The sequence below is a fragment of the Rhodococcus ruber NBRC 15591 genome (genome assembly GCF_001894945.1).
Classification (GTDB): domain Bacteria; phylum Actinomycetota; class Actinomycetes; order Mycobacteriales; family Mycobacteriaceae; genus Rhodococcus; species Rhodococcus ruber.
In genome coordinates this window covers 1-115,343 of the sequence record NZ_BCXE01000023.1, presented here as the reverse complement: position 1 = coordinate 115,343, position 115,343 = coordinate 1, and the positions used below count along the sequence as shown (strand labels likewise).

Below are 115,343 nucleotides of genomic sequence, written 5' to 3'. Positions count from 1 at the left end.
GACGATCACCGGCCGCACACACACGGAGAGGGAGCACGTTGAACGATCTCCTCCGGCAGGTCGCCGAACTGCGCACGGATCTGCGGGCCCTGGACCGGCGGGTGCGCTCCCTCGCCGATGCGTTCGACATGGTGGAGCCGGCGGCGGACGACGACACCGGCGAGGCCAACCTGCGGGAGGTCATCGACAGCCTCAGCGACGCCCATCTGGATCTGAGCACAGCGGACAAGCATCTCGAAGCTGTCGCGTCCCACGCGGCACGCCTGCGCGGCTGAGCTCGTCGGCCGTCGCGGCGGACATCACCGCGGTAGGCTCGGGCTCGCCACTGTTCGACCACGACGGCCGGTCCCACCGGCGCCGCAGGAGGCAGTTACATGAACGGTGCCGTCGGCAGCGACCCGCGGATCGCCCACCACCCCGCCTCCAGGGGTGCGCCCGACACCGGGCATCTGCCGCAGCGGCCCCGCGTGGTGGTCGTCGGCGCCGGCATCGCAGGACTGACCGCCGCCACCGCGCTCGCCGAGCGCGGCGTGGAAGTCGAGGTGCTCGAACGCGAGGCGTACCTGGGCGGGCGGGTCGGCGGCTGGCGTGAACGTCTCGACGACGGCACCGGGCTCGCCATGAACCGCGGGTTCCACGCCTTCTTCCGGCAGTACTACAACCTGCGCCGGTTGTTGCGACGGACCGACCCCGATCTGCAGCGGCTGACGGCGGTCGACGACTATCCGCTCGTCGACGGCGCGGGCCGGCGCGACACCTTTCGCGGAATTCCCAACACCCCACCGTGGAACGCACTGGTGTTCGCGCTGCGCAGTCCCACGTTCCGGCTGCAGGATCTGGTGCGCATCGACGTGCGGGCCGCGGCCCCGCTCGCGACCGTGTCCGTGCCGGAGATCTACGACCGGCTCGACGACGTCGACGCCCAGACCTTCCTGCAGCGCATCCGTTTTCCGGAGGCGGCCAATCACCTCGCGTTCGAGGTGTTCTCGCGCAGCTTCTTCGCGCCCCCGGCCGGGATGTCGGCCGCCGAGCTGGCCACGATGTTCCACATCTACTTCCTCGGCTCCGCGGAGGGCCTGCTGTTCGACGTCGCCACCGGCAACTTCGACACCGCCCTGTGGGGACCGCTCGGCCGGTATCTCGAGGGCCACGGCGCGCGCATCCGGACCGCCACCGCGGTGACCGGCATCGAACCCGGCGGCACCCGGACCTTCCGCATCCACGACGACACCGGCGGCAGCACCGACGCCGACGGCCTCGTCCTCGCGCTCGACGTGGCCGGATTGCGCGCCCTCGTCGACGCCTCGCCCGATCTCGGTGATTCCGGGTGGCGCTCGCGGGTGCAGCACCTGCGGTCCGCTCCCCCGTTCCTGGTGCAGCGGCTCTGGCTGGATAGCCCAGTCGCCACGGACCGCCCGGCATTCCTCGGCACCGGCGGCCTGCGCCCGCTCGACAACATCAGCGTGCTCGACCGCTACGAGGAGGAGGCCCGCGGCTGGGCCGCTCGCACGGGCGGTTCGGTCGTGGAACTGCACGCGTACGCCGCCACCGGCGACGGAGTCGGCGAATCGCGTTCGCCCGAGGATGTGCAGGCGCAGGTGCTCGCGCGCCTGCACGCGATCTACCCCGAGACCGCCGCCGCCCGCGTCGTCGAGGAACGCACGCTGTGGCGCCAGGACTGCCCCCTGTTCGGGGTGGGCGATTTCGCGCACCGGCCCACCGTCCGCACCCCGCACGAGCGGCTGATGCTCGCCGGCGACGGCATCCGCATCGACCTGCCGGTGGCCCTCATGGAACGCGCGGCCACCACGGGGTGGGAGGCCGCCAATGCCCTTCTCGCCCAATGGGGCATTGCCGGCCACGACCTGTACACGGTTCCCACCCGGGGCCGCTCGACGGTCCTGCGCCGGCTCGCCGCCCTGGAAAGGCGCCCCGCATGAGCGTGCTCGATCTGCTGTACCGTCGCTGGCCCGCCACCTGGCCCGTCCAGCCCATGGATCCGGACCACTGGGCCGCACAGGCGCCCACCTACCGGGGTGCCCGCCCCGAGCTGATCAACGCCGTCCTCGACCGCTCGCAGCGCCGCCCCTCCGGCAACTGGTACGTCGTGGCCGCCAGCCGGGACATCGGTGCGGAGCGTCCCTTCGGCGTCACCGTCGCCGATGTCGAACTCGTCGCCTGGCGCGACGGCGAGCAGGTGATCGTCGGCCCCGGCGCGTGCCCCCACCTCGGCGCGCCGATGTCGCTGGCAGCGGTGGACTGCGGTGCGCTGGTCTGCCGTTGGCACGGTCTACGCATCGACGCCGCAGGCGCGTACGGCTGGAAACCCTTCCCGAGTCACGACGACGGGGTGCTCGTATGGGTCCGGCTCGACCACGTCGGCGGGGAGACACCGACGGAACTGCCCGTCGTCCCCGAGCGTCCGACCGCCGACTCCCGCATCGCAGCCGTCGCCACCCTCGTCGGGGTGTGCGAACCCACCGACATCGTCGCCAACCGCCTCGACCCGTGGCACGGCGCCTGGTTCCATCCGTACTCGTTCGCCCGCCTCGAGGTGGTCGAGGCACCCTCCACCCACGGCAGCCCGGGCGACGAGGACCGGTTCGTCGTCGACGTCACCTTCCGGGTCGCCGGCCGGATCGGGGTTCCGGTCCGCGCGGAATTCACCAGCCCCGAACCGCGCACCGTCGTCATGCGCATCGTCTCGGGCGAAGGCGTCGGGAGCGTGGTCGAGACCCACGCGACCCCGCGTGGCACCGGCCCGGACGGCCGTCCCCGGACGGCGATCGTCGAGGCCGTCGTCGTCGACTCCCCCCGCCCGGGGTTCGGCATGGCCACCCGGCGCGCGGCCGCCGCCCTCCGCCCCCTCATGCAGCGCACGGCCACCCGGCTGTGGCGCGACGACCTGGACTACGCCGAGCGTCGCTATCAGCTCCGTGCCGCGACCTCACCGGGCCCCGTGCCCGGACGCTGACTGCGCCGCATCCCCGTCCCGCCGCCGCACCGTAGGTCGCCTCGGATTCGGGTCCGAGGACCCTGGTCCGCGCCGCGGCCCGCGCGCACAGTCGAGACATGCTCGACACCGTCCTCGACATCTTCCGGGTGCGCCAGTACTTCGACGTTCTCGCCCGCGGGCGGGACGTGGTCGACGGCGTGCGCACCGACACCGGATTCCTCGTCGACGTCGCGCGGGCGGCCCTGCAGCGGCCGTCGGGCACGCGGGACCGGGAACTGCATCCGTTTCCCGCGTTCGAGCCCTTCCGGGTCCGTGTCCGGGAGGGCGATCGGATCGCGCTGGCCGCGACCGGGGGCAGCGGAGCGCTCGCATCGCTGGTCGGGGTGGCCCGCGCACTGGAGGAGGGCGGGATCCGGCCGTCGGTCGTCTCGCTGTGCTCCGGTTCCGCGCTGTTCGGCTTCCCGATCGCAGCGGGCGTCCCCGCCGACGAGGTCGCAGCATTCACCCTCGCACTCGACCCCGCGGACTACATCGACGTCGACTGGCGACGCCTGCTCACCGTCGCACCGACCGTGGGCCGCGGCTTCGCCGGCATCCTGCGTGGCGACGCGCTCGAGGCCACGTACCGGCGCCTGCTCGGCGACATGACGCTCGCCGCGCTGCCCGTACCCGCCTACGCGCCGATCTGGAACATCGAGCAGAACCGCCTCGAGTACCTCGGGCCGCGAACGTATCCCGACCTGTCGGTGGCCCGGGCCGTGCACATGGCGGTCGCGCTGCCGCTGTTCGTCGCCCCCGTCGCACTCGGTGGGTTCCACTGGTGCGACGGCGGGATCGTCGACATCTTCCCCGTCCACCCGCTGCTCGACCTCGAGCAGCCGTGCGAGGTCACCCTCGCCGTGAACGGCTTCTACCCGCCCGGCTTCGAAGGCGAGGACGCCACCGGCTGGGCTGAACGCCGCGCGAGCATCCTCTACATCGCCGCTCAGGTCCGCACGTCCCAGCAGGTCGAGCTGGCACGGGAGAACCTGGCGCGGCTGCGCGCGGCCTCGCGCGTCTCGATGATCGAGCCGGTGCCGTACGCGAAGGTGCGGGGCGTCGGTTTCTACCGGCAGTTCCTCGGCACCCGGGACTGGCCGGAGTTCATGCGCGCCGGACGCGCCGCCGCCCGCCGTGTCCTGACGGCATGACTCGTCGGCAGCCGAAGTTGTCGGACCCCTGCGGCACTGTGTACAGCGTGCCCGTACGGGTACCACTCGACCGAACGGCTCGGGAGATTCCACGGGAGGTTCGACATGGTGAACGTAACGATGTTCCGTCGGGTGATCGCGCCGACCGCGGTGGCGTTCCCCTCCTCCGCGCTCGCGGACGCCCTGGTCGCTGCGGCGGCCGACGTGCCGCTGCACGGATCGGTGGCCCGCACGGTGGCGAGCAGCGTGGACGACGCGGCGCGGGCGCTGACCGCCGACGAGGGCGGGTTGTTCCCGTCGCAGGCGGCCGCCCTCGTCTACGAGTGCTTCGTCGGGGCGATACACGGGCTCGACACGATCGACACCGCGGTGGCACTCGGCGCCGTCTTCACCGCCTACCTGGACCGGCTCACCGCCGCCGGTCCCGTTCCGACGGACGTCGCGGCAGCCTGACCGGCCGGCGGACCGGCCCGCGACGTGCAGGTCCGCGTTCCCGGGCCCCGCCGTGACCGCCGGTCACCGGTAGACTGAAGGTCGACCCTGCCGTGCACGGCAACCTGGTATGACGAGAAGCAGGCTCGGTAGATCGTGAGTGAAGGACGGAGTGGGCACGCGGTTTCGCCCGGCCGGGCCGAGGCCCGGACCCCGGTATCCCCGTTGCGCCGGCTGAAGCAGCGATGGCTCCGCTGGCGGCGGCGCATCGAGCGGCGTCCCTCCCTGAACCTGACGTACCGCATCACCGTCGGGACCTTCGGAACACTGGTGTTCCTGGCCGGCATCGTGGCCATCCCCTATCCCGGCCCGGGCTGGCTCATCGTCTTCGCCGGCCTGGGGATCCTGGCCTCGGAGTTCGCTTGGGCGCACCGTCTGCTGCACTTCGCGCGGGGCCGCTACGACCGCTTCATGCACTGGTTCGGACAACAGTCGCTGGTGGTACGGGGTGCGGGAGCGCTCACGACCGGCGCGATCGTGGTCATGACCCTGTGGCTGCTCGGCACCCTCAGTCTGGCCGGCGGCTGGGTCGGGGTCGACTACTCGTGGCTCGAAAGCCCGCTCTGAGCTTCTCCCGGATCGTCACAGCATCCGCACCGTGTCGCCCGGATGCAGGCGTTCGACCCGGCCCCGGCACTCGATCTCGATCGGCCGCTGGATGCCCGCGCCCGCACTGACCTCGACCTGACGGCCGGAGATCCGCACCTGCAGGTGGTGTCCCCGGTAGAAGATCGGGAAGGCGAGCACACCGAGTTCCTCCGGCCACTGCGGGCCGAAGACCAGGCGGTCACCGCGGGCTTCGAGACCGGAGAAGCAACGCTGCAGCAGGTCGACGCTGCCGGCCATGGCCGCGAGATGGATCCCCTCCGACGTGGTGCCGCCCTGGATGTCGGCGATGTCGGACGCCAGCACGCGGTCGAAGAATTCCATCGCCTGACCGCGGTGTGCCCGGGCCAGTACCCACGAGTGGACGACCGCGCTCAGCGTCGACCCGTGCGACGTCCGTGCCATGTAGTAGTCGATCGTCCGCGGGATGGTCTCACCAGTCAGCTCGTAGCCGAGCCTCTCGAACAACTCCCGCAGTTCGTCCGCCGACAGCAGGTAGAACAGCATGAGCACGTCGGCCTGCTTCGACGCGCGGTAGCGGTTGACGTCGTCGCCCTCGGCCTCGAGAAGCCGGTCCAGGCGCTGGACGTCGCCGTGCCGGCGCCGGTATCCCTCCCAGTCGAGTTCGGCGAGGTCCCCGTAGCCTTCGAACTGGCTGATGACCTGATCGTGGAAGGGCACGAACATACGCCGGCTGACATCCTCCCAGCGCGCGGTCTCGCGCGCGGTCAGACCGAGGGTGTCGACCAGTTCGGTGCGCATCCGCAGCGGGATGATCTCCAGCGCGTCGAGGGCGCGCAGGATCACCCAGACCGCCATGACGTTGGTGTAGGCGTTGTTGTCGATACCGTCGAACGGCGCGTCCGGATAACCGGAATGGAACTCGTCGGGGCCGATGACGCCCCGGATGACGTACCGGTCGCGGGCGTGGTCGTAGGTGGCGATGTCGGCGAAGAACCGGGCGATCTCCACCAGCATCTCGGCACCGTAATCCGCGAGGAACCCGAGGTCCCCGGTCACCTGGTAGTACTGCCACACGTTGTGCGCGACCGCGACCCCGATGTGATGCTGGCGCCAGCTCGCGTCGGGATTCCACCGTCCCGACTTCGGATTGAGGTGAACCTGCTGGCTCTCCTCACGGCCGTCGCTGCCGGACTGCCACGGGAACATCGCGCCGGTGTGACCGGCCTCCCGCGCCGCGCGGCGCGCCTCGTCCAGCCGGCGGTACCGATAGCGCAGAAGGGAGCGGGTCAGTCCCGGCAACCGCAGGTTCAGCACCGGCAGCACGAACAGCTCGTCCCAGAAGATGTGCCCGCGGTACGCCTCCCCGTGCAGCCCCCGCGCCGGAACGCCGACGTCGAGCTCCGCGGTGTTCGGCGACAGCGTCTGCAGCATCTGCAGCAGGTGCAACCGCACGATGCGCAGACCTTCGCCGTCGCCCCCGAGGTAGATGTCCACCCGGTCCCACAGGTGCACCCAGGCGAGAACATGTCCTTCGAGCGTTTCCTCGAAGCGTCCCGTGCGGGCCAGCCAGCGGGCCGCTTCCTCCGACGGCTCGGACACCGCCAGGTCACGCCCGGTGAACAGGGTCGCCATCTTCTCCAGGGTCACGGGCTGGTGGGCCGCCACGTCGAGCGCGATGATGTGTCCGACCCGTCCTCCCGAATCGAGCAGGGTGTACTCGGCGGGGACGCGTTCGCCGTCGCGCCACAGCGTGCTGCGGGCAGCCACGGCGACGGGAATCCGGGACTGGTTGGTCAGGACCGTCATACACACCGAGTCCTCGGACAGCCGGGCGGTGTGCAGCAGCCGCAGATGGTTGCCGTCGAGGTGCCGGTAGCGTTCGACGAGCGTGTTGCGGACCGAGCCGTCGACTTCCGACCGGATCTCGAGCCGCCCCGTCCAGTCCTCCGGGACGATCGTCGTCTCGAGGCCGCACACGTGCGGCTGGTGCATCGCGACGAACCGTCGCTGCACGACCGTCGTGCTGCGGCCCGCAGCGTCGCGGAAACGCAACCGCCGGGTGAGCACGGCCCGGCGCAGATCGAGGTACTGGCAGTACTCCCGCACGTCGACGGCGTCGATGTCGAACCACTCACCGCCGTCGATGCGGAAGGTGACCGGCAGCCAGTTCGGCAGGTTCACCATGCTCTCGTTGTCGATGGTGCGACCCGCCACCTCGTCCGTCAGGCGGTTGAAGATCCCGGCGGCGTACGTGCCGGGGTAGTGCACGGTGCCGGCGTGGGATTCGGGGGCGCAGCCACGGGTGGCGAAGTACCCGTTGCCGACGGTGCACACGGCCTCGCGCAGTTTCTCGGCCGGCGGATCGTAACCCTCGAAGTACAGCGTCCAGGCGTCGTGGCGCGGACCGACCTCCTGGTTCCCGCCCCACAGTTCGGCGAGCTGCTGCAGCAGTCGGCGGACCTGCTCGGGACCGTCCAACGAGAACTGCGCTGCCGACCGGCGGTCACCGTCCTCGTTGTGGCACACCACGATTCCGAGCCCGGTGCCGGCAAGCGCGTCGAACGCGTCCTCGTCGGAGATGTCGTCCCCGATGTAGACCGGCATCGGGTCGTCCTCGTCGCGCACGTGCTCGAGCACCCATTCGAGGGCGCGGCCCTTGTCCCAGTCGACATCGGGGCGGAGCTCGACGACCTTGCGACCGGTCGTGACCCGGAGGTGGTCCTCGGCGGCGGCGATCTCGCGCACATCGGCGACGAGTCCGTCGGCGCGGTCCGGGGGGACGTTGCGGTAGTGCACGGCCACGGTGAACCGCTTGTGCTCGATCACGACGCCCGGCACGTCGTCGAGCCGTTCCTGCAGGGCGGCGGCGGCCCGCTCGAGGCAGGGCACGGCGGCCAGGGCCGCGTCGTTCTGCCGGTGCTGCCCGTCGGGGCCGACCAGCTCGAAGCCGTGGCTTCCGACGTACCACAGTCCCGGGAGACCGACGCGGGTCTGCACATCGGCGAGGTCCCGCCCGGAGACGACGGCGACGGTGCACTCGCTCGCCAGCGTGGACAGCACCGCCGACGCGCCGTCGAGAAGCGTGGCGGCTGCGGGATCGTTCACGATCTCGGAGAGCGTGCCGTCGAAGTCGAGAAAGACCGCGGGCCGGCGTTTGCCGAGCAGTGCGGTCAGCTGCTGGAACGAGGCCAGGCCGTCCGGAATCTGGGACATCCGGCGGTCGCCGGTGCGCACCGCCAGCTCGGCGAGGTCCTCGACCACCACGTCGGCGCCGCGGCGCTGCAGTTCCTCGCGATGGTGGACGCGGTCCACGCCGACGACGAGCCCGAATCCACCGCGTCGGCCCGCGGCGACGCCCGCCTCCGCGTCCTCGACGACGACGGACCGGGCCGGGCGGACCCCGAGCCGGTGGGCGGCCTCGAGCATGGCTGCGGGGTCGGGCTTGCCGGGCAGCCCGAGTTCGTCGGAGACCACGCCGTCGACTCGGACGCCGAACAGATCCGCGAGCCCGGCGGATTCGAGCACGAGCGTGCAGTTGCGGCTCGAGGTGACGACCGCGGTGTCGAGTCCGGCCTTCTGCACCCGGCGCACGAGCTCGACGCTCGACTCGAACACCGGGACCCCGTCGCGATGGATGCGCTCCCGGAACATCTCGTCCTTGCGGGCACCGAGACCGCACACGGTCTCCATGTCCGGGCCGTCGTCGGGATTCCCCCACGGCAACGTGATCCCGCGCGAGGCCAGGAAGTCCGCGACGCCGTCGACACGCGGCTTGCCGTCGACGAACTTGCGGTAGTCCTCGTCGGTGAACTCGCGGTGGTTCTCACCGTCGTGGTCGGGGCGCTGGGAGAGATACCGGTCGAACAGCTCCGCCCATGCCGCGGCGTGGACCGCTGCGGTGTCGGTGACCACTCCGTCGAGGTCGAAGATCACCGCGTCGTGACGGCGAGGGTCGATCACCGGCCCGCTCATCGCTCTCTCCCGGTCGATTCGTCCATGTCGGCCTGCTTCCCTGTCCTGGCTCGGCAGGCCCACTATCCCACGCCGACCGGCCTCGCTCCGGCTCCTTGGGACATCCGGCGTCGACCGAGGACCTGCGCCTCCGGTCCAAGGTCCCTCAGCGGCTGACGGCCTTCTGGTAGCGACGGATCGCGAAGGGCACGAAGACGATCAGCATGGCGGCCGTCCACAGCAGCGACGCGAGGATCGGGTTCTGCAACGGCCACGCATCCGAGACGGGCATCGTCGGATTGGTGTTGCCGAACAGCTCCCGCACCGCCTGCGTCAGCGCCGAGACCGGGTTCCATTCCGCGATCGTCTGCAGCACCGGTGGCAGCGAGGAGATGTCGACGAAGGTGTTGGCGACGAACGACAGCGGAAAGATCACCATGAAACTCGCGTTGTTGAACACCTCCGGCGTGCGGATCCACATCCCCACCACCGCCATCACCCAGGACAGCGCGTAGGCGAACAACAGCAGCAGCGCGTATCCGGCGAGGGCCTCCCCGAACGACGAGTGGATCCGCCACCCGACGAGCAGACCCGTCAGCGACATGACCACCAGGCTGAGCACGTTGATGAGGACGTCGGTGGACGTGCGGCCCACCAGCACCGCCGACGGCGCCATGGGCAACGAGCGGAACCGGTCGATGATGCCCTTCTGCAGGTCCTCGACCATGCCCAGACCGGTCCAGGTCGCCCCGAAGATCACCGTCTGGGTGAAGATGCCGGCGATGAGGAACTCGCGGTAGGACATCCCCGGAACCTGGATCGCGCTGCCGAACACGTACGCGAACAGCAGCACGAACATGATCGGCGAGAGCATCGTGAAGACGATGAGATCGGGCACCCGCTTGATCTTGATGACGTTGCGCTTGGCGATGGTGACGCCGTCCGACACCATCATCTGAGCCGTGTTCATCCCACCGCCTCCTCGATCTTCTCGTCCGCCTCGTGCCCGGTGAGGGCGAGGAACACGTCGTCCAGTGTCGGTTTGCGCAGCGCCACATCGGTGACGCGGATGCCGGCCGCGGACAGGCGGCCGAGCGCCGTGGCCAGCGCATCGGCGCCGCTGCCCGTCGAGCCGGTGTCGCTGAGCGGCACGGTGACGCGACCGGAACCCGCGTCGGCCTGGATCTCGCCGACCGCGAGGTCGTCGAGCTCGCGGCGCACGGCCGGGATCGTGGCGGCGTCCGCGACCCCCAGCTCGATGCGTTCCCCGCCGACGAGGCGCTTGAGTTCGTCGGCGGTACCGCGGGCGATCACGACCCCCCGGTCGATGACCGCGATCCGGTCCGCGAGCCGCTCCGCCTCCTCCATGTACTGGGTGGTGAGCAGCAGCGTCGTCCCTCGCGCGACGAGCTGGTCGATGACCTCCCACAGCTGCAGCCGGGCCCGCGGGTCCAGACCGGTGGTGGGTTCGTCCAGGAACAGCACGGGTGGTTGCGCCACGAGCGCACCGGCGAGGTCGAGCCGGCGCCGCATGCCGCCGGAGTAGCCCTTGACCGGACGGTCCCCCGCCTCGACCAGGTCGAACTGTTCGAGCAACTCACGTGCCCGCTCGCGGCTGCGTTTGATGCCCAGATGATAGAGGCGGCCGACCATTTCGAGATTCTCGAAGCCGGTGAGGTATTCGTCGACCGCGGCGTACTGGCCCGAGGCGCCGATGCGCGCACGCAGCGCGCGTGCATCGGCGACGACGTCGAGTCCCGCTACGGTGGCCCGGCCCTCGTCCGGCACGAGCAGGGTGGTGAGCACCCGCACCGTGGTCGTCTTGCCGGCGCCGTTGGGCCCGAGCAGCGCCGTCACCGTCCCTTCCGGGACTCGCAGATCGATTCCGTCGAGGGCCGTGACCGGTCCGTACCTCTTGATCAACCCCTCGGCGACTATGGCGTCGGCCATGAGTCCTCCCCGTCGTCGGATGTGCGCCCCAGTGTGCTACAGACCTCCGACAGGTTTCGAGCGGTTTTCCCGGCTCGTCAGATACCGGCCAGCAACCGTTCCTGATAGCGCCGCATTCCGGCGAGCCAACGGTCGTAGTCGGCTCCCTTCATCCGGTACATGTCGAGGACCTCGGGGTGCGGGAGGATCAGGAACTGCTCGGCCTCGACGCCCGCGAGCACCACCTCCGCGACGTCGGCCGGTTCGAGGACCGCGCCCGCGGACGTGACGGCCCGTGTGGCCGCCGCGCCCAGGCCGTCGCCGGCGGTCTCGCCCTCGTGCAGCAACTGGGTGTTCACTCCCATGGGGCACACGCAACTGACGCGGATTCCCTTGCCGCCGTAGGTGACCGACAACCACTCGGCGAATCCCACCGCGGCGTGCTTGGTGGCCGAGTAGGTCGCCGATCCGATCTGGGTGAGCAGCCCCGCGGCGGAAGCCGTGCTCACGAAGTAGCCCTCCCCTCGCTCGAGCCACCGCGGCACCATCAGTTGCGCGGCGCGCACGTGCGCGCGCAGGTTCACATCGAGTGCGCGGTCCCAGGCGGCTTCGTCGGCGTCGAGTCCCGCCCCGCCCCCGATCCCGGCATTGGCGAAGTACAGCGCCACGGGACCGAGGTCGGTCTCGGCGCGGTCGACGATCGCACGGATACGGTCGGGATCGGAGACGTCGGCACCGACGCCCACGGCCAGACCGGCGCCCTCCGGATCGAGTTCGCGAGCCACCCGGCACGCGGCGTCGCCGTCGAGGTCGGCGACGAGCACCCGTGCGCCCGCGGCTACGAGCCGGGCCGCGAGTGCCGCGCCGATTCCGTTCCCGGCTCCGGTGACAACGGCAACCTTGTCTTCGACGTGCACGGGGCTTTCCTCTCGTCGCGGGATGGTCCCCCCTGTTTAGTTGAATCAGACTTCAAGTTCAAGTGGTTGCGGCGGCTCGCTCCGGAATCCGCAGGGCGTTCGCCCACAGCCGCGTCAGAGTGGACACCAGCACATCGAAATCCACGCCGTCGCCGTCGCCCAGTGCGAGCGTCGAGTAGGCGAGGCGGCTGACCATGCCCGACAGGGCACGCGAGGCGAGCATCGGATCGATCTCCGGATCGGCGATGCCCCGCTTCTGCAGGTCCGCGATGCTGCGCGCATTACGGCGGATGAAGGTCTCACCGCGCCGGCGCCGCAGCTCGCGGAACCGCGGATCGATGCTGGCGACCTGCTCGAGCAGCACCATGAGACGGGCGTTACGACGGTACGCCTCGAGGTACGCCCGGTTGCTGGCCTCGAGCACCGCGTACGGATCGTCGGTCCCGGCGACCCGGCCCATCCCCGGGTGCAACATGTCCTCCTGGGCCTCCTGGAGGACGGCTGCGAACACCTCCTCCTTGTTGTTGAAGTAGGTGTAGAAGGACCCTGTCGAGCACTTGGCCTCACGCGTGATGTCGGTGAGCTTGCTGTCGAGGAACCCGGACCGTTCGAAGACGACCCGCGCCGCTGCGATCAGCTCGGCACGGCGGCGCGCCCCGCGCTGGGTGACCGGCGGGTCGTGCAGCAGGTCCGCCGGCGCCATGGACGGTGCCGGGCCGTCCCAGTCGGCGTCGCGGCCCGCGTCGCCGCGGCCTGAGTGTGAGGCGGAATTCATGTCCTACTTATACCGTCCCGCTCGATTCCCGGCCGTGATGTCCCGCCGGATCCCTCCGGGTCCGGGCCGGCGTCACCGCCCTCAGCCCCGAGTCAGCACCAGTCCCGACGTCGGCACCCCGGTGCCTGCGGTGACCAGCACGTTCTCCACGTCGGGAACCTGATTGACGGAAGTGCCGCGAACCTGACGCACCCCCTCGGCGATGCCGTTCATCCCGTGGATGTACGCCTCACCGAGCTGGCCGCCGTGGGTGTTGAGCGGCAGCCGCCCGCCGACCTCGATCGCGCCGTCGGCGACGAAGTCCTTCGCCTCACCGGGTGCGCAGAAGCCGAGTTCCTCGAGCTGCATGAGCACGTACGGGGTGAAGTGGTCGTAGAGCACGGCCGTTTGCACGTCCTGCGGGCCGAGACCGGACTGCTCCCACAGCTGGCGGCCGACGATGCCCATCTCGGGCAGCCCCGTCAGCCCGTCCCGGTAGTAGCTGGCCATGATGTACTGGTCCGGTCCGCTGCCCTGCGCGGCGGCCGCCACCACGGCGGGCGGCTGCGGCAGGTCCCGGGCCCGTTCGGTGGTGGTGACGACGAGCGCGACACCCCCGTCGGATTCCTGGCAGCAGTCGAGCAGGTGCAGCGGTTCCGCGATCCACCGCGAATTCTGGTGGTCGTCGAGGGTGATCGGCTTGCCGTGGAAGAAGGCGTGCGGATTCGTCGCGGCGTGCCTGCGCGCGGCGACGGCGACCTTCCCGAAGTCCGCGCTGGTGGCGCCGGTGACGTGCATGTAGCGTCGGGCGGCCATCGCCACGAACGACGCCGGGGTACCCAGACCGTGCGGATAGGAGAAGGCGTAGTCGGTGCCCGAGGAATTGACCTGTGTGGACAGCGCGGTGTTGACCTGGCCGTACCGCGCACCGGAGCGTTCGTTGAATGCCCGGTACACCACCACGACCTCCGCGACCCCCGTGGCGACGGCCATTGCCGCCTGCTGCACGGTGGCACAGGCCGCGCCGCCGCCGTAGTGGACCCGCGAGAAGAACTTCAGGCTCGGGATGCCCACCGCACGGGCGACGGCGATCTCGGTGTTGGTGTCCATCGTGAAGGAGGTCAGGCCGTCGACGTCCGCAGGGCGCAGTCCGGCGTCGGCCAGCGCCGCCCGCACCGCCTCCGCGGCCAGGCGCAGTTCACTGCGGCCGGAGTCCTTGGAGAAGTCGGTGGCGCCGATGCCGACGACGGCGGCGCGACGGGACAATTCGCTCATGCGGTGCCTCCGATCACGAGGACGGCCTTCGCGGTGATGTGATCGCCCAGACCGTTCCTCCCGACGACGTCGACGGTGATGCGACCGTCGTCCTCGACGGCGGCGACGGTTCCGGTCAGCGTGAGCGAGTCGTACGCGTACCAGGGCACCCCCAGCCGCAACGAGATCGACTTCAGCACCGCGCGCGGGCCCGCCCAGTCGGTGATGTACCGCTGCACCAGTCCGGTGTCGGTGAGGATGTTGACGAAGATGTCCTTCGAGCCGCGCTCCTGTGCCTTGTCGCGGTCGTGGTGCACATCCTGGAAGTCCCTGGTGGCCAGGGCAGTCGAGACGACGAATGTCGGGTCGGCCCGGATCGTCAACGGCGGCAGGGCTTGTCCGGCCGTTTCCACGTTCATGCGCGCTCCTCGCTCGACTGCCAGGCGTACAGGGTCCAGGGGTCACCGCCGGTGTCGTCGTCGCCCGGGAAATCGAGAAAGATTGCCTCGACGGGCATCCCGACGCGCACGTCGCCGGGGTCCACCCCGCGCAGCTCCCCGAGCATCCGGACGCCCTCGGCGAGTTCGACGAGGGCGACGACGAACGGCACCGTCCGGCCCGGCACCTTCGGCGCGTGGTGCACCACGTAGCTGAAGACGGTGCCCCGGCCGGACGCGACGACGTAGTCCGTCGTCTCGTCCTTGTCGAGCCACAGGGCCGGCACCGGGGGATGCTGCAGCGTGCCGTCGGGGCGCCGCTGGATCCGCAGTTCGTGCGCGGCGACACCGTCCCAGAAGAACCGGGTGTCCTGCGACGCGGACGGCCGCAGCATGCGGGTGGGGTCGAGATCCTCCGGAACCGTGAGGGCCGAATGTGACATCGGTTCGATCGAATCGACGGGATGTGACATTCGGTCGGTAGCGCGGGAAGGTGGCGCGAACTTCAGGATGCGGAAGAGCATCTCGGCGACCACCTCGTCGCCGACCTTCCACACGCTGCGGGTGGTGAAGAACCAGCCCTCGCCGAGGCCGGTCTTCTTCGGTCCGGCGAGGTCCTCGAGGGTGGACTCGATGGTCACCTCCTCGCCGTGGCGCAGATAGCGGTGGTAGAGCTGATCGCAGTTCGTGGCGACGACCGACGTGTAGCCCGCCTCGTCGAGGATCTCCGTCATCCGGCGGAGCGGATCGTCCTCCTCGCGCTTGGCGCCGAGGCCTCGCATGGTCCACACCTGTGCCATCGCCGGCGGCGCGACGGCGCCGTCGTGGCCGGCCGCGATCGCGGCGGCGTCGTCGGTGTAGATCGGGTTCTCGTCGCCGATCGCCTCGAGCCAGTTGCGGATCAGCGGCAGGTTCACCGGGTCACGGCCCGCCCGCGGCTCGGACGGGCCGTCGGCGCGGACGCGCTCGCCGGCCGCGCGGATCTCGTCGTGGGGACCCGGCACGCCGGTGCTCATCGACACGTCCTCCTTCACCGCGGAACCCTGGGCATGGCCAGGCCCGCCGTCGCGATCAGCTCGCGCATCACCTCGTTGACACCGCCGCCGAAGGTGATCACCAGGTTCCGCTTGACCTGCATGTCGAGCCAGCGCAGCAGGTCCGCGGTCGCCGGGTCGCCCGGGTCCCCGAACCGGCCGACGATCTCCTCCGCGAGCCGGCCCGCGCGCTGGATGCGTTCGGTGGCGAACACCTTGGTGGCCGACGCGTCCGCGATGTCCACGGCCTCGGATTCGCTGGCGGCGACCTGCCAGTTGAGCAGTTCGTTGAGCCGGAACGTCGCATGGATCTCGCCGAGCGCGCGCCGCACGTCGGGCTCGCCGAGCAGGTCCCGGGAACGGGCCCAGGCGGACAACCGATCGTAGAGCCCGCCCACGCGACCGGCGGGGCCGAGCATGACGCGTTCGTGGTTGAGCTGGGTGGTGATCAGCCGCCAGCCCTTGTTCTCCTCGCCGACGAGCATCTCGACCGGGACGCGCACGTCGCTGTAGTAGGTGGCGTTGACGTGATGCGCGCCGTCGCAGGTGATGATGGGCGTCCAGCCGAAGCCGGGATCCTTGGTGTCCACGATGAGGATCGAGATGCCGCGATGCCGCGAGTCGGCGCTGCCGGTGCGAACCGCGAGCCAGATGTAGTCGGCGTCGTGGCCGCCGGTGGTGAAGATCTTCTGCCCGTTCACCACATAGTGGTCGCCGTCGCGCACGGCCGTGGTGCGCAGCGCCGCGAGGTCGGTTCCGGCGTCGGGCTCGGAATAGCCGATCGCGAAGTGCACCTCCCCCGCGAGGATGGCGGGCAGGAACTTCCGCTTCTGCTCCTCGGTCCCGTAGACCTGCAGGGTCGGCCCGACGGTCTGCAGGGTGACGCTGGGCAGCGGCACGTCGGCGCGCACGGCTTCGTTGACGAAGATCTGCTGCTCGACCTCACCGAAGCCGCGGCCGCCGAATTCGACGGGCCAGCCGACTCCGAGCCAGCCGTCCTTGCCCATCCGGCGCACGACCTCCCGATAGGTGGGTCCGTGGCGCTCGGTGCGCATGATCGCGGCTTCCTCGGGCGAGATCAGATCTGCGAAGTACCGTCGCAGTTCCGCCTGCAGCGCGCGCTGCTCGTCGGTCAGGTCGATGAACACCGGGCCCCCACGAGGTCTAGTCGGTACGAGGCGCCGCCGAGCAGGCGCGCCAGGTCCTTTGCGGTCGAGGAATAGCGGTGCAGCGGGTAGGTCTCGTCCACGCCGAGACCGCCGTGCAAGTGGTGCAGCACGCCCATCGCGGGCGGCAGCTCCGCGGCGATCCAGTACGCGGCGACGTCGAGGTCGTCGTCCGCGGCGGTGCTGCGGGCGTCCTGCGCGACGCGCCAGGCCGCGGCGAGTGCCGCGACGTGCAGGGTGCGGGAGGTGACGTAGACGTCGGCGATCTGCTGGGCCACCGCCTGGAACGTGGCGAGCGGCCTGCCGAACTGATGGCGGGTGCTCACGTGCTGTGCGGTGAGTTGCGTTGCCCCCGAGAGCAGTCCGTCCGCGTAGGCACCGACCGCGGCGAGCGCCAGACGGTACAGGGCGGCGACGTCGGCGGCCGGCTCGGCGCCGTCGCCGAGGCGCAGGCCCGGCGCGGAGTCGAGCCGCACGGAGAACTCGGGAGCACGGGCCGACGACGGGCTCTCGATGAGGGTGACGCCCGGCGCCGTGGGCTCGACGGCGATCACACCGGCGGCGGTGGGCACCAGGATCCGTCGCGCCGTCGCCGCGTAGGGGACGCCGACGAAGTGCCCGGTGACGGCGTGGCGTTCCCCGTCGGGTACCGCCGTGGCGGTAGGCGACGCCGGGAAGGCCCGGCCGGCCTCGGCGAGAGCGGCGGTGAGGACGGCGCCGTCACCGACGTCCGCGAGCAGCTCGTCCTGCTGCGCCGCGGTGGCGAGGGTCCGGACGGGCAGCACGCCGAAGCCCAGGGTGGCCAGGGCCGGCACGGGTGCGGCGCCGCGTCCGATCTCGGTGAGCAGAGCGGCGACCTCGGCGACACCGAGATCGTCACCGCCGAGCCGCGCGGGCAGGGCGAGAGAGAGCAGGTCGGCGTCGGCGAGGGCACGCCACAGTTCGTCCGGGCCCAGGCCGCGGGCCAGCAGGCCCACCGCGACCTCGGCCACGGCCTCCTGCGTGTCGTCACGAGCGAAGTCCACGGATCCACCTTCGATTAGAACGTGTTCTAGTTGTATCACCTCGGCGCGGCACGTGGAAGTACCGCTCAGCCGCGCGGCAGACCCAGCAGGCGCTCCGCTGCGAGGGTGAGCAGGATCTGCTCGGTGCCGCCGGCGATCGTCAGGCAACGCGTGTTGAGGAACTCGCGCGTCAGCGGCCCCTCGACCCAGCCGGCCTCGCCGGCGAGATCCATCGCGAGCTCCGCGGTGTCCTGACGCTGCCGCACGCCGATCAGCTTGCGCACGCTCGATGCCGGACCGGGATCCTGACCGTCGAGCTGCGCCAGGGTGGTCCGCAGCTCGAGCAGCGAGCCGGCCGTGGCCTCGGCGACGAGCCCGCCGATCCGGTCCTCGGCCACCGGGTCGCCGGGCGCCACCAGGTCCAGCAGTTGCTCGACCGCCTTCCCGAGCGAGGACCCGCCGCTCATCGCGACCCGTTCGTTGGCGAGCGTGGTGCGGGCGAGCCGCCACCCGCCGCCGAGCGGACCGACGACGCACTCGTCGGGGACGAACACGCCGTCGAGGAACACCTCGTTGAAGAGCGCGTCGCCGGTGATCTCCCGGAGCGGCGAGACGGTGATGCCCGCGGACTTCATGTCGACGAGGAAGTAGGTGATGCCCTTGTGCTTCGGGGCGTCACGATCGGTGCGGGCCAGGCAGATCGCCCAGTCCGCCTCCTGCGCGAGCGACGTCCACACCTTCTGCCCCTGCAGGCGCCAGCCGCCGTCGACCCGTTCCGCGGTGGTGCGCAGCGACGCCAGATCGGATCCTGCGCCCGGTTCGGAGAACAGCTGGCACCAGACGATCTCCCCGCGCAGTGTCGGTGCGGCGAAACGTTCGATCTGCCCGGCGGTGCCGTGCTCGAGGATGGTCGGCACGGCCCACCACCCGATGACCAGATCGGGCCGCTCCACCCCGGCGGACGCGAGTTCCTCCTCGATGAGGATCTGCTGCGCGGCGTGTGCGCCCCGTCCGTACGGCGGCGGCCAGTGCGGGGCCAGGAACCCGGCCTCGGCGAGCGCGGCCCGCTGCTGCGGTCCGGGCCGGTCGAGGTGCTGTGCGATCTCGGCGCGGATACGCGCGCGTTCGTCGTCGAATGCGCTCAGATCGACGGTGAGGTGCCGACGCGCGCCGGAGCGGGCGAGGCCGGCGACCCGGGCCCGCCAGGCCGCGGAGCCGCCGAGCAGCTGGCGGGTGGCGACGGCGCGGCGCAGGTACAGGTGCGCGTCGTGCTCCCACGTGAAGCCGATGCCGCCGAGCACCTGGATGACATCCTTGGCGTTCTGCACGGCGGCGTCGAGAGCCACGGCAGCGGCGACGGCCGCGGCCAGTGGCAGTTCGTGCGGCGCCGCATCGGCCGCCACGGCGGCGTCCCAGGCCGTCGCCCGGATCTTCTCGGTGCGGCACAGCATCTCGGCACACAGGTGTTTGACCGCCTGGAAGGAGCCGATGGGCCTTCCGAACTGTTCGCGGATCTTGGCGTACTCCACGGCCGTGGTCAGTGCCCAGCCGGCGACACCGGCCAGTTCGACCGCGGCGAGGGTGGCGGCGAGGTCGCGGACCAGACCTGCCGGAACGGAGACGACGCGGTCGGTCGGGACTGCGACGCGGGTGAGCCGCACTCGCGTGAGGGCCCGGGACTTGTCGAGGGTGTCGAGCGGTTCGAGGCTCAGCCCGGGGGTGTCCGCCTCGAGCAGCGCCCAGCATTCGGCTCCGTCGCCGGCGCCGATACGGGCGAGGACCGCGACCCCGGGCTCGCCGCCGATCGCCGTTCCCGCATCGCCGTCGAGGTCGTACCCGCCCTCCCGCGCGGTCGCGGTGAGTGCGCCGTCCAGCGCGACCGCGGTGGGCAGGGCGCCCTCGGCGAGCAGCTCCGCCCACTTGGCGCCGTCCGAACCGGCGGCACGCCCGAAGACGAGGGCGGCCAGCGCGGTGGGCAGCACCGGCCCGGTCGCGAGGTGGTACGCAGCCTGTTCGAGCATCGTCGCCAGGTCGACGACGGTGGCGTCGGCGCCGCCCGCGGCCTCGGGCACGGCGACGGCGAAGATCCCGAGTTCGGCGAGGGACGCCCACCCCGGCTGCCACATTCCGGCCGGGTGGTCACGTAGGTTCTGGATCGGCGGCGTGGCGCGCGCCCAGGCCTGCACAGAGGCCTGGGCGGCCAGCTGTTCGTCGGTGGTGGCGATGCTCACAGCGGGTTTCCGCCTTTCGGGAATGACACAATGCCTAGAACGTGTTCTAATATGACAGCCGGTTCAGAGTCAAGGCAGAGGAAGACATCTCGATGACGACATCGTCCCGCTCGCGTTCCACCGGCAGCGGAACTCTCACCGCCCTCACCGAGGACGACCTCAGTTCCAACGCCCAGAAGGAACGCCGCAAGCGGATACTCGACGCCACCCTGGCGCTCGCGTCCAAGGGCGGGTACGAGGCCGTGCAGATGCGCTCCGTCGCCGAGAAGGCCGACGTGGCAGTCGGCACCCTGTACCGGTACTTCCCGTCGAAGGTGCATCTGCTCGTCTCCGCCCTCGGTCGCGAGTTCGCACGCATCGAAGGCAAGGGCAAGATCCCGCCCGGTCACACCCCGCTCGAGCGGATGCAGCTGATCCTGAGCCTGATCACCAAGGCCATGCAGCGCGACCCGCTGCTCACCGAAGCCATGACCCGGGCGTTCATGTTCGCCGACGCCTCCGCCGCCGCCGAGGTCGATCAGGTCGGCCTGCTCATGGACCGGCTGTTCGCCCGCGCGATGAACGAGGGCGAGCCCACCGAAGAGGAGCTCGCGATCGCCCGGGTGATCAGCGACGTGTGGTTGTCGAACCTCGTGGCGTGGCTGACGCGGCGTTCGTCCGCGACGGACGTCGCGCGGCGGCTGGAGCTGACCGTCGAGCTGCTGCTCGGCGACGGCTCGCACCGGCCGGCCTCGATTCCGGTCCAGGAAGGCTGACCTGCGCCGCGAGTCGCGCAACTGTAACGGGAAACACGTCCCGAACCGGACATGGGAGACGACGCCGGCGGCCCGATCACCTACCTTTGAGTGAGTGAGCGCCCAAGACCTCCCGATCGACCTGCGCCGCGCCCTCGTCGCGCTGGCGCGGACCCCGCGACTCCTCGTGGCCTCCGACTACGACGGAACCGTCGCGCCGATCGTCTCGGATCCGGACAAGGCGTTCCCGAACGCCGAGTCGGTCCGCGCTCTGCGCGCGCTCGCCGGTCTGCCGTCCACGGCCGCCGCCGTGATCTCCGGCCGGGCCCTGAAGGATCTCGCCGCCCTGTCCCGCCTGCCCGCCGAGGTGCAGCTCGTCGGTAGCCACGGCTCCGAGTTCGACATCGGCTTCGTGCACGCCATCGACAGCGATGCCCGGCAGCTGCTGCGCGACATCGTCGCCGAGCTCGAAGTGATCGCCGCCCGCTACGAGGGTGTGCACGTCGAGTCGAAGCCGGCGAGTGCTGCGCTGCACGTGCGCAACGCCGACCCGGGGGATGCCGAGCAGGCACTGTCGCTGGTCCGCGGCGATCTCGCCCGGCACCCGGGGGTGCAGGTCACCGAGGGCAAGGCCGTGATCGAGCTGGCGGTCGTGCCCACCGACAAGGGCCACGCGCTGGACATCATCCGCCATCAGGAGTCGGCGAGCGCCGCGGTCTTCTTCGGCGACGACGTGACGGACGAGAAGGCCTTCGCGTCCCTCCACGGCCCGGACGTGGGGGTCAAGGTCGGCGACGGCGAGACCGCCGCGCAATACCGGATCGGCACGGTCGAGGATGTCGCGGCCGCGCTGGCGTTCCTGCTCGAGCAGCGCCGCACATGGCTCTCGGGGGCGGCGGCCTGCCCGATCGAGCGGCTGACGATGCTCGCGAGCCCGCGTGCGAAGGCCCTGCTGACCCCGGACGGCACGGTGACGTGGCTGTGCCATCCCGAGCCGGACTCCGCCGCCGTGTTCGCGCACCTGCTCGGCGGCGAACCCGCCGGGCACTTCACCATCGGGCCGAGCCGTGAGGCCCTGCCCCTGAGCCAGCGCTACATCGACGGCACCATGACCGTGGTGACCCGCTGGGCGAGCCTCGCGGTGATCGACTACCTTCCGCACGACGTCGAGCCGGGCCGCACCGACCTGACCCGCGTCATTACCGGCAAGGCCCGGGCGGTGGTGACGTTCGCCCCGCGCCCCGAGTTCGGCCAGGGCCAGGTCGGGCTCGAGCCCGTGGCGGACGGCCTGCGGGTACTGGGCTTCAACGAGCCGTACGTGCTGCGCTCCCCCGGCGTCGAGTGGAACATCACCACCGACGGCGCCCATCAGACCGCGCACGCCGTCGTCGACCCGTCGGACGGCGACATCATCCTCGAATTCCGTTGCGGCACAGACGACATCGGTCCACACCCCGTCGCGGAGGTGCAGCGGCGCGCATCCGCGGAGGAGTACTGGTGGAAGTGGGCGGCGGGCCTGGACCTGCCGCCGCTCAAGCGGGACCTGATGAAGCGGTCGGCACTGACCCTGCGCGGCCTCGTGCACGCGCCGACGGGCTCCATCATGGCGGCCGCGACCACGTCGCTGCCCGAGGAGATCGGCGGCGTCCGCAACTGGGACTACCGCTACTGCTGGCTGCGCGATGCCGCGCTGACCGCGCATGCCCTGGTGAGCGTGGGGTCGCTCGCCGAGGCGGACGCCTACCTGGACTGGGTGCACCGTGTGCTCGACACCGTTCCGGGCCCCGAGCGCCTGCACCCGCTGTACACGCTGGCGGGTGGTGCCCTGCCGCCCGAGGCAGTCATCGACACGCTGCCCGGCTACGCGGGCTCCCGGCCCGTGCGGGTCGGCAACGCCGCGAGCCAGCAGGTCCAGCTCGACGTGTTCGGTCCGATCGTGGACCTGATCTCGGCGCTGGCACACCGCCGGGAGGAACGCGGCGTCCCGCACGACCGGGCCCTCACCGACCGGGACTGGGAACTGGTGTGCGCCATGGTCACCGCCGTGGAGTGCCGCTGGTTCGAGCCCGACCACGGCATCTGGGAGATCCGCGACAACCCGCGCCACCACGTCTACTCGAAGGTCATGGGCTGGCTGACCGTGGACCGCGCGCTGACACTGGCCGAGAATTTCGGGCGCACCGCCGGCGACGGCTGGGCCGGCCTGCGCGCGGAGATCGCGGAGGAGGTGCTGGAGAAGGGCTGGAACGAGGACGTCTGCTCCTACACCGCGGCCTACGACGGCACCGACCTCGACGCGGCGACGCTGTTCATCGGCCTGTCCGGGCTCATCGACCCCGAGGACCCGCGATTCCACGCGACGGTCGTCGCCACGGAGGCGGAACTGCGCAGCGGGTCGACGGTGTACCGCTACCTGCACGACGACGGCCTTCCCGGCACCGAGGGCGGCTTCCACCTGTGCGCGGCGTGGCTGGTGGAGGCATACCTCCTCGTGGGTGCCCGTCCGCAGGCGGAGGCGCTGTTCGCGCAGCTCGTCGACGCGGCAGGCCCCACGGGCCTGCTCAGCGAGGAGTACGACCCCGTGGCCGAGCGGTCACTCGGCAACCACCCCCAGGCGTACAGCCACCTCGGGCTGCTGCGGTGCGCGCAGCTGCTGGCGGCACCGGCGGAGGCGGACCGGACGCTGTCGGCCGTCGATCACTCGGCGTAGATCGACGTCTCGTCGTGCACGCCGGTGGTCTGGCCGATGAGCAGTTCCGTCGGGAGCGTCTCCACCGTCGCGACCCCGGAGTGTGACGGTGCGGCCATGAGCAGGGCGCCGGTGCGCCTGCCCTTCTCCTCCTGAGGCTGGCGCACGGTGGTCACGCCCTCGCGCAGGGCTTCGCCGATCCCGTCGAAGCCGGTGATCGACAACTGTCCGGGCACCTCGAGACCGGCGCTGCGCGCCCACGCCAGCGCGCCGAGCGCGAGAACGTCGGTGGTGCACATCAGGGCGGTGATCGTCGGGTCCGCCGCCAGCGCCTGCGCGGCACCGGAGGCGCCGTCCTCCGCGGTGTGCGCATAGCGTTCGACGACGGTGAGGCTCGCGGGGTCGAGCCCGGCCGCCCGCAGGGCTTCCTGCACGCCGATGATCCGCTCGTGCTGGACGTGGAAGCGGTCGGACTCGAAGCGGGCGGGATCGACGACGCCGTCGCGGCGGTCACGGCCGAGACGCATGCACAGCACCCCGATCCGGTGGTGGCCGAGACCGATGAGGTGCTCGGCGAGCCCACGCATCGCGCCGCGGTCGTCGATGCCGACCAGCGGCGCGCTCGCGATGCCGCGGGGTTGGTCGCACACCACCAGGGGCAGGTTCCGCTCGAGGACGGCCGCGAGATACGGGTCGTCGGACGGCACCGAGTAGACGACGAAGCCGTCGACCGCGGCGCCGTGCACGACCTGGGCCGCCTCCTCCTCGTCGCGGCCCGGCCCGGCGGGGATGAGCAGCAGTCCCTCGCCGGCAGCCTCGCAGGACTCGGACAGGCCGGACAGGAAACTCATCGCGGCCGGATCCCGGAACGAGTAGCTCAGCGCTTCGGTGAGCAGCACGCCCACCGCCCCGGCCCGGCGGGTACGCAGCGAACGGGCCATCGGGTCCGGGCCGGCGTAGCCCCGGCGCTTGGCGACCTCGAGGATCTGCTCGCGAAGCTCGGCGGACAGCTGGTCCGGCCGGTTGTAGGCGTTGGAGACGGTGGTGCGGGAGATCTTCAGCTCGGCAGCGATCGACGCCAGGGTGGCCTGGGGACGCGGCTGACGAGACCTGGGCATGAACGGACGGTATCGGGTCGGCGCCGCGGCGACGAATCGGGCCGGATGGGCGCCGACCCGGACATCCGCTAAAGTGGAACGGTAACGGTTTCCAATAAGGTGGAACCGCGCCCCTCCCGGCCGTCCGGCCGAACGTGATCACAGGAGATGGAACAGTGCGACTGCCCCGCCGAATGCGCGCCGCCACCGCGACCGTGGGCTTGACCTGCGCCGCCGCGCTCACCCTCGCCGCGTGCGGCAGCGACTCGGGCGGCAGCGACTCGGGCGGCAGCGGCTCGGGCGGCAGCGACTCCGGCGAGATCCGCATCGTCGCCTCCACCAACGTGTGGGGCTCGGTCGCGCAGGCCGTCGCCGGGGACCGCGCCCAGGTGCAGTCGCTGATCACCGAGCCGTCCGCCGACCCGCACTCGTACGAGGCCAGCCCCGCCGACGCGGCCGCGATCAGCGACGCGTCCCTCGTCGTCTACAACGGCGGCGGCTACGACCAGTTCGTCGACGACATCCTCGACTCGACCGGAGCCGGCGCCGCCACGGTCGACGCCATGGCCCTGTTCGAGTCCGGCACCGGCAGCGACCTCGACGACGGTCACGACCACTCGGCGGGCAGCCACTCGGCGGGCAGCGCACCGGAAGACGGGACCCACGAGGGCGAGACCCATGCGACCGAGGAACACGAGGCCGAGTCCCATGCCGCCGAGGAAGGCGACGCCCACGCCGGTCACGACCACAGCGGCATCAACGAGCACGTCTGGTACGACCTGGCCGCCGCCGACGCCGTCGCCCATGCCGTCGCCGACCGCCTCGCCGAGCTCGATCCGGCCGGGGCCGACACCTACCGCGCCAACGCCGACGCGTTCCACTCGCAGCTGCACGAGGTCACCGACGTGACCGCCGCGATCGCCGCCGCACACGCGAACACCCCCGTCGCGCAGACCGAATCCATCGGCTACTACCTCGTCACGTCCGCGAAGCTCGAGGACCGCACCCCCGCCGACTTCACGAACGCGATCGAGAACGGCACCGACCCGTCGCCCGCCGCGATCGCCGCGACCCGCCAGCTGCTCCTCGACAAGCAGGTCGACGTCCTGGTCCACAACCCCCAGACCGAGGACAAGGTCAGCCGCGACATGCGGGCGACCGCGGAGTCCGCGGGCATCCCCGTCGTCGAAGTCACGGAGACCCTGCCCGAGGGTGTGGACTACATTCAGTGGCAGAAGCAGACGGCCGAGGCGCTCGCCGCCGCCCTCGACGCCGCCCGCTGACCCTTCGAGCAGGGCAAGGACATCACTTCCGTGACCACACCGGCCGACGTCACCCCGGGCGGCACCGCCGCGGCACCGGGCGCGCCTGCGACGACCCCCGGACACAGCGCCGCCGTCGAACTCCGCGGCGCGTGCATGGCCTTCGGCGACCGCGTCCTGTGGCGGGATCTCGACCTCACCGTCGAGCCCGGCGAGTTCGTCGCAGTGCTCGGCCCCAACGGCGCGGGCAAGTCCACGCTGCTGAAGGTCCTGCTCGGTCAGCTCCCCCTCAGCGGCGGCACCGCCACGATCGCCGGCGTGCCCGCGCGCACGGGCAACTCGCACGTCGGCTACGTGCCGCAACAGAAGTCGCTCGACGAAGGTGTGCCGCTGCGCGGACGCGACCTCGTCGGACTCGGCGTCGACGGCCACCGTTGGGGCACCGGCCTGCGCTACTGGAAGACCCGCCGGGGCGCCGTCGACGCCGCGATCCGGCAGGTCGGCGCCGAGGCCTACGCGAACGCCCCGATCGGCTCCCTCTCCGGTGGCGAACAGCAGCGGCTGCGCATCGCGCAGGCACTCGTCGGCGACCCCCGGGTCATGCTCTGCGACGAACCGCTGCTCAGCCTGGACCTGGCCAACCAGCACCTCGTGTCGTCCCTCATCGACCGTCGCCGCCGCGAACACGGCACCGCCGTACTGTTCGTCACCCACGAGATCAACCCGATTCTGCCGCTGGTCGACCGCGTGCTGTATCTCGTCGACGGGCAGTTCCGCATCGGCACCCCGGCCGAGGTCATGACCTCCGAGGTGCTCTCCGCGCTGTACCGGACCGACGTCGAAGTCCTCGAGATCCGCGGCCGTCTCGTAGTCGTCGGCACCGGCGACGCCATCGACGCGCTCGGCAGCGCCGGCGGACTGCGCCCCGGGGAGGGCGTCCACCACGACCATCACGAGGATCAGCATTGAGCAGCAAGTTCACCGACGCGATGGGCCGGATGTTCGACGTGCAGGCCACCGTCGACCTGCTCCAGTACGACTTCGTGCAGCAGGCGCTGCTCGCCGGCGCGATCCTCGGCCTGCTCGCCGGCGTGATCGGCCCCCTGGTGATCAGCCGGCAGATGGCGTTCTCCGTGCACGGCACCTCCGAACTCTCCCTCACCGGTGCCGCCGCGGCCCTGATCGTCGGCGTCTCCGTCGGGCTCGGTGCCGTGGCGGGTGCTGTGGTGGCGGCCGTCCTCTTCGGCGTCCTCGGCACCCGAGCCCGCGAACGCGACTCTGTCATCGGTGTCGTCATGGCGTTCGGGCTCGGGCTGGCCGTGCTGCTGCTGTGGGCCTACGACGGCCGCACCGGCGCCGCGTTCTCCCTCCTCACCGGCCAGATCGTCGCGCCGGGCGGCACCGGCATCGCGTTGCTCGCCGCGTGCGCCGTCGGCGTCATCGGCACCATGCTGGTCATCTACCGGCCGCTGCTGTTCGCCAGCACCGACCCCGAGGTCGCCGCGGCACGTGGAGTGCCGGTGCGGGCGCTGTCCATCGTCTTCGCCGTCCTGGTCGGAATCACCGCCGCCTTGGGCGTGCAGATCGTCGGGGCGCTGCTGGTGATGGCGCTGCTCATCACCCCGGCCGCCGCAGCCGCCCGCGTGGCGAGCGGCCCGCTGGCCGCGACGGTGCTGTCCGTGCTCTTCGCGGAGGTCTCCGCGGTCGGTGGCATCCTGCTCGCCCTCGCCCCCGGGGTTCCGGTCTCGGCGTTCATCACCGCCATCGCATTCGTCATCTACCTGGCGTGCCGCGGGATCGGCGCGGCCCGCACCCGACGCGGCATCGGACGCGGGGAGGTCGCGCCGGCCCCGGAGACGGCCGGCGCCGTCACCGCCTGAGTCCCGCGGTCCCGTCCGTCCCGTCCGCGGTGACTAACCTGCTGGCATGGCGACAGCGGAGCAGACGAGCGGACGAGACCGGGCACCCGGGCGCTGGGAGTTCTGGGTGGACCGCGGCGGCACCTTCACCGATGTGGTCGCCCGCCGGCCCGACGGCACCCTGGTGACCCACAAGCTGCTGTCGGAGAACCCGTCCCGATACCGGGACGCGGCCGTGGCCGGGATCCGGGAACTGCTCGGGGTACCGGCCGGCGACCCCGTCACCCCCGGCCTCGTCGAGCAGGTGCGCATGGGCACCACCGTCGCGACGAACGCGCTGCTCGAGCGCACGGGCGACCGGACCGTGCTGGTGATCACCTCAGGTTTCCGAGACGCGCTGCGCATCGGCTACCAGAACCGGCCGCGGATCTTCGACCGCAACATCGTGCTGCCCGAGCTGCTCTACGAGCGGGTGATCGAGGTCGACGAACGCATCCGAGCCGACGGCACGGTGCTGCGGGCCCCGGACCTGGACCGGCTCGAGCGCGATCTGAGGCAGGTGCGCGACGACGGGATCGACTCCGTCGCCGTGGTGTGCATGCACAGCCACCTGTACCCGCAGCACGAGCACGCCGTCGGCGACCTCGCCGAGCGCCTCGGCTTCGGCCAGATCTCCCTGTCCGCGGACGCGAGCCCGCTGATGAAGCTCGTGCCACGCGGCGACACCACCGTCGTCGACGCGTACCTGTCCCCCGTGCTCCGCCACTACGTCGATCGCGTGGCCGACCAGCTGCCGGGTGTCCGGCTGATGTTCATGCAGTCCAACGGCGGGCTCACCGAGGCGATGCACTTCCGCGGCAAGGACGCGATCCTCTCCGGGCCGGCGGGAGGCATCGTCGGCATGAGCCGGATGTCGGCCCTGGCCGGGTTCGACAAGGTGATCGGGTTCGACATGGGTGGCACGTCGACGGACGTGTCGCACTTCGCCGGCGAATACGAGCGCGTCTTCCACACCGTCGTCGCCGGGGTGCGGTTGCGGGCCCCCATGATGGACATCCACACCGTGGCCGCCGGCGGAGGATCGATTCTGCACTTCGACGGCAGCCGGTACCGGGTGGGGCCCGACTCCGCCGGCGCCGACCCGGGTCCGGCCTGCTACCGGGGCGGCGGCCCCCTCACCGTCACCGACGCCAACGTCATGCTCGGGCGCGTGCAGCCCGCCCACTTCCCGCACGTGTTCGGTCCCGGCGGCGACGAACCGCTGGACGAGCAGACGGTGCGGGCCCGGTTCACCGCGCTCGCGGCCGAGATCCGGGAGACGACCGGCGACGACCGCAGCCCCGAGGAGGTCGCCGCGGGCTTCCTGCAGATCGCGGTCGCGAACATGGCCAACGCCGTCAAGCGCATCTCGGTGCAGAAGGGCCACGACGTCACCGAGTACGCCTTGACGACCTTCGGCGGGGCCGGCGGACAGCACGCCTGCGCGGTCGCCGACGCGCTCGGCATCCGGACCGTCCTCGTGCCGCCGCTGGCCGGTGTCCTGTCCGCGCTGGGCATGGGTCTCGCGGACACCACCGCGATGCGCGAGCAGTCCGTCGTCGTCGAACTGGACGACGAGGCGATGCCCCGGCTGCGCGACGTCGCCGCCGAACTCGAGGCCGCGGCGCGCACGGAACTGCTCGACGAGGACGTGCCCACCGAGCGCATCGACGTGACCGTCCGGGCACACCTGCGCTACGACGGCACCGACACCTCCGTGCCCGTCGCGCTCGCCGACCCGGCGACGATGACCGCGGAGTTCGAAGCCGTGCACCGGCGCACCTACTCGTTCCTCATGGACCGGCCGCTGATCGTCGATGCCGTCGCGGTCGAGGCCGTCGGGGCCACGCGCCGGCCCGATCTGTCCGGGCTCGGTCGCGCCGACAGCGACGCGACCGGGTCCACCCGCCCGTCCCCCGACACCGTCCGGATGTTCGTCGACGGGTCGTGGCGCGAGGCACCGCTGTACCGTCGCGAGCACCTCGCCCCCGGCGACTCCGTGGCCGGCCCGGCCATCGTCGCGGAGGACAACTCGACCACCGTCGTCGAGGCCGGCTGGGAGGCGGCGATGTCGGAACAGGGTCATCTCGTGCTGGCCCGGGTGCGCGCCCACGACGGCGCGGAGGTGGGCACCCACGCCGATCCGGTCATGCTCGAGATCTTCAACAACCTGTTCATGTCGATCGCCGAGCAGATGGGCACGACTCTCGAGTCCACCGCGCAGTCCGTGAACATCAAGGAGCGTCTGGACTTCTCGTGCGCGCTGTTCGATCCGGACGGAAACCTGATCGCGAACGCGCCGCACATCCCCGTCCATCTCGGCTCGATGGGCACGAGCGTGCAGGAAGTGGTGCGCCGCCGGCACGGGTCGATGAAACCCGGGGACGTGTACGCGGTCAACGACCCGTATCACGGCGGTACCCACCTGCCGGACGTCACGGTGATCACGCCCGTGTTCGACGGGTCCGGCGAGCACATCCTCTTCTTCGTCGCCTCCCGCGGTCACCACGCCGAAATAGGCGGAACCACACCGGGTTCCATGCCCGCCGCCAGCCGCGACATCCGCGAGGAGGGCATCCTGTTCGACAACTGGCTGCTCGTCGAGAACGGAGCCTTCCGGGAGGCCGAGACCCGTGCGCTGCTCAGCGGCGGCCCGTACCCGTCCCGGAACCCCGACACCAACCTCGCGGACCTGCGCGCCCAGGTCGCGGCCAACGCGCGCGGCGTGGTCGAGGTGGGCCGGATGATCGACCACTTCGGTCTCGACGTCGTCGAGGCCTACATGCGGCACGTGCAGGACAACGCCGAGGAGGAAGTGCGCCGTGTCGTCGACCGTCTCCACGACGGCGAGTACCGCTACGAGATGGACTCCGGTGCGGTGATCGCGGTCCGGATCACCGTCGACCGGCAGGCACGCTCGGCGACGATCGACTTCACCGGCACGTCACCGCAACTCGCGTCGAACTTCAACGCGCCGGCCTCGGTCGCGCGGGCCGCGACGCTGTACGTCTTCCGCACGCTCGTCGCCGACGACATCCCCCTCAACGACGGTTGTCTGCGTCCGCTGCACATCGTCGTCCCCGACGGGTCGATGCTCGCCCCCGAATTCCCCGCCGCGGTCGTCGCCGGCAACGTCGAGACGTCGCAGGCCGTCACCGGCGCGCTCTACGCGGCGCTGCGGGTGCAGGCCGAGGGTGCCGGGACCATGAACAACGTCACCTTCGGCAACGAGCGGTACCAGTACTACGAGACGCTCGGCTCCGGGTCGGGTGCGGGCGAGGGCTTCGACGGGACATCGGTGGTGCAGACACACATGACCAACTCGCGTCTGACCGATCCTGAGGTACTGGAGTGGCGCCTGCCGGTGTTGCTGGAGGCGTTCACGATTCGTCACGGCAGCGGTGGCGGCGGCCGGTGGCGCGGCGGCGACGGCGCCGTGCGACGGCTCCGGTTCCTCGAGCCGATGACCGTCAGCACGCTGTCCGGACACCGGCGCGTGCCGCCGTACGGGATGGCCGGTGGCGAGCCGGGCGCCCTGGGCGGCAACCGCATCGAACGCGCCGAAGGCACCGTCACCCGCATGGCCGGCTGCGACTCCGTCGAGGTCGGGGCCGGTGACGTGCTCGTGGTCGAGACCCCGGGCGGTGGCGGCTACGGACGATAGGACGAACGGGACTCCGGGACGGGATCGAGTTCCCGCAGGACGGGCAGCGCGAAGCACACCGCCGCGACACCGACCATCGGCAGGGCCAGCGCGAAGAACGTCGTGCGCACACCCGTCGCGTCGATCAGGGGCCCGGCGACCAGGATCCCGGCCGGGCCCGCCGCGTACGCGGTCGAGGTCATCACACCGACGACGCGGCCCCGCATGTGCTCCGGGCTGCGGGTCTGCATGGCCCAGTTCGCGATCGGCCCCACCGGACCGTACGCCAGGCCGATGAGGATGCCCAGCAGCACGAGGACCCCCAGCGGCGGCAGGAACGCCATGCCGATCGTCGCCGCACCCAGCACCGTGACCGCGACGAGCATCAGGGTGCGGCGCCGCAGACGCGACGCGAAGGCGCCGTAAGCCAGGGCACCCACCAGACCACCGACACTCAGCGACATCATCACCCAGCCGAGCCGGGCCGGCGCGTCCATCCCGGTGAAGTAGGTCGGAAGCAGCACCGACTCGATCGGCAGGAACAACGCCACGACGATCATGTCGACCAGTGCGAGCGTGCGCAGCAACCGGTCTCGCCACACGAACCGCAGCCCCTCGAGGGTGCCGGCCCACAGCGAAGCCGGGCGGGTGGACCGGTCGGGCCGGCCGGCGTGCTCGAGCCGGAGGAAGGCGACGGTCACGAGGGAGAGCACGAAGCACGCCGACGTCACCCACAGGGTGTTCTCGGGGCCGACGGCGGCGATGAGGACGCCGCCGACACCCGGGCCGATCAGGTAGGCGAGGTTGTAGTTCGCCTCGTAGAGGCTGTTGGCGCGGTCCAGTGACCACCCTGCGGCGCGGGTCGCCGCCGGCAGCATCGATTCGCGCGCCGAGATGCCCGCCGGGTCGAAGACGGCGCCGAGGGCCGCGAGCGCGGCCAGCAGGGGCACCGAGAGTCCGACGGTCGCGGCGAGGACCGGGATGGCCGCGACCGACAGCGCCGAGAGCGCATCGGAGACCAGGGCGGTGCGCCGGCGCCCGAACCGGTCGACGACGGTCCCGGTGAGCAGGCTCGCCAGCAGCAGCGGCACGGTGGCTGCACCCGCGACGATCGCCGCGTCGGTGGCCCGGCCGGTCTGTTCGAGCACCAGCCACGGCAGTGCGACGACCACGATGCCGTTGCCGGTGGCGGACAGCAGGGTGGCGACGCCGAGCAGGGTCAGGGGCGCGAAGCGGCGGGTGGTCAGGTCGAGGGCGGTCACGTCGATCGGCATTCACTCGGAGGCGGGGGTGCCGCGACGCTAGCAGGAGCCCGGGGGTCGGCACGAGCGATTTTCCGGCGGGGGCGCCGTCCCGAACCGAGCGCGACGGGCGCCGCGGCATCGAGGATCCGATGCCGCGGCGCACGACGCGACCGGCGGGTCCGCCGCCGGGCTGCCGCTACCGGAGCGCCTCGCCGGACGCTCGGCGCGACCTCATCCCCATCGCGGTGGCGGCACTCGCGAGCGCGACCACTGCGATCGCCCACCATGCGTACGTGAACACCGCCAGCGTCTCGGCGTCGGCGGAACCGAACTCGCCGAGAATGGCGACCAGCATGGACACGCCCAGCACGTACCCCATCTGACGGCTGGTGTTGACCACCGCACTGCCCGTGGACACTCGTGCGGGCGGCAGATCGACCGTGGCCTTGGCCAGGAGGTTGGGCAGCGAGAACCCGACGCCCACACCGACGAGGAGCCAGCCCGGCAGCACCTGCGTGGCGTAGTTCACCTCCTCGGTGGCGCTGACGGCCAGCATGATCACGCCCACGCCGACGAGCACGTTGCCGATCGCAACGAGGGTGGACGGCGCGAGACGATTCGACAGGCGCTGGCTCACCGCCGCGAAGATCGGCACCATCAGCGGGCTGGGTGCCACCGCCAGACCCGTGACCAGGGCGCTGTAGTGCGCACCCGTCTGCAGGCGGAGGATCACGCTCAGCAGTACCGCGCCGAAGGCCGTGCAGAACAGCAGGGCGGTGACGTTCGACCAGAAGAAGGACCGCACCCGCAGCAGCGCGGGATCCACGACCGGCGCCGGGTGCCGTCGCATCCGGACGGCCACTGCGGCGAGCCCGACGACGGCGACCGCGAAGGCAGTCAGGGTGCCGGTTCCCGACCAGCCCCACTCCTGCCCCTTCACCAGCGCGAGGGCGAGCGAGCCCAGGGCCACCGCGAGCACCGCCGCGCCGAGGACGTCGGGAATCCGCGTCACGGTGGCGTCCTTCGTCTCGGGCAGCAGCACGACGGCCCCCACCACCGCCGCGATGCCGACCGGCACGTTGATCAGGAACACCCACTGCCAGGACACCTTCACGAGCGCCCCGCCGATCACCGGCCCGACCGCCGCGGCCAGGGAGGTCGACGTGGCCCAGATCTTCACCGCAGTGGCGCGCCGCTCGGGCGGCAGTGCCGTCAGCAGCAGACCCAGGCTCGTGGGAGTCAGGGCCGCCGCCCCGACCGCCTGCAGGACCCGGAATCCGACGAGCCACCAGAGCGTCGGACCGAGCGCGCACGCCAGACTCGCGACCGTGAACACCACGAGCCCGACGACGAACCCCGCTCTGCGACCGTAGCGGTCGGCCAGCCGGCCGGCCGGAATGAGCAGGGCCGCATACACAATGGTGTACGCATTCAGGACCCAGCTCAGGTCCGCCAGGGACGATCCGGGATACCCCTCCCCGATCGCGGCGAAGGCGACGCTGACGACGAACACGTCGAGCATCGCCATGAACGCCGCCGAGCACAGTACGAGCAACATGAGATTGGACCGGTCCCGAACCGGGGCGTCACCCGTCTGCTCGCCGACCATCGTCCGACTTGATTCGACCATGGCCCGACTCTAAACGGCTGACTATGGTCTACACAAGTCTGGTCCGGGCGGACGACGAAACATTCTGTCCCGGAACGTCTTCGCGTCGACGAGATGCTCCCGTGGACCCGAACGGCACGAGTGACCCCCGCAGCGACGTGCGCCGAAGGGTGAGAGCGTCGCGCACATAGTTCCTGGCCCGCCAGGGATCTCGATCTCCGTGACGCGGAAACCGATCGACCGACCGGCAGATGTACCCCGACGACAGGTCCAGGAAGGGACGCGCCGCCAGCGTCTCCTCCCGGCGCGGCACCACCGGCACCTGCCCGTTGCGGTCGATATGGCTCAGCACCCTGCACATCACGCGTGCGTTGAGATCCGCGCGCAACGTCCACGACGCATTCGCATATCCGATCCCCGCCGCGAAATTCGGCACCCCGGTCACCATCGTGCCCTGCCAGAGGAACTCGTCGGACATCGTCACCGGCCGGCCGTCCACGACGAAGTCGATGCCGCCGAACACCTGCATCTGCAATCCGGTTGCGGTGACGACGATATCGGCTTCGAGGACACGCCCCGACCGCAGACGAATCCCCGCGGGGACGAACCGGTCGACGTGGTCGGTCACCATCGTGACCGTGCCGTGCCGGATCGCGGTGAACAAATCCTCGTCCACGACGGCACACAGCCGCTGATCCCACGGCGCATAGGTGGGGGTGAAGTGCTCGGCGACGGTGTCCCGATCCCGCAGGGAGCGGGTGACCAGACGGGTCAGCAGCGACCGTGCGGCCCGCGGATACCGTCGACAGAACCAGTACAGCGAGCCGGTGAAGGCGATGTTCTTCGCACGCACCAACCGATGGGCTGCGAGCGGCGGCAGCACCGCCCGCGCCCAGTCCGCAGCGATGTCCCGGCGCGGCAGCGGGAACACCCACGTCGGTGAGCGCTGCAGCATCGTCACGTGCTCGGCGCGCTCCGCCATCGACGGCGCCAAGGTGATGGCCGTGGCTCCGCTCCCGATGATCACGACGCGTCGGCCCGTGTAGTCCAGTTCCCCGGGCCAGAACTGCGGATGGACCACCGTTCCGGTGAACGACTCGATGCCCTCGAAATCGGGGGTGTACGCGCGTTCGTAGTCGTAGTACCCGGCACAGGCGTAGAGGAACGCACACGTCACGGTGCGGCGGGCCGTCTCGTCCGGGCCGACCCGCTGTTCGACGGTGAGACTCCACCGCGAGCGGGCCGAATCCCACGACGCCTCGACGACACGGCTGTTGTACCGGATCCTGCCGGCGATGCCGCCCTCCGCCGCGGCCTCCTCGAGATAGTCCAGAATCGCCTGCCGGCCGGCGATCGCGTCCGCGCCGCGCCACGGCTTGAACGGGTAACTCAGGGTGAACATGTCGGAGTCGGATCGGACCCCCGGATAGGTGAACAGACTCCAGGTGCCACCGAGGCACGCGCGTGCCTCGAAGATCGCGAACGTCTTGTCCGGAAGTTCCCGCCCGAGACGACAGGCGGCGCCGATACCGGACAGCCCGGCCCCCACGATGACGACATCGAAGTGCTCGGTCATTTCCGGTTCCGATCCGCTGCGACGGTGAACGGATTGGTCACGGCCAGTACCCGCTGATACCCCGCTCCGGTCACCCGCTGAAACATGTCGAGCCCCTTCGCCTCCCAGCCGATCACCACGCGCGCCCTGCGACGTCGCACCCCGGCGACGATGGCCCGGGCCGCCATCTCCGGTGAATGGAACGCCAGCCGCCGATCGAAGATCTCCGCGACCGACGCCGCGTCGATCCCCCGAGCCGTCGTCGCGTTGCGTGCCACCGCAGTCCTGATCCCACCCGGATGCACGCACGTGACCCGGACCGGAAGCCGTTCGGCGATCATCTCCTGGCGCAGCGCTTCGGTGAACCCTCGGACGGCGAACTTCGCCGAGTTGTACGCGCTCTGCCCGCCCAGCGAGAGCAAGCCGAAAAGGCTCGAGATGTTGACGACGTGACCGTCGCCCGACGCGACGAGGTGCGGCAGGAACGCCTTCGTCCCGTGTACGACGCCCCAGTAGTCCACCGCCAGGACGCGTTCCATGTCGGCGAAGTCCGACTCCAGGACACTGCCGAAGTAGGCGATGCCCGCGTTGTTGTACACCTGGTGCACGATGCCGAACTCCGCCACCACCTCCTCGGCGTACCGCGAGACGGCGTCTCGATCGGACACGTCGAGAAGTGCCGTCGACACGTAGGCACCGTGGGATTCGCATCGGCGCGCAGTCTCGGCCAGAGTGCTGCCGTCGATGTCGGAGAGAGCGAGTCGCGCACCCCGACCGGCCAGGTTCTCCGCGAGTGCGCGGCCGATTCCGGACCCGGCACCGGTGACCACACAGGTCTTTCCCATGAACACGGTCGGGCTCACAGCGTCACCGCCTTCGTGGTGCGTCGCCGGGCCACTACGCGAGCTCCCCGCGACGGAACGGTCGTGATGTTGCGTGCCTTCTGCTTCTCCGGACGCCGGCCGGGCGGGCTGAGATCGTAGGCGCGCAACACCTCCCGCAGGACGACCGTCATCTCCATGGCCGCGAACGCGGCACCCGGACACCGGCGTGCACCGCCGCCGAACGGAATCCAGGTGTTCGCCGCGGGCTGGACGCCCAGGAACCGCTCCGGCCGGAACTCGCCCGGTGATTCGTGATGCTCGGGGTCGGCGTGAACGATGCCGATCGCGGGGAGCACGGTGATGCCCGCGGGCAACCGGTATCCGCCCAGTTCCACGGGTGCGGTGAGCTGGCGGGCCACATCCTGGATCACCGGCTTGAGGCGCAGCGCCTCCTTGGCCACCGCGCCGAGATACTCGTCGTCCCCCGCGTCCGCCGCCTTCTGCGCGTCTGCCAGTACGCCGGGGTTGCGGACCAGTTCGTGGAAGGCCCATGCCAGCCCCGTGGCCGTGGTGTCGTGACCGGCCAGGAGAATGGAGATGAGCTGATCACGCAGTTCTGCATCGCCGAGCCCACCGTCTGCGTCGTCCACCGCGGCCTGCACCAGCCGGGAGAGCACGTCGGTTCGGTCGTGCAGGTCGCCCGCGACCCGACGTTCGGAGATCTCGGCGTAGACGATCTCGTCGAATCTGCGCTGATGCTTCCAGTGCGTGCTCCAGGGCCGGATCCGCGCAAGCTTCGGGCTGTGCAGTCCCATCAACGTGATCGGGTCGATCTCCGTGATGTGCCGGATCGCGGGTCGCAACTCGGCGAGGCGGTCGGGCGCGGTGACACCCAGCACGACGGTGAGGATGACTTCCAGCATGAGGTCCTGCAGCCGCTCCAATGTGGCGAAGGGGCGGTCCACGGGCCAGTGCGCGACCTCGTGCCGGACCAGCGTGGTCACGTCGTCGCGGTAGCCCTGCAGCGCCCGAGCACTGAACGCGGGCGTGAGCAGCCGCCGGACCCGCTTGTGCCGGTCCTCGTCGGTGACCAGCACGGCGTGCTCGCCCATGACCGGGCGCATGATGGCGTTGCCCTCGCCGGCATGGTAGATCTCGGGGCTGCCGGCGAAGACCGTCCGGATGTCCTCCTGCCGTCCGAGCACCACCATGGGCCGGTACGGCGCGGTGGGCTCGATCAGGAAGGTGTCGCCGTAGCGCCGCGTCAGCACGGGATAGATGCGATGCCGCGCCAGCGTGAACAGCAGGGTCTGGACCACGGCGGGCAACCTCGGGCCGGGCGGCAGCGATGTCGGGGGATGCGAGGTTTCGGATCGGGACAGGGTCATCGTGGTTCCTCGAGTGAGACGGTGCCGGCCCCGGACCGGGACTCGGCGGGTCGCGCGCCGGGTTCCTCCGCGGCAGCGCGGTCGGAGCGGCCGACGGCGCGGCGCAGGATGGGCGGGGCCATGACGGACGTGACGACGGCGACCAGGACCAGGGCCGTGTACGCCTCGGTGCCGAGCACCCCCAGGCTCAGGCCGACGGTGGCGATGATCACCTCCACCACACCGCGTGCGTTCATCCCGGCCCCCAGGGCGATACATTCCGCGCGGTCGAGACCGCTGAGTCTGCCGCCGACGAACGCACCGGCAAACTTCCCGGCGACGGCCACGACGAGGAGCCCGGCCGTCGCCAGCAGGACACCGGGCCGGAGCAGACCGGACAGGTCCATCCGGAGCCCAGCGGTGGCGAAGAACAGCGGGGCGAGGACCGACATGACAACCGCATGCAGGGGTGCGAGGACCGGCGCGCGCACGCCGCCGGAGCCGATGAGGACGCCGGCGACGAACGCGCCCAGGATCGGCTCCAGTCCCATGGCGTGCGTGGCCGCCGCACCGCCGAGGACGAGGATCACCGCCGTACTCACCATCGCAGTCGAATCGCGTGACGCCTCGGCGTGGCGCACCGCGCGGCGCACGAGCATCCTGCCGATCGTCGCGGCGAAGAGCACGACACCGGCGAGACATCCGACCGGCTCCAGCACGTCCGATACCCCCAGTGCCCCGGCCGTCACCAACGCGGACACCAGCGAGAGCAGGAACCAGGCGATGACGTCGTCGATCACCGCTGCGGACAGGACGAGCTGCCCGATCCTGCGGTCGGTCAGCCCGAGTTCCATGAGCACCTTGGCGATGACCGGGACTGCGGTCACGCAGATTGCCACCCCGACGAACATCGCGAAGATTGCCGGGCTCGTGCCCTCCGGGCGCATGGGGGGCGGCGCGATCGCACCGATGCCGACACCGAGTGCGAGGGGGATCAGCAGGCCGGCAAGGCTGATCTTGGCTGCCGGGCCGGCCAGTCGTCGCAGACGCCCGACGTCCACGTGCATTCCCGCCAGACCGACGAGCAGCAGTACGCCGAACTGGCCGACGGCGTCGAGAAGGTGGACCTGCCCGCCCTCCGCAGGGAACAGCCACCCCCACACGCCGGGAGCAACGTGCGCCAGGACGGACGGACCGAGCAGCACTCCGGCCAGCAATTCCCCGGCAAGCGCGGGCAGGCCGAGCCTGACCGCCAGGCCGCCGAGGACCCGCGCACCCAGCAACAGCACGGTGACCTGCACCAGGAACACCAGCAACCAGTGCGCCGGCAGCGGCGCGGTGAGGTCGAGTGCCAATGTCATCGGAGTCGCCTAGTCGAGTCCGCCGACCCGACGCCAGTCCCGGTTGCGATACGACACCATGTCGCGGGCCACCTGCATGCTCAGCCCGCTGCCGTGGCGCAGCTCCGACAGATACAACTTGCCCGCTTCCTTCGCCACTCCGGCGAATCCGTTGGTGAAGTAGGTTCCGCGGATGTGGGGCGGACTGGCGTACTTGCCCCACAACAGAAGCCGGGTCATGTCCCACAGCGTGAACTCACCCGTGGGCAGACGATTGTCCGGGTCGAGCGCTCGCCAACCGGTCCAGCGCGCGGACGGAACCAGCTCGCTCTCCTTCAGCGCGACGTGGATGCGATGGCCGGCCTCGGTCGCGTCGATCTCCTTGTCGCGGTATGCCTGCATCGCCGCGCACGCCGCATCGAACATCGCAGCGAACCGCGGATTGTCGACGGCCTGCAGCCCGCGGTAGGGCGGTTGCTCCAACCGGTCGAACACCGCCTTGTCCCTGGTCTTCTCGTACTCCATGACGGTCTGCATCTGCGCGTTGGCGCCGTACATGGTGGCCAGGCACCACACCCGGTGCCATGCATTCCACAGGTCGAAGTGGTCCCAGGAGGTGTACGAGAAGCTGACGAGATCGTCGTAGTACCGGAACGACCGCTTCGTCCAGGTCTGGACGTACTCGAACCGCTCCACCGAGAAGTCGTCCTCCCGGACGGCGGAGATCAGACGGTGACCGAGTGCGTTCAGGATCATCATGGTGACCGCGAGACCGCTGGAGAACAGCGGATCGATGAAGTCGGAGGCATGCGGGAGCAGGACCCAGCGATCGCCGACGATCTGCTTCGATGCGAACTGGCTCCGGTTCGAGGACGTGTACGGCCGCACCGCCCTGGCCGCCCGCATCTGCCGCTGGATCGTGGGAAAGCGATCGACGTGCGCCCAGAACTCCTCCTCCGGCGTCTCGCCGTCTCGTTTCGGATACACGTCGATGTCGAGATTGATTCCGACACTGCACAGTTGACTGGTGGTGCCCACGTGGTTGTCGAAGGGGATAACCCACGCCCACCCGCCCTCGAACAGGTGGTGCAGCGTTCCCTGGGAGAACGGGCTCGGCATCAGATGCTGCTTGCGCGGCGGGGCCACGCGGTCGAACGGTTCGACACCCACGAAGTGGTTGAAGATCGTGCGGGACCGGGTCCGGTACGGCGGGTCGATGCGCAGATCGAGCTGCTCGCCCAGCAGACTGCGCATGCCTCCCGCGTCCACCACGAAGCCGGCCCGGAAGTCACCGCTCGACGCGGTCCGGATGGTCGCCCCGTCGGAGTCGAAGTCGACCGCGGTGACCGGTGTGTAGGTCAGACCCGTCGCACCGTACGATAGCGCGACCTGGAACATGTAGGCGTCGACGTCCTGCCGGAAGAAGTGCGAATCCGGGCCGATGGGCGGGCTCCACGTCGGATGCTGTGTGCATTCCTCGGCCGCGAACGGCTCTCCTTCGCGGTGGTACGCGAATCCGAAATTGCGTTTCACACCGGATGCGGCACTGACCTTCCGGCGAAGTGTGTTGTGCCCGGCCAGGTATCCCAGCTCCGGGACGTCGTAGCGACGCGCCAGCACCCGCAGCCCGACGATCGTCTCCGGCACGGTCGATTCCCCGATCGCGAAGCGTGGGTGTCCGCCGGCTTCGATCATCACGACCCGGACGCCGTTGCGGGCGAGGATCGCCGCGAGCGCGGTTCCGCCGATGCCGCCACCGATGATGGCGACGTCGAAGGTGCGGGTGTCGTCGGCCACCTCGGGTCTACTGATTTCCAGCATCGTCTCAGCTCTCCTGGTTCGTCGAGATTGCGGCAGCCGGCACCGAGCTGGTGCGCTGCACGAAGTCCGCGAGCAGCTGTGCCACTTCGAACGGTTTGTCCTCGGGAAGCAGCGAACACGAGTCGGCGATCCACTCGAGTCCGGCATCCGCGAAATCCCCGGCGAGACGCTCGGCGTGTTCGGGTGGGAACACGCGATCCTCCCGGGACCACACGACCAGCACCGGCCCCGGGAAGTCGCCGAACGACTCTGCGGCCGCGAGGACAGCGCTCGGTTCCAGGCTGCGGAGCATACGGCGGAGGTCTGCGTAGACAGCGTCGCTCTCGAGGGCCGGGAGGACCCACGAGTCGGAGGTGGCCGGTTCGACCGGTCGACGCGCGAGCCAGCCGTAGGACATCGGGAGCCGCCGCAGGGCCCGGATGCGCAACGGGCCGAGGATCAGTTCACGCGCCGCCGGCGCGTAGGCGATGGCCTTCATGATCGCCCGGTACCGCCGCGGTGGGCAGTTGTCGTACGCACCGCCGGCCGTCAGGACCAGCCGTCGGACGAGGTCCGGCCGCGTCGTGGCAACCAGTTGAGCGACGGGGGTGCCGCCGTCGTTGCCGACCAGCGTCACCTCACGCAGATCGAGTGCTTCGAGCGCCTCCGTCACGATCGCCGCCAATCCGGCGAAGGACAGATCCGCGTCGGGCATCGGGACGGAATGGGCGCCGAAGGGAAGGTCCAGCGCGATGCAGCGGAAGCGCCCGGACAGAGCGGCAACCACCTTGCGCCAGACGTTCGCATTCGTGAGTGGACCGTGGAGGAGAACGATCGGTTCACCGGCACCGGCCTCGAAGTAGGCGAGCCGGCCGGTGGACAGTGTGAGCTCGCGCCGTGTGCCGAGACTGCGATGGCGCCACCATGCGCGACGATCATCGGTCATGTGGGACTCTCGTTTCGGTCGTGGTGATGAAGTGGGAGACGAGTGCGGCCACCCGCTCGGGTCGGTCCTCGGGTGCGAGGGTGTAGGCGTCCTGGATCCACTCCAGCCGTGCATCCGGAAAGTCCCTCGTGAGCCGGTGCGCATTGGCAGGCGGACAGAATCGGTCCTCCCGGGACCACGCGACGAGGACGGGACCGTCGAACCTGTCGAAGTGCCGCGCTGCTTCCAGTGTGTGCCGCGACTGCAGACCGGTCACCACTCGCGCCAGGTCCCGACGCACTCCGCGATTCCGGATCGCCGGCAGCACATACGAATCCGAGATGTGGGGCGGAAGTGCTCGTCGGGTGAGCCAGCCCTGAGCGATCGGCAGACGCCGCAAGGACCGCACCGTCATCGGCGCCAGAATCGGGAGCAGGCCTCCCGGCACCGACGCCGCGAGCTTGAAGAAGCCGAATGCCGCGGGCGGACAGTCACCGTACGCATCACTGGAGGTGAGGACCAGGCGTCCGACGAGATCGGGACGTTGTGCGACGACGAGCTGCGCGACCGCGCCGCCCGTGTCGTTCGCCAGCACGGTTGCGCCACTGAGCCCGAGCGTCTCGATCGAGTCGACGACCAGTCGCGCCAGCCCGGGGAGTGACAGGTCGACGTGGGGCACGCCGACGTCGTGCGATCCGAACGGCAGGTCGAGCGTCACGCACCGGAACTGCGTCGACAGCGGGGGCACGACCCGGCGCCACAGGTTCGCGTTGACCATCGCGCCGTGGACGAGGACGATCGGTTCGCCGTCTCCGCGTTCGAAGTAGCGTACCGCCCCCGACCCGATACGCACGTCGCCGCGTTCGCCGAGATCGGGATGCCGCCAGCCGGGCTGGAATCGATTGTGCACCGTCACGTCACCTCGCCTGCTTCCGGCCGAACTGCCGGTACAGCGATGCCCGCGCATCGTCGACGACGGAGACCACCGAGTTGTGCGGCCGACTCGCGGCACGGACCATGGACACCGCCGCGGGCAGACCCATCAGCCTGCGTGGGTTGTACTCGTGCCTCAGCATGAGCGTGAGATTGTCCCTGCGCCGCCGGGACGCACTGATGTATCGGAACAGTTCGATGTCCACCGAATTGGTCGGAAGACCCAGTCCGATCGACCGGGAGAAGTAGTACATCGGACGCGCTTCGGCGTCGCGTTCCTTCCACCACCGTCGGGTAGCGCGGTCGATGGTGCGCGGGCTCCCCCATTCCGGCAGCACCGTGCGGGTGAACATCCGCACCTGCCGCAGGGCATCGGAGATCCCCTGGCCGGTGATGACGTCCTTGAAGTGCCCGGAGTCGCCGATCAGCACCCAGCCCGGTCCCGCCGCCTCCCGGAAGTAGCCGTCCATCCGACGTACCTGGCGGACGTCACCGACCTGTTCCGCGGCGGCCATGAGACCGCGCAACGTGGGGATGATGCGCTGCGCGTTCTCCTCGAACACCTCCCTGTTCCGGTAGTCGCGGGGGTCGTCGCGGGGCGGCTGGGCGACCACCAGGGTCAGGCCGTCGTCGCACGGGACCATGAAGTAGATGTCGCGGCCGTCACGAACCAGCTGGAACTCGGGCGGCACCGGCAGATTCCGGTAGTACCGCCAGACGGCATCACGATCGTTGGTGGTGACCGCGTACTTGGCGGAACCCACGAGCTTGGCAACCGTCGAGTTCCTGCCGTCCGCACCCACGACCAGCGGTGCCAGGATCCGGATCTCGCTGCCGTCGGCTCTCGTCGCCAGCACCCCCCGCACCCGTCCGTTGTTCTCCTTCAGCAGCCGTCGCACCGTCACGCCGGTGCGCACCGGCACCCCGACGGCTTCGACCCTGCGGCGCAGGAGCTCGTCGAGGCCCGACCGTCGCACACACATCCGCGGCCACTGCGGGTGATGCACGGACATGTCCACTCCGTCCATGACCGTTCGAGTGGAATGCAGTGGTGGAGCACCGAACTCGTGCAACTCACGCAGCACACCCAGCTCGTCCCACAGCCGCAGGTCCTGCAGGTAGTGGGTGGAGAGCACATCCGTTTCCCGCTCACCACGATCGAGCAGCGCCACGCGCTTTCCCGCCTCCGCGAAGCGGACGGCGAGTGCACACCCCGCGATCCGGGCGCCGACGATCACGATGTCGGCGGTCTCGATGCACGGTTCACCGGTCGAGCTCGAGCTGCTCGCCCCCTCGCAGGATCCCGCACCGCTCGGCGGCACGGGATCCTGCGTCCCGGCACCGGGCGGGATGTCGTCCGTCGGCGGCGCCAGGACGGCCGAATCGATCTTCGCGCTCATGAGAAGACTCCTTCCTCGGCCGGAGCGACGCGCCCGGGCACGTCCTCCCGGGACTTCGGCGATCCGGTCCGCAGGTCGTGCCGATCGGCGAGGTCGAGCATCCGCAGGTATGCCCTCGTGCCGGCCTCGAGCGCGGGCTTCGGCAGTGTCAGGCCCCGCAGGCGGGTCCACGGCAGGGTGCTGTCGGCCGCGCTGCCGCCCACCGTCCGCCCGAAGCGCCAGGCGGAATCCACGGCGAGCGACAGACCGTGACCACACCAGGCGCCCGCGTAGAGGACACCGGGCCGTCCGGGCACCGGAGCGACGACCGGCAGCCGGTCCTCGGTGCTCCCGGCCAGCGCAGTCCATCTCGCCACCACCGGCACATCCTTCAGAATCGGGAATCTCTCACCGATCTCGCGACGAAGTCTCTGCTGTACCGCATCCGCGGTGCGGGCGTCGGGGACGGGATCGCCGGTCGGTACGACGACCGGTCCCCCGCCGAACACCAGCCGGTGGTCGGCGGTCATTCGGTAGTAGTTGAAATAGTTTCGCTGGTCGATGATTCCGCCACGACCGTTCCAGCCGAGGGCGGCGCGCTGTTCGAAGCTCAGCGGGTCGGTGGCCAGTACGTGAGCTCGGATCGTCACCACCGAGTTCGGGAAGGGATTGAGCTTCTGCGCGTACCCGTCCACGGCCAACAGGACACGGTCCGCGGTGATGTCGGCCGACGCGGTGTAGAGCTTGGTCGCGCCCCCTCGTGCCGGCTGCATGTCGACGACACGACTGTGCTCGTGGATCTCGACACCGCGGCGGCGTAGTGCGTCGGCCAGGCCGAGCAGCAGGCGGTACGGATCCACGAGCAGCACGTTCTCGTACGAGAATCCGGCCACGTATCCCGGTCCCGCCCGTTCGACGAGGTCCTGCGGACCGAGCCACTCGACGCCGTAGCCGAGTTGTTCGAGGTGCATCAGGTGGGCCGCCATCCGCTCGCGCTGACGAGGCGTGAGCGCCGCGAGCGTGTGCGGTTCCTCTCGCGCATCACAGTCGATCTGCTCGGTCCGGATGAGCTCGCGCAGCAGGTTCACCCCGTGCTGGGAGGCGCCGAAGGCGGCGCGCGCCGTGGTGTCGCCGTACTTCCTCCTCAGCGACGCGAGCGGAATCTTCAGACCGGGACCGACGATGCCGGTGCTGGCGCCCGTCGCCCCCGATCCGATCCGGCCGGCCTCCAGGACGGTGATGTTCAGTTCGGGCCGTTCCCTGGCCGCGTAGTAGGCCGCGGTGAGTCCGGCGAGTCCGGCGCCGACGACCACGAGGTCGGCCCCGGCCGACCCGCGAAGTCGTGGTGCATCGGGGACGTAATCCGCCAGTTGCTTCCAGATCGGTGCCGTGTCCAGGCACCGGGTCGCATCGACCATTGTTCCTCCTTTCAGAGCGAATTCGTCGCCCGGGCGAGACTCCAGAGGTCTCGCAGGCGAACACGACCGGGAAATGCGATGTACTCCGGCGTCACCAGGGTGGGACGCCATTTGAGCTTGAAGGCCAGCTGACTCGCGGCCGGATAGACGGCCGAACCGTGCTTCGCGATCAGTCCTGTTGCGGTGCTCAGCATGCGGGACGCACCCGGAAGAGCAGCGTCCGGGTCGATGCCGACGAACGGTGTGAGCCCCAGGTGCAGCCAGGGCGCATCGTCCTCGCGCAGCACCTGTGCCGCCTCGGCGAAGATGTGCTCGACAACGCCGGGTGGCGCGTCCGGGGATCGCCGCGTCAAGTCGTAGAGCCAGCCGGCCTTCTCGCCGAAGACGGGCGAGTAGGAGATGTACGCGACGATCCGGCCGGCGGCTTCGGCGACGAAGAGCCGGCGTTGCTCCTGGACCTCGCCGCCGCGCTCCCCGACCATCAGCCTGAGTCCCTTGACGTGACGCCCCTTGTTCCGCAACCACGCGGCATCGAGCCGGTCCAGTCGGGTGGCGAACGCGGGGTCGGTCAGCTGCTCCGGCGTCGCCTCGCGCACGGTCACCCCCTCACGACGCGAACGGGTGATCATGTTGCGGGTCTTGACGAACTTCCGGCCGCGCAGGCTGAATGCGGAGAGGTCGATGCTGTACGAGGATCCGAACTGATTGACCACCCATCCGTTCGCGGCTGCGCGCTCGGCATCGGACCGCTCCAGTTGCACGGCCACGACCCGTTTCCCGGCGCGCTTCGCCGCTTCGGCGAAGGCATGGTCGACGGCGGATCGATCGTGCTCGGGGGTGGCGGCACCGGTGAACTGGATCCAGTAACGTCGGCCGACCGGCCGGTAGGCGACGAACCCGGTGCGACCCGGCACCGTGAAGTACCGGTTGCCCTCGTTGAGTGCGAGGAACGCGGACGAACTCCGGGCGTAGTCCCGCAGCACGGCGAGCGCATCTCGCCGCGCGAGGTGCTGCGCGGCGTCCTGGGTGGTGGTCACGCGTCGACCGCCAGCGCCGGCTGTCGTATCTCGCCGAACAACCCGGACAGGATGAGGGCGATGTTCTCGCGCAGCGCACCCTCGGCGACCGGGTCGAGAATGTCGGCCAGTGACGGAATGCCCAGGTCGAACCGGGCGTCGAAGACCACCGACGCGCCGTCTTCCGTCCGGCCGATGCGCCAGGTTCCGTCGAACACCTCGAAGTCCCCTTCGAGTTGCGTGAACGCGATCGTTCCGGCGTCGCGGTCGAGCACATCGTGCTCGGTCCAGCGCAGCAGCCCCTTGCGGAACTTGACGGTCCAGCTGGACCGGACTTCGCCGGCGTCCCCGGGGGCCACCTCGACCGCGACCACAGCCTCGGTCAATCGGGGGTAGCTCTCGAAGTCGCCGATCCGGTCGAAGGCGGCGCTCGGGTCGATTCCGGGGAGGACGAACGACATGGTGACACTGCGCATGGGGGTTCTCCTTGCTGTAGGGCTCAGGCGAAAAAGGCAGCGGACAGCGCGTCGGTGAACGCGGTCAGGAAGAAGTCCAGTTCACCGTCGGAAAGGACGGCCGGCGGGGTGAGACGTAGCACTGTCGGCGAATTCAGGGAGTGGTTGACCAGAACCCCGCGATCGACGAGGTTCAGGTACAGGTCTCCGACCGATCGAGGATCGTCGAACTCGATGCCGATCAGCAGTCCGCGGCCGCGGACCTCGATGCGGTGCGCCGAGGAGTGAGCCGCCACGGCGTTCCCGACGGCGTGGACGAGGCGCCGGCCCAGATCCGCCGCCTTGCCGACGATGTCGTCGTCGCGCATGACCCGGATCGTCGCCGCGGCTGCCGCACACGCGATCGGCGAGGCCGCGAAGGTCGAGGAATGCAGGTACGGGTCCTTGGCGAACGGTTGATACGTCTCTGCTGTGGCGACCATCGCGGAGATCGGGACGACACCGCCCGAGAGTCCCTTACCGACGAGCATGATGTCCGGAACGATCCGAGCGTCGTCGATACCCCACCACGTGCCCAAGCGCCCCAGACCGGTCTGGATCTCGTCGACGATCAACAGCGCGTCGTGCTGTCGGCACAGATCGGCCGCGGCGGCGAGATAGCCGGGAGGGGGCACGATCACCCCTCCCTCACCCTGTACCGGCTCGACGATGAGGACGCCCCGGCCCGCGACCCGGGCGAGCGCGGCGTCGAGTTCGGCGGCGTCCCCGTACCGCACGGCGGTCACCCCCGGCAGCAGCGGCTCGAACGGCCTCTGGAAGACCGGGCGGGCGGTGACACTCAGTGCCCCCAGGGTCTTGCCGTGGAAGCCGTTGACGGTCGTGACGATCTCGGTCTTGCCATGTGCCCGCGCCAGCTTCAACGCCGCCTCGGTGGCCTCGGCGCCCGAGTTGACGAAGTGCACGAGGTCCAGGCCCGCAGGCGTGACGGCGGACAGTGCCGCCGCCGCGTGCACGCCCGCGGGTTCGAAGAAGACGCGCGTCGACATCGGGTGCGTGTCGATCTGCCGGTGCACCGCTGCCGTCACCTCCGGATGCCGGTGCCCGAGCAGATACACCCCGTGGCCGCCGAAGTTCAGGAAGCGCCGACCGTCCGCGACGACGACCCAGGCGCCCTCCGACGCGATCTCCTCCATGCCCCCGAGCAGACGGCCCAGAGCGGCCCGCCCGCTGCCCTGGTGAGCACGGCAGAGGTCCTCGATCCCGGTCCGGACGCCCGAGGCGGTCACGCCGCCCGCCCGTCGTCGTCGCCGGCCACGAGCCCCTTCACCTGCGCCCAGTAGCGCATCGACAGGTAGGCCGTCTTCCGGAGCTCCTCCGTGGTGACCTGCGCGGCGAAGCCCAGTTCCGGCAGCGAGTTCGGCAACGGGTCGGCGCTCTGGAAGAGCCAGGCGAACTCGAGCAGATCGCGGAACTTCGCCTGGAGCGGGGCCGGAAGCGAATCCTCCAGCAGCGGAAGGATCAGGCGGTCCACGGCTTCGGTCGGGATGAGACGCGGTTCCCGCGTCGACAGACCCAGGTCACCCGCCAGGCCCATGCACAGGTCCATGATCTGCCGTGCACACAATGCCTGGTCGCCGGCTGTGAGCCAGTACTCGCCGGAGGTGACCTCCTGACGTACGAGCCGGCCGATGACGGCCGCAACCAGGTCCTGCGGTACGAAGTCGATGAGAGCGTTCGCCGGCATCGGGATCATCGGTGCGGCGCCCCGCACGATCGCTCCCAGCACGGCGTGCAGACCCTGGAACGCCGCCATCCGCCCGTCCGCCGAATCACCGATGACGATCGACGGCCGCACGATCACACTCGGCACGGCATGCGACCGGACGAGCGCCTCGGCTTCGATCTTGGACTGCACATAGGCCGCGGCTCCCGGCGAATGTCCCTGTGCCGAAGGTGGATCCGCGACGAAGGCGGTACTGAAGAAGTACAGCGGCGCCGATGCCTGCGTCGCCAGCTCCAGCAATGCCGTCGGGCCACCGAGATTGACCTCACGAATCCGTCGCGGGTCCTCCCGCCAACTGGTTGCCGCCGCCGCGTGCACGATCACATCCACCCGGCGGGACAGCACGGCGTAGTCGCCGGCGGACAGGCCGAGCCGCGGTTCGGCGAAGGACCCGGCGAACTCGCTGACCCGGACGTCGTCGACCGGGTTGCGGTTGCGCATGCAGACCACGTCGAAGTCGTGCGACAGTTCGTCGATCAGTGCCCGTCCGACGACGCCGGAGCCGCCGGTCAACAACAGTGTCTTTCTACGCCACGTCATTCTTCGCTCCTCATGCGATCTCGAGGGGGCTGCCCGCGAAATAGCGCGTCAGCGGTCCCGCCATTCGCGTGCGCGACGGCGGGTGGAAGCCGAGGCCGTTGACGGCCGCGGCGAGGTATCCGACGTCGTCCGACGTCATGAAATTCATGCCACCGAGCAGTTCGACCGCTCGGGGTACCACCGACGCGATCGTGTCCTGTACCGCGTACCGCACCAACAGGGTGTCGGCCAGGAGCCCCGCGTCCGTCTGCGCGTGCGGGACCTGCCGGGCGATGTTCTCGATCGCCGCGTGCGCGCTCTCGGTGCGCGAGACGAGCTGCATCCGCTCGACGTCGGCGGATCGTTCCACCGACAGCACACGCTCGACCAGTGCGCTGGCCGCACCCAGGTACGAGGCGGCCATGAGCAGCTCGAACCACACGAAACCCGCGGTCTGGACGGCGTCGAGCCGCCCGTCCTCGGTCACCTCCGTGAGTACCACCAGATCCGCAGGCACCAGGACGTCGTCGATCGTCACCTGATCGCTCTCGGCGCCGGCGAGAGCGAAGCTGGACCAGAACGGAGCGACCGTCACACCCGGGTCGTCGGCGGGAATGAGGGCGACGGCCAGCCGGTCCCCGCGACCGTCCGGGGAGGGCAGCCGGAGACTGGCCGTGAGCAGGTCCATGGACCGCGCCAGACTGCACGGTCGTTTCGTCCCGCTGACCCGGACCCCGTCGGCCGTCACGGTGGCGTCCATGGTCGGGGTGAGGATGTGGCCGTCGGGGCGGCCCTCCGCGAATCCGGACGCGACGAGCATGTTCTTCGCGGAGATCGCTTCGAGGACGAGCCACTCCTTCCCCCCGGTCTCGGCGAGCAGCACGAGGCTGGACACGGAGAAGTGGTGCATGGTGCTCGCCACGGCCAGGGACGGCGACCGCGAGCCCAGTGCCCGCTGGATCCTGACGGCATCGAGAGCATTCGCGCCCTTGCCCTTGTATTCGACCGGAATCACGAGTCCGGCTCCGCCGGCATCACGCAGCAGCGGGATACCGAGGGCCGCACTGCCCTCGAGGTCCGCGAGCGGGACATCGGCCAGCGCGTCGTCGAGTCCCGGCAGGAACTGCTCGAGTACGGCACGTTCACGCGCGAGGAAGCGCACGTCGAAACCCCCTGTGGTTCGTGGAATCGTCGGAGCGGACACCGACGCGGTGGTAGGCACGGTCGAAGGCATCGAACTCCGGATGCTTCACCGGTTCGAACGAGATTCCGAACGGCTTCATGGTGTTTCCGAACAGAGCTCGGTCTCCGCACAGATGGATCGGCAGTGCGAGAAGCGCCCATTCCGGACCGAAGATCAGCGACCATGCCGCCGCAATCGCGGCTGCCGTGAGGAAGCTGTGCATCACGTTGTAGGCGACATAGTAGCCCTTCGCAACCGCGTGATCCGCGCTGCGCCGGTACGCGATCGCGCCCGGAATGTAGCCGATGATGTCGATGATCAGAAAGAGCGCGACGAACGCCACCCAGTCGATCTCGTCGAGATGGGCGACGGCCAGCACCACGACGACCACCAGTGCGAGAAACCACTCGGCCCGCGCGACCGCATGCGTGGCCTCGGTTTCGAATCTGTTCAGGTTGTCCACAGCGACTGCTCTTTTCGTAGTTCTGGGATCGGGACCGCTTCCCCTTCGCGGAATCCGCGTCTGGCGTGCCATCGGGCCAGCGGCGCGGGCGCCCACCAGTTGTACCGGCCCGTCAGTGCCATGACGGCCGGGACGAGGAACGTGCGCACCACGAACGCGTCCACCAGCACGCAGATGGTCAGTCCGAGGCCGAGTCCGCGCATGAACGAAACCTCCCCGGCGGTGATCGCCAGGAAGACCACCGTCATGACGACCGCGGCGGCCGTGACGATGCGACCTGTCCGCGCCAGGCCGGCACACACCGACCTCTGGTTGTTCCCGGTCGCCAGCCATTCCTCGCGGATGCGCGACAACACGAAGACCTCGTAGTCCATCGAGAGCGCATAGGCAATGGCAGCGAGCAGGGGTGGAACGAACGCCGTGACGTGTCCGGTCGCGGTGGTACCCAGACCCCCGAGGTTGCCGTCCTGGAAGATCCACACCATGGCGCCGAATCCGGCTGTGAGCGAGAGGGCGTTGGTGACCAGCGCTTTGACCGGAAGCACCACGCTGCCGGTCATCAGGAACATGAGCACGAACGTCGCGAGAGCGATCAGCGCGACTGCGACGGGCACGCGGTCGGTGATGCCGTGCACGTTGTCGAGGTCACGCTGCGCGAGGCCGCCGAAGAGTGTGGGTGCCGGCGACCGGACCTCGCGCAACCGTTCGAGCTGCTCTTTGCCCTCCTGCGAGTACGGGTCCTTCGTGGTCGAGACCGTGACGTATGCGCTGTCACCGGAGATTGCCGAATCGACTCGGAGTGGGCTGATCTGCATGCCCTTCGCATACACCCCGCCGGGGCTGCTGACCGACAGGACACCGTCGATTGTCGAGAGTTCCCTCGCGTAGTCCGCGACCTGCGGCACGGTCGTCACTGCACCGGTCAGAACGATCGGGGTCGAGCCGGCGAAGTCCTGGGCGAAATCGGCTCGCAGAATGTCGCCCGTCTGCCGCGAAGTCGTCGACTCCGGCAGCGCCCGGTCGTCGGGATACGCCAACTGCACACCCTGGAACGGCCACGCGAGGGTCAGCAGCGCGATCGTGAGCGTCACCAGGACGACGACCGGTCGTCGCATCACCGCCGCCGACGTGCGGTACCAGAACGAATCCTCGACGGCGCGGATCGGCACGGCTTCGCGACGGAACCAGCGTCGCAGCGGCTTTCGCACATCGAGTGCGTCGATGCGATCTCCTGCGAGAACGATCAGCGCCGGCGCGACGCACAGCGCACCCGCCATCGCGAATCCGACACTCGCAAGTCCGGCATATGCCAGGGAGCGAAGCAGATACGGTTCGAAGATCAGCAACGTCGCCAGGGTCACCGCCATGGTCAGCGCCGAATAGAACACGGTCCGGCCGGCCGTCAGCATGGTGCGTACCAGCGCCGCGTGTGCGTCGGTCCCCGCATCCCGTTCCTCACGGAATCGGTTGACGATGAACAGCGTGTAGTCGACCGCGAGAGCCAAGCACAGGCCCGTCGCCAGGTTCACCGCGAACACCGAGACGTCGGTGACGGCGTACAGCGCCCAGAGGCAGGCACCGGTGCCGACGACAGCGATAGCCGCGACGAGCAGCGGGAGCAGCGCCGCGACGAGACTGCCGAACACCCAGACCAGCGCGATGAAGGTCAGCGGTACCGCAATGATCTCGAGCCGGATCAGATCACTTCGGGACTGTTGTGTGCCTTCGTAGTACGTGATGGCCTGACCACCGGCGGTGACGGTCACACCGTCGCGGGTTCCGACGAGGGACGCCGCGATCTCGTGCGCCCGGATCGGTGCCTCCCGATCGTCGCCGGCGATTCGTGCGACGACCAGCCCGGTGTTCCGGTCCGCACTCAGCAGGGTCTGGTCGAGCGGGGAGGGTGCGGTCCAGTACGACGCAATCTGGACCGCGTGTGGCGAATCTTGCAGTGCCGCAACAATCATGGAGGATTCGTCACGCGCTCGCACGCTGCCGGCTCCCGCAGGGTCGGTAACCGTGAACACCACCGGCAGTCCACCCGTTCGGAACCTTTCGTCCAGAATCTGTTCTGCCCGAGCTGATTCCGATGACGGAACATCGTATCCACCGGACGGCAGCCGGGTTGCGGCCGGCGCTGCATAGACACCTGCGACGACGAGGAACAGCATCGCCGCCCCGACCACGGTGCGAGGTAGACGCCATGCCACTTCGGCGAGTCTGCCAAGGATCATGCGCTGTGCCCATTCTGATCAATCACCGGCACGGCAACCTGGACGTCGGCGACCTCGTTGTACACCGACATCCAGATGTGTTGCCGTAACGGTGAATCCCCCCAATGACCTGCCACCGGGGTCCCCTACCCGGTGTGGCCGCTGTCTCGACAGCCATGCGCCGACGTCCCCATCGGCCGGTCGGACCGACGGCGGCGCCGTTGCCGATGATCATGCCCGAGGGCACCCCCGGCGTCAACCTGTCGGCGAACAACCTCGACGACGCTCGGACCGGTCACCCGGATTCCGACGAGTTGGACGTTCCTGTGCATATTGTTGCCCCACAACGAAGTCGGAGGTCCCCGACTCACGGGGCCCGTCATCGAATCGCGCCGGATCACACGCGTGAGACCGTGCCCTATCGGACGGTTCGCCCCGGCGGACGCAGCAGTCCTTCCACGATGCGTCGGACCTTGTCCCCCGCCGCTCCGTCTCCGAGGCGCATGGCGGTGTTCGCGGACCGCAGCACCGCGTCGATCTGGAATGCCGCGAGATCCGCATCGAGATCGGCGATTTCACCGTTCTCGACGGCGACGGCGAGCTCGCCGGAGAGCGCGTCGACCCACTCCTGCTGGTTGCGCGCGAGCGCGTCCCGAACCGGGCCGGGCCGGCTGTCGAACTCCGTCAGATTGGCGGCCTGGAAACAGCCGCCGGCGAACAGTGGCCGTTCCGCGTAGACGATCCAGCGTCCGATGAGCTCCCGGATCCGCGCCACCCCTCGGGGTTCGGACAGGGCAGGACGAACGACGAAATCGACGAACATCGACCGGGCATGATCGACGGTGGCGAGTTGCAGCGCCTCCTTGGTACGGAACAGACTCTGGATACCGGCCTTGCTGAGACCGGTGTCGGTGGCGAGGCGTCCGAAGCTCAGCCCCTCGAGACCGTCCAGCGACGCGAGGTCGACGGCCCGGTCCAGGACCGCGCGACGAGTGCGGGCACCCCGAAGAAGCCGCTTGTCGGTGATGTCACCGACAAGCGGACTTGCCGTTCCCGACGACGGGGGTGTCGCGCTCGACATGCGGTGAATTTTACGTCACCCGATTCTCCAGCGATTTCGTGGCGGATCCAGTCCTGCCCCTAGGCCCGGTCGGCGCCCACCCGGGCCGCGAGCTGTTCGAGGACCAACGTCGCGAGGACGGCCTGCCCGGTGGTGGCGAAGTGAATCTTGTCCTCACTCAGCAGGTTCTCGCGGTCGTTGAGCGGGTGGTCCCACGAATCGGCGAGGACGGCGTCGAACTCGCGGGCGAGTTTCCGGGTGATGTCGTTGAGGCGGGCGACACGCTCGGTCCAGTCCGGGAAGGCCGGGATGACGAATGCGCGACCCAACGTCAGGACGCTGAGCTGGGCGCCGGTCCCCGCCGCCCAGGTGTACATCGTGCGCAGTCCGTCTTCGATCCGATCCCAGTCGGGATTGCGGCGCAGGAGATCGTTCGCACCGCTGTTGACGTGCAGCAGGTCGGGTTCGAAGGCGGCGATCCGCTCGGCCTGCTCCTCCAGCGCCTGCGCCGTGGTGGCACCGATGCGCGCCGTGTTGAGGTATCGGAGGTCCGGTTCGACCATTCGAAGAACCCGTTCGACCCGAGCGGGCCATCCGAGGTTGTCGTAGCCGGGCGTGGGATCGCCTGCGCCCACCGACAGGCTGTCGCCGAACACGGCGTACCGCTTCCACGGTGCACCCTCGAGCATCGCGGCGGCCGTGGCCGGTGGCAGGACGTGCGGATCGGTGTCCTCGGTGAGCGGCTTCGATACTGTCGTCATGCGGATGAGCATACGATCGACCGTATTACTTCGGCAAGATGTGGCGCGCCTCGCCGTCGCTCGGAGGGGCTGCGTGTCGCTCGCCGGCCGATCGCCGACCGCCGGTCCGGGACGGATATGTTCGGGGGCAGCGAGATCCCCCGGACGCGCCCGCCGCAGGCGGCGGGGCGAGGACAATTTCCCCCATGCAAGGGCTCGAAGTCGTCCACAGCGGAATGTTCACCACCGTCCAGGACCGCGGCCGGCCGGGACGCGAGGACCAGGGGCTGGGCGTGTCGGGTGCCGCCGACCGAACGGCGCACGACGCTGCGAACCGCCTGGTCGGCAACGACCCGTCTGCGGCGACGCTCGAGATCACCGCCGGCGGTCTGACGGTGCGCAGCATCGGCGCGAACGTCGTTGCGGTGACGGGCGCCCGCGTGCCGGTCACCGTCGACGGCCACCCCGAGGCCGACTACTCGGTGCTCAGGCTGGACGACGGCGCCGTGCTGGCCCTCGGTAATCCGACGAGCGGAGTGCGCTCGTATCTGGCGGTACGCGGCGGAATCGACGTGCCCGAGACCCACGGCAGCCGATCCACCGACACCCTGACCGGGACCGGGCCCGACCGGCTCAGGGACGGCGACCGGATACCGGTCGGCACCCTGACGGGCGAGCTACCCGGCGAGGAACAGATCCCGCCACCGGCCCCGCCCGAGGACCCGGCACTGCTCCGCGTGCATCTGGGCCCGCACCCCGGAGAGTTCAGCGCCGGTTCGGTGCATGCGCTGCTGCACGAGACATGGGCCGTGACCCCGCAGCTGGACCGCATCGGCATCCGCTTGCAGGGACCCGGCAAGCTGCATCTCGCGCGTGGCGGAACCGATCGTCCGGAGCCGACCGCCCCGGGCTCGGTGCAGGTCCCCCCGGACGGCAACCCCATCCTGTTCCTGGCCGACCATCCCGTCGTCGGCGACCACCCGGTGATCGCCGTCGTCCTGCCCGCCGATCTTCCCGTCGCCGCGCAGCTCGGGCCGGGACATCGGGTGCGGTTCGTCGCCACCCTCACGCGATGACTGCGAAACAGCTCAGGACACCGCCACATCTCCCGGAGGCCGGACCACGGGACTCGGCCCGGCGACGACGCACTCCTGGACATGGTTGTCCCGCACGGTGATTCGTCGCAGCGTGCCGGCCGGTGTGCGGACGTCGACCGTGCCGGTGAGAACGTGATCGAACGTGAAGTTCCCGGCCGGGACCGCCGCACGCGAGGCACGCCGCAGCCGCGCCCGGCGCGAGAGGAAGGTGTCGATCAGGTAGGCCAGCCACTCCGTGTAGAAGTAGAAGCACTCGCCGCCGTTCCACACCAGCGCGGCGCCGTCGGCGGTGGGTACCCACTGGCACCACGACAGCGGTCGCCCCCGGGTGGGCAGCCCGTCGGCCGGGGACCGGTGGGGGCCACTGGCCGATCCGGCGAACGCGACGAGAAAGTCGATCTCGTGTCGGTTCAGCGGCGGATCGATTCCGATCCGTCCCGTGAATTCGGTTCGTTGTGCCATGTGTCCCCCGTCCGCTGTCGATCAGCTCTACCCGATTCGACGCGGCCGGAAGCGGAACGGTTCCCCGACCCCCGCCGCACGGCCGACGGAACGACACCGGCCGCACGGCCGACGGAACGACACCGGCCGCACGGCCGACGGAACTACAGCATGCGGCGTTGACGCGCGATGTCCGCGAGCACGACACCGGCAGCGACGGACGCATTGAGCGACTCCACGTCACCGGCCATCGGGATCGACAGGATCGAGTCGCACGTCTCGCGGACCAGTCGGGACAGCCCCTTGCCTTCGGAGCCGACGACGATCACCACCGGGTCCGTACCGTCGAAATCGTCGAGGGTGGTATCGCCCCCCGCATCCAGACCGACGACCCGGACCCCACGGGACTGCCAGTCCTTGAGGGTGCGCGTCAGATTGGTCGCCCGGGCGACGGGGAGGCGGGCCGCAGCACCCGCGCTGGTTCGCCATGCCACCGCCGAGACGGCAGCGCTGCGACGCTGCGGGATCAGCACGCCGTGGCCGCCGAACGCTGCGACCGACCGGATCACCGCACCGAGGTTCCGCGGGTCGGTGATGTTGTCGAGAGCCACCAACAGCGGCCGCTCGTGGTTGTCGTGGGCGACGGCCAGCAGGTCGTCCGGATGGGCGTAGCGATACGGCGGAACCTGCAATCCGATGCCCTGGTGCATGCCGTTGGCGGTGAGCCGGTCGAGCTCGCCGCGCGGGACCTCCAGGATCGAGATGCCGGCGTCCCCGGCCCGCTGCACGGCCTCCTTGAGTCGCTCGTCCGCCTCGGCGCCCACGGCGACGTACAGTGCCGTCGCGGGAACGTCCGCGCGGAGGCACTCCACCACCGGGTTGCGGCCCAGCACCATCTCCGGGCCGTCCTCGCCCTTGCGGCCGGCCGTGCTGCGGCCGCGCTTGTCGGCGGTCTTCGCCGCAGCACGGGCGCGCCGCGCGGCGGGATGGTAGGGACGGTCCTCGGCCTTGGGGGTGGCACCGCGGCCCTCGAGGCCGCGGCGGCGCTGCCCACCGGACCCGACGACCTGTCCCTTCTTGGTGCCGCCCTTGCGGACCGCACCTCGTCGCTGAGAATTACCAGCCATCACTGCCCTGCTTTCAGGGACCACTCGGGTCCGTTGGGCGTATCGGTCACCTCGATGCCCGCCGCCGTCAATCGATCGCGCACCTCGTCGGCGAGCGCCCAGTTCTTCGCAGCCCGCGCCGCCTGCCGGCGTTCGAGTTCTGCGGACACCAGCACCTCGAGGGCCTCGAGGGCCGCCGAATCGCTGCCGGCCACCTCGGCCCAGTGCGGGTCGAGCGGGTCCACCCCGAGGATCCCGAGCATGGCGCGTACCTGTCCGGCGATGTGCACCGCGGTGTCCAGGTCGCCGGCGTCGAGCGCCTTGTTGCCCTCGCTGCGCCGACCGTGGATCTCGGCGAGCGCCTTCGGCACGCCGAGATCGTCGTCGAGGGCGGCGGCGAACTCCTCGGTCCACGTTCCCACCGGGATCTCGCCGGCCCGGTCCCGGGTCTTGAGGACGAACGACTCCAGTCCGCGGTACCCCGCCGCCGCCTCGTGCAGAGCCGCGTCGGAGTATTCGAGCATGGACCGGTAATGGGCACTGCCCAGGTAGTAGCGCAGCTCCTGCGGGCGCACCCGGGCGAGGACGTTCGGGATGGACAGCACGTTGCCGAGCGACTTGGACATCTTCTCGCCGCCCATCGTCACCCAGCCGTTGTGCAGCCAGTACCGCGCGAACCCGTCGCCGGCAGCCTTGGCCTGGGCGATCTCGTTCTCGTGGTGCGGGAAGACCAGGTCCATGCCGCCGCAGTGGATGTCGAAGGACTCCCCGAGGTAGTACTCGGCCATCGCGGAGCACTCGAGGTGCCAGCCCGGGCGGCCGCGACCCCAGGGTGTCGGCCACGACGGCTCGTCCGGCTTGGCCGCCTTCCACAGGGTGAAGTCACGTGGGTCCCGCTTGCCGCTCCCCGCGCTCTCCCCCTGGTGGACATCGTCGATCCGGTGCCCCGACAACCGGCCGTACTCGGGGTAGCTGAGCACGTCGAAATACACGTTGCCGTCGGCCGCGTAGGCGTGGCCGGCGTCGATCAGGCGCTGCATCAGCTCGACCATCTGGGTGACGTGGCCCGTCGCGCGCGGCTCCACGGACGGCGGCAGCACTCCGAGCCGATCGTAGGCGTGCGCGAAGGCCCGCTCGTACGTCGTCTTCCACTCCCACCAGGGGCGGCCTGCCTCGGCGGCCTTGCGCAGAATCTTGTCGTCGATGTCTGTGACGTTTCTCACAAAGGCGACATCCAGGCCCTTCGCCATCAGCCAGCGCCGCAGCACGTCGAACGCGACGCCGCTGCGCACGTGGCCGATGTGGGGCTCGCCCTGGACCGTCGCGCCACAGAGGTACACCGAAGCCCGGCCGGGGATCAGCGGAACGAAATCCCGCACGGCCCGCGATTCGGTGTCGAACAAGCGCAAGGTCACGACCGGCAATCCTACCGGTCGTCGTCGCGCGGAAGGACGAGTGCCGTCGCGACGGCGGCGACGCCCTCGCCGCGCCCGGTCAGCCCGAGCCCGTCCGTCGTCGTCGCGGACACCGACACCGGCGCCCCGAGGACCTCGGACAGCACCTGCTGCGCCTCGTCGCGGCGGGGACCGATCTTCGGCCTGTTCCCGATCACCTGGACGGCCGCGTTCCCGATCGTGAAGCCCTGCAGGTCGAGCAGGCGCCGCACCTCGGCGAGCATCGACACCCCGCTCGCGCCGTGCATCTCCGGGCGGCCGGTACCGAAGACCGAACCGAGGTCGCCGAGACCGGCCGCGGAGAGCAGGGCGTCGCACAGCGCGTGCGCCGCGACGTCCCCGTCCGAATGCCCTGCGCACCCGTCGGCATCCTCGAACAGCAACCCGGCCAGCCGGCACGGCCGTCCGGGTTCGATCGGATGGACATCGGTACCGATCCCGACGCGCACTCAGCTCTCCTGTCCGACGGGGGTCCCGGCCGCGAGCACGGCGCGGGCCAGGACCAGATCGAGCGGTGTGGTGATCTTGAAGGCGAGCGGTTCGCCCGGAACGGTGTACACGCTCTCGCCGAGACGCTCGACGAGGCCCGCGTCGTCCGTGGCGTCGCCGGCGCCGGCGTTGGCTCGGCGCAACAGGTCGGCGGCGAATCCCTGCGGCGTCTGCACCGCGCGGAGAGCGGACCGGTCGGGGGTGCCGGTGACCCGGCCCGCGCCGTCGACGCTCTTGACGGTGTCTGCCACCGGCAGCACCGGGATCACCGCGCGGCGACCGCCGCGCAGTTCCGCCACGATCCGGGCGAACAGCTCCGGTGGGGTCAGGGCGCGTGCGGCGTCGTGCACCAGGACGTGGGCGGCGTCCTCCGCGGCCGCCAGTCCGGCGCGCACCGAATCGGTGCGTTCCGCGCCGCCCGCCACCACTTGCACCTGCGGCGGCGCCGTGGCTGCGACGGACGCCACCAGGTCCGGCGGCACCACCACGACGACCCGGTCGACCACCGCCGAGGTCAGCATGGCCTCGACGGCCCGGTCCAGCATCGTGCGCCCGTCGAGTTCGACGAACGCCTTGGGCAGGGATTCGCCCAGGCGGACACCACGGCCGGCCGCCGGAATGATTCCGACGACCGGCCCGTTGCGATCGTTCATCTGCAGTTCTGCGGTGCGCGTGGCCGCTCAGGAAGCGGCGGCGAGCACCTCGTCGAGCAGGCTGTCGGCCTTGACGTCGTCCGTGCCTTCCGCGAGGGCGAGTTCGCCCACGAGGATCTGCCGGGCCTTGGCCAGCATCCGCTTCTCACCTGCGGACAAGCCGCGGTCCTGCTCCCGCCGCCACAGGTCGCGCACGACCTCGGCGACCTTGTTCACGTCTCCGGAGGCCAACTTCTCGAGGTTGGCCTTGTACCGCCGCGACCAGTTGGTCGGCTCTTCGGTGTGCGGTGCGCGCAGCACCTGGAAAACCTTGTCGAGGCCTTCTTGCCCGACCACGTCGCGAACACCGACGTATTCCGCATTATCCGCAGGTACCCGAACCGTCAGGTCGCCCTGGGCGACTTTCAGAACGAGATATTCCTTCTGCTCACCCTTGATGGTGCGAGTTTCGATAGCTTCGATCAGCGCCGCACCGTGATGGGGGTATACGACGGTATCTCCGACCTTGAAAATCATGTGTCCCGTGCCCCTTTCGATTCTTCGAGTTTAACACGTGCTCACATCCGGCTCCCATCAACGGCGCAGGTCAGGGGCACAGAGGCGCGCGCGTAGGACTTGACAGCCAACCGGTTCCGTGTATCCCGTGATATTCGACACGTCGCCCGGGGCGGCCCCCGGCGGCCCCGCCGAGTCGGTCCGGGCAGGACGAAAGCCACGACTTCCGCCCCCGGCGCAGACTCGGCGCTCTTCGACTACTACTCTGCCTAGTGGATTGCGAGCCTTACTCGAGTGGAGGACAACCCGTGACTGCTCTCAAAGCGCCGACTCGCCGAGTCGCGACCGCTCTCGCCCTGGCCGCGGGTGCGGCGCTCACGCTGTCCGCCTGCGGCGCCGGCCAGATCAGCCAGACCGCCACCCAGGTGGCGGCGGTCAACGGCAACAGCGCCGAACTCGGGGACATCGCGCTGCGCAACGTGCACGTGATCTACCCGGACTCCGAGGAGTACAGCCTCGAACCCGGAGGCAAGGCCGCACTCGGCTTCACCGTGGTGAACCTGAGCGAGACCACTCCCGACGAGCTGACGCGTATCACGACCGACTTCGCGTCGTCGACCACCGGCGTGTCCGGTCTGCGCATCGAGCCGCAGGCGTCGATCTCGGCCGGCCTGACCGGCGAGACCCTCGCCGAGGACGCGACCGCCGAGGCCGCAACCGACGAGTCCCCGCGTCCCGCCGAGGCCGCGGAGTCCTCCGATACCCCGTCCGTCGCCCAGGTCGAGCTCACCGGCCTGAAGGAGGGCGTGCGCCCGGGCCTGACCATTCCGGTCACGTTCACCTTCGCCGAGGCCGGCGACGTCACCATGCAGGTCCCGGTCGACGCAGGCACGGACGTCGAGCGCAACGTTTCCGAGAAGTCGCCGGTCGAGGGCGACGGCCACTGACCGGCACCCCGACGCATCCCGGGGCCCGGCCCGAGCACTCCGCTCGGTCCGGGCCCCGTTCTCGTGTCGGCCCCCGGTCCTAGGCTGACGCGGTGGCAAAGACGAAGTCGATCTACCGGTGCACCGACTGCGGGCACACCGTCGCGAAGTGGGTGGGCCGCTGTCCCGACTGCGGGACGTGGGGTTCGATGGACGAGGCACCGGCGTTGCCCGCCGCGGTGGCGGCGCGGCCCGGCACCTCGCTCGCCCGCGCCGGGGCCGCCGCACTGCTCCCGACCACCCCCGCCACACCGCTGACCCTCGTCGACAGCAGGACCACCCACGCGAAGCCCACCGGCATCGAGGAACTCGACCGAGTGCTCGGCGGGGGCGTCGTTCCCGGCTCGGTGGTACTGCTCGCCGGGGAACCCGGCGTCGGTAAGTCCACACTTCTGCTCGAGGTGGTCCATCGCTGGGCGCAGCGCGGCAGCGACGACCGGGCCCTCTACGTCACCGGGGAGGAATCCGCGGGCCAGGTGCGCCTGCGCGCCGACCGCACTGGTTCGGTGCACGAACGCGTCTTCCTCGCCGCCGAGTCGGACCTGGCGACCGTCTTCGGTCACATCGAGCAGGTGAAACCGACCCTCCTCGTCGTCGACTCCGTGCAGACGATGCTCGCCGCCGACGTCGACGGCGTGTCCGGCGGCGTCACCCAGGTCCGGGCGGTGACCAGCGCGCTGACCTCGCTCGCGAAAGCCAGCGGTGTCCCGGTGCTGCTCATCGGGCACGTCACCAAGGACGGTGCGGTGGCGGGGCCGCGCTCGCTCGAGCACCTGGTCGACGTGGTTCTGCACTTCGAGGGCGACAAGCACTCCACCCTGCGCATGGTGCGGGGTGTGAAGAACCGCTTCGGCGCCGCCGACGAGGTGGGCTGTTTCGAACTGACCGAGGGCGGCATCGTGGGCGTCAGCGATCCGTCGGGACTGTTCCTGCACCACCGGACCGAGGAGGTGGCGGGGACCGCCGTGACCGTCACCATGGACGGTAAACGGCCCCTGCTCGGCGAACTGCAGGCCCTGGTCGTGCCGACGCAGAACCCTGCACCCCGGCGTGCCGTCAGCGGTCTGGATGCGGCACGGGTCGCGATGGTACTGGCCGTCCTCGAGCGGCGATGCCGGCTGCCGCTGGGCAAGTGCGACGTCTACGCCTCGACCGTCGGCGGCATGCGCATCACCGATCCGGCGGCGGACCTGGCGCTGGCCTTGGCGGTCGCGTCGGCTGCGCGCGAGCGCCCCCTGCCGCCGGGCACGGTGCTGCTCGGCGAGGTCGGCCTCGCCGGCGAGGTCCGCCGGGTCACCGGAGCCGGCCGCCGCATCGCAGAGGCGAGCCGGCTCGGTTTCGGCCGCGCGATCGTGCCGCACGAACTCGCGCAGCCGGGGCGGCGGACGTCGCGGCCCCCGGGCTCCGACGGCGGTCCGATCGAGGTCGGCAACGTCGGTCAGGCCCTGGCCGCGCTGGGACTGTAGTCCTGTCGGAGCCGGATGCGAACATGTGTTCGTGTCCGGTCTCGCGACCATCCTGCATGCCGACCTCGACTCGTTCTACGCCTCGGTCGAACAACGCGACGACCCGCGCCTGCGCGGCCGTCCCGTGATCGTGGGCGGGGGCGGCGTCGTTCTCGCCGCCAGCTACGAGGCGAAAGCCTTCGGCGTCGCGACGGCGATGTCCGGGCGCGGCGCCCGCGCCCTGTGCCCGGCGGCGATCGTCGTTCCTCCCCGCATGCACGCGTACACGCGGGCCAGCCGCGCCGTGTTCGCGGTGTTCGAGCAGACCACGCCACTCGTCGAGGCGCTCTCCATCGACGAAGCCTTCCTCGACGTCGCCGGCCTGTGGCGGATCGACGGCACCCCGGGGGACATCGCCGCCCGGCTGCGGCGCGACGTCGCCGAACAGGTCGGGTTGCCGATCACGGTGGGGGTGGCCCGGACCAAGTTCCTCGCCAAGGTCGCGAGCGGCGTCGCGAAGCCGGACGGGCTGCTGGTGGTGCCACCCGACCGGGAACTCGAGTTCCTGCGTCCGTTACCGGTCGAACGGCTGTGGGGCGTCGGCAGGGTGACCGCCGCGACGCTGCACGCGCACGGCCTCCACCGCGTGGCCGACCTCGCGCGGGAGAGCGAGGTCGAACTCGTCGCGCTGCTCGGCAGGTCGGTGGGACGCCATCTGCATGCGCTGGCGCACGGACACGATCCGCGGCCCGTCCGGCCCCACCGTCGGCGCCGGTCCGTGGGGGCGCAGCACGCCCTCGGCCGGCCCCGCAGCGCCGCCGGACACGATCCCGGGTTGGTCGACGCGACCCTGCGGATGCTGGTGGAACGGGTCACCGGCCGCATGCGTGCGGCCGGGCGTGCCGGCCGCACCGTGGTGCTGCGCCTGCGCTTCGCCGACTACTCCCGGGCGACGCGATCGCACACGCTGCGCGCAACCCACGGCCCGCACGGACGTCGTCCTCGGCGCCGCGCGGGAACTGCTCGGCCTCGCGCAGCCACTGGTCTCGGACCGGGGGCTGACCCTGATCGGGGTGGCCGTGTCGAATCTCGACTCCGCGGGCACCGAACAGCTCGAGCTGCCGTTCGACGAACCGGCCCGCGACGGCGCGGCAGCCGGTCACCCGGCCCTCGACCGTCACGCACTGGACGCCGTGCTCGACGATGTGCACGGCCGGTTCGGCACGCGCGCGCTCACCTCGGCCTCGGTGCTCGGCCGGCGGCCGCACCCGGCCGTGCCCCTCCTCCCGGAGTGACCCGGTGTCAGACGGACCGGTGTCAGACGGACTCGGTGTCGGACGGACCCGGTGTCAGACGGACGAGGTGCCGTGCGGCGACACGGGGACCCCGTCGACGAAGTCCTTCGCCCTGTCGAAGTGCTGCGCACCGACGGTGAGGAACAACCCGCGCGACGTCGCGACGACGACATCCGGATCGGCGAACGGTCCCTCGACGATGCGGGCCTCCGCGCTGGTGTAGACCTTGCGGCGCACGGTGCCGTCGATCCGCGCGCGCAGTTCCAGCACCGACCCGAGCGGGATGGGCGCGGCGAAGTCGATCTGCAGGTGGCCGGTGACGACGGGCCGGCGCAGCACCATGCACGCCATGCCCTGCGCCTCGTCGAACGCCGTCGTCAGGATCCCGCCGTGGATGAAACCGGGACCGCCCTGGTAGCGGTTCGCGACGTCGAGCATGCCGGTGACCTCGAGGCCCTCCCCGAAGGTGAACTGCATCGCCATTCCCGCGGGCTGGTCGTCCCCGCAGCCGAAGCACTTGCTCCAATGAGACGGAATCGGTGCGCCCGCCCCGGGATGGTCGTCGGGAAGCTCGGGAAGGGCGAGGTCGTCGGGCAGGGTCCAGGTACCGCTCATGGGGAAGTAATCTAGTCGGCGGTTCGGTCGGCTCCACCGGGCGGACCGACACGAAGTGACGTTCGCCGCACCGGCCGGACACGGGAAGGAACCATCGATGACCGATGTGGCACCGTCCGTGACGCTGCGCGAGACCATCGCCCGGCTGGCACCCGGCACCGCCCTGCGCGACGGTCTCGAGCGCATCCTGCGCGGCCGCACCGGAGGCCTCATCGTTCTCGGTTTCGACGACGAGGTGGCGGCGCTGTGCGACGGCGGCTTCGAGCTGGACGTGGAGTTCGCTCCCACCCGGCTGCGTGAGCTGTCGAAGATGGACGGCGCGGTCGTGGTGTCCACCGACGGCAGCCGGATCGTGCGGGCCAACGTGCAGCTGGTACCCGATCACCGGATCCCGACCGTCGAATCGGGAACGCGGCACCGCGCCGCGGAGCGCACCGCGATCCAGACCGGCTACCCGGTGGTGTCGGTGAGCCAGTCGATGAGCATCGTGACCGTCTACGTCGACAGTCAGCGGCACGTGATCAACGATTCGGCGACCATTCTCTCGCGCGCCAACCAGGCCGTCGCGACGCTCGAGCGCTACAAGTCGCGGCTGGACGAGGTCACCCGGCAGCTGTCGGTGGTGGAGATCGAGGACTTCGTGACGCTGCGCGATGCGCTCACCGTCGCGCAGCGGCTCGAGATGGTGCGGCGCGTCTCGGTGGAGATCGAACAGGAGGTGCTCCAACTGGGCACCGACGGCCGCCAGCTGGCGCTGCAGCTCGAGGAGCTGGTGGGCGACAACGACCTGGCCCGCCAGCTGATCGTGCGGGACTATCTGTCCGGTTCGGAGGCCCCGCAGCTCGTCGCGGTCGAGCAGACCCTGGCCGCGCTGGATCGGCTCACCGACGTCGACCTGCTGGATCTGACGACGTTGGCGCGCGTGTTCGGGTATCCGGGCACGATCGAGGCCCTGGACACCGCGACGAGTCCGCGTGGCTATCGCGTGCTGCATCGCGTGCCGCGGCTGCAGTCCTCGCAGATCCATCGGCTGGTGAGCTCGTTCGGGAGCTTGCAGGGCCTGCTCGCGGCAACGGCGGCGGACCTGCAGTCCGTGGAGGGGATCGGCGGGCTGTGGGCGCGCTCCATCCGCGAAGGCCTGTCGCGTCTGGCGGAGTCGTCGATCAACGGCCCGTACGACTGATCCGCGGCTCGCAGCGGCGCCGGTCGGGCGACGGATCAGGCGATGTTGAACGGCTCGGGGGTGCTGCGCAGGCCGCCGAGCTGGCCGACCACCGTGTACGCGCCGGCCGGAACCCGCTCCCGTGGCGCCTGGCATCCGGGCTCGGAGGTCGTTCCGGACCACTTCACCGCGAAGGCGGCCTGGTCGCCCGGAGCCAGCTTGCGCACATCGGCGGTCGACTCGGGGAAGCAGTCGGTGTTCGACCACAAGCGCCGGCTGCCGTCGAGCGAGTACACCAGCACCTGCTGCAGACCCGCGCCGAGGTCACGCTCGCACGCGGTCGTGCCGATGTTCGTGATGACGATCGTGAACTCGGGTTCCTCACCCACCTGGTAGTTGGGCCGGTCCGCGGTCACCCGCACGGCGAGCGCCTGGTCCGGGCACTGCCCGGCGGCGACGGCGGATGCGCTCGCCGCCGCGGAACTCGAGGACGCGGCGGATCCCGACGGCGTGCTCGACTGGGACGACCCCGACTGGGACGACCCCGACTGGGTGCCGCCGGAGGACCCGCCGGGCCCGGCCGCGGCGACACCGTCGGCCGTATCCTCGTCCGTCTCCTCCCCCGTGCTGCTGGTCGGGGTGCGGGTGGTGCTGGTCTCGGACGTCAGGACGCCGGCGGCCGCCGGATCCGGCTCCGGGTCGTCGCCCCCGCCGGTCAGGGACAGGACGAGCCACACGACGAGCGCGAGCACGACCACGCCGACACCCACGGCGAGCGCGCGTCGACGCCAGTAGATCTCGGGGGGCAGCGGCCCGTTCGGTTCAAGCACGTCTCCCACGGTATGTGCCACCGGCGAGGGGCCGCCGCACCGAAGTCGGCGTGTCGCGTCAGTCGACCGTCACACCGATGTCGCCGACGTGTCCCTGCAGCTGGACGTGTCCGTCGGAGAGCTTGTAGGTCACGCCCGCGATGGCGCACTGCCCGTTGGCGATGCGCTCGGCGATGATCTGGGACCGCTGACCGATCAGCTTCGCGGTCTCCACCACATGCCGGCCCTCGAGCTCGTCGACGGTGGACAGCCCGTCGTTGCGACCCATGAGGATCGACGGTGCGACCCGCTCGACGATGTCCCGGATGAACCCCGGAGGAATCCGACCCTCGTCGAGGGCGTCCAGGGTCGCCTTGACCGCGCCGCAGCTGTCGTGTCCGAGCACGATGATCAGCGGCACGTTCAGCACACCCACGGCGTACTCGATCGAACCGAGGACGGCGCTGTCGATCACGTGCCCCGCGGTGCGCACGACGAACATGTCACCGAGGCCCTGGTCGAAGATGATCTCGGCGGCCACCCGGGAGTCACCGCATCCGAAGAGCACGGCGATGGGGTGCTGCCCGTTGACCAGTTCGGCGCGACGGTCGATGCCCTGGCTGGGATGCAGCGGGGTACCACTGACGAAGCGCTGGTTACCCTCGGTCAGGGCCTTCCAGGCGGAGATGGGGTTGGAGTTCGGCATACGGACATTATCCACCCTGGCCTGTGACGCGCCCCGCACGGCCGGGTTACCGCGAGGTCACATCGGTCCGACATTCCGACAGGAGGACGTGAGAGATGCCGGTCGACGCGACCGCCCTGCTGCGGTGGTACGCCGCCGAGGCGAGGGATCTGCCGTGGCGCGAGGACGGGGTGACCGGCTGGCAGATCCTGATGAGTGAGGTGATGCTGCAGCAGACCCCGGTGGTCCGGGTGGCCCCGATCTGGCTGGAGTGGGTGCAGCGCTGGCCGGTGCCGTCGGCGATGGCCGCGTCGAGCCGGGCCGACGTGCTGCGCGCGTGGGGCAAGCTCGGATATCCGCGACGGGCCCTGCGGCTGCACGAGTGCGCCGGCGTCCTGGCCGCCGAGCACGGCGACGAGGTGCCGGCGGACGTGGACGTGCTGCTGACCCTGCCCGGCATCGGCGCCTACACGGCGCGTGCCGTCGCCTGTTTCGCGTACGGCCGGCGGGTCCCGGTGGTGGACACGAACGTCCGCCGGGTCGTCGCACGCGCGGTGCACGGCGCGGCCGAGCCCGGCAATCCCTCGACGACGCGGGACCTGGCCGACGTCGAGGCGCTGCTGCCGCGCACCCGCGAGCGGGCGGCGACGTTCTCCGCAGCCCTGATGGAACTCGGCGCGACGATCTGCACGGCCCGCTCACCCGACTGCGCCCGGTGTCCGCTCCCGCGGTGCGAGTGGGTGGAGGCCGGCCGGCCCGCCCACGACGGCCCGCAGCGACGGGTGCAGAAGTTCACGGGCACCGACCGTCAGGTGCGGGGCAAGCTCATGGCGGTGTTGCGCGAGAGCGACGTCCCCGTCGAGCGGCCGGTGCTGGACCGGGTGTGGCTCGCGGATCCGGGGCAGCGCGACCGGGCGCTGCACTCGCTGCTCGTGGACGGCCTGGTCGAGCAGACCGACGACGGGCGTTTCGCGCTCGCCGGCGAAGGCTGAGCCGCGCTCACTCGTCGAGCGTGTCGAGGAATCGCTCGACCTCGGCGCGGTACTCGCCGGGGCGCTCGTCGTGCACCAGGTGCCCCGCGCCCGGGACCCGGACGTACCGGGACCGGGGGTGCTCGGCGGCCATCCGCCGCATCTGCCCTTCGGGCGTGATGGTGAACTCGCCCTCGACGAGCAGGGCCGGCACCGAGATCGACCGCCACTGGTCCCAGAAGTGCCGGGAGCCCCACTCCTCGGAGATGTCCCTGAAGGTGCCCACCTCCCCGTGCAGGTACCAGCCGTCGGCGCGATGCTCGAAGGAATCGAGGAAGTACCGCCCGGCGACGTCGCCGAAGTAGCCGACGACCGCGTCCTCGTCCGGAAACGGCTGCGGCCACTGCGCGATCATCGCGGCCCAGTCCGCGGCGGTGCGGCCACGGAAGTCGGGGGCCATGTCCTCGACGACGAGGCCGGCCACCCGGTCGGGGTGCGCGGCGGCGAAGCACCACCCGTGCAGCGCGCCCATCGAGTGCCCGATCACCACCAGGGGTTCACCGATGTCGTCCACATGCGCAGCGAGGTCGGCGACGAACGCCTCGGTGGTGAGCCGGTCCGGGGCGGGACGCCCGTGGCCGGCGGCATCGAAGGTGTGGACGCGACCGTGGCTGCGCAGCCACGGCACGTGCCGTCGCCAGGTGCGGGAGCTGCCCATCAGGCCGTGCAGCAGCAGGATCGGCCGCCCGGAACCACCTTCGTCGTGCAACACAACCGCCAAGGTAGCGGAGTACGCTCGCCGCCATGGCAGTGGTGAAGATCAACGCAATCGAGGTCCCCGAGGGCGCCGGCCCGGAACTGGAGACGCGCTTCGCGCATCGGGCGCACACCGTGGAGAACTCCCCCGGATTCCTCGGATTCCAGCTCCTGCGTCCGGTGCAGGGCGAGTCGCGCTACTTCGTGGTGACCCAGTGGGAGTCGGAGGAGGCGTTCGCGGCCTGGCGGGACGGCCCGGCCCGGCAGGCGCACGCCGGTGAGGCGAAGCGACCGGTCGCATCGGGTGCGTCGTTGCTCGAGTTCGAGGTCGTACTCGACGTCAAAGCCACCGGCGAGGACGCCGCCCGGGACTGAGCGTGCCGACGTGAACGCACAGCGCTCGTTCAACTACCCGCACGTCGGCGCGACCCGCGGCGAGACGCCGGCGGGGTTCCGGCACGCGCACCTGACCTCCCGCCTCGGCTCGGGCGATGTCGCGTTCCGCACCGCCATCCGGGCGCTCGAAAGCTGGAACATGCAGCGGCATGCGGGTTTTCGCGTCGATTCACACACCCCCGCCCCGCGGGCGGGACTGGAGGTACGGCTGGATCCCCCTTTCGGTCCGGTGCGCTGGGGGGCGTGGTGCCGGGTGGTCTACGTCGTCGACGAGCCGAACCGTCGCGGCTTCGCCTACGGCACGCTCGAGGGACACCCCATCAGCGGGGAAGAGGCGTTCGTGGTCGAGCGACGACCCGACGGCGTGGTGTTCGGGCACATCACTGCCGTCTCCCGGCCCGGTCGCTGGTTCACCCGCCTCGGTGCACCGGTCCTGTCGCTCGCTCAGCGGTGGATGATGGGCCGTTACCTCGACGCGCTCACCGGCGGCTGAAACAGCGCGAGTGCGCACCTCCCGGCGGTCGTCGCCGCGGGACGTGCGCACTCGCCGGGTCGTTCAGGATTCGAGCGCTGCGTCGAGCGTGATGTCCACCCCGGTCAGGGCCTTGCTGACCGGGCACCCCTCCTTGGCTCCCTGCGCCGCCTTCGCGAACCCGTCGGCGTCGAGACCGTCGACCTCGCCGCGGACCGTCAGCTTGATGCCGGTGAGCCGGAATCCGCCGTTCGGGTCCGGGCCGAGCGAGACGTCGGCCGTGACGTCGAGGCTCTGCGGTGTGCCGCCGGCCTCGGCGATGAGCGCCGAGAGCTGCATCGCGTAGCACGACGAGTGCGCCGCGGCGATGAGTTCCTCCGGGCTGGTGGTGCCGTCGGCGTCGTCCGCCGCCCGCTTGGGGAACGAGACATCGAACGTGGCGCGGCCGGAGCTGGTGAGTTCGACCTGGCCTGCGCCGTCCTGCAGGCCACCGTTCCAGGCTGTGCGAGAGGTACGTGTGGGCATCAATCGGTCCCTTTCGTCGTAGCGTGTCCTCTCAGCCGAACCTACGCCACGTCGCGCGGCGCGGCGCTGCTTCCGCACGGCGGCGAGCCGCCCGGGCAACGGCGGCGAGCCGCCCCGGCAACGGCGGCGAGGCGCCCGGGCAACAGCGGCGAGCGCCCCGGCAACAGCGGCGAGCCGCCCCGGCACGCGCCGCACGAACCACAATCTGCACGACGCCGGGCCGCGCCCACTAGGTTCGCGGGTGTGTTCACCCGGCCGACGCTGCGCCGCGAATCGCGACTGTTCGTCGTCGGTTCCGCCCTGTTCGGGGCCGGTGCCGGCGGCGTGCTCGTCCTCCCCGCCGCCACCTCCAATCTGCTCTACTTCGTGGGCTCGTGGTTCTTCACCGCGGCGGCGACGGTGCAACTGCTGCTGACGCACCGCCCGCCGACGGTGACCCGCGTGGACCGGTACGACTGGTGGTCGGCCGCGGTGCAGTGGGTCGGCACGCTCGCATTCAACGTGAGCACGGGATTCGCGCTCGTCGCCGGTCTGACGGCGACCGAGGAGCGGAATCTGGTGTGGCGCCCCGACGCTGTCGGCTCGGTGTGCTTCCTCGTCAGCAGTGCCCTGGCGGTGGTGGCCACCACCGACACCGATGCGCTGTGGGATCCGCACGCCCGCAACTGGCGCAGCACCTGGCTGAACATGCTCGGTTCGCTCGCCTTCGGTGCCGCGGCCGTCGGCGCCCACGTCGACCCGGCGGGCGCAACGTTCGCGCCGAGGCTCGCCGACGTCGGCACGTTCGTCGGGGCGCTGTGCTTCCTCGTCGCGGCGCTGTCGATGCGTCCGGCCGACCCGCCGGGCCCGCATCGAACCTGACGTCCCGGGTCTCGGCAGGAGACCGGCGCGGGTGGTCCAATGGAAACGTGGCCACGGGTGGCGACCGGGTGCGGGTCGAGGTGCTCGGCCCGATCCGCGTGCTGGACGGGGATCGTCGGGACATCACTCCCGACGGGCTGCTGCAGCGGCGCCTGCTGGCCCTGCTGGTGCTTCGGCGGGGCCGGGTGGTGCCCGCGCACTCCGCCGTCGACGCCCTGTGGCCGTCCAGGCTGCCGGCGGATCCGGCCGCCGCCCTGCAGAACCACATGTTCCGGCTGCGTCGTGGCCTGCCCCACGGCCTGATCGAGTCCGTCGGTGAGGGCTATCGGCTCGATCCGGCCCGCGTGGAGGTCGACGCCGACCGCCTCGTCGCGGTCTCGACGGGGGGAACGACCGATGCAGCCGAGATCGAGGCCGTGCTCGCGCGCTGGCAGGGTCCCGCCTACCCGGAGCTCGACGACGTGGACGAGGCCCGCGTGGAGGCGACGCGGCTGGAGGAACTGCGGTTCCGGGCCCGCGAGGTGCGGGCCGAGGCGCGGCTCGCGCGGGGCGACACCGACGGCCTCGTTGCCGAACTGGCCGCACTGGCCGACGCGCAGCCGTCGAGGGAACGACCGCGTGGGCTTCTGATGACGGCGCTCGCGGCAACGGGACGCCGGGCCGAGGCGCTGCGCGTCTACGACGATTTCCGGCGGCTGATCGGCGACGAGCTGGGCATCGAGCCGTCGCCGGCACTGGCGGCCCACCACACGGAACTGCTCGCCGGTGCCACCGATCGGGTGTGGGCTCCGGTGGGCAGGCTGCCGGTTCCGGCGACGTCACTCGTCGGCCGGGACGCCCTCGCTGCGGAGGTGACCGGGCTGACGGAGTCGGGGCGACTGGTGACCCTGGTCGGCCCGGGTGGGGTGGGCAAGACCCGGCTGCTCCTCGAGACCGGGCACCGGCTCCGCGCCGCCCGCCCGGACCGTCCGGTGGTGCTGTGCGAGCTGGCCACCGCCGAGCCGGACTCCGCGGTCGATGTGGTCGCCGCCGCCCTGCGGATCGACGCCCGGCCCGGCACCGCACTCGCCGAGCGGGTGGCCGACGTGCTGGGCGAGACCGAGATCGTGCTGTTGCTCGACAACTGCGAGCACGTGCTCGAGCCGATCGCCGCCTTCGTCGAACGCCTGCTCGGCACATGTGCGCACGTGCGGGTCGTGGCGACGAGCCGGGAACGGCTCCGCGTCGTGGGCGAGCACGTCCGCAGGGTGCCGCCGCTGCCGTACGACGGCGAGGACGCCCCGGCCGTGCGGCTGTTCGAGGAGCGGGCGCGAGCCGTCGTCCCCGGCTTCGAGCCGGACGGGAGGGAACGTGCCTGCATCGCCGAGATCGTGCGACGCCTGGACGGGTTGCCGCTGGCGATCGAGCTGGCGGCGGCGTGCCTACACACCCACGAGGTCGCGGAGGTCGCGGCGGGCCTGGACCACCGCTTCGAGCTGCTGGCGTCGGGGTACCGCACGACCCCACGGCACGCGTCGCTGGCCGCGGCCGTGTCGTGGTCGTTCGGGCTGCTCCCGGAGGATCTGCGGCGGACCTTCGCGGACCTGTCGGTGTTCGCGGGCTCGTTCGACGCGGCCGACGCCGCGGCGGTCTGCGGCACGGATCCCGGGACGACCGTCGCGGCGTTGACGCACCTCGTGGAGCGTTCGCTGGTGATGCGGATGCCCGGTCGCCGGTACATGCTGCTCGAGACGTTGCGGGCGTTCGGCGCCGAACAGCTCGTCCGTGCGGGCCGAGCCGACACGGTCGCGGAGCGGCACGCCCGGCACCTCGTCGACTGGGTCGACCGTGCGGATTCCCGACTGCTGCAGCCGGGTGAGCCGGTCCTGTCGCAGATCGACGCCGCCGTACCGGAGTTGCGCAGTGCGCTCGGCTGGATGCTCGACCACGACGAGATCGCCCCGGCGGGCCGACTCGTCAACGCCCTGCTGGACTACGGAATCTTCCGGTTGCGACCGGACGTACTGAACTGGGCACGGATGGTGATCGCCGCCGACGCGGAGGGACGGAGCCCGTTCGCCGCGCGCGTGCAGGTGGTGGCCGCCTACGCGGCGTGGATGTCCGGCGACGTGACCGAGACCGGCCGGCTCAGTGCCGCTGCGCTGCGTGCGGTGGAGCGGGTGAAGACCGAGCCGGCGGCCGAAGCACTGACCGTCCGCGGGAGCTACGAGTTGTTCGAAGGTCACCTGGACGCGGCCGCCGCCTGGTACCGGCGGGCCGCCGCGGCAGCCGTGCACGACCCGGCGCAGCGCCTCATGGCACGTGCCAGCGAGCTGCTGCCGCTGGGCTATGCGGGCGCACCGGCCGCCGTCGGGCTGGCCGCGGCACTCCTCACCGAGATCGGCGATGCACGCACACCGCACGCGGCGTACGTCTGGCACTGCGCCGGGGAGGCGGACCTGGCGGTCGACGTCGAACGGGCCCGCGCCCGCTTCGCACGGGCACTGGAGATCGCGGAGCAGACGAACGCCTCGTTCGTCACCGGCCTCGCCGGTGCGTCGAAGGCGTCCATCGACGCCCGGATCGGTGACCCCGTGGCGGCCGCCGCCGAGTACCGGCGGCTGATCCCGCACTGGCGGCGGGCCGGGATGTGGTCGACGCAGTGGACGATGCTGCGCTCGATCGCCGGACTTCTCGAACGCCTGGGCCGCTACCGGGACGCCGCGGTGCTCGAGGGGGCCGTGCGTACGACAGCGGCCGGTCACCGCATCTTCGGTGCCGACGAGGTGGCTCTGGACGATCTCGGCGTGCGGTTGCGCACCGAGCTCGGCGACGACGAGTACGAGGCGGCGCGGCGGCGCGGGGCGCTGCTCGACGGCGAGGCCGCCGCCGAGCATGCGCTCCGCGCCCTGTGACCGCGGGGGACCCGGGACCTCACCATCGGGGCTGTTCGCCGAGGATGCCGAGCAACGACTTGCCGACGAGTTCGTGGGTGAGCGCGTCGTTCCCGGGGTGGAATCCCCCGCACCGCACGTCGCGGTAGAGGCGTTCGAGCTCGTTCCCGGTGAACATGCCGGCGCCGCCGGCCACGTCGAGGGCGATGTCGACGACCCGTTTGGCCGCCTCCACCGCTCGCCACTTCATCGCGTACACCTTGGGAACCCATTCGTCGCCGTGGTCCGCGCCCGCCACCCAGTCCGCGACGAACCGGTCGAGCGTCGCCGAGGCGGCGTCCAGCTCGAGATACATCTGTGCAACCTGATGCTGCACGAACGGGTTGTAGGCGTATGCGCCCCGCTCGATCGCCACCGAGGTCTTGCGGCGGGCGCTGCGGACAGCGAGTTCGAGGGCGCGGTCGGCGATCCCCAGATACACCGCCGCCATGAGCGCAAGCGGCCACATCGTCATCGCCACGAGAAACGGATCGCTGCCGTCGCCCGCGGGAACCACCCGCCCGATGCGGTCGTCGGGCACGAAGACGTCGTCGAGGACCGTGTCGTGGCTCTGCGTCGGCCGCATGCCGAGGGTGTCCCACGTCGGCACGACGTTCACCCCCGCGCTGCCTCGTTCGACGAACGCGTGCACGATGTGCGGCCCGCCGGCCGCGTCCGCATCGACGGCATGCGCGCCGAGCCACCGCCACGCCGGACCGTTGGAGCCGAACTGTTTGCGGCCGGTCAGGCGGTAGCCGCCCGCCACGCGCTGCGCCCGGCACGTCGACAGGAGCACCGGGATGTCGTTGCCCGTCTCGGCGTGGCCGGCAGCGAACACGTCGCCGGCCACCGCGGCCTCCGAGATCCAGCGGAGCGACGTGTCGCCCGTGCGTTCCAGTTCGGTCGCGATCCCGATCCAGTACGAGTGCATCGTCATCGCAAGCGCAGTGGCCGGGGCGTAGCGCGCGAGGCGCCGCTGACTCGCGGCCAGCCGGGCCAGATCGAGGCCCCATCCCCCGTAGCGGACGGGTACGGCGGCGGCGAGGTAGCCGGCCGCTCGCAGTTCCGCGAGGTCCTCGTCGAAGTAGGAGTTGGACCGGTCGAGTTCGCCGGCACGGGAGCGGAACCGCTCCAGCATCTCTGTCGGCAGCTCGGCCGCCCCGTTGCGGGTCGAGTTCATGGTGAGTGTGGTGTCCATGGCCACGACGATGCGCCGGTCCGCTCCCGCCGCGCTCCCAGCGGATCACACCGCCGTGAGAGCACGTGGGGGCGCCGTGGGAGTCCTCTCCCGCACCGTGACAGGCATGAACGCGACGACCTCCCGGCTCGGGACGATCCTGTCGATCTGGGCCCACCCCGACGACGAGACCTATCTCGCGGCGGGGATCATGGCCGCCGCCCGCGACGCCGGCCGGCGCGTCGTGTGCGCGTCGGCCAGCGCCGGCGAGCACGGAACCGCAGATCCTCGCTCGTGGCCGCCGGAACGCCTGGGCCGGGTCCGCCGCTGGGAGGCAGCCGCCGCCATGGCCGTGCTCGGCGTCGAGGAGCACCACGTCCTCGGCCTGCCGGACGGCGCTCTCGCCGATCACGACGACGCCGGTCTCGCATGGGCCGGCCGGCTCCTCGACGACCTCCGCCCCGACACGATCCTGACCTTCGGTGCCGACGGAATGACCTACCACCCGGATCACAACGCCGTGCATCGCTGGGTCACCCGCGCCTGGCGTGACCGCGGCGGCCGGTCCCGGTTGCTGTACGCCACGCCGACCGTGGAGCATCTCGACCGGTTCCGGGACCTCTACGAGGAATGGGGCATGTACATGAGCGACGAGCGCCCCACCGGCATCCCCGAAGAGCAGCTCGCGGTCCACGTCCGGCTGCAGGGACCCGAGCTCGACCGCAAACTCACCGCACTGCGGGCCATGGCCACCCAGACCGGCGACCTCGTCGCGCGGATCGATCCCGCGATCTACGCGGCCCAGATCGCGGAGGAGGCGTTCGTCGACGCTCTCCGCGTCCCCGACCACGACGAGGCAACGACAGGCACGGCGATGACAGGCACGGCCATGACAGGCACGGCGGCGGCGTCGTGAGAGGCCGGGCTACCGGTGCCGCTCGGCGAGGTGCTCCGCCGCCGACCGGACCTGTTCCCGGAGCTCGGGCGGTCCGAGCAGCTCGGCGTCGTCCCCGAGCTGCCACATCGCGGCCCCGGCGTGGCCGGCCCCACCGAACTCCACCTCGGTCTCCCACCATCCGTCGCCTGTGGGCCGCTGCGTGACGATGCGGATCGCGATCACCGCGAGGTCGTCCCGGCGCCGGTCCCGGATCTTCACCGTGGCGGTGACCGTGCCCAGGCCGGCCCGGAACTCGGCGCGGTGCCGGCGCCAGATCCGGGCGAGATCGACGTCGGGCGGGCGGTGCGCCGCGGTGTCGAGCAGTTGCACCCGTTCCATCCGGGAGAGGCGGTAGGTGCGTTCGGCGCCGCGATGCAGGGCTACGAGGTACCAGCGGCCCGCCGCGCTGACCAACCCGAGCGGATCGACGGTCCGCCACCGCGCCTCGGCGCCACGGGAACGGTAGTGGATGCGCAGACGACGATCGGTGAAGACTGCCTGCTGGACGACGCCGAGGTGCTCGTCCCGCCGGTGGTCGATCACCCACCCCGACGAGCTGACGACGATCCGCTCCCCGACGCGCGCCGCGGCGGTGCGCTGCGCCTCGGGCAGCGCGACGGTCACCTTCCGCATCGCCGAGGCGAACGCGGGCGCCATGCCGAGCGAGTCGGGCGTGGCCGAGGCGCTCGCCGCGAGCAGGGCGGTCGCCTCGTCGACGGTCAGACCGGTCAGGTCGGTGGTGAAGCCGGGCAGCAACGAGAACCCGCCGGCGCGTCCGCGTTCGGCGTAGACGGGGATGCCTGCCGTGGACAACGCCTCGACGTCGCGCAGCACGGTGCGCACCGAAACCTCGAGTTCCCGGGCGATTGCGGGCGCGGTCATCCGGCCGCGGTGCCGCAGCAGCAGGACGAGGGACAGCAACCGATCCGCGCGCATGCCGGCACTCTCGCAGAGATACCTGACAGGAGATGTCGTGTTTGGAAGGAAGCATCGTGTCCGCCGACATCGACACACCACCGGGAGGCCCGACATGAGCACCGTCACCGATCCCCGTCCCCTCTACCGTGACGCCCTGGCATGGGTGGACACGCTGTTCGCGCAAGTGCGCCCCGAGCAGATGACCGACCCGACTCCCTGCCCGCAGTTCGACGTGCGTGCCCTGCTCGGCCACCTCGTCGCGACCGTGGACAGGGGGCGGGTGATCGGCAGCGGCGGCGACCCGTTGAGCATCCCGGAATTCCTCACCGGTGTCCCCGACGACGCGTGGCGGGCCGAGCTCGAACGGGCGCAGGCCCACTACCGGAAGGTGTGGAGCGACGACGACGTGCTCGACCGGTCCGTCGTCGCGCCGTGGGGAACGGTACCCGGACGCGCCGCGGTGCTGAGCAACCTCAACGAGGCCCTCGTGCACGGATGGGACCTCTCCGCCGCCACCGGTCTGCAGACCGAGCCCGACGCGGCGCTCGTGGAGGCCGCGTTCGCCGTCGCGCGCCGCAGCATTCCCGCAGCCCGGCGCGGCGGACGGGTGCCCTTCGGCACGGTCGTCGAGTCCGCACCGGATGCGAGCCCCCTCGAACGGCTCGCGAACTGGTCCGGGCGGGAGACCGCCGCGTGGCGGCGCTGATCCGGACACACCGACGCCGACGGGCGGCACCCGCAGAGGGTGCCGCCCGTCGGCGTTCGTTACAGCAGGACTACTCGGCGTCCTTGGCCAGGGCCACCGCCGGGGTGTCGGGCACCGCGGCCGGCTTCTCGCTCGGGGTGAAGGTGAACTTCGCGTTCTCGCCGGCACCCTCGCCGTCCCAGCCTTCGACGTCGACCAGGACGATCTGGCCGGGGCCGATCTCGTTGAAGAGAATCTTCTCCGAGAGCTGGTCCTCGATCTCGCGCTGGATCGTGCGACGCAGCGGCCGGGCGCCGAGGACCGGGTCGAAGCCGCGCTTGGCGAGCAGCGACTTCGCCTTCTCGGTGAGCTCGATGCCCATGTCCTTGTTCTTCAGCTGCACCTCGACACGACCGATCATCAGGTCCACCATCTCGATGATCTGCTCCTGGGTGAGCTGGTGGAAGACGATGATGTCGTCGATGCGGTTGAGGAACTCGGGCCGGAAGTGCTTCTTGAGCTCGTCGTTCACCTTGAGCTTCATCCGCTCGTAGTTCGACTCGGCGCCGGTGCCCTTGGTGAAGCCCAGGCCCACCGCCTTCGAGATGTCGGCGGTACCGAGGTTCGAGGTGAAGATCAGCACGGTGTTCTTGAAGTCGACCGTGCGTCCCTGGCCGTCGGTGAGGCGGCCGTCCTCGAGGACCTGCAGGAGGGTGTTGTAGATCTCCTGGTGGGCCTTCTCGATCTCGTCGAACAGAACCACGGAGAACGGCTTGCGGCGCACCTTCTCGGTGAGCTGGCCGCCCTCTTCGTAGCCGACGTAGCCCGGAGGGGCACCGAACAGGCGCGACGCGGTGAACCGGTCGTGGAACTCGCCCATGTCGATCTGGATGAGCGCGTCGTCCTCGCCGAACAGGAAGTTCGCGAGCGCCTTCGACAGCTCGGTCTTACCGACGCCGGACGGGCCGGCGAAGATGAACGAACCGGCGGGACGCTTCGGGTCCTTCAGGCCGGCGCGGGTACGCCGGATCGCCTTGGCGACGGCCTTGACGGCGTCCTCCTGGCCGATGATCCGCTTGTGCAGCTCGTCCTCCATGCGGAGCAGACGGGTGGTCTCCTCCTCGGTGAGCTTGAACACCGGGATGCCGGTCCAGTTGGCGAGAACCTCGGCGATCTGCTCCTCGTCGACCTCGGCGATGACGTCGAGATCACCGGCGCGCCACTGCTTCTCGCGCTCGGCACGCTGCGCGACGAGCTGCTTCTCCTTGTCGCGCAGGTTCGCGGCCTTCTCGAAGTCCTGCGCGTCGATCGCGGACTCCTTCTCCCGGCGCGCGTCGGCGATCTTGTCGTCGAACTCGCGCAGGTCCGGCGGCGCGGTCATCCGGCGGATGCGCATGCGCGCACCGGCCTCGTCGATGAGGTCGATCGCCTTGTCCGGCAGGAAGCGGTCGTTGATGTAGCGGTCCGCGAGGCTCGCCGCGGCGACCAGCGCCTTGTCGGTGATGGACACGCGGTGGTGCGCCTCGTACCGGTCGCGCAGACCCTTGAGGATCTCGATGGTGTGCTCGACCGTGGGCTCGCCGACCTGCACCGGCTGGAACCGGCGCTCGAGCGCGGCGTCCTTCTCGATGTACTTGCGGTACTCGTCGAGGGTGGTGGCACCGATGGTCTGCAGCTCGCCGCGCGCCAGCTTCGGCTTCAGGATCGACGCCGCGTCGATGGCGCCCTCGGCGGCACCCGCACCGACCAGCGTGTGCAGCTCGTCGATGAACAGGATGATGTCGCCGCGGCTGTTGATCTCCTTGAGGACCTTCTTCAGGCGTTCCTCGAAGTCACCGCGGTAACGGCTGCCCGCGACGAGCGAGCCGAGGTCGAGGGTGTAGAGCTGCTTGTCCTTGAGGGTCTCGGGGACCTCACCGTTGACGATGGCCTGCGCCAGGCCCTCGACGACGGCGGTCTTGCCGACGCCCGGCTCGCCGATGAGCACCGGGTTGTTCTTGGTGCGACGGCTCAGGACCTGCATCACGCGCTCGATTTCCTTCGCGCGTCCGATGACGGGGTCGAGCTTGCCTTCGAGCGCGGCCTGCGTGAGGTTGCGGCCGAACTGATCGAGCACCAGCGACGTCGACGGGGTGCCGGCCTCGCCACGGCTGGTGCCGGATTCCTGGGGCTCCTTGCCCTGGTATCCGGAGAGCAGCTGGATGACCTGCTGACGGACCCGGTTCAGGTCGGCGCCGAGCTTGACGAGCACCTGCGCCGCGACGCCCTCACCCTCGCGGATGAGGCCGAGCAGGATGTGCTCGGTACCGATGTAGTTGTGTCCGAGCTGCAGCGCCTCACGCAGGCTGAGCTCGAGCACCTTCTTGGCACGGGGCGTGAACGGGATGTGACCCGAGGGGGCCTGCTGTCCCTGGCCGATGATCTCCTCGACCTGGCTGCGGACGCCTTCGAGGGAGATCCCCAAAGATTCGAGCGACTTGGCCGCTACGCCCTCGCCTTCGTGAATGAGGCCCAGGAGAATGTGCTCCGTGCCGATGTAGTTGTGGTTGAGCATCCTGGCCTCTTCCTGAGCCAGGACGACGACGCGCCGCGCGCGATCGGTGAACCTTTCGAACATCGCACTCCCTCACACTCTCCGGCCGACAGGTCCGGTACGCGGATCGTTCCGGACCCGGCTGCCGCGTTTCGCTCCGGCACTCGAGTCGTCGAGTGGAACCAGGTTCCACGACCCCACTCGACACTCTAGTTGCCGCCGTTTCGAGGCGCTGCCCCTCCACCCGATCGGCACCGGCGGCAACTCCGGCTACGAGGGGTAACGCCGCACGTCGACCCGGCGTTCCCACCTCCGTGTACGCCAGCAGCGAACACGCTGCTCAGCGGGGCATCAACCGGCGAATGCGCTGTCCGACGCGCTGCGGGGCGCGTTCGGGGTCGACGAGTTCGTTCTCCGCGAGGGGGCTGTCCTCGTCGGCGACGGTGCCGGGCTCGAACCGCTCGAGCGTCCGGCCCGGTCCGCGCAGCCGTTCCACCGCGGCGACGAGCGAGCCTTCGGACCGGACGGCGGAGGCGACGTCCTGCGGGGACACCCCCAGGTGCTCGGACAGCAGACGCTCCCGCATCTCGACGACCGCACGGCTGATGTGGTCGCCCTCGTGATCCGCCTCGACGAAGAGATCGCACTCGGTGTCGAAGCCCAGGGACCGGTTGTTCAGGTTCGACGAGCCGATGCGCAGCAGCACGTCGTCCATGACGACGACCTTCGCGTGCACGTAGATCGGCGCTCCGCCCGCGGTGACCGGGTAGTAGGCGGCGAACCGCCCGTGGACGTCGGCGTTCCACAGCATGTGCAGCAGCTTGCGACGGGCACCGTCCATCGCCTTCTGCTCGAGCCATCCCTCGGCGTTGCGCGGCAGGACCAGCACGATCTGCGGGCCGTCCGGTTCGTGCAGCCGCTTCGCGAGGGCTTCGGCGAGGGTCCGGGACGCCAGGTACTGGCTCTCCATGTAGAGCGTGCGACGGGCGCCGGCGATCACCGCCAGGTAGAGGGCTTCGATCTCCCGGACCTCGGCGCGGTCGCGGAGTTCGGGCAGGGTGCGGGCGACGGCGACGTCGACATCGCGCAGCGCCGGGCGCAACCCCTCGGGCCAGATGGTGTGATCGGCCTCGACCGGCTCGAGGTCCTCCCCGGTCGCAGCCTTCCACCGGGCACGGGCCTGCTCGCCGATCGCGCGGGCGGCCGCGCCGTCCACCGCGGTGGTGACGTCGTGCCACGGTCCGTACCGGCGACCGTTCGGCTCCCGCCGGTAACGGCTGCGGTCGGGATGTTCGCTGGTGTCCCACCGGTCCACGGTCATGTCGATGCCACCGCAGAACGCGACGACGTCGTCGATCACGATGATCTTCTGATGATGCGCCGCTCCCACGGGGTGGGCACCGTCGATCTCGAGCCGGAGCCGGGGGTCGCTCAGCCAGTTCAGCACGAAGACAGGTGTCATCCCGCGTCCGATGGCGGCGAATGCGCCGATGTTCCACTTCAGCAGCATCACCTCGAGATCCGGCTGCCGACGTGGCAACCACTTGAGGAAGGCACCCAGCCGGTTCGGTCCCTCGAGGGTCTTGCGATCGGGTTCGAATTTGATCCTCGTGTCGAAGTCCCACCCGATCAGGAGGATCCGTCTGCGGGCCTGCAGCATCGCCGACTTGGCGTACCGGAAATAGTCTGCGGCGTCGACGATGCAGGCGAGACGATCGGCCCGATCGACCCGCCAGCACGTCTCGCCCGGGGCGGCAATCCGCTCTGCCATGGCCGACACGCTACCCGGGAATCTCGCCCGCCCGCCGCGAGAGACGAAAGGCCGGGCAGTTGTGACGATTGTCTCCGCTTCGCGACAGCGCACCGTTCCGAGCGACCGATCCGCTTTCCGGACGAATAGGGAACGAAATCTGCGCGCCACGACGACGAGGCGATATCCGGGACTGTTGTCGCGGATATCGCCTCGTCGGCCGGAAGACGGCACCTGTGCTCGGTGTGCCTTTGCGGCTTTGCCGCCGGTGTGCCTTTGCGGCTTTGCCGCCGGTGTGCCTTTGCGGCTTACCGCCGGTGCGCCTTGTCGAGCCGTGCTGTCAGTGTGCCTTGTTGTAGGCCTCGATGATTTCGGCGGAGATGCGTCCCCGGGCGGAGACGGGCATGTCGTTGTTACGGGCCCATTCCCGGATTTCCGCGGTTCGTTCCGAACCACCACGCGCGGACTTGCGCGCTGCGGGCGCGGTGGGCACGACCTTCGCGCGCTTACGGCCACCGACCTTGCGGGCATGGGTGACCCAGAACTCCAATTCTTCCCGGAGCTTGGCCGCGTTTTCCTCGGACAGATCGATCTCGTAGGTGACTCCGTCGAGCCCGAATTCCACGGATTCGTCCGCCGCCGTCTCCCCGTCCACATCGTCGATCAGGGTAACGGTGACTTTCTTTGCCATGTGCTGCAAATCCTCTCGAATGAAGAAGCGCGGCCCCCCGCGGTACGAGACAACAATACCCGGGAATCAATTCATGGCAATACGGAAATCGAATGCGACCAATTACCTCGCCGGACGAACAATTGGGAACAGGATTGTTTCCCGGATTCCGAGGCCCGTCAGCGCCATCAGCAATCGATCGATTCCCATGCCGGTCCCGGTCGTCGGAGGCATTCCCTGTTCCATCGCCGCGAGGAAATCCTCGTCGAGGACCATCGCCTCGTCGTCACCAGCCGAGGCCAGCCGCGCCTGGTCGACGAATCGCTCGCGCTGGATCACGGGGTCGACGAGTTCCGAGTAGCCGGTGGCCAGTTCGAAGCCGCGTACGTACAGGTCCCATTTCTCGGTCACACCGTTCTTGCTGCGGTGCTGCCGGGTGAGCGGCGAGGTCTCGACGGGGTAGTCCCGCACGAACGTCGGCTCGTGCAACTGGTCGCCGCACTGGTGCTCCCACAACTCCTCGACGAGTTTCCCGTGGCCCCAGCCCTTGCCCTCCGGAACCTCGAGACCCACCCGATCGGCGAGCGCATGCAGCTCCTCGAGGGACGTCTCGGGCGTGACCTCGGTGCCGATGGCCGCGGACAGTGACGGGTACATCTCCATCACTTTCCATTCGCCGCCGAGGTCGTACTCGGTGCCGTCGGCGAGGGTGACGACGTGGGTGCCGAACACCGCCATCGCCACCTCCTGGATGAGCTCGCGAATCATCGTCGCCGAATCGTCGTACGTGCCGTACGCCTCGTAGGTCTCGAGCATGGCGAATTCGGGCGAGTGCGTGGAGTCCGCACCCTCGTTGCGAAAGTTGCGGTTGATCTCGAAGACCTTCTCGATGCCACCCACCACGCAGCGCTTGAGGAACAGTTCCGGCGCGATGCGCAGGTACAGATCCATGTCGAGCGCGTTCGAATGGGTGACGAACGGACGCGCCGTCGCACCACCGTGCAGGGTCTGCAGCATCGGGGTCTCGACCTCGAGGAAGCCGCGCCGCTCGAGGGCATTGCGCAGCTCGCGCACCACCGCGACACGCATGCGGGCGTTGGCGCGGGCCTCGGGACGCACGATCAGGTCGGCGTAGCGCTGCCGGACCCGGGTCTCCTCGTTCATCTCCTTGTGCGCGACCGGCAGCGGGCGCAGCGCCTTGGCGGCCATCTGCCACGAGTCCGCCATGACGCTGAGCTCGCCGCGACGAGAACTGATCACCTCGCCGTGCACGAACACGAAGTCACCGAGGTCCACCTCGTGCTTCCACGCCGCGAGGGATTCCTCGCCGACACCGTTCAGGCTGATCATCGCCTGCAACTGGGTGCCGTCGCCCTCCTGCAGCGTGGCGAAGCAGAGCTTGCCGGTGTTGCGGAAGAAGATGACCCGGCCGGCGACGCCGACCTCCTCACCGGTGACGGTGTCGGGCTCGAGGTCGGGGTACTTCTCGCGGATCTCCGCGAGGGTGTGAGTGCGCGGAACGACGACGGGATACGCGTCCTTGCCCTGCGCCAGGATCCGTTCGCGCTTCTCGCGGCGGATACGGATCTGCTCGGGGGTGTCGTCGGACTGCTGAACCGGTGCATCACTCACGGGTGACCAGACTATCGGACCGCGTCGGACGCCCGCGCAGGACCGACGCGCCCGGGGAGACCGGCGCCCCGACGGATCAGTGTGCGGTGACGCGCGCCACGTCGTCCTCGACGTGCGGGGCGGCGGCGATCGCACCGGTCGCCCCGGCCGCCGCCAGGGCCGCGTACCCGCCGACGAGACCGGTGACGCGGCGCAGGCCGAGGGCCTGCAGCCCCGCGACGACGGCATCGGTCTCCGCGCCGGAGGCCGAGACCACGACCCACTCGACGTCACGGTCGACGGCCACCGCCAGGCGCTCGTCGTCGGCGGGATGCAGACGCCGGGGCAACAGTTCCGCGGAGATGGCCAGGGCACCGGGCAGGGTGCCCTGAGCGGCGCGCTCGGCGTGGGAACGGATGTCGACGACCACCGCGCCGCGCGCGACGGTCGCGGCCAGTCCGGCCGGATAGATGCGCTCGGTGGTGAGCGGGAGGGGATGGGCGGGTGCGGCGACGAAGGATGCAGCAAGCGCAGTGCGCATGAGAGAGACTCCAGGAAGGTGTGAACGGTCGAGGCGGACGTCAGCCTCGACAACACTCCTGGGCGCTCATGCAGCGGATCACGGCGACTATTCTTGCACAGGATCGCGGTGGGCGGAACCCACTGCGGCGGATCGGGCGCCGCGCCGTGCGAGATTGCGCTCGTACACCAGGCGCAGCCCCTCCAGCGTCAGGTCCGGTTCGTGGTGCTCGAGCATCTCGGATTCCGGCATGATCAGCGGCGCACGGTCGCCGGTCCCGATGACCGCGACGTCGTCACCGTCGAAGCCGCGCTGCTCGGAACGCACCAGCCGCACCAGCCCGTCGACCATCCCGGCGAATCCGAAAACCGCACCGGACTGCATGCATTCGACGGTGTTCTTGCCGACCACGGCGCGCGGGCGCAGCAGCTCCACCTTGCGCAGCGCCGCGGACTGGGAGGCGAGCGCGTCCATCGACACCTCGATGCCGGGGGCGATGATGCCGCCGAGGAACTCCCCCTTCGCCGAGACCACGTCCACGCACGTGGACGTCCCGAAGTCCACCACGATGCACGGACCGTCGTAGAAGTGGTGTGCCGCAAGACTGTTGACGATGCGGTCGGCGCCGACCTCCTTGGGGTTGTCGACGAGCAGCGGCACCCCGGTGCGCACGCCCGGTTCGACGACCACGTGCGGCACGTGTTCCCAGTAGCGGGCCAACATCACCCGGATCTCGCGCAGCACCGACGGCACCGTGGACAGCGCGGTCACCCCGGTGATCTGATCGACGTAGCCGCCGAGCAGGCCACGGAAGATGAGCGCGAGCTCGTCGGCGGTCATCCGCGGATCGGTACGCATCCGCCAGTCCCGCAACAACTTCGCGTGCGAGCCGCTGCCGGTGAACAGACCGAGGACGACGTTGGTGTTCCGGACGTCGACGGCGAGGAGCACTGTTACACCAACGAACCGGAGTCGAGCGTGGCGAGCATGCGCGGGGTGATCAGACCGGAACCCTCCGGCGCGTGCGCCGGATCGTTGCCGAGTTCGACCTGCCGGTTGTCCGCGTCGACGAACACCACGCGCGGGTTGTAGTCGCGGCATTCCTGCTCGTTCATCACGCCGTAGGCGATGAGGATGACGAGATCGCCGGGGCTCACGAGACGTGCTGCGGCACCGTTGATCCCGATGACGCCGGAGCCTCGCTCGCCCGCGATGACGTAGGTTTCGAGACGGTTGCCGTTGTCGATGTCGACGATCGCGACCTGCTCGCCCTCGAGCAGGTCGGCGGCGTCCATCAGGTCCTGGTCGACGGTCACCGAGCCCACGTAGTGCAGATCGGCGTGGGTCACCGTGGCGCGGTGGATCTTCGACTTCATCATCGTGCGGAACATGGTGTCTCCTCAGCTTTTCGTGCCGGTCGCGCTATCGGCGGGTGAGCAGGTCGTCGGGGGTGGACGCGTCGACCGGGCCGGTCTCGCGTTCGAGGAATCCGGTGCCGATTGCGACACCGACGTTGTCGATGAGCCGGGTGGTGCCGATCCGAGCGGCGATCAGCAGCCGGCCGTCGCCACGTTCCGGAGCGGGACCGAGATCCGCACCCCGCAGTTCGAGATAGTCCAGCTCCACCGCGGGCTCGGCGGCGAGCACCGCGCGTGCGGCGGTGAGCACGGCCTCCGGCCCGCCGGCGGCGGCGTGCGCCCCGGCGACCAGCGCCGCGGACAGCACGGTGGCGATCCGGCGCTGCTCCGGATCCAGGTAGCGGTTGCGCGACGACAGCGCGAGCCCGTCCTGCTCGCGCACCGTCGGCACACCCACGATGCGGACGTCGAAGTTCAGGTCCTGCACCATCTGCCGGACCAGGGCGAGCTGCTGGTAGTCCTTCTCGCCGAAGAACACGACGTTGGGCGCCGCGATCTGCAGCAGCTTCGCGACGACGGTGAGCATGCCCGCGAAGTGCGTCGGGCGGCTGCCACCCTCGAGCTCCGCTCCCAGGGGGCCCGGATGGATCATGGTCCGCCTGCCCTCGGGGTACATCGCGGCCGCCGTCGGTGCGAACGCCAGCTCGACACCGGCCTCGCGCAGCAGCGCGAGGTCCGCGTCGAGGGTGCGGGGGTAGGCGTCGAGGTCCTCACCGGCGCCGAACTGCAGCGGATTGACGAAGATCGACACCACCACCACGGCACCGGTGAGCTTCGCCTGCCGTACGAGTTCGAGGTGACCGGCGTGCAGGGCACCCATCGTCGGCACGAGCGCCACGGTGCGGCCGACGCCGCGCAGCGCCTTGGTGACCTTGGTCAGGCCGGCGGGATCGTGGTGCACGGTCAACTCGCCGCGCACGTAGCCGCCCTGTTGCGTTTCACTCACCGTGATCAGCCCCTTCGAGGATCTCCATCAGTTCCGGTTTCGCACCGGCGCGCTGCGCCGAACGCAGCGACATCGCCCGGTAGCCGGCGGCGATCCGAGGTTCGACCTCGTCGAGCACCCGCAGGTGCGTGGCCACGGCCTGCGCGTCGCCGCGAGCGACCGGACCGGTCAGCGCGGACGGTCCGCGGCGCAGCGCGTTGTCGAGCGCCGCCGCCAGCAGCGGCTGCAGCACCCGCTCCGCGACACCACCGGGCGCGTCGTCGACGAGTTGCTGGCCGAGCAGTTCGTCACCCTCGAGCGCCACCCGCAGCGCCTCCACCGCATCGACCACGAGGGTGACGAGGTGGTTGCTGCCGTGGGCGAGCGCGGCGTGGTACAGCGCGCGCCGCTCCTCGCGGACGCGCACGGGTTCGCCGCCGATCTCGAGCACGAGGGACTGGGCGATCGCGTAGCCGATGTCGTCGGCGGCCGTGATGCCGAAGCACGCCGACGCGAGCCGGACGGTGTCCTCGTCGTGGCCGGTGAACGTCATCGCCGGATGGATGGCGAGCGGCACGACGCCCTGGTCTGCCAGCGGAGCGAGAACACCGACGCCGTTCGCGCCGGACGTGTGGGCGACGATCGTGCCGCGCGATACGGAACCGGTGGCGGCGAGGCCGCGGACGAGGGCGTGGAGTTCCGAGTCCGGGACGGCGAGGAGCAGCAGGTCGCAGCGAGCGGCGACCTCGTCGACGGGGAGAATTTCGGTGTCCGGGAGCCGGGTGCGGGCGCGGTGCTTGGACTGTTCGGAAACGGCGGAACAGGCCACGACCAGGTGGCCGACGCGTTCGAGTGCCGCGCCGATCGCCGTGCCCACCCGCCCGGCGGAAACGATTCCGACCGTCAGTCGTGCAGGCGCAGGCTCGTTGGTGATCCCGAAGGAGGTCACGGGAGTCCTCTCATTCGTTCCAGTCCCGCTCGGCGGGTACCAGACGTTCCGATCGACGATAGCGCGGTGCGAGCGACCACGGCCACGGCAGAGAACGTGATCTGCGCCTCACCTACCGTGGCGGGTGCTCAGCGTTCGGCGGACAGGGCAGCCAGGATCTCCGCGACCGTGCGCCCCTGGCTGTGCGCGCCCTCGCCCGCGTCGTCCGCCCGCCGTCGCCGGGCGCGCCGGCCCGTGGGCTCGGCGTCGCCGTCCGCGTCCGAGGCCCCGTCCTCGGGTGGCTCCGGCTGGGACCCGGCGTCCTCGGGCTGTTCCGGTCGTGTCCCGGCGTCCTCGGGCTGTTCCGGTCGTGTCCCGGCGGCCTCGGGTTCCTCCGGCCGTGTCCCGGCGTCCTCGGGTTCCTCCGGCCGTGTCCCGGCCTCGGTCCGGTCCTCGGGGCCGGTCCCGTCCTGTCGTCGCGGGTCCGGCGACGCGCCGGGAGCGGCCGTCGCTCCCGCCGGGCGGCGGGGCACAGCGGTCGTCGTGTCGCCGTCGGTGACCACCGTGGTCTCGGCGGTCACCGGCTCGTCGTCGGGCGACGCGAAGAACGGTCCCGCCGGGCGGGGCGCGGCGGTGACCCGGAAGTTCCCGCCGCCGAGCTCCTGCAGTTGTCCCCGGCCCGCCCACAACGCGGCGCGGTCCTCGGGCAGCCGGCCGTCGAAGAGCACCTCGAGGTTGCGTCGCAGCGCAGCGAGCTCGGCCCGCAGGGCCGCCATCTGGTCGGCGTCGATGCGCAGCTCCGAGCGGACCTTCTCCTCGACGGTCAGCTCGTACTCGCGGCGTGCCGCGATCTCCCGTTCGAGCTGCAGTTCGTACACGGTCTGCAGATCCCGGACCTTGGCGCGGTCCAGTGCCGACTCGCGTCGGTACTTCGTCATGGCGATCGCGCCGACGGTGGCAGCCCACAGCGCGACCACCAGCCCGACACGCAACAGCTGGACGCTGTCGCTGAAGACCAGGAACAGCGACGCGATCAGCGCCAGGGCGAGCAGTGCCGCCACGATCACAGAACTCGCGCTGCGCCGTGGCCGACGACCCTTCCTCGTTCGCACCGGAGTCCCCATGGGCTCCAGACTACTGGGCGTGGCCGCCGTGACCCGAAAGTCGAGCGCACCCGGACCGCCGCCGCCGTCAGGTCGCCGGCTCGTCGGGATCTTCCGGTGTCCGGCAACAATGTTCGAGCCACAGGGCGGCACCCGCGAGTGCCACACCGGCGAGCAGCCCGACGATCACACCGGCGCTGTCCTCGACCGCGGCCTGGAGCACCGGTCGCTGCGGCACCAGGTACAGCAGGAACCCCGCCCAGATGCCCGCGCTGGCCGCACCGACCAATGCCGATGCCTTCGCGAGCGCCACCGCACGAGCCGCCGTGATGGGATGCAACTGGTGCGGCCCGTCGCCGATCTCGTGCTTGCCGACGCGGGAACGGATCATGAAGGCCAGCACCACCTCGACGATCGCGACCGGATACAGCGACGCTCCCGCATAGACGGGGATCGGCGGCAGCGTGCCGTACAGGCCGCGCGCCAGCAGCCATGCCGCGACGGCGGCGAGCACCGCCAGCGCCAGCAGATCCCGGATACGCGTCGGCTTCATCACCGCGGCGGCTCCAGCCGGTACTCGGTGCGGCGCACACCTTCGCGTTCGTCGACGGCGAGAGCCGCGAGCCACTCCGTCAACGGCCGTCGCGTGCCGTCGACCACCAGCGTCGCCTGCGGTTCGACGTCCCACCACGGGACGAGCACGAAGGCGCGCAGGTGGGCGCGCGGATGCGGCAGGGTCAGCTCGGGATCGTCGCTGAGAACCTCGCGGCCGTCCGAGTCGTGGCAGGTGACCACGTCCACGTCGAGGCTGCGCGGACCCCACCGCTGTTCCCGGACCCGGTCGGCGGCAGCCTCGAGCTGCCGGCCCAGGTAGAGCCAGCCGCGGCAGTCCAGCGACGGGTCCTCGGCGACGACGACGGCGTTGAGGAAGTCCTGCTGCTCGACCCCGCCCCACGGCGCGGTCGAATACACCGGCGACACGACCACGATCCGGTCGGCGAGAGCTTCGGTGACCGAGCGCAGGTGCGCGGTCCGGTCCCCGATGTTCGAGCCGATGGACAGCACCGCCCGGCTCACGAGCCGCTCCGGGTGCGCTCGACCACCACCGCCACGTCCGCGAAGGTCAGCGGGATCGGCGCCGACGGCTTGTGCAGGGTGACCTCGACCCGGGTGACCCGCGGGTCGGTGAGGACGTCGGCGGCGATCTCACCGGCAACGGTCTCGATGAGGTCGCGTGACGGGCCCGCGACGATCGCGGCGGCCCGCTCGGCGAGGATGCCGTAGTGCAGGGTGTCGTCGAGGGCGTCGCTCGCCGCAGCCGGTGCGAGATCGAGCCACGCGACGATGTCCACCAGGAAGTCCTGGCCGTCGCGCTTCTCGTGGTCGAACACCCCGTGGTGGCCGCGGACCCGCAGTCCGCGCAGTTCGATCCGGTCGCTCACGCCGATCCTCCCGCCGCACTGCCGCGCTGCCACGCCCCGACGACGGCGACAGCGTCCAGCGACGCCCGCACGTCGTGCACGCGCACTCCCCACGCCCCGTGCTCCGCCGCGAGCGCCGACACGACGGCCGTGGCCACCTCGCGGCCACCGGGTGGCCGGATCGTGCCGTCGGGGGCGGCGAGCAGGGAACCGAGGAAGCGTTTGCGCGACGCACCGATCAGCACCGGGTAGCCGAGTTCGGTGAGCTCGGGCAGGCGGCGCAGCAGTTCCCAGTTGTGGTCGGCGTCCTTCACGAAGCCGAGGCCGGGATCGAGGATGATGTTCGCCGGATCCACGCCGGCCGCGATCGCGGCGTCCACCTGCACCATCAGCTCCCCGCGCACTTCGCGGACCACGTCGTCGTAGTGGGTGGATCCGCCGGCGTGCACGAAGCCGCCGGCGGGTCGCCAGTGCATGAGGATCCACGGCACGCCGGCCGCGGCCACGACCGCGGCCATGCGAGAGTCGGCGCGTCCACCCGAGACGTCGTTGACGATGGTGACCCCGGCCTCGATCGCCGCCTCGGCCACGGAGGCACGCATGGTGTCGACACTGGTGGGAATGCCGGCGGCGCTCAACGCGGCGACGACCGGCGCGACCCGCGCGGCCTCGACCTCCGGGTCGACGCGAGCCGCTCCGGGACGGGTGGATTCCCCACCGACGTCGACGATGTCCACACCCAGGTCACGCAGTTCCAGGCCGTGCGCGATCGCCGCGTCGCGGTCGAGGTACCGGCCGCCGTCCGAGAACGAATCCCGCGTCACGTTCAGCACACCCATCACCACCGGGCGACCGGGGTTCGGCAGCATGCTCACCGGCGCAGGATCAGATCCAGGGCCTCGGCACGCGACGCCGAGTTGGTCTGCAGCAACCCCCGCACCGCCGAGGTCGTGGTGCTCGCCCCCGGCTTGCGGATGCCCCGCATGGCCATGCACAGATGCTCGGCCTCGACGACCACGATCACCCCGACCGGATCCAGCTTGCGCATCAGCGCATCCGCCACCTGACTGGTCAGCCGCTCCTGCACCTGCGGCCGCTTGGCGTACAGATCCACCACCCGCGCCAGCTTCGACAGGCCCGTCACCCGGCCGGTGGGACCGGGGATGTAGCCGACGTGCGCGACCCCGTGGAACGAGACCAGGTGGTGCTCGCACGTCGAGTACATCGGAATGTCGCGGACCAGGACGAGTTCCTGATGGCCCTCGTCGAAGGTCTTGTCCAGGACCGAGTCCGGATCGGTGTACAGACCGGCGAACATCTCCCGGTACGCCCGCGCGACCCGGGCCGGGGTGTCGAGCAGCCCTTCGCGCTCGGGGTCCTCCCCCACCGCGATCAGCAGTTCCCGCACGGCCGCCTCCGCGCGAGCCTGATCGAAGGCCCGGCCCGATTCCCGGCTGCGCAGGAGCTCGCCGTCACCGCCGATCGACACGGAATCCGCCTCGGAATCCAGGTGGTTCACCGACACCAGACCGTACCTCCACTCTTCTCGACTCGGGTTCAGCGCGGACCGGTCGGCCCCTCCCACGGCTGTGTCGGCGGTGACTCGGGAGCCACGTTCCGCTCGGCCTGTCGCTCGTCCTCGTCGGCCGGGCGCGCGGGCTGGGTCCATTGCGGATACCCAGGATAGGTGCTCTGCGGCCGCTCGGACTCGGCAGGCGGCCAACCGGGTGCCGACCAGCCCGCCGGGGCGCCGTAGTCGGGCCGGGTGGCGTGGCGGGGTCCGCCCGGGTACGGCGGCTGCCCGAAGCCCGGCAGCGGCTCCGACGCGGGCGCCGGCACCGGCGCCGGATGCCCGTTGGTCGGCGCCGCGGGCTGCGACTGCGGCAGCGGCTGGGGCTGCGGCTGCGGCTGCGGCTGCGGCTGGGGCTGGGGCTGCGGCTGGGCAGGCTTGGTGAAGGACGGGCGCACCGCTTCCGGCGGCCACGGCTCACCGCGTTCCTTCGCCCGCTCGGCCGGCGTCTTGATGGGGGGCTTGTCCGACGGCGTGCGTCCACCGAAGTCGTTGAACTCGGTGATCCGCGGCCGCTTCTCGACGGAGGCGAGGATCCGCTCGAGATCCTTGCGGGTGAGGGTCTCGTGTTCGAGCAGTTCCCCGGCGAGCACGTCCAGCACGTCGCGGTAGTCGTTGAGGATCGCCCAGGCCTCGGTGTGCGCGGCCTCGATGAGGTTGCGCACCTCCTCGTCGATCTCGCGGGCCACCTCGTGCGAGTAGTCGGACTGCACGCCCATCGAGCGGCCGAGGAACGGGTCGCCGTGTTCCTGCCCGTAGCGGACGGCGCCGAGGCGGGCGCTCATGCCGTACTCGGTGACCATCGCACGGGCGATCTTGGTGGCCTGGTCGATGTCCGAGGAGGCACCCGTCGTCGGCTCGTGGAACACGAGTTCCTCGGCCGCGCGGCCACCCATGGCCATCACCAGGCGGGCGATCATCTCCGAGCGGGTCATCAGGCCCTTGTCGTCCTCGGGGACGGTCATCGCGTGACCGCCGGTGCGGCCGCGGGCGAGGATCGTCACCTTGTAGACGGGCTCGATGTCCGGCATCGCCCACGCGGCGAGCGTGTGCCCACCCTCGTGGTAGGCGGTGATCTTCTTCTCGTGCTCGCTGATGATGCGGCTCTTGCGGCGCGGGCCGCCGATCACCCGGTCCACCGACTCCTCGAGTGCGGCCTCGGTGATCACGGTGCCGTTCTCGCGCGCGGTGAGCAGCGCAGCCTCGTTCACGACGTTGGCCAGGTCCGCGCCGGACATGCCGACGGTGCGCTTGGCCAGTCCCTCGAGGTCGGCGTGCTGGTCGAGCGGCTTGCCCTTGGAATGCACCTGCAGGATCGCCCGGCGCCCGGCGAGGTCGGGGTTGGTGACCGGGATCTGCCGGTCGAACCGGCCCGGCCGCAGCAGGGCCGGATCCAGGATGTCGGGACGGTTGGTGGCGGCGATGAGGATGATGCCCTGCCGGTCCCCGAAGCCGTCCATTTCGACGAGCAGCTGGTTGAGCGTCTGCTCCCGTTCGTCGTGGCCGCCGCCGAGGCCGGCACCACGCTGACGGCCGACCGCGTCGATCTCGTCGACGAAGATGATGCAGGGGCTGTTCTGCTTGGCCTGCTCGAACAGGTCGCGCACGCGGGACGCACCGACGCCGACGAACATCTCCACGAAGTCCGAACCGGAGATGGTGAAGAACGGGACGCCGGCCTCACCGGCAACCGCGCGGGCGAGCAGGGTCTTGCCCGTGCCGGGAGGGCCGTACAGCAGGACGCCCTTCGGGATCTTCGCGCCGAGGGCCTGGTAGCGCGCCGGGTTCTGGAGGAAGTCCTTGATCTCGTACAGCTCTTCGACGGCCTCGTCCGCACCGGCGACGTCGGCGAACGTGGTCTTGGGCATGTCCTTGGTCAGCTGCTTGGCCTTGGACTTGCCGAAGCCCATCATCCCGCCGCGGCCACCGCCCTGCATGCGGCTCATCACGAAGAAGAACACCCCGAGCAGGATGATCATCGGGAGCACGAACAGCAGGATCGACGTCAGCCAGCTCTCCTGGGTGACGGTGGTGTCGAACTTCTCGAGGCCCGCGCCGGCGACCTTGTCGAAGATCTGCTCGGACGCCGACTCCGGGTACTTGGCGAGGATTTCGGTGTCGTCCCCGGTCGCCTCGTTGCCGCTCTTCAGCCACAGGCGTACCTGCTGCTCGCGGTCGTCGATCTGCGCCCGGCTGACGTTGTCCGCATCGAGCTGAGCAAGCGCGACAGACGTGTCCACCTTGGTGAAACCGCGGGTGTCGTCGCCGAAGTAGCTGAAGGCGTAGATGACCAACAGGATGCCGGCGACGATCGCCAGATTACGGAACACTGTCTTGCGGTTCATACAGGTTCGGCCCGGCCGGCCGGTCCTTTCGATAGTGCGGTCATCATCGTGGTCGTCCCGAGGAGTCCGGCGACGAACCGGACACCGCAAGGTTACCGCGTGTACGCGCAGCGTTGCCCTCGCGCGCCCGCACGGTTCGAGGGGTCAACGTCCGGGGCCACCCGGAGGTTCCCGCCGGTCGCGTCAGCCGCCTGCGGGCACGGGCCCCACCGTGGTTATCATTTCGCATGGCCATGCAGGAGCCGGAATCTGCAACCGAGGCCGACCCGACCCATTCCGCTGCGGCCGAGCCGACCCGCACGGTTGCGGCCGATCCCACCCGTACAGCCGAGGCGGAGCCGACCCGCACCGCCGAGGCGGAGCCGACCCGCGCCGCCGAGGCCGAGCCGACCCGCACCGCCGAGGCCGACCCGACCCGCACCGCCGAGGCCGACCCGACTCGCACCGCCGAGGCGGAGCCGACCCGCACGGCCGCCGTGGAGCTCACCCGTACGGCCGATGCGCCCACCGAACCGGCCCGTACCAGCGCGGTCGTCCCTCGCGGCGAAGCGACGACCGAGCCGTTCCCGGTCCGCGTCCCGACCGGCATCGACGACGTCGAAGCCGGGAACCGGATCGACGACTTCGACCTGCTCACCAACCTCGGCCGCGGCGCCTTCGGGCGGGTGTTCCTGGCCCGGCAGCACTCGATGCAGCGGCTCGTCGCCGTGAAGATCTCCCCCGACCGCGGTACCGAGGCCCAGACCCTCGCCCAGCTCGACCACGACTACATCGTCCGTGTCTTCGACCAGCGGATCCTGCCGGACCACGGCCTGCGGCTGCTGTACATGCAGTATCTGCCGGGTGGGACGCTGCTGCGGGTGCTGCACCGGGTGCGCACCACCCCACCCGAGCAGCGCAGCGGCCGGCTCCTGCTCGACGTCGTCGACGAGACCCTCGCCGAGAAGGGGGAGATCCGGCCCGCCGAGTCGACCGTGCGCAGCCGGCTCGAGAACCTGAGCTGGCCCGAGACCGTCGCGTGGCTCGGGCGCCGGCTCGCGTCCGCACTGGACTACGCCGATCGGCGCGGAGTGCTGCACCGCGACGTGAAGCCCGCCAACGTTCTGCTCACGGCGGAGGGCGTGCCCAAGCTCGCCGACTTCAACATCAGTTTCGCCGAGTCCGTCGGTGGCACGTCGGCCGTGGCGTACCTCGGCGGGTCCCTGGCGTACATGTCGCCCGAGCAGCTCGAGGCGTGCCATCCCGGTCTGCCCGGCACCGCCGCGGACATGGACACCCGCAGCGACATCTACGCGCTCGGGGTCATGTTGTGGGAACTGCTCACGGGTGGCCGGCCCAACAGCGAGGACGACCTAGGCGCCGAAACCCTGCCCGCACTCGAGACGATGCTCGCGCGGCGACGCTCCGGACTGACCGCGGCCGCGCGCGAGCGGATCCCGGCCGACTGCCCCCAGACTCTGCTGCGGGTGCTCGCGAAGTGCCTCGAACCGGATCCGGCGGATCGGTGGGCGTCGGGTGCGGAGCTGGCACAGCAGTTCGACCTGTGCCTCGATCCGCGGGCCCGGGACCTCGTCGACCCGCCGCCGCACAGCTGGCGCGCCCGGCTCCGGCGCCCCGTGGTGCCGATCCTCACCGCCGCAATCGCGATCCCGAACGTGCTGGCCGCGCTCTACAACTACCAGCACAATGCGAACCTGATCGTCGACCGGCTCCCACCGGACACCCAGCGCGAATTCGAGCAGCTCGCGCTGATCATCAACGGGATCACCTTCCCGCTCGGCACGGTGATCATCGTGTATCTGTGCCGACGGTTGATCACCGTCCCGCGCGGTCTGCACCGCGGCCGCAGCTACGACGCAGTGGAACTCGCCCGGGCGCGGCACGACGCACTGCTGATCAGCGATCGCGTCGCCGCCGTGGTGATGACCCTGTGGACGGTCGCCGGCATCGCGTTCCCGGTGGCACTGCACTTCGTCGGCGGCAACATCGACGGCCCCTCCGCCGCGCACTTCCTCACGTCGATCCTGGTGTGCGGGGCGATCGCCGTCGCCTATCCGTTCTTCCTGGTCGCCTTCTACATGGTGCGATCGTTGTATCCGGCCTTCCTGCCGCACGGGGCGACCGACGCCACGGATGCCCGCGAACTCGAGGGCCTGCACCGCCGCAGTGTGCGCTACCTGGCGCTGGCGGCGGCCGTTCCGCTCGTCGGGGTGGCCGGCGTGACGTACCTCTCACCCGAGGAGATCCAGCAGGTCCTCGTCGCGGTGCGGGTACTGGCGGTGGGCAGCATCGCCGCGTTCGTGCTCGTGTACTGGTTGTTCCGCATCATGGAGGACGACCTGCGCGCCCTGCAGCGCGGCGTGGCCCCGACCCGGGCGACGCGCGAGCCGGTGAAGCCGGGCCCGGATCAGTCGGTGTAGACCTTCGGGTCGAGGGTGCCGATGTACGGCAGATCACGGTAGCGCTCGTCGTAGTCGAGGCCGTAGCCGACGACGAACTCGTCCGGGATGTCGAATCCCACGTCGGCGACGTGGACGTCGACCTTCACGGCCTCCGGTTTGCGCAGCAGCGTCACCACCTCGAGGGACGCCGGGTTCCGGGAGGAGAGGTTGCGCATGAGCCAGGACAGCGTGAGGCCGGAGTCGATGATGTCCTCGACGATCAGCACGTTCCGGCCGGCGATGTCCTTGTCGAGGTCCTTGAGGATGCGCACCACGCCGGACGACGAGGTGGACGACCCGTACGAGCTGACCGCCATGAATTCCATCTGGGTGGGGATCGGCAGCGCCCGCGCGAAGTCGGTCATGAAGAAGATCGCGCCCTTGAGCACGCCGATGAGCAGCAGATCACCCTCGGGTGCGCCCACCGGATAGCGCGCGGCGATGGTCTCGGCCAGCTCCTTCGTGCGCTGTTCGATCTGTTCCTCGGAGATCAGTACCGACGCGATGTCGTTCTCGTACACCGGGTTCATCCTGCCTTCCCTCAGTCGTCCGCACCCTGTCGCCGGCCGACGAACTCGACGATCAGCCTGCCACGCCGACGCGTGACGACCAACCTGACGCCGGGCTGCGGCCCGCCGCCCACGGCGACGCCGCCCTGGCCGCGCCACTGCCCGATCAGGTCGTCGACGGCTCGCAGCTTGCGGTCCGTCGGGGCGGAGGCCCCCGAGTCGAGCAGCCATCGTCGCAGGACCCGTCGTCGTACCGCGACGGGCGTGCCGGCGAGGACGTCCACCGCCAGCCCGGTCCCGACCCGGGCCTCCCCCAGCCGGCGCCCGGCCAGTTCCTCCAGCGCGTCCTCGTCCTCGCGCAGCTGCGCGGCCGTGCGCGCGAGGGCCGGTGCGACCCCACCGCCGAGCACGTCCTCGAGCAGCGGCAGCACCTCCTCACGCAGCCGCACCCTGGTGAAACGACGGTCGCTGTTGTGCGCGTCGTCGTAGGGCGTGTACCCCAGTTCCGCACAGGCCCGGCGGGTGACGTCGCGACGCACGCCGAGCAGGGGGCGCCCCCACGGCTCGTCGAACTCGCACATGCCGCGCAGGGAGCGGGCCCCGGAACCGCGGCCCAGCCCCAGCAGCACCGTCTCGGCCTGATCGTCGAGCGTGTGCCCGAGCAGCACCGGCAATCCCGCCCGGGCCTCGTCGAGCGCCCGGTAGCGGGCCGCACGCGCGGCCGCCTCGGGACCGCCGGGGCCGGTCACCGCGACGCGGACGACCTGTACCGACACGCATCCGGCCGACCGGGCGAATGCCGCGGCGCGGGCGGCGACGTCGCCGGAGCCGGGCTGCAGGCCGTGGTCGACGACGACGGCGTGCACCGAATCCGCCTCGGCGACGGCGGCGACGGTCAGAGCCGACGAGTCGGCGCCGCCGGACAGGCCGACCGCGACGGACCGGCCGTGGGTCGCGACCCAGCGACGGACGGCCAGACGCACCTCGTGGACGGCAGGGGTCTCGGGCAGGAGCGGTCGATCGGACGACACCGTCAGGCCAGTACCCGTGCGATCCACGCGTCGGGGTCGTCGATCTCGGCGAGGGTCGGCATCGCGTCGGGTCCGCTCCAGACGGTGTTGAACCGGGCCATGCCCACCCGTTCGACGACGGTGTCGACGAACTTCTTGCCCTGCACGTACTGGGCCATCTTGGCGTCCATCCCGAGCAGTGCACGGACGATGCGGTGGACGGGGTTCACGGCGCGCCGGCGACGGTTGTCGAACGCGCGCCGGATCTGCGCGACGGCGGGCACCACGGAGGGTCCGACCGCGTCCATCACGTGGTCGGCGTGGCCCTCGAGCACGGTACCCAGGGCCAGCATGCGGTCGAGGGCGGTGCGCTGGGGTTCGGACTGCACCGCTCGGACGAGACCGAGCACACCGCGCTCGGCCATGGGCTTCTCCTCCCCCGGCCGGCGATCGCGCAGGACCCCGGTGATCCGGCCGGCGAGATCGGTGAACGACTCGTCCACGGTCCGGCCCAGCTCCGCCGCCGCCTCGCGCATCAGGTCCGCCATCCACGGGGCCTCGGCGAACTGCACGCGGTGGGTGACCTCGTGCAGGCACACCCACATCCGGAAGTCGGCGGTGGGCACCCGCAGCGCCCGCTCGACGGCGACGACGTTCGGGGCCACGAGCAGCAGCGACCGCGAGAACGGGTCGTACTGACCGAGCACGGCGGTGGACAGGTACGCGAGCATCGCGCCGGCCTGCATGCCGGCGGGCTTGCCGACCCACCGGCCCTCGGTGGGCCCGGAACCGGTGAGGTCCGCCATCGACCTGGCGGCGGCGTGCACCCATTCGGACCGGTCGACCACCGCGGCCGGCGGCACGTCTCGCCCGTCGCCGAGGCCGGTCAGCTCCCGCACCGGTGGCTCGGCGCGGTCGGCGGCCGAGGCCAGCTCGGCGACGACGGTCTCGGCGGTGTACCGCGACATCGCCGGGCCCGGCCGGGTCAGGCGCGCTCCGACCCCGGCCGCGAACTTCCAGTCGATCGCGTCACCCAGCGTCCGGTCCCGGTCGGTCATCGGCATCCGCATCCTCGGAGGGTCGCCGCCACCGCGTCGAGGGCAGGTCGGCTCTCGCCCGGCGAACGGTCGTTGGACAACAGGGCGAACGTCAGCACCCGGCCGTCGGTGTCGACGACGAATCCGGTCAGACCGCTCGCCTGCGACAGGGTGCCCGTCTTCGCGCGAACCCAACCCGCCCCGTCGCGGTTGGTCGAGGCGTAGCGCTCCGAGAGGGTGCCGGTGGCGCCCGCGACCGGCAGGTAGTCCAGCATCGGGCGCAGCGACGCCTGTTCGGTTCCGGCGGCGGCGGCCATCACCGCGTCGAGGAGCCGAGCGGGAATCCGGTTGTCGACGGACAGGCCGCTCACGTCGTGGAGGGTGAGCCCGGTCAGGTCGAATCCGGCCTCGCGCAGGGCCGCGGCGACGCTGTCGACCGCGCCGCGGAAGGACGGCTCGACACCCTCGGCCGCGGCGATCTCGCGGCCGACGGCCTCGGCCAGGACATTGTCGGAGTAACCCATCATCTGCCCCAGCCGATCGCGCAGCGGCGCCGACTGCACAGCGGCCAGCGGAGCCGCTCCGGGCCGGACTGTCCCGGTGGCGACCCGGGCGGGGTCCGCGCCGAGCGCGGCGGCGAGGGCCCGGCCGGCATCGAGGGCGGGGGTGGGGGTGCGCGGCGACTCGTCCTCGAGGGGGTTCAGCCGGCCGCCGTCGAGCATCACCGGTTCGATCGGCGCCACGGAGCCGCCGGCGATGTCGGCGGGGAACCATCCGGTGGCCAGGGCGTCACCGGCGTAGGCACCGGTGTCGACGAGCACCGTGTCGACGACGACGCCGCTGCGCTGGATCTGCTGCACGAGGTCGGCGATGCGCGGGGCGCCGGCGTAGAAGCCGGGCTCGCCGGGGGGCTGGGCGGTGAGGGTGGGATCGCCACCGGCGACGAGCACGATCTCCCCCGGCCGGCTGCCCTCGACGACCTTGGTGGTGACCCGGTGTTCGGCGGGCAGGGCGAGCAGCGCTGCGGCGGCGGTGAGAACCTTCGTCGTCGACGCCGGGATCATCGGCCGGGCCGGGTCCTTCGACCACAGCACGGTGCCCGTGGCGGCGTCGGTGATCGAACCGGTGAAGTTGCCCAGCCCCGCGTTCCCCAGCGCCGGCGCGAGCGTGGCGGCCAGGGCGGGGCCGGTGGGGGCGAGGGCGTCGGCCGGTACCGGGGCCACCTGCGGGGTCGCGGTGACGGGCGCCGGTGCCGGCGCTATCGCGGCGGCGGCCTCGCCGCTGCGGAAGTCGGAGAGCGCGAAGGCCCCTCCCACGAGCAGCGCGACGGTCCCCGCTGCCCAGATGGTGAACAGGATCCGGAGGTTCCGGCGGCGCCGTCCCGCCAGTGTGCCCAGCTTCTTCTTGCCCTGCCCCGCCAACACGCCTCCGCTGTGTCGAATCCCGCGGCGTTCGCCCCGGCGAATCCCGCGCCCTGGTGACCGCCCCGGTGGTCCGGCACCTGCGCCACCAGCGTAGCGCCGACCCGTTATCCTCTGTGCGGACCATCACCGCAGATACGGCAGTCGTATCGATCTACAAGTGAGGACACGGCGTGGAGTTCGAGGTCACCATCGAGATCCCCAAGGGGCAGCGCAACAAGTACGAGGTCGATCACGAAACCGGCCGCGTGAAGCTGGACCGCTACCTCTACACCTCGTTCGGCTACCCCGCCGACTACGGCTACATCGAGAACACCCTCGGCGAGGACGGGGACCCGCTGGACTGCATGGTGCTGCTGCCCGAGTCCGTGTTCCCCGGCGTCATCGTCGAGGCCCGTCCGGTGGGCATGTTCAAGATGGTCGACGAGGCCGGCGGCGACGACAAGGTCCTCGCCGTGCCCGCGGGCGATCCGCGCTGGGACCACGTCAAGGACATCAGCGACGTCTCGCAGTTCGAACTGGACGCGATCAAGCACTTCTTCGTCCACTACAAGGACCTGGAGCCGGGCAAGCACGTCGAGGCCGCGGACTGGGTCGGCCGCGCCGAGGCCGAGGCCGAGGTCTCCGCGTCGATCGAGCGCCTGAAGGCGAACGGCGGGCACTGACCCCACGCGCCGTTCGGGCTCCGCGGCCGCCGGCTGCGGAGCCCGAACGCGTTCTCAGCCGCTGCGCTCGATCGCGTCCCGGATGTCGGCGAGCCGATCGAGCAGGCGCGGCCGGAGCCGGGCGTCCACCCGCGCCGACCACGGCCGCAGCAGGCGCCGCGACCGCAGGACGACGTGCTGTCGCAGGAGACATCCCTGCGGGGTGGACTCGATCCGGTAGTCGACGTGGCCGGTGAACCAGGCGCTGCGGAAGTCCATCGCGAGCAGGTCCGGGTCCTCGATCGCGGTCACGACGCTGTCGACGGGCATCCACCAGCCGGGCGCGAGCCGCACCCGCTCGTGCCACCGGGTGCCCTCGGTGGTCGGACCGGACGGGGACTTGCCCGTCCGGACGCCGCTGCGCGCCGGTGCGCCCACGTGGTCCTGCACGTCGGCGAGCAGCGCGAACACCATCCCGGCGGGTCGGCGCACCGGAATCCGAAGCCGGAAATCCATTGGGGTTCCTGGACTTTCGTCGACCGGCGGCGGACCGCCCCGTCGGCGCCGCGCGTGTTGCTCCGCTCGGTCCCGGATCCCCAGCAGCATTCGCCGGGACATCACGAAGTCGCCCACGTCCATGAGGACGGCCCAACCGACCGCGAACGGCGACGGGGGGATCCGGAATCGCACGCGATGCACCAGTCGGCTGCGTCCGGGCCCGTCCGGACGCAACGTCAGCGCGACGGTGACCGAACCCCCGTCGTGCGAGTGGGCATACACGAGGGAACGTCCGGGATCGATCGACTCCACCCGGAAGGCGGCCGGGGAACCCGCGACCAGCCGGACCCGGTCACCGACCTCGAGCCGCTGCAGTTCGGGCCGGATCTCGCGGGCGCTCGGCTTCCCGCCGTTGTCGACGAGGTCGTAGCTGTACCAACCGGCACGGTCCCCGGCGCCCATCTGGACCAGCCACGGCCACACGTCCTCCGCCTCGGCCACGATCGACACCGCTCGGGTCGCCGACCAGTGAGGCCGGGGCACGATCTCGTCCCCCGGCATCCGTCCGGCCACCTCGGTCCTCGTCGCACCCCAGTGCAACTGCCAGGGCCGGTAGACCGTCAGATACACCAGCGGGACGGCCGGCAGCAGCCGGCCGCCCCACGTCAGGACCGGGCGCACCCGTCCATCCTCTACCGGCCCCGGAACTCCGGGGGCCGCTTCTCGAAGACCGCCGCGACGGCCTCGGTCAGATCTTCCGACGGCAGGAACGCGGAGTTCCAGGCCGCGACGTAGCGCAGGCTGTCGTCGACGCGCGGCGAGCGGCTGTGGTCGAGAACGGCCTTGATGCCGTGCACGACCAGCGGCGGATTCGCCGCGATCTCGGCGGCGGTGGCCTGTGCGGCGGTCAGGACGGCATCCGCGTCCTCGAAGACGTCGTTGACCAGACCGATCTTCTCCGCGCGTGCCGCGTCGATGTCCTTGCCGGTGAGGGCCAGCTCGCGCAGGTGCCCGTCGCCGATGATCAGCGGCAGGCGCGCGAGACTGCCCACGTCGGCGACCATCCCGACCTTGACCTCACGGACGCTGAACTTCGCGTCGGCGCTGGCGTACCGGATGTCGGCCGCGGAGATCAGATCGACGCCGCCGCCGATGCACCAGCCCTGCACGGCCGCGACGACGGGCTTGCGGCAGTCCGCGACCGCGGTGATCGCCGCCTGCATCCGCTTGACCATCTCGTGGAACTCGGTGCGCGGGGCGGCCAGCGCCTTGTCCGCGAGGACCTTGCCCAGGTCGCCGCTCATGGCGGGCAGGTCGAGACCGAAGGAGAAGTGCTTGCCGGCGCCGGCGAGCACGACGGCACGCACGTCCGGATCCGCGTCGAGCTCGCCGAACAACAGCGGCAGCTCGGTCCAGAAGTCGGGGCCCATGGCGTTGCCTTTGCCCGGACCGACGAGGGTGACGAGCGCGACGTGGTCCGCGACGTCGACCGTGAACGCTTTCCAGCGAGATTCCTGAGTCATTACTCGAGAGTAATATGCGGGCGCCGATCCGCTGGCACGGACCACTCGTTACAGCCTGGAAAATTCCGCGCTCCGCCTCTGGTGGCCGACACGCCGCGGACGGATCCTGAGGGCACGAACGGTCCGGCTCGTAGAGGAGGGACTGTCATGTTGATGCACCAGGGCATCGGTCTGGGCGCCTTCAACGCCCTGTCCCGGCGGGGCGCCACCCACGCGCTGTACGAGTGCTGCGCGTCGCTCACCTGGGCCCAGGAGGTAGCGGCGGGACGTCCCTATGCGAGCTATCCGGAACTGTTCGCCCGCGCCGACGCCGCCCTGTTCTCCGCGAGCGACGCGGAGATCGCGGCGGCCCTCGACTGTCACCCGGTGGTGGGCCGTCGGCGCGGCAGCACCGCCTCGCGGCTCGAACAGTGCTCGCTGTGGGACGAGGACGAGGCCTTGACGACCGCGATCACCGCTGCCGCCGCCACGTACGAGGAGCGCTTCGGCTACCGCTACCTGTGGTGCCCGCAGGGCCGCGGACTGCGGGATCTGCTGACCGACCTCCGCCACCGGCTCGCACACGACCCCGAGGCGGAACGCAAGGTGTGCACGGAGGAACTCGCCAAGATCACCCGCACCCGGCTCGAGCGCATGCTCGGACCCGAGGACGGCTTTCCGCTGTACTGACCCCGGCCGCGGCCGGACCTGCCGATCGGAGCCACGGACGGCGGCAGCCTCCTAGGCTGGAACCATGTCCGGGACACTGCATCCGAATGCCGCTCGAGTGGCCGACACGCTCATCGCGCGCGGGCACCACGGGTTGATCACGACCCAACCGGAGTCGGTGCACACCGCCGAGCAGGCTGCGGCCGCGCTCGGGGTCGACGTGGGCGCGATCGTCAAGTCGCTGGTGTTCCTGCTCGACGAGGAACCGGTACTGCTGCTGGTCTCGGGTGCCCATCGGGTGAATCCGGAACGAACCGGCAAGCGTCTCGGCGGCGTGCTCGTCGCGGCGCCCCCGGACGTCGTCACCGAGGTCACGGGTCAGCCCGTCGGCGGGGTGGCGCCGCTCGGGCATCCGACGAACCTGACCACGTACGTCGACACTGCCCTGGCCGCCTTCCCCCAGCTCTGGGCCTCCGGCGGACATCCACGCACGCTGTTCCGCACGACGTTCCGCGAACTGATGCGCATCACGGCAGCCGTCGACGTCGAGGTCGACTAGCCCTGCCGGTCCGGACGACGGGCCCGGCCGGTGCGACGGCCCGCCGGGGAACCGGTCAGCTGCACTGCGCCGCGCCGGCGGTGGACTCCGCCAGGCCCGGACGGGTCTCGGGCGACGGCCCCCACAGTCCGTCGGTCTTCGCGTAGGTCCAGCCGGGACCGGCATCGACGAGCGTGCGCAGCGCGTCGAGCAGACGATCCACGTCGGCGGAGGAACTGCCGAGACCGAGAGAGGCACGAACCGCGCCGCCGGGCAGCCCGACCCGGGCGAGCAGCGGGTGCGCGCAGAACCGGCCGTCGCGCACCCCGATTCCGTGCTCGGCGGACAGATACGACGCCACCTCGCCGGGCTCGAAGCCGGCGACCGTGAAGGTGACGATGCCCACGGAGTCCGGGGAGTCGCTCCACAGCCGCAGGATCTCGACACCGTCGACACCGCGCAACCCGTCGAGCAGGCGCCGGCACAACGCCTCCTCGTGCGCGGTGACGGCATCGGCGTCGAAACCGGCGAGCGCGTCGCACGCCGCGGCGAGGGCCGCGACGCCGAGCACGTTGGGCGTGCCCGCCTCGTGTCGCGCCGGGGCGCAAGCCCATTCGGTGTGGCCGAGACTCACGTCGCGGACCGCACCACCCCCTGCGAGGTGCGGTTCCGCGACGTCGAGCCAGTCCCGGCGCCCCACCAGAGCACCGGCACCGAACGGAGCGTAGAGCTTGTGCCCCGAGAACGCGAGGTAGTCGACGCCGAGCGCGGCGAGGTCGATCCGCCGGTGCGGAACCAATTGCGCTCCGTCGACGAGGATCCGGGCACCGCAGGCGTGCGCGACGTCGGCGAGTTCGGCGATCGGGAGGACCTCGCCGGTGACGTTGGAGGCGCCGGTGACGGCGAGCAGCGCGGCGGGCCGGCTGCACAGTTCCGCGACGAGCCGGCGGACCGTCTCGGCGACGGTGTCTGCAGCCTCGACAACACGAGCGTTCTTCCAGGGCAACAGGTTTGCGTGGTGCTCGACGTCGAGCACGACCACGTCGCCGGGCACGGCTCCGGCCAGGAGATTGAGCGAGTCGGTGGTGTTGCGGGTGAACACGACCACCTGATCGTCTGCGGCACAGACGAATCGAGCCACCGACTCCCGGGCCTGCTCGTAGCTGGTGGTGGAGATCCTCGAGGCGTAACCGGCACCGCGATGCACGCTGGCGTAGTACGGCAGGAGTTCGGCGATCCGCTCGGTCACCGCTTCGAGGGCCGGCGCGCTCGCCGCGTAGTCGAAGTTGGCGTAGGTGCAGGTACCGCCCTGCACCAGGGGCACCTGGAGATCACATCCGGTGACCCGGGCGAACGGGGCGATACAGGTATCGGCGGTCAGTACAGCGGCAGTCATGACGTTCCCTCGTCGTTCAGGGATTCGCCGGTGGTCGCCTCGTCGCCCGAGTACGATCACGGTCCGAATCCGCGCTTGCCGTGTCCGGTGTGGAAACACGGCCAGGTCGTCACCCGGAGCACCCCACCGCGGAGGAGGGTTGCCGACCAGCTAGCCGGGGCTTGTCGCTGGTTCTCGTGACCTGCGGAAGAGGATGGCAAAAGCGCGCGCGGATGTCAAACCGGGATCGCACCGTCGGTCGTCCGGCACGCGAATCCCCAGGGAGGGGCGGTTTCTCACGCCGAGCCGGACATTGGGCCGGGATTCCGGCGTCCGGGGAAGCGGGAAAAGTCCACCGCGCGAGTGGGCACCGACACACCCGATGTTCACCCTCCGTCCACCTGACCGTGAGATAACCGGACGAACGCACCACCAGGCCGAGAGAAGGACATGCGATTGCCTGCCCAGCCCACGACGGATTCGGATCGGTCGTATCGCATCCCCGAGGAGTTCCTCCGCTCCTCCCATGCCCCGGCCCCGCGCACTCTCGTCGACATCCTGCGTGCCACCGCCGACACCCACCCTGACGCTCCGGCCGTCGACGACGGATCCGTCACCCTCAGCTACGCCGAACTCGTCGAGGAGGTCGTCGCCTGCTCCTACCGGCTCGCCGACGCGGGAGTCGGTGGCGGGGACCGCGTCGGCGTGCGCATGCCGTCCGGCTCCGCGGACCTGTACGTGACGATCCTGGGCATTCTCGCGGCCGGCGCGGCCTACGTGCCGGTGGACGCGGACGACCCCGACGAACGCGCCGAGCTCGTGTTCGGGGAAGCGCAGGTCACCGCCGTCGTCACCGCCGACGGCATCGGTCCGGGCACCGCGCCGCCGTCGCCGAAGCCGCAGCTGCGCGGTCCGCGCCTCGACGACGCCGCCTGGATCATCTTCACCTCCGGCTCCACCGGCACCCCCAAGGGTGTCGCCGTCAGCCATCTCAGCGCCGCCGCCTTCGTCGACGCCGAGGCCCGGCTGTTCCTGCGCGAGAACCCGATCGGCCCCGGCGACCGCGTGCTGGCCGGTCTGTCGGTCGCATTCGACGCGTCCTGCGAGGAGATGTGGCTCGCCTGGCGGCACGGCGCGTGCCTCGTCCCCGCGCCCCGCTCCCTCGTGCGGTCCGGGATGGACCTCGGACCGTGGCTGGTCTCCCGCGACATCAGCGTCGTCTCCACCGTTCCGACCCTCGCGGCGATGTGGCCGGCCGAGGCGCTCGAAGCGGTGCGGCTGTTGATCTTCGGCGGGGAGGCCTGCCCACCGGATCTCGCCGAGCGGCTGGCTGTGCCCGGACGCGAGGTGTGGAACACGTACGGACCCACCGAGGCCACCGTGGTCGCGTGTGCAGCGACGATGGACGGCACCGGCCCGGTCCGCATCGGCCTGCCGCTCGACGGCTGGGATCTCGCCGTGGTGGACGGCGAGGGCCGCCCCGTCCCGGAGGGCGGCACCGGCGAACTCGTCATCGGCGGCGTCGGCCTGGCCCGCTATCTGGACCCGGCCAAGGACGCCGAGAAGTACGCCCCCATGCCCACCCTCGGCTGGGACCGCGCCTACCGCAGCGGCGACCTGGTCACCCTCGACCGCGCGGGGCTGCTGTTCCAGGGGCGCGCCGACGATCAGGTCAAGATCGGCGGCCGCCGCATCGAACTCGGCGAAGTCGACAACGCTCTGCAGAACCTGCCCGGCGTCGCCGGCGGCGCGGCCGCCGTGCGCAAGACGGCGGCCGGGCACTCGGTCCTCGTCGGCTACATCGCCAGCACCGACCCCGAGTTCGACCTCGCCTCCGCGCGCGACCTGCTCGGCGAGCAGCTGCCCGCGGCCCTGGTCCCGAGACTGGCGCTGGTCGACGAGCTGCCCACCCGAACCTCCGGCAAGGTGGACCGCAACGCGCTTCCGTGGCCGCTGCCCGGCGCCGAGGCCGCCGCCGCCGAGGCTCTCGGCCTCGACCCGACCGCCGAATGGGTCGCCGGGCTGTGGGTGTCGATTCTCGGCACCCCGATCGAGAGCGTCGACGACGACTTCTTCGAACTCGGCGGCGGCTCCCTCGCCGCGGCCCAGCTGGTGACGGCCCTGCGCGAACGCTATCCCGCGATGACCGTCGCCGAACTGTACGACCATCCGCGACTCGGTTCGCTCGCCGAGTACCTCGACGACCTCGCGCCGTCCGCGGTGATCGCCCCGCGGCAGGTGGCCCCCGTTCCGCGCCGCGCGCAGCTGCTGCAACTGGCCGTCACGGTGCCACTCACCACTCTCACGGGGCTGCAGTGGGTGACCTGGCTCGCGATCGCGAACAACGTCTTCTCGCTGTTCGTCGACGTGCCGTGGCTCGCTCCGGTGTCGTGGTGGTGGGTGACGGTCGGCATCCTGCTGTTCCTGACCCCGCTCGGCCGCATGTCCGTCGCCGTCGCCGGGACGCGGCTGCTGCTGCGCAACCTGCAACCCGGCACCTATCGGAGAGGCGGCAGCGAACACCTCCGGCTGTGGACGGCGCTGCGGCTGTCGGAGGCCAGCGGTGCGGTGAACCTGTCCGGGGCGCCGTGGATGCTGTACTACGCCCGCGCCCTGGGCGCGAAGGTCGGAAAGGGCGTCGACCTGCACAGTCTGCCGCCGGTCACCGGCATGCTCGAGCTCGGTGACGGCTGTTCCATCGAACCCGAGGTCGACCTGTCCGGACACTGGGTCGACGGCGACGAGGTCCACATCGGCAGCATCCGGGTCGGAGCCGGCGCGACCGTCGGCGCCCGCTCGACTCTGGCCCCGGGCGCCCGAATCGGTAAGAACGCCGAGGTCGCGGCCGGCTCTGCCGTGTTCGGCCGCGTCAAGGCCGGCCAGCACTGGGCCGGCTCCCCCGCCCGGAAGGTCGGCAAGGCCCTGCATCCGTGGCCGGCCGAACCGCCGCGGCGTGCCTCGTGGTGGGTGCCGATCTTCGGCCTCACCTCGATGGTGCTGGCCTCGCTGCCGATCGTCTCGATCGGCGCCGGGCTCACACTCGTCGGATGGTGGATCCGCGACGCCGCCGACCTGACCGACGCGTTGCTCCGCAGCGCGGCGATCCTGCCGGTGGCGGCACTGTGGACCCTGTTCGTGTTCGCCGCGCTCACGGTGCTGTCGGTGCGTGCCCTGGCCGTCGGTATGACGGAGGGACATCATCCCGTCCGCAGCCGCGTCGGCTGGCAGGTATGGGCGACCGAGCGACTGATGGACAGCTCACGCACGTTCCTGTTCCCGCTCTACGCCTCGATGCTCACGCCGGGCTGGCTGCGACTGCTCGGCGCCGACATCGGCAAGGACGTCGAGGCCTCCACGGTGCTGATGGTGCCCAAGTTCACCCGGGTCGCCGACGGCGCCTTCCTTGCGGACGACACCATGGTCGCCAGCTACGAGCTCGGTGGCGGCTGGCTGTACATCTCCCGGGCCAAGGTGGGCAAGCGCGCATTCCTGGGCAATTCCGGTATGGCCGCCCCCGGGCGACGAGTCCCCAAGTACGGACTCGTCGCGGTGCTCTCGGCCGCGCCGTCGAAGGCCAAGTCGGGTTCCTCGTGGCTCGGCAGCCCACCGGTGCGGCTGCGTCGCGCCGCGAACGAAAGCGATTCGAGCCGCACGTTCGCGCCCCCGCGGCGGCTGCGCGTGGCCCGTGGCTTCGTCGAGACCTTCCGCCTGCTGCCGATGATCGTCACGTTCGGTATCGGCCTCGGCGTGCTGTTCGCCCTGCAGTCGCTGGCGACCTCGGTGGGGTACGCGCCGGCCGCAGCACTGAGCGGACTGGTGCTCATCCTCGCCGGCGCCGTGGCCGGCGTCGTGTCCGTCGCCGCCAAATGGGTGGCCGTCGGACGCATCGGCCGGGAGGAGCACCCGCTGTGGAGCTGGTTCGTGTGGCGCAACGAGGTGGCCGACACCTTCGTCGAAACGGTCGCGGCACCGTGGTTCGCCCGGCCCGCCACCGGGACGGCCGTGATGAACCTGTGGCTGCGTGGCCTGGGCGCGAAGATCGGCCGCGGGGTGTGGTGCGAGAGCTACTGGCTGCCCGAGGCCGACCTGGTGACTCTCGGTGACGGCGCGACGGTGGAACGCGGGTGTGTCGTGCAAACGCACCTGTTCCATGATCGGATCATGTCCATGGACACCGTCACGCTCGGCGCCGGCGCCACCCTCGGCCCCCAGTGCGTCGCACTGCCCGCCGCCGGAATCGGGGCCGGCGCCACCGTCGGCCCGGCCTCGCTGGTGATGCGCGGCGACGTCGTTCCGGATTCGACCAGATGGCAGGGCAATCCGATCGCGCCGTGGTCGCACCCGAGCGATTGGTCCCCGCTGTGAAGCCGGGGAACGACCCGAAGAAGACCCGCGAGAACGGCAGGACCTCGAAACCGGACGCGCCGATCGATCCGTACCTGCCCCGCAGCGGCAACCGTGGGTACCGCGTGTCGAGGTACGAACTCGATCTGAACTACCGGGTCGTGGCCAACCGGCTCACCGGCACGGCCACCGTCGTCGCCACCACCACCGACGAGCGTGGCAAGTTCGCGCTCGACCTCGCGCCGACGATGCGGGTGACGAAGCTGTCGGTCAACGGGTCCCGGCCCGCCAAGTACGCCCAGCGTGACGGCAAACTCGTCGTCACCCCCGCCCGGAAGATCCCCGTGGGCGGCGTGCTGACGATCGTCGTCCACTATCACGGCACACCGAAACCGATCCGCAGTCCCTGGGGCGAAGTCGGCTGGGAGGAACTCGAGGAGGGGGCGCTGGTCGCGAGCCAGCCCAACGGCGCCTCGTCGTGGTTCCCCTGCGACGACCATCCCGGCGCGAAGGCGAGCTACCGGATCACGGTCACTGCCGACTCCCCCTTCCAGGTGATCGCGAACGGCACCCTGGTACGCAAGACGACGAGGGCCAGCCAGACCACCTGGGTGTACGAGCAGCCCGAACCGATGGCGACCTACCTGGCCACGGTGCAGATCGGGAACTACGAGACCCGCAGGTTGTCCGAGACACCGGTGCCGCTCGTCGCGGTGCATCCGCCGCGCCTGCGGGCGAACTTCGACCGGGACTTCGGCCGGCAACCACAGATGATGGAGATCTTCTGCCGGCTCTTCGGGCCGTACCCGTTCCCGCACTACAGCGTCGTCGTCACCGAGGACGAACTCGAGATCCCGATCGAGGCGCAGACCCTGTCGATCTTCGGCGCGAACCACTGCGACGGCACCCGGAGCGAAGAGCGGCTCGTCGCACACGAACTCGCGCACCAGTGGTTCGGCAACAGCCTCACCCTGTCACGGTGGCGCGACATCTGGCTGAACGAGGGCTTCGCCTGCTACGCGGAGTGGCTGTGGTCGGAGAACTCCGACGGGCCGTCGGCGCAGACGATCGCCGAGGACGCGCACCGCGGGCTCGGTCGCAAACCTCAGGACCTACTCCTCGGTGACCCCGGGCCGGACCTGATGTTCGACGACCGCGTCTACAAGCGGGGTGCCCTGACGCTGCACGCACTGCGCCTGCGCCTCGGCGACGAGAAGTTCTTCGCGCTGATTCGGCAGTGGACCGCGGAATACCGGCACGCGACCGTCACCACAGATCAGTTCACCGACTTGGCGGCCCGATTCGCGGACGCGCCGCTGCGTCCACTGTGGGACGCGTGGCTCGCCGAGAAGGCACTGCCGCCGATGCCCGAGGCGTGAGAGGTCAGGCCGGTACTCGTTCCGGCAGGTGTGCCTGCCATTTCACCAGGACGAGCACCAGGCACGCGGCCGCCGCGACCGCGCCCACGACGAACATGGCCGGGTAGGTCAGGACCGGGTATGTCTGGGACAGGTACACCATGACGGCCGGCACCGCGAACCCCAGATAGCTCAGCGAATAGAACACCGCGGTGAGCCCGGCGAGGTCGTCGGGGCGGGCGATACGCTGCACTTCCTGCAGGCCCGACACCAGCGCCATGCCGTAGCCGCAGCCCAGGACGACCGCCGCCAGCAGAGCGAGCGGCACGGTCAGGGCGGCGGCCGCGACCGCCGCCGTGACCATCCCCACCACGAGCAACGTCAGTGCCACCGCCACCGCACGGGCATTGCGGGGGGTGTCGATCCGGCGGCCCAGCGACTGGATCGCGAAACCGGCACCGAGGGCGACGACGCACAGCAGCGCCGAGAACGCGATCGGGGCGTCGCCGCTGTGGCCGGTCATCAGCGCCGGGAGGATCGCGTACGCCGAACTGGCGGCGCCGAACACCCAGGGAGCAACGGGGGCGATCACGAACAGGAAGCGGGCGTGCCCGGCCGCCGGGATCTTCAGGTCTTCGCGCAGCGCGGTCCGCTCCGCTTCCGGCTGCGCCGGCCGGGTCTCCGGCGTCCGCAGCAGTGCCACACCTGCGCCGATACTCAGCCCGATATGCACGAGGTAGGACAGGGCACTGGGCATCGGCGCCCACTGCGCGAGGGCACCCGCGATGCCGGCCCCGACGCCGAAGCCGGCGGTCAGGCTCATCGCGGCCCGTCGTGCCCCGGCGCCGGGCGTCGCGCGCGGATCCCAGCGCGGGTCGGACAGTTCCTTCAGCCAGCTGCCACCGACCGCCATGCCGAGTCCGAGCGCGATCCCGCAGAGGATACGACTGAGGATGAGCAGCGCCGCGGAGTCCGATCCGAGGGCGAGCACCGCGGAACCGACGAGGGCGACGAACGGTGCGGGCACCATGACAGGCCGACGACCGAGCCGGTCGGAGAGCGGACCGCCGACGAGCAGGGCCGGCACGATGCCCAGGACATACGCGAAGAGGAACAGGTCGACGACGACCGGCGCGAAACCGTGTTCGAGCCGGTACATCACCAGCAGCGGGGTGAACTCGTTGCCGCCCCAGGCGACAGCGAACATCGCGGCGGCCACGAGCAGCCACGTCCTGCGAGGAACGGCATCCGTACCGGTGGGCAGACGGCCCGGTTCGGTGGCAGTTGCGGTCACAATCGTCCCCCCTCCGAGTCCGTGCACCTCACGCATGTGCACGTCGAGCGCCGCGTCGAATGCGTCGGCGTCCCCGGCGGCGACGAGATCCACCAGATGCGTGTGGTCGGCGATGATCTTCTGCAGCTGCGCCGGATCCCGGGCGACCGAACGGGCCGTCATCCGTCGCTGGCGCTCCCGCAGGCCGGCATAGAAGGTGTCGAGAAGCGGATTGCCGCCCGCGGCCACGATGCTGCGGTGGAAGTCGGCGTCGGCACCGCTGAAGGCACCGACGTCACCACGCTCGGCAAGCTCGCGCTGCGTGTCCAGACTTGCGCGCAGGGTGCGTTCGAGTCGCTCTCGCGCCGGCGGAACAGAGGCGACGGCGCGTACCGCGTGGGTCTCGAGCAGCCGTCGCGCATCGACGACGTGCTCGGCCTCCCCGTCCGCCACCGGAACGACCAGTGCGCCGCGCTTGGGGTACAGACGCATCCAGCCCTCGGCCTCGAGACGAAGGAAGGCCTCGCGCACCGGGGTACGGCTGCACGACATCCGGGTCGCGATCTCCCCTTCGCTGATCAGATCGCCGCCGGGTAACTCGCCCGACAGGATCAGTTCCTTGACCTCGCGATAGACCGACTCGGCCGCTGAATACGACATAGACACAAGATGTATTTATACCGGATGCCGTCGGAGTGGCGCCACGCGGCCCTGTCCCGTGCGAAAGGCCGCCCAGGTGAACGACTCCCTGCGGCGCTGGGAGCAGCCATACTCGAAGACGCCGGGGAGAAGAGAGGCGGGAGGAGGATGACGAGGCAGGGACAGGCCCGGAGTGACCGTCTGCATGCGGCTGCGATGGGCAGTGTCGCCACCGGCGTCGCAGCGTACTGGCTCGACTACTTCACCGCCGGACACGTCCGGTCGTCCGACGACCCCGCCTACATCGCGTTCGAGAACGCCTTCCCGGCCGCCGACGGGCTGATGGCCGCGAGTTTCGCAGTGAGCGCCTGGCACCTGACGAGGGGGCGGGCAGTCGCCGTCCCGCTGGGGATCGCGGCCGGCGGCGCGATGACATTCCTCGGTGCGATGGACACGCTGTGGAATCTCGAGCACGGCAACTACCGGCGAATGACTACCGAAATGGCCGTCGAGACGGGCATCAACGTCGTCTCGCTCGTGTTCGGACCGTGGACTGTCGCCCGGCTGTGGCGGCGGCGCGAGGCGCTCGCCGGCTGAGCGGACGGTCGCACGGTGACCGCGGGCTCCGTCGGGACCATCGGCGGACCCGGAAATGCCGGAAGCCCCCCGACGAGGTCGGGGGGCTTCCGGTAACGGGTGTTCGGCGGTGTCCTACTCTCCCACACCCTGTCGGGTGCAGTACCATCGGCGCAGACAGGCTTAGCTTCCGGGTTCGGAATGGGACCGGGCGTTTCCCTGTCGCTATGGCCGCCGTAACTCTGTGAAACGACTCCCGCACGCTGTTCGCGGGGGTCGGGGCGCAGCCCCCTGTTTTTCCGGGGAACTGCGTTTACTCCGACTCCTCGCGCAGCGAGT

At 70.6% G+C, this 115,343-nt stretch carries 99 protein-coding genes, 1 rRNA gene, 2 pseudogenes and 1 riboswitch; of the genes and pseudogenes, 31 read left to right on the top strand and 71 right to left on the bottom strand.

Going from position 1 to position 115,343, the window contains the following annotated elements:
- The first annotated feature begins 38 nt into the window (after positions 1 to 38).
- The 6 genes from RR3_RS16450 (at position 39) to RR3_RS16425 (ending at position 5,205) form a co-directional block, all read left to right on the top strand.
- Positions 39 to 275 carry a hypothetical protein gene (locus tag RR3_RS16450; protein ID WP_010594530.1) on the top strand — a complete coding sequence of 79 codons (237 nt, stop codon included), beginning with the start codon at positions 39 to 41 and terminating at the stop codon, positions 273 to 275.
- A gap of 99 nt (positions 276 to 374) precedes the next feature.
- On the top strand, positions 375 to 1,940 hold the full coding sequence (locus RR3_RS16445; protein WP_064066298.1) for an FAD-dependent oxidoreductase: 1,566 nt from the start codon (positions 375 to 377) through the stop codon (positions 1,938 to 1,940).
- Positions 1,937 to 2,974: a DUF5914 domain-containing protein gene (locus RR3_RS16440; protein ID WP_064066299.1), complete on the top strand. Its 1,038-nt coding sequence runs from the start codon at positions 1,937 to 1,939 to the stop codon at positions 2,972 to 2,974. Before RR3_RS16445 ends, RR3_RS16440 begins: the two co-directional genes overlap by 4 nt.
- Positions 2,975 to 3,072: 98 nt before the next feature.
- Positions 3,073 to 4,146, top strand: coding sequence for a patatin-like phospholipase family protein (locus RR3_RS16435; RefSeq protein ID WP_064066300.1), 1,074 nt, complete (start codon positions 3,073 to 3,075; stop codon positions 4,144 to 4,146).
- Positions 4,147 to 4,251: 105 nt separating this feature from the next.
- Positions 4,252 to 4,599: a hypothetical protein gene (locus tag RR3_RS16430; RefSeq protein ID WP_172603504.1), complete on the top strand. Its 348-nt coding sequence runs from the start codon at positions 4,252 to 4,254 to the stop codon at positions 4,597 to 4,599.
- Positions 4,600 to 4,803: 204 nt separating this feature from the next.
- Complete coding sequence (locus RR3_RS16425; protein ID WP_010594536.1) at positions 4,804 to 5,205, top strand: TIGR02611 family protein; 402 nt, start codon at positions 4,804 to 4,806, stop codon at positions 5,203 to 5,205.
- 15 nt (positions 5,206 to 5,220) lie between these two features.
- Here the strand turns inward: RR3_RS16425 and otsB (RR3_RS16420) are convergent, their stop codons facing one another.
- The 11 genes from otsB (RR3_RS16420) to RR3_RS16370 form a co-directional block, all read right to left on the bottom strand.
- The gene (gene otsB, locus RR3_RS16420; protein WP_010594537.1) at positions 5,221 to 9,180 is read right to left on the bottom strand and encodes a trehalose-phosphatase; all 3,960 of its coding nucleotides are present in this window, start codon (positions 9,178 to 9,180) and stop codon (positions 5,221 to 5,223) included.
- A 145-nt stretch (positions 9,181 to 9,325) separates the two neighbouring features.
- Complete coding sequence (locus tag RR3_RS16415; RefSeq protein ID WP_010594538.1) at positions 9,326 to 10,129, bottom strand: ABC transporter permease; 804 nt, start codon at positions 10,127 to 10,129, stop codon at positions 9,326 to 9,328.
- On the bottom strand, positions 10,126 to 11,109 hold the full coding sequence (locus tag RR3_RS16410; protein ID WP_010594539.1) for a daunorubicin resistance protein DrrA family ABC transporter ATP-binding protein: 984 nt from the start codon (positions 11,107 to 11,109) through the stop codon (positions 10,126 to 10,128). Before RR3_RS16410 ends, RR3_RS16415 begins: the two co-directional genes overlap by 4 nt.
- A 77-nt stretch (positions 11,110 to 11,186) precedes the next feature.
- Positions 11,187 to 12,005 (bottom strand): SDR family oxidoreductase, encoded by an 819-nt coding sequence (locus tag RR3_RS16405; protein ID WP_017680933.1) that lies wholly within the window; start codon positions 12,003 to 12,005, stop codon positions 11,187 to 11,189.
- A gap of 58 nt (positions 12,006 to 12,063) precedes the next feature.
- Positions 12,064 to 12,780: a TetR/AcrR family transcriptional regulator gene (locus RR3_RS16400; RefSeq protein ID WP_003935934.1), complete on the bottom strand. Its 717-nt coding sequence runs from the start codon at positions 12,778 to 12,780 to the stop codon at positions 12,064 to 12,066.
- An 81-nt stretch (positions 12,781 to 12,861) separates the two neighbouring features.
- A complete protein-coding gene (locus tag RR3_RS16395; RefSeq protein ID WP_064066301.1) occupies positions 12,862 to 14,034 on the bottom strand; it encodes a lipid-transfer protein in 1,173 nt (390 codons plus the stop codon).
- Complete coding sequence (locus RR3_RS16390) at positions 14,031 to 14,432, bottom strand: MaoC family dehydratase (protein ID WP_017680935.1); 402 nt, start codon at positions 14,430 to 14,432, stop codon at positions 14,031 to 14,033. Before RR3_RS16390 ends, RR3_RS16395 begins: the two co-directional genes overlap by 4 nt.
- Positions 14,429 to 15,466, bottom strand: a complete 1,038-nt coding sequence (locus tag RR3_RS16385; RefSeq protein ID WP_064066302.1) for a bifunctional MaoC family dehydratase N-terminal/OB-fold nucleic acid binding domain-containing protein — start codon at positions 15,464 to 15,466, stop codon at positions 14,429 to 14,431. The genes RR3_RS16390 and RR3_RS16385 overlap by 4 nt, the downstream gene beginning before the upstream one ends.
- Positions 15,467 to 15,480: 14 nt before the next feature.
- Entirely contained in the window at positions 15,481 to 16,632 is a 1,152-nt protein-coding gene (locus RR3_RS16380) for an acyl-CoA dehydrogenase family protein (RefSeq protein ID WP_017680937.1), read from the bottom strand.
- A complete protein-coding gene (locus tag RR3_RS16375) occupies positions 16,617 to 17,675 on the bottom strand; it encodes an acyl-CoA dehydrogenase family protein (RefSeq protein WP_017680938.1) in 1,059 nt (352 codons plus the stop codon). The genes RR3_RS16380 and RR3_RS16375 overlap by 16 nt, the downstream gene beginning before the upstream one ends.
- Before the next feature lie 65 nt (positions 17,676 to 17,740).
- Complete coding sequence (locus RR3_RS16370) at positions 17,741 to 19,885, bottom strand: acyl-CoA dehydrogenase family protein (RefSeq protein ID WP_017680939.1); 2,145 nt, start codon at positions 19,883 to 19,885, stop codon at positions 17,741 to 17,743.
- A 92-nt stretch (positions 19,886 to 19,977) separates the two neighbouring features.
- Between RR3_RS16370 and kstR the strand changes: the two genes are divergently transcribed.
- Both kstR and otsB (RR3_RS16360) read left to right on the top strand, forming a co-directional pair.
- Complete coding sequence (gene kstR, locus RR3_RS16365) at positions 19,978 to 20,640, top strand: cholesterol catabolism transcriptional regulator KstR (RefSeq protein WP_003935941.1); 663 nt, start codon at positions 19,978 to 19,980, stop codon at positions 20,638 to 20,640.
- A 94-nt stretch (positions 20,641 to 20,734) separates the two neighbouring features.
- Entirely contained in the window at positions 20,735 to 23,329 is a 2,595-nt protein-coding gene (gene otsB / locus RR3_RS16360; RefSeq protein ID WP_010594550.1) for a trehalose-phosphatase, read from the top strand.
- Here otsB (RR3_RS16360) and RR3_RS16355 read toward each other — a convergent pair.
- Complete coding sequence (locus RR3_RS16355; protein ID WP_010594551.1) at positions 23,317 to 24,426, bottom strand: LacI family DNA-binding transcriptional regulator; 1,110 nt, start codon at positions 24,424 to 24,426, stop codon at positions 23,317 to 23,319. The genes otsB (RR3_RS16360) and RR3_RS16355 overlap by 13 nt on opposite strands.
- 155 nt (positions 24,427 to 24,581) lie before the next feature.
- Here RR3_RS16355 and RR3_RS16350 point away from each other — a divergent pair, with 155 nt between their 5' ends.
- The 4 genes from RR3_RS16350 (at position 24,582) to RR3_RS16335 (ending at position 31,229) form a co-directional block, all read left to right on the top strand.
- A complete protein-coding gene (locus tag RR3_RS16350) occupies positions 24,582 to 25,688 on the top strand; it encodes a metal ABC transporter solute-binding protein, Zn/Mn family (RefSeq protein ID WP_371851039.1) in 1,107 nt (368 codons plus the stop codon).
- A gap of 135 nt (positions 25,689 to 25,823) precedes the next feature.
- The gene (locus tag RR3_RS16345; RefSeq protein WP_051059589.1) at positions 25,824 to 26,636 is read left to right on the top strand and encodes a metal ABC transporter ATP-binding protein; all 813 of its coding nucleotides are present in this window, start codon (positions 25,824 to 25,826) and stop codon (positions 26,634 to 26,636) included.
- Complete coding sequence (locus tag RR3_RS16340) at positions 26,633 to 27,547, top strand: metal ABC transporter permease (RefSeq protein ID WP_010594554.1); 915 nt, start codon at positions 26,633 to 26,635, stop codon at positions 27,545 to 27,547. The genes RR3_RS16345 and RR3_RS16340 overlap by 4 nt, the downstream gene beginning before the upstream one ends.
- 46 nt (positions 27,548 to 27,593) lie before the next feature.
- The gene (locus RR3_RS16335; RefSeq protein WP_096824251.1) at positions 27,594 to 31,229 is read left to right on the top strand and encodes a hydantoinase B/oxoprolinase family protein; all 3,636 of its coding nucleotides are present in this window, start codon (positions 27,594 to 27,596) and stop codon (positions 31,227 to 31,229) included.
- Here RR3_RS16335 and RR3_RS16330 read toward each other — a convergent pair.
- The 20 genes from RR3_RS16330 to RR3_RS16235 form a co-directional block, all read right to left on the bottom strand.
- On the bottom strand, positions 31,217 to 32,482 hold the full coding sequence (locus tag RR3_RS16330; protein ID WP_010594556.1) for an MFS transporter: 1,266 nt from the start codon (positions 32,480 to 32,482) through the stop codon (positions 31,217 to 31,219). The genes RR3_RS16335 and RR3_RS16330 overlap by 13 nt on opposite strands.
- A gap of 166 nt (positions 32,483 to 32,648) precedes the next feature.
- Positions 32,649 to 34,061: a DHA2 family efflux MFS transporter permease subunit gene (locus RR3_RS16325; protein WP_017680944.1), complete on the bottom strand. Its 1,413-nt coding sequence runs from the start codon at positions 34,059 to 34,061 to the stop codon at positions 32,649 to 32,651.
- Positions 34,062 to 34,110: 49 nt separating this feature from the next.
- The gene (locus RR3_RS16320) at positions 34,111 to 35,637 is read right to left on the bottom strand and encodes a flavin-containing monooxygenase (protein ID WP_064066303.1); all 1,527 of its coding nucleotides are present in this window, start codon (positions 35,635 to 35,637) and stop codon (positions 34,111 to 34,113) included.
- Positions 35,634 to 36,461 (bottom strand): SDR family NAD(P)-dependent oxidoreductase, encoded by an 828-nt coding sequence (locus RR3_RS16315; RefSeq protein ID WP_064066311.1) that lies wholly within the window; start codon positions 36,459 to 36,461, stop codon positions 35,634 to 35,636. Before RR3_RS16315 ends, RR3_RS16320 begins: the two co-directional genes overlap by 4 nt.
- A gap of 14 nt (positions 36,462 to 36,475) precedes the next feature.
- The gene (locus tag RR3_RS16310) at positions 36,476 to 37,828 is read right to left on the bottom strand and encodes a cytochrome P450 (RefSeq protein ID WP_029540047.1); all 1,353 of its coding nucleotides are present in this window, start codon (positions 37,826 to 37,828) and stop codon (positions 36,476 to 36,478) included.
- Entirely contained in the window at positions 37,825 to 39,168 is a 1,344-nt protein-coding gene (locus tag RR3_RS16305; RefSeq protein WP_064066304.1) for a cation:proton antiporter, read from the bottom strand. The genes RR3_RS16310 and RR3_RS16305 overlap by 4 nt, the downstream gene beginning before the upstream one ends.
- Before the next feature lie 9 nt (positions 39,169 to 39,177).
- Entirely contained in the window at positions 39,178 to 40,968 is a 1,791-nt protein-coding gene (locus RR3_RS16300) for an NAD(P)/FAD-dependent oxidoreductase (protein WP_174557580.1), read from the bottom strand.
- Positions 40,969 to 40,972: 4 nt separating this feature from the next.
- Positions 40,973 to 41,893, bottom strand: coding sequence for an alpha/beta hydrolase (locus RR3_RS16295; protein ID WP_010594563.1), 921 nt, complete (start codon positions 41,891 to 41,893; stop codon positions 40,973 to 40,975).
- Positions 41,883 to 42,788, bottom strand: a complete 906-nt coding sequence (locus RR3_RS16290; RefSeq protein WP_048773401.1) for an alpha/beta fold hydrolase — start codon at positions 42,786 to 42,788, stop codon at positions 41,883 to 41,885. The genes RR3_RS16295 and RR3_RS16290 overlap by 11 nt, the downstream gene beginning before the upstream one ends.
- A gap of 1 nt (position 42,789) precedes the next feature.
- Positions 42,790 to 44,205 carry an NAD(P)/FAD-dependent oxidoreductase gene (locus RR3_RS16285; RefSeq protein WP_010594565.1) on the bottom strand — a complete coding sequence of 472 codons (1,416 nt, stop codon included), beginning with the start codon at positions 44,203 to 44,205 and terminating at the stop codon, positions 42,790 to 42,792.
- Complete coding sequence (locus RR3_RS16280) at positions 44,202 to 45,602, bottom strand: NAD(P)/FAD-dependent oxidoreductase (protein ID WP_010594566.1); 1,401 nt, start codon at positions 45,600 to 45,602, stop codon at positions 44,202 to 44,204. The genes RR3_RS16285 and RR3_RS16280 overlap by 4 nt, the downstream gene beginning before the upstream one ends.
- Before the next feature lie 11 nt (positions 45,603 to 45,613).
- Complete coding sequence (locus RR3_RS16275; protein WP_082900303.1) at positions 45,614 to 46,639, bottom strand: bifunctional lysylphosphatidylglycerol flippase/synthetase MprF; 1,026 nt, start codon at positions 46,637 to 46,639, stop codon at positions 45,614 to 45,616.
- On the bottom strand, positions 46,636 to 47,094 hold the full coding sequence (locus RR3_RS16270) for a type II toxin-antitoxin system RatA family toxin (protein ID WP_010594568.1): 459 nt from the start codon (positions 47,092 to 47,094) through the stop codon (positions 46,636 to 46,638). Before RR3_RS16270 ends, RR3_RS16275 begins: the two co-directional genes overlap by 4 nt.
- A 23-nt stretch (positions 47,095 to 47,117) precedes the next feature.
- A complete protein-coding gene (locus RR3_RS16265) occupies positions 47,118 to 48,359 on the bottom strand; it encodes an aspartate aminotransferase family protein (protein WP_010594569.1) in 1,242 nt (413 codons plus the stop codon).
- The gene (locus RR3_RS16260) at positions 48,356 to 49,396 is read right to left on the bottom strand and encodes an SDR family oxidoreductase (protein WP_225222885.1); all 1,041 of its coding nucleotides are present in this window, start codon (positions 49,394 to 49,396) and stop codon (positions 48,356 to 48,358) included. Before RR3_RS16260 ends, RR3_RS16265 begins: the two co-directional genes overlap by 4 nt.
- A 10-nt stretch (positions 49,397 to 49,406) precedes the next feature.
- Positions 49,407 to 50,537, bottom strand: coding sequence for an acyl-CoA dehydrogenase family protein (locus RR3_RS16255; RefSeq protein WP_040273761.1), 1,131 nt, complete (start codon positions 50,535 to 50,537; stop codon positions 49,407 to 49,409).
- Positions 50,518 to 51,021 (bottom strand): hypothetical protein, encoded by a 504-nt coding sequence (locus RR3_RS16250; RefSeq protein ID WP_010594572.1) that lies wholly within the window; start codon positions 51,019 to 51,021, stop codon positions 50,518 to 50,520. Before RR3_RS16250 ends, RR3_RS16255 begins: the two co-directional genes overlap by 20 nt.
- On the bottom strand, positions 51,009 to 53,255 hold the full coding sequence (locus RR3_RS16245; RefSeq protein WP_051059588.1) for an MMPL family transporter: 2,247 nt from the start codon (positions 53,253 to 53,255) through the stop codon (positions 51,009 to 51,011). Before RR3_RS16245 ends, RR3_RS16250 begins: the two co-directional genes overlap by 13 nt.
- Positions 53,256 to 53,652: 397 nt before the next feature.
- Positions 53,653 to 54,315, bottom strand: coding sequence for a TetR/AcrR family transcriptional regulator (locus RR3_RS16240; protein WP_010594574.1), 663 nt, complete (start codon positions 54,313 to 54,315; stop codon positions 53,653 to 53,655).
- A 59-nt stretch (positions 54,316 to 54,374) separates the two neighbouring features.
- Positions 54,375 to 55,055 (bottom strand): SGNH/GDSL hydrolase family protein, encoded by a 681-nt coding sequence (locus RR3_RS16235; RefSeq protein WP_234420158.1) that lies wholly within the window; start codon positions 55,053 to 55,055, stop codon positions 54,375 to 54,377.
- Between the two features lie 185 nt (positions 55,056 to 55,240).
- Here RR3_RS16235 and RR3_RS16230 point away from each other — a divergent pair, with 185 nt between their 5' ends.
- Positions 55,241 to 56,110, top strand: a complete 870-nt coding sequence (locus tag RR3_RS16230; RefSeq protein WP_026137814.1) for a 5-oxoprolinase subunit C family protein — start codon at positions 55,241 to 55,243, stop codon at positions 56,108 to 56,110.
- Positions 56,111 to 56,122: 12 nt separating this feature from the next.
- Here the strand turns inward: RR3_RS16230 and RR3_RS16225 are convergent, their stop codons facing one another.
- From RR3_RS16225 to carD, 6 genes are all read right to left on the bottom strand, one after another.
- A complete protein-coding gene (locus RR3_RS16225; RefSeq protein ID WP_017680953.1) occupies positions 56,123 to 56,593 on the bottom strand; it encodes a hypothetical protein in 471 nt (156 codons plus the stop codon).
- A 143-nt stretch (positions 56,594 to 56,736) separates the two neighbouring features.
- Positions 56,737 to 57,699 (bottom strand): 23S rRNA (guanosine(2251)-2'-O)-methyltransferase RlmB, encoded by a 963-nt coding sequence (gene rlmB / locus RR3_RS16220; protein ID WP_010594578.1) that lies wholly within the window; start codon positions 57,697 to 57,699, stop codon positions 56,737 to 56,739.
- Positions 57,699 to 59,093 (bottom strand): cysteine--tRNA ligase, encoded by a 1,395-nt coding sequence (gene cysS, locus RR3_RS16215; RefSeq protein ID WP_040273817.1) that lies wholly within the window; start codon positions 59,091 to 59,093, stop codon positions 57,699 to 57,701. The genes rlmB and cysS overlap by 1 nt, the downstream gene beginning before the upstream one ends.
- A gap of 11 nt (positions 59,094 to 59,104) precedes the next feature.
- Entirely contained in the window at positions 59,105 to 59,581 is a 477-nt protein-coding gene (gene ispF, locus RR3_RS16210) for a 2-C-methyl-D-erythritol 2,4-cyclodiphosphate synthase (protein ID WP_010594581.1), read from the bottom strand.
- Positions 59,582 to 60,274: a 2-C-methyl-D-erythritol 4-phosphate cytidylyltransferase gene (gene ispD, locus RR3_RS16205; RefSeq protein WP_064066305.1), complete on the bottom strand. Its 693-nt coding sequence runs from the start codon at positions 60,272 to 60,274 to the stop codon at positions 59,582 to 59,584.
- A gap of 27 nt (positions 60,275 to 60,301) precedes the next feature.
- Positions 60,302 to 60,790 (bottom strand): RNA polymerase-binding transcription factor CarD, encoded by a 489-nt coding sequence (gene carD, locus RR3_RS16200; protein ID WP_003935974.1) that lies wholly within the window; start codon positions 60,788 to 60,790, stop codon positions 60,302 to 60,304.
- Positions 60,791 to 61,077: 287 nt separating this feature from the next.
- Here carD and RR3_RS16195 point away from each other — a divergent pair, with 287 nt between their 5' ends.
- The 3 genes and pseudogenes from RR3_RS16195 to dinB all read left to right on the top strand — a co-directional run bounded on the left by RR3_RS16195 (position 61,078) and on the right by dinB (position 64,495).
- On the top strand, positions 61,078 to 61,716 hold the full coding sequence (locus RR3_RS16195; RefSeq protein WP_010594583.1) for a copper chaperone PCu(A)C domain-containing protein: 639 nt from the start codon (positions 61,078 to 61,080) through the stop codon (positions 61,714 to 61,716).
- A gap of 92 nt (positions 61,717 to 61,808) precedes the next feature.
- Positions 61,809 to 63,221 carry a DNA repair protein RadA gene (gene radA / locus RR3_RS16190; protein ID WP_010594584.1) on the top strand — a complete coding sequence of 471 codons (1,413 nt, stop codon included), beginning with the start codon at positions 61,809 to 61,811 and terminating at the stop codon, positions 63,219 to 63,221.
- 25 nt (positions 63,222 to 63,246) lie between these two features.
- Positions 63,247 to 64,495 (top strand): annotated as a pseudogene (gene dinB / locus RR3_RS16185) (DNA polymerase IV).
- A gap of 54 nt (positions 64,496 to 64,549) precedes the next feature.
- Here dinB and RR3_RS16180 read toward each other — a convergent pair.
- A complete protein-coding gene (locus RR3_RS16180) occupies positions 64,550 to 65,110 on the bottom strand; it encodes a PaaI family thioesterase (protein WP_010594586.1) in 561 nt (186 codons plus the stop codon).
- 97 nt (positions 65,111 to 65,207) lie between these two features.
- Here RR3_RS16180 and disA point away from each other — a divergent pair, with 97 nt between their 5' ends.
- The gene (disA, locus tag RR3_RS16175; protein WP_064066313.1) at positions 65,208 to 66,293 is read left to right on the top strand and encodes a DNA integrity scanning diadenylate cyclase DisA; all 1,086 of its coding nucleotides are present in this window, start codon (positions 65,208 to 65,210) and stop codon (positions 66,291 to 66,293) included.
- Positions 66,294 to 66,328: 35 nt separating this feature from the next.
- On the opposite strand, the gene RR3_RS16170 is transcribed toward disA, so the two are convergent.
- Together RR3_RS16170 and RR3_RS16165 are read right to left on the bottom strand one after the other, a co-directional pair.
- On the bottom strand, positions 66,329 to 67,102 hold the full coding sequence (locus tag RR3_RS16170) for a hypothetical protein (protein ID WP_010594588.1): 774 nt from the start codon (positions 67,100 to 67,102) through the stop codon (positions 66,329 to 66,331).
- A 58-nt stretch (positions 67,103 to 67,160) separates the two neighbouring features.
- Positions 67,161 to 67,787: a carbonic anhydrase gene (locus RR3_RS16165; RefSeq protein ID WP_010594589.1), complete on the bottom strand. Its 627-nt coding sequence runs from the start codon at positions 67,785 to 67,787 to the stop codon at positions 67,161 to 67,163.
- 95 nt (positions 67,788 to 67,882) lie between these two features.
- Between RR3_RS16165 and RR3_RS16160 the strand changes: the two genes are divergently transcribed.
- A complete protein-coding gene (locus RR3_RS16160; protein ID WP_017682378.1) occupies positions 67,883 to 68,758 on the top strand; it encodes an HhH-GPD family protein in 876 nt (291 codons plus the stop codon).
- Between the two features lie 7 nt (positions 68,759 to 68,765).
- Here the strand turns inward: RR3_RS16160 and RR3_RS16155 are convergent, their stop codons facing one another.
- Positions 68,766 to 69,509: an alpha/beta fold hydrolase gene (locus RR3_RS16155; RefSeq protein ID WP_010594591.1), complete on the bottom strand. Its 744-nt coding sequence runs from the start codon at positions 69,507 to 69,509 to the stop codon at positions 68,766 to 68,768.
- A gap of 32 nt (positions 69,510 to 69,541) precedes the next feature.
- Between RR3_RS16155 and RR3_RS16150 the strand changes: the two genes are divergently transcribed.
- Both RR3_RS16150 and RR3_RS16145 read left to right on the top strand, forming a co-directional pair.
- On the top strand, positions 69,542 to 69,868 hold the full coding sequence (locus tag RR3_RS16150; RefSeq protein ID WP_010594592.1) for an antibiotic biosynthesis monooxygenase family protein: 327 nt from the start codon (positions 69,542 to 69,544) through the stop codon (positions 69,866 to 69,868).
- Between the two features lie 10 nt (positions 69,869 to 69,878).
- Positions 69,879 to 70,382 carry a DUF1990 domain-containing protein gene (locus RR3_RS16145; protein WP_017682379.1) on the top strand — a complete coding sequence of 168 codons (504 nt, stop codon included), beginning with the start codon at positions 69,879 to 69,881 and terminating at the stop codon, positions 70,380 to 70,382.
- 63 nt (positions 70,383 to 70,445) lie between these two features.
- Here RR3_RS16145 and RR3_RS16140 read toward each other — a convergent pair whose 3' ends face one another.
- Entirely contained in the window at positions 70,446 to 70,886 is a 441-nt protein-coding gene (locus RR3_RS16140) for an OsmC family protein (protein WP_010594594.1), read from the bottom strand.
- A 243-nt stretch (positions 70,887 to 71,129) separates the two neighbouring features.
- Here RR3_RS16140 and RR3_RS16135 point away from each other — a divergent pair, with 243 nt between their 5' ends.
- The gene (locus RR3_RS16135; RefSeq protein ID WP_010594595.1) at positions 71,130 to 71,747 is read left to right on the top strand and encodes a hypothetical protein; all 618 of its coding nucleotides are present in this window, start codon (positions 71,130 to 71,132) and stop codon (positions 71,745 to 71,747) included.
- A 47-nt stretch (positions 71,748 to 71,794) separates the two neighbouring features.
- Positions 71,795 to 74,641, top strand: a complete 2,847-nt coding sequence (locus RR3_RS16130) for an ATP-binding protein (protein WP_017681649.1) — start codon at positions 71,795 to 71,797, stop codon at positions 74,639 to 74,641.
- A 19-nt stretch (positions 74,642 to 74,660) separates the two neighbouring features.
- Here the strand turns inward: RR3_RS16130 and RR3_RS16125 are convergent, their stop codons facing one another.
- Entirely contained in the window at positions 74,661 to 75,857 is a 1,197-nt protein-coding gene (locus RR3_RS16125) for an acyl-CoA dehydrogenase family protein (protein WP_064066306.1), read from the bottom strand.
- A 106-nt stretch (positions 75,858 to 75,963) separates the two neighbouring features.
- On the opposite strand from RR3_RS16125, the gene RR3_RS16120 reads away from it, so the two are divergent.
- On the top strand, positions 75,964 to 76,752 hold the full coding sequence (locus tag RR3_RS16120; protein ID WP_064066307.1) for a PIG-L deacetylase family protein: 789 nt from the start codon (positions 75,964 to 75,966) through the stop codon (positions 76,750 to 76,752).
- A gap of 9 nt (positions 76,753 to 76,761) precedes the next feature.
- Here the strand turns inward: RR3_RS16120 and RR3_RS16115 are convergent, their stop codons facing one another.
- A complete protein-coding gene (locus tag RR3_RS16115) occupies positions 76,762 to 77,709 on the bottom strand; it encodes a helix-turn-helix transcriptional regulator (protein ID WP_064066308.1) in 948 nt (315 codons plus the stop codon).
- A gap of 94 nt (positions 77,710 to 77,803) precedes the next feature.
- Between RR3_RS16115 and RR3_RS16110 the strand changes: the two genes are divergently transcribed.
- Positions 77,804 to 78,397 (top strand): TIGR03086 family metal-binding protein, encoded by a 594-nt coding sequence (locus tag RR3_RS16110; RefSeq protein WP_010594601.1) that lies wholly within the window; start codon positions 77,804 to 77,806, stop codon positions 78,395 to 78,397.
- A gap of 70 nt (positions 78,398 to 78,467) precedes the next feature.
- Here RR3_RS16110 and RR3_RS16105 read toward each other — a convergent pair whose 3' ends face one another.
- From RR3_RS16105 to ftsH, 16 genes are all read right to left on the bottom strand, one after another.
- Positions 78,468 to 80,993 carry an ATP-dependent Clp protease ATP-binding subunit gene (locus RR3_RS16105; RefSeq protein ID WP_010594602.1) on the bottom strand — a complete coding sequence of 842 codons (2,526 nt, stop codon included), beginning with the start codon at positions 80,991 to 80,993 and terminating at the stop codon, positions 78,468 to 78,470.
- A gap of 256 nt (positions 80,994 to 81,249) precedes the next feature.
- A complete protein-coding gene (locus RR3_RS16100; RefSeq protein ID WP_026137980.1) occupies positions 81,250 to 82,680 on the bottom strand; it encodes a phospholipase D-like domain-containing protein in 1,431 nt (476 codons plus the stop codon).
- A gap of 319 nt (positions 82,681 to 82,999) precedes the next feature.
- Positions 83,000 to 83,350: a histone-like nucleoid-structuring protein Lsr2 gene (locus RR3_RS16095; RefSeq protein WP_010594605.1), complete on the bottom strand. Its 351-nt coding sequence runs from the start codon at positions 83,348 to 83,350 to the stop codon at positions 83,000 to 83,002.
- A 102-nt stretch (positions 83,351 to 83,452) separates the two neighbouring features.
- A complete protein-coding gene (gene lysS, locus RR3_RS16090) occupies positions 83,453 to 84,961 on the bottom strand; it encodes a lysine--tRNA ligase (protein ID WP_010594606.1) in 1,509 nt (502 codons plus the stop codon).
- 76 nt (positions 84,962 to 85,037) lie between these two features.
- Complete coding sequence (locus RR3_RS16085) at positions 85,038 to 85,481, bottom strand: rhodanese-like domain-containing protein (protein WP_010594607.1); 444 nt, start codon at positions 85,479 to 85,481, stop codon at positions 85,038 to 85,040.
- An 87-nt stretch (positions 85,482 to 85,568) separates the two neighbouring features.
- Complete coding sequence (locus RR3_RS16080; RefSeq protein WP_010594608.1) at positions 85,569 to 86,411, bottom strand: type III pantothenate kinase; 843 nt, start codon at positions 86,409 to 86,411, stop codon at positions 85,569 to 85,571.
- Between the two features lie 2 nt (positions 86,412 to 86,413).
- Positions 86,414 to 86,851, bottom strand: a complete 438-nt coding sequence (gene panD / locus RR3_RS16075; protein WP_003935999.1) for an aspartate 1-decarboxylase — start codon at positions 86,849 to 86,851, stop codon at positions 86,414 to 86,416.
- A gap of 31 nt (positions 86,852 to 86,882) precedes the next feature.
- Positions 86,883 to 87,824, bottom strand: coding sequence for a pantoate--beta-alanine ligase (gene panC / locus RR3_RS16070; RefSeq protein ID WP_048773418.1), 942 nt, complete (start codon positions 87,822 to 87,824; stop codon positions 86,883 to 86,885).
- Positions 87,817 to 88,752 carry a Rossmann-like and DUF2520 domain-containing protein gene (locus RR3_RS16065; protein WP_017681653.1) on the bottom strand — a complete coding sequence of 312 codons (936 nt, stop codon included), beginning with the start codon at positions 88,750 to 88,752 and terminating at the stop codon, positions 87,817 to 87,819. Before RR3_RS16065 ends, panC begins: the two co-directional genes overlap by 8 nt.
- A 128-nt stretch (positions 88,753 to 88,880) precedes the next feature.
- The gene (locus RR3_RS16060; protein WP_307718187.1) at positions 88,881 to 89,792 is read right to left on the bottom strand and encodes a DUF6779 domain-containing protein; all 912 of its coding nucleotides are present in this window, start codon (positions 89,790 to 89,792) and stop codon (positions 88,881 to 88,883) included.
- 130 nt (positions 89,793 to 89,922) lie between these two features.
- Positions 89,923 to 90,387 carry a DUF3180 domain-containing protein gene (locus RR3_RS16055; RefSeq protein WP_017681654.1) on the bottom strand — a complete coding sequence of 155 codons (465 nt, stop codon included), beginning with the start codon at positions 90,385 to 90,387 and terminating at the stop codon, positions 89,923 to 89,925.
- Positions 90,387 to 90,911: a 2-amino-4-hydroxy-6-hydroxymethyldihydropteridine diphosphokinase gene (gene folK / locus RR3_RS16050; RefSeq protein ID WP_064066310.1), complete on the bottom strand. Its 525-nt coding sequence runs from the start codon at positions 90,909 to 90,911 to the stop codon at positions 90,387 to 90,389. The genes RR3_RS16055 and folK overlap by 1 nt, the downstream gene beginning before the upstream one ends.
- Positions 90,908 to 91,276 (bottom strand): dihydroneopterin aldolase, encoded by a 369-nt coding sequence (folB, locus tag RR3_RS16045; RefSeq protein WP_010594615.1) that lies wholly within the window; start codon positions 91,274 to 91,276, stop codon positions 90,908 to 90,910. The genes folK and folB overlap by 4 nt, the downstream gene beginning before the upstream one ends.
- Positions 91,273 to 92,124 (bottom strand): dihydropteroate synthase, encoded by an 852-nt coding sequence (gene folP, locus RR3_RS16040; RefSeq protein ID WP_085997952.1) that lies wholly within the window; start codon positions 92,122 to 92,124, stop codon positions 91,273 to 91,275. Before folP ends, folB begins: the two co-directional genes overlap by 4 nt.
- Before the next feature lie 2 nt (positions 92,125 to 92,126).
- On the bottom strand, positions 92,127 to 92,744 hold the full coding sequence (gene folE, locus RR3_RS16035; RefSeq protein WP_371851040.1) for a GTP cyclohydrolase I FolE: 618 nt from the start codon (positions 92,742 to 92,744) through the stop codon (positions 92,127 to 92,129).
- Positions 92,745 to 92,812: 68 nt separating this feature from the next.
- Complete coding sequence (ftsH, locus tag RR3_RS16030; RefSeq protein WP_017681657.1) at positions 92,813 to 95,170, bottom strand: ATP-dependent zinc metalloprotease FtsH; 2,358 nt, start codon at positions 95,168 to 95,170, stop codon at positions 92,813 to 92,815.
- Between the two features lie 227 nt (positions 95,171 to 95,397).
- Here ftsH and RR3_RS16025 point away from each other — a divergent pair, with 227 nt between their 5' ends.
- Positions 95,398 to 97,590, top strand: a complete 2,193-nt coding sequence (locus RR3_RS16025) for a protein kinase domain-containing protein (protein WP_072786478.1) — start codon at positions 95,398 to 95,400, stop codon at positions 97,588 to 97,590.
- Here the strand turns inward: RR3_RS16025 and hpt are convergent.
- The 4 genes from hpt to dacB are packed head-to-tail and all read right to left on the bottom strand — an operon-like array spanning position 97,578 to position 101,591.
- On the bottom strand, positions 97,578 to 98,132 hold the full coding sequence (gene hpt, locus RR3_RS16020) for a hypoxanthine phosphoribosyltransferase (protein ID WP_003938265.1): 555 nt from the start codon (positions 98,130 to 98,132) through the stop codon (positions 97,578 to 97,580). The genes RR3_RS16025 and hpt overlap by 13 nt on opposite strands.
- A gap of 20 nt (positions 98,133 to 98,152) precedes the next feature.
- Complete coding sequence (gene tilS / locus RR3_RS16015) at positions 98,153 to 99,151, bottom strand: tRNA lysidine(34) synthetase TilS (RefSeq protein WP_040273712.1); 999 nt, start codon at positions 99,149 to 99,151, stop codon at positions 98,153 to 98,155.
- A 2-nt stretch (positions 99,152 to 99,153) separates the two neighbouring features.
- On the bottom strand, positions 99,154 to 100,194 hold the full coding sequence (locus RR3_RS16010) for an Rv3626c family coenzyme F420 biosynthesis-associated protein (RefSeq protein ID WP_010594621.1): 1,041 nt from the start codon (positions 100,192 to 100,194) through the stop codon (positions 99,154 to 99,156).
- Positions 100,185 to 101,591 carry a D-alanyl-D-alanine carboxypeptidase/D-alanyl-D-alanine endopeptidase gene (dacB, locus tag RR3_RS16005; RefSeq protein ID WP_010594622.1) on the bottom strand — a complete coding sequence of 469 codons (1,407 nt, stop codon included), beginning with the start codon at positions 101,589 to 101,591 and terminating at the stop codon, positions 100,185 to 100,187. Before dacB ends, RR3_RS16010 begins: the two co-directional genes overlap by 10 nt.
- A 170-nt stretch (positions 101,592 to 101,761) precedes the next feature.
- Between dacB and RR3_RS16000 the strand changes: the two genes are divergently transcribed.
- Positions 101,762 to 102,253, top strand: a complete 492-nt coding sequence (locus tag RR3_RS16000; protein WP_003938269.1) for an inorganic diphosphatase — start codon at positions 101,762 to 101,764, stop codon at positions 102,251 to 102,253.
- A 54-nt stretch (positions 102,254 to 102,307) separates the two neighbouring features.
- Here the strand turns inward: RR3_RS16000 and RR3_RS15995 are convergent, their stop codons facing one another.
- The gene (locus RR3_RS15995) at positions 102,308 to 103,411 is read right to left on the bottom strand and encodes an SRPBCC family protein (RefSeq protein WP_048773423.1); all 1,104 of its coding nucleotides are present in this window, start codon (positions 103,409 to 103,411) and stop codon (positions 102,308 to 102,310) included.
- A gap of 11 nt (positions 103,412 to 103,422) precedes the next feature.
- Entirely contained in the window at positions 103,423 to 104,253 is an 831-nt protein-coding gene (locus RR3_RS15990) for a crotonase/enoyl-CoA hydratase family protein (protein ID WP_010594624.1), read from the bottom strand.
- Positions 104,254 to 104,400: 147 nt separating this feature from the next.
- On the opposite strand from RR3_RS15990, the gene RR3_RS15985 reads away from it, so the two are divergent.
- Both RR3_RS15985 and RR3_RS15980 read left to right on the top strand, forming a co-directional pair.
- Positions 104,401 to 104,922 (top strand): 2-oxo-4-hydroxy-4-carboxy-5-ureidoimidazoline decarboxylase, encoded by a 522-nt coding sequence (locus tag RR3_RS15985; RefSeq protein WP_048773424.1) that lies wholly within the window; start codon positions 104,401 to 104,403, stop codon positions 104,920 to 104,922.
- A gap of 64 nt (positions 104,923 to 104,986) precedes the next feature.
- Positions 104,987 to 105,460, top strand: a complete 474-nt coding sequence (locus RR3_RS15980; protein WP_064066504.1) for a YbaK/EbsC family protein — start codon at positions 104,987 to 104,989, stop codon at positions 105,458 to 105,460.
- Between the two features lie 55 nt (positions 105,461 to 105,515).
- Here the strand turns inward: RR3_RS15980 and RR3_RS15975 are convergent, their stop codons facing one another.
- Complete coding sequence (locus RR3_RS15975) at positions 105,516 to 106,835, bottom strand: aminotransferase class V-fold PLP-dependent enzyme (protein ID WP_017681665.1); 1,320 nt, start codon at positions 106,833 to 106,835, stop codon at positions 105,516 to 105,518.
- Positions 106,836 to 106,901: 66 nt separating this feature from the next.
- Positions 106,902 to 107,017: riboswitch (SAM riboswitch) on the bottom strand.
- Between the two features lie 247 nt (positions 107,018 to 107,264).
- Between RR3_RS15975 and RR3_RS15970 the strand changes: the two genes are divergently transcribed.
- Positions 107,265 to 111,179, top strand: coding sequence for a Pls/PosA family non-ribosomal peptide synthetase (locus RR3_RS15970; protein ID WP_174557579.1), 3,915 nt, complete (start codon positions 107,265 to 107,267; stop codon positions 111,177 to 111,179).
- A complete protein-coding gene (locus tag RR3_RS15965; RefSeq protein WP_010594629.1) occupies positions 111,122 to 112,537 on the top strand; it encodes a M1 family metallopeptidase in 1,416 nt (471 codons plus the stop codon). Before RR3_RS15970 ends, RR3_RS15965 begins: the two co-directional genes overlap by 58 nt.
- Positions 112,538 to 112,541: 4 nt before the next feature.
- Here RR3_RS15965 and RR3_RS15960 read toward each other — a convergent pair whose 3' ends face one another.
- Positions 112,542 to 113,723, bottom strand: a complete 1,182-nt coding sequence (locus RR3_RS15960) for an MFS transporter (RefSeq protein ID WP_234420192.1) — start codon at positions 113,721 to 113,723, stop codon at positions 112,542 to 112,544.
- 129 nt (positions 113,724 to 113,852) lie between these two features.
- Positions 113,853 to 114,449: pseudogene (locus RR3_RS24535) on the bottom strand (GntR family transcriptional regulator); the annotation flags it as partial.
- Positions 114,450 to 114,596: 147 nt separating this feature from the next.
- On the opposite strand from RR3_RS24535, the gene RR3_RS15945 reads away from it, so the two are divergent.
- Positions 114,597 to 115,025 carry a hypothetical protein gene (locus RR3_RS15945; protein WP_225223343.1) on the top strand — a complete coding sequence of 143 codons (429 nt, stop codon included), beginning with the start codon at positions 114,597 to 114,599 and terminating at the stop codon, positions 115,023 to 115,025.
- Positions 115,026 to 115,126: 101 nt separating this feature from the next.
- Here the strand turns inward: RR3_RS15945 and rrf are convergent.
- Positions 115,127 to 115,243 (bottom strand): 5S ribosomal RNA (gene rrf / locus RR3_RS15940).
- Between the last annotated feature and the right edge of the window lie 100 nt (positions 115,244 to 115,343).

Bases quoted from the DNA above. Each gene is read 5' to 3' on its own strand.
- RR3_RS15990 (WP_010594624.1), bottom strand. From the start codon at position 104,253: ATGACTCAGGAATCTCGCTGGAAAGCGTTCACGGTCGACGTCGCGGAC.
- RR3_RS16415 (WP_010594538.1), bottom strand. From the start codon at position 10,129: ATGAACACGGCTCAGATGATGGTGTCGGACGGCGTCACCATCGCCAAG.
- RR3_RS16330 (WP_010594556.1), bottom strand. From the start codon at position 32,482: ATGCCGATCGACGTGACCGCCCTCGACCTGACCACCCGCCGCTTCGCG.
- RR3_RS16395 (WP_064066301.1), bottom strand. From the start codon at position 14,034: ATGAGCGAATTGTCCCGTCGCGCCGCCGTCGTCGGCATCGGCGCCACC.
- RR3_RS16115 (WP_064066308.1), bottom strand. From the start codon at position 77,709: ATGCGCGCGGATCGGTTGCTGTCCCTCGTCCTGCTGCTGCGGCACCGC.
- RR3_RS16235 (WP_234420158.1), bottom strand. From the start codon at position 55,055: ATGACGACAGTATCGAAGCCGCTCACCGAGGACACCGATCCGCACGTC.
- RR3_RS16390 (WP_017680935.1), bottom strand. From the start codon at position 14,432: ATGAACGTGGAAACGGCCGGACAAGCCCTGCCGCCGTTGACGATCCGG.
- RR3_RS16300 (WP_174557580.1), bottom strand. From the start codon at position 40,968: ATGCTGGAAATCAGTAGACCCGAGGTGGCCGACGACACCCGCACCTTC.
- rlmB (WP_010594578.1), bottom strand. From the start codon at position 57,699: ATGGCTGGTAATTCTCAGCGACGAGGTGCGGTCCGCAAGGGCGGCACC.
- RR3_RS16270 (WP_010594568.1), bottom strand. From the start codon at position 47,094: ATGCGCAGTGTCACCATGTCGTTCGTCCTCCCCGGAATCGACCCGAGC.
- RR3_RS15960 (WP_234420192.1), bottom strand. From the start codon at position 113,723: ATGTTCGCTGTCGCCTGGGGCGGCAACGAGTTCACCCCGCTGCTGGTG.
- RR3_RS16095 (WP_010594605.1), bottom strand. From the start codon at position 83,350: ATGGCAAAGAAAGTCACCGTTACCCTGATCGACGATGTGGACGGGGAG.
- RR3_RS16305 (WP_064066304.1), bottom strand. From the start codon at position 39,168: ATGACATTGGCACTCGACCTCACCGCGCCGCTGCCGGCGCACTGGTTG.
- RR3_RS16230 (WP_026137814.1), top strand. From the start codon at position 55,241: ATGCAAGGGCTCGAAGTCGTCCACAGCGGAATGTTCACCACCGTCCAG.
- otsB (WP_010594537.1), bottom strand. From the start codon at position 9,180: ATGAGCGGGCCGGTGATCGACCCTCGCCGTCACGACGCGGTGATCTTC.
- RR3_RS16345 (WP_051059589.1), top strand. From the start codon at position 25,824: ATGGCCTTCGGCGACCGCGTCCTGTGGCGGGATCTCGACCTCACCGTC.
- panD (WP_003935999.1), bottom strand. From the start codon at position 86,851: ATGTTCCGCACGATGATGAAGTCGAAGATCCACCGCGCCACGGTGACC.
- RR3_RS16315 (WP_064066311.1), bottom strand. From the start codon at position 36,461: ATGGGAAAGACCTGTGTGGTCACCGGTGCCGGGTCCGGAATCGGCCGC.
- ispD (WP_064066305.1), bottom strand. From the start codon at position 60,274: ATGAACGATCGCAACGGGCCGGTCGTCGGAATCATTCCGGCGGCCGGC.
- RR3_RS16440 (WP_064066299.1), top strand. From the start codon at position 1,937: ATGAGCGTGCTCGATCTGCTGTACCGTCGCTGGCCCGCCACCTGGCCC.
- RR3_RS15985 (WP_048773424.1), top strand. From the start codon at position 104,401: ATGTTGATGCACCAGGGCATCGGTCTGGGCGCCTTCAACGCCCTGTCC.
- RR3_RS16310 (WP_029540047.1), bottom strand. From the start codon at position 37,828: ATGACCCTGTCCCGATCCGAAACCTCGCATCCCCCGACATCGCTGCCG.
- RR3_RS16225 (WP_017680953.1), bottom strand. From the start codon at position 56,593: ATGGCACAACGAACCGAATTCACGGGACGGATCGGAATCGATCCGCCG.
- RR3_RS16010 (WP_010594621.1), bottom strand. From the start codon at position 100,194: ATGCCGATGACCGACCGGGACCGGACGCTGGGTGACGCGATCGACTGG.
- kstR (WP_003935941.1), top strand. From the start codon at position 19,978: ATGACGACATCGTCCCGCTCGCGTTCCACCGGCAGCGGAACTCTCACC.
- RR3_RS16165 (WP_010594589.1), bottom strand. From the start codon at position 67,787: ATGCCGAACTCCAACCCCATCTCCGCCTGGAAGGCCCTGACCGAGGGT.
- RR3_RS16160 (WP_017682378.1), top strand. From the start codon at position 67,883: ATGCCGGTCGACGCGACCGCCCTGCTGCGGTGGTACGCCGCCGAGGCG.
- RR3_RS16180 (WP_010594586.1), bottom strand. From the start codon at position 65,110: ATGAGCGGTACCTGGACCCTGCCCGACGACCTCGCCCTTCCCGAGCTT.
- RR3_RS16240 (WP_010594574.1), bottom strand. From the start codon at position 54,315: ATGTCGAGCGCGACACCCCCGTCGTCGGGAACGGCAAGTCCGCTTGTC.
- ftsH (WP_017681657.1), bottom strand. From the start codon at position 95,170: ATGAACCGCAAGACAGTGTTCCGTAATCTGGCGATCGTCGCCGGCATC.
- RR3_RS16150 (WP_010594592.1), top strand. From the start codon at position 69,542: ATGGCAGTGGTGAAGATCAACGCAATCGAGGTCCCCGAGGGCGCCGGC.
- RR3_RS16295 (WP_010594563.1), bottom strand. From the start codon at position 41,893: ATGACCGATGATCGTCGCGCATGGTGGCGCCATCGCAGTCTCGGCACA.
- RR3_RS16385 (WP_064066302.1), bottom strand. From the start codon at position 15,466: ATGAGCACCGGCGTGCCGGGTCCCCACGACGAGATCCGCGCGGCCGGC.
- RR3_RS16055 (WP_017681654.1), bottom strand. From the start codon at position 90,387: ATGAAGCCGACGCGTATCCGGGATCTGCTGGCGCTGGCGGTGCTCGCC.
- carD (WP_003935974.1), bottom strand. From the start codon at position 60,790: ATGATTTTCAAGGTCGGAGATACCGTCGTATACCCCCATCACGGTGCG.
- RR3_RS16335 (WP_096824251.1), top strand. From the start codon at position 27,594: ATGGCGACAGCGGAGCAGACGAGCGGACGAGACCGGGCACCCGGGCGC.
- RR3_RS15975 (WP_017681665.1), bottom strand. From the start codon at position 106,835: ATGACTGCCGCTGTACTGACCGCCGATACCTGTATCGCCCCGTTCGCC.
- RR3_RS16125 (WP_064066306.1), bottom strand. From the start codon at position 75,857: ATGGACACCACACTCACCATGAACTCGACCCGCAACGGGGCGGCCGAG.
- RR3_RS16120 (WP_064066307.1), top strand. From the start codon at position 75,964: ATGAACGCGACGACCTCCCGGCTCGGGACGATCCTGTCGATCTGGGCC.
- RR3_RS16245 (WP_051059588.1), bottom strand. From the start codon at position 53,255: ATGATCCTTGGCAGACTCGCCGAAGTGGCATGGCGTCTACCTCGCACC.
- RR3_RS16100 (WP_026137980.1), bottom strand. From the start codon at position 82,680: ATGGCAGAGCGGATTGCCGCCCCGGGCGAGACGTGCTGGCGGGTCGAT.
- RR3_RS15945 (WP_225223343.1), top strand. From the start codon at position 114,597: ATGACGAGGCAGGGACAGGCCCGGAGTGACCGTCTGCATGCGGCTGCG.
- RR3_RS16285 (WP_010594565.1), bottom strand. From the start codon at position 44,205: ATGAGCGCGAAGATCGATTCGGCCGTCCTGGCGCCGCCGACGGACGAC.
- RR3_RS16280 (WP_010594566.1), bottom strand. From the start codon at position 45,602: ATGGTCGATGCGACCCGGTGCCTGGACACGGCACCGATCTGGAAGCAA.
- RR3_RS15965 (WP_010594629.1), top strand. From the start codon at position 111,122: ATGGCAGGGCAATCCGATCGCGCCGTGGTCGCACCCGAGCGATTGGTC.
- RR3_RS16430 (WP_172603504.1), top strand. From the start codon at position 4,252: ATGGTGAACGTAACGATGTTCCGTCGGGTGATCGCGCCGACCGCGGTG.
- RR3_RS16445 (WP_064066298.1), top strand. From the start codon at position 375: ATGAACGGTGCCGTCGGCAGCGACCCGCGGATCGCCCACCACCCCGCC.
- RR3_RS16355 (WP_010594551.1), bottom strand. From the start codon at position 24,426: ATGCCCAGGTCTCGTCAGCCGCGTCCCCAGGCCACCCTGGCGTCGATC.
- RR3_RS16105 (WP_010594602.1), bottom strand. From the start codon at position 80,993: ATGTTCGAAAGGTTCACCGATCGCGCGCGGCGCGTCGTCGTCCTGGCT.
- RR3_RS15980 (WP_064066504.1), top strand. From the start codon at position 104,987: ATGTCCGGGACACTGCATCCGAATGCCGCTCGAGTGGCCGACACGCTC.
- disA (WP_064066313.1), top strand. From the start codon at position 65,208: ATGACCGATGTGGCACCGTCCGTGACGCTGCGCGAGACCATCGCCCGG.
- RR3_RS16110 (WP_010594601.1), top strand. From the start codon at position 77,804: ATGAGCACCGTCACCGATCCCCGTCCCCTCTACCGTGACGCCCTGGCA.
- RR3_RS16260 (WP_225222885.1), bottom strand. From the start codon at position 49,396: ATGACGTGGCGTAGAAAGACACTGTTGTTGACCGGCGGCTCCGGCGTC.
- RR3_RS15970 (WP_174557579.1), top strand. From the start codon at position 107,265: ATGCGATTGCCTGCCCAGCCCACGACGGATTCGGATCGGTCGTATCGC.
- RR3_RS16025 (WP_072786478.1), top strand. From the start codon at position 95,398: ATGGCCATGCAGGAGCCGGAATCTGCAACCGAGGCCGACCCGACCCAT.
- RR3_RS16140 (WP_010594594.1), bottom strand. From the start codon at position 70,886: ATGCCCACACGTACCTCTCGCACAGCCTGGAACGGTGGCCTGCAGGAC.
- RR3_RS16325 (WP_017680944.1), bottom strand. From the start codon at position 34,061: ATGGTCGGCGAGCAGACGGGTGACGCCCCGGTTCGGGACCGGTCCAAT.
- RR3_RS16320 (WP_064066303.1), bottom strand. From the start codon at position 35,637: ATGACCGAGCACTTCGATGTCGTCATCGTGGGGGCCGGGCTGTCCGGT.
- RR3_RS16410 (WP_010594539.1), bottom strand. From the start codon at position 11,109: ATGGCCGACGCCATAGTCGCCGAGGGGTTGATCAAGAGGTACGGACCG.
- RR3_RS16435 (WP_064066300.1), top strand. From the start codon at position 3,073: ATGCTCGACACCGTCCTCGACATCTTCCGGGTGCGCCAGTACTTCGAC.
- RR3_RS16400 (WP_003935934.1), bottom strand. From the start codon at position 12,780: ATGAATTCCGCCTCACACTCAGGCCGCGGCGACGCGGGCCGCGACGCC.
- RR3_RS16085 (WP_010594607.1), bottom strand. From the start codon at position 85,481: ATGCGCACTGCGCTTGCTGCATCCTTCGTCGCCGCACCCGCCCATCCC.
- folP (WP_085997952.1), bottom strand. From the start codon at position 92,124: ATGCTGCCGAACCCCGGTCGCCCGGTGGTGATGGGTGTGCTGAACGTG.